At 55.4% G+C, this 114,619-nt stretch carries 107 protein-coding genes; 49 read left to right on the forward strand and 58 right to left on the reverse strand.

The annotated features are described in order from the left end of the window. Positions 1-135: 135 nt before the first annotated feature. Both mobB and mobA read right to left on the reverse strand, forming a co-directional pair. Positions 136-645, reverse strand: coding sequence for a molybdopterin-guanine dinucleotide biosynthesis protein MobB (gene mobB, locus EC836_RS22570; protein WP_123337347.1), 510 nt, complete (start codon positions 643-645; stop codon positions 136-138). Between the two features lie 14 nt (positions 646-659). Further along, the gene (gene mobA, locus EC836_RS22575) at positions 660-1,244 is read right to left on the reverse strand and encodes a molybdenum cofactor guanylyltransferase MobA (protein WP_123337349.1); all 585 of its coding nucleotides are present in this window, start codon (positions 1,242-1,244) and stop codon (positions 660-662) included. A gap of 76 nt (positions 1,245-1,320) precedes the next feature. Here mobA and EC836_RS22580 point away from each other — a divergent pair, with 76 nt between their 5' ends. The 4 genes from EC836_RS22580 (at position 1,321) to polA (ending at position 6,555) form a co-directional block, all read left to right on the forward strand. After that, on the forward strand, positions 1,321-1,590 hold the full coding sequence (locus EC836_RS22580) for a YihD family protein (RefSeq protein WP_123337351.1): 270 nt from the start codon (positions 1,321-1,323) through the stop codon (positions 1,588-1,590). An 82-nt stretch (positions 1,591-1,672) separates the two neighbouring features. Beyond that, on the forward strand, positions 1,673-2,665 hold the full coding sequence (locus EC836_RS22585) for a serine/threonine protein kinase (protein WP_123337353.1): 993 nt from the start codon (positions 1,673-1,675) through the stop codon (positions 2,663-2,665). Between the two features lie 48 nt (positions 2,666-2,713). Continuing rightward, on the forward strand, positions 2,714-3,343 hold the full coding sequence (gene dsbA, locus EC836_RS22590; RefSeq protein ID WP_123337355.1) for a thiol:disulfide interchange protein DsbA: 630 nt from the start codon (positions 2,714-2,716) through the stop codon (positions 3,341-3,343). Positions 3,344-3,759: 416 nt separating this feature from the next. Next, complete coding sequence (gene polA / locus EC836_RS22595; RefSeq protein WP_123337357.1) at positions 3,760-6,555, forward strand: DNA polymerase I; 2,796 nt, start codon at positions 3,760-3,762, stop codon at positions 6,553-6,555. 481 nt (positions 6,556-7,036) lie between these two features. On the opposite strand, the gene yihA is transcribed toward polA, so the two are convergent. Next, complete coding sequence (gene yihA / locus EC836_RS22600) at positions 7,037-7,672, reverse strand: ribosome biogenesis GTP-binding protein YihA/YsxC (protein ID WP_123337591.1); 636 nt, start codon at positions 7,670-7,672, stop codon at positions 7,037-7,039. A 553-nt stretch (positions 7,673-8,225) separates the two neighbouring features. Between yihA and yihI the strand changes: the two genes are divergently transcribed. Continuing rightward, entirely contained in the window at positions 8,226-8,756 is a 531-nt protein-coding gene (gene yihI / locus EC836_RS22610) for a Der GTPase-activating protein YihI (RefSeq protein ID WP_123337361.1), read from the forward strand. A 232-nt stretch (positions 8,757-8,988) separates the two neighbouring features. Next, on the forward strand, positions 8,989-10,362 hold the full coding sequence (gene hemN, locus EC836_RS22615; protein WP_123337363.1) for an oxygen-independent coproporphyrinogen III oxidase: 1,374 nt from the start codon (positions 8,989-8,991) through the stop codon (positions 10,360-10,362). Positions 10,363-10,426: 64 nt separating this feature from the next. Here the strand turns inward: hemN and glnG are convergent, their stop codons facing one another. The 3 genes from glnG to glnA all read right to left on the reverse strand — a co-directional run bounded on the left by glnG (position 10,427) and on the right by glnA (position 14,566). Next, positions 10,427-11,836, reverse strand: coding sequence for a nitrogen regulation protein NR(I) (gene glnG, locus EC836_RS22620; RefSeq protein ID WP_123337365.1), 1,410 nt, complete (start codon positions 11,834-11,836; stop codon positions 10,427-10,429). A 7-nt stretch (positions 11,837-11,843) separates the two neighbouring features. Next, positions 11,844-12,893 carry a nitrogen regulation protein NR(II) gene (gene glnL, locus EC836_RS22625; protein ID WP_123337367.1) on the reverse strand — a complete coding sequence of 350 codons (1,050 nt, stop codon included), beginning with the start codon at positions 12,891-12,893 and terminating at the stop codon, positions 11,844-11,846. Positions 12,894-13,156: 263 nt separating this feature from the next. Further along, a complete protein-coding gene (gene glnA / locus EC836_RS22630) occupies positions 13,157-14,566 on the reverse strand; it encodes a glutamate--ammonia ligase (protein WP_123337369.1) in 1,410 nt (469 codons plus the stop codon). 437 nt (positions 14,567-15,003) lie between these two features. Between glnA and typA the strand changes: the two genes are divergently transcribed. The 5 genes from typA to fabY all read left to right on the forward strand — a co-directional run bounded on the left by typA (position 15,004) and on the right by fabY (position 19,862). Then, positions 15,004-16,827 (forward strand): ribosome-dependent GTPase TypA, encoded by a 1,824-nt coding sequence (gene typA, locus EC836_RS22635; protein ID WP_123337371.1) that lies wholly within the window; start codon positions 15,004-15,006, stop codon positions 16,825-16,827. A 131-nt stretch (positions 16,828-16,958) separates the two neighbouring features. Continuing rightward, positions 16,959-17,555, forward strand: a complete 597-nt coding sequence (yihX, locus tag EC836_RS22640) for a glucose-1-phosphatase (RefSeq protein WP_123337373.1) — start codon at positions 16,959-16,961, stop codon at positions 17,553-17,555. A gap of 2 nt (positions 17,556-17,557) precedes the next feature. Then, complete coding sequence (locus EC836_RS22645; RefSeq protein ID WP_123337375.1) at positions 17,558-18,430, forward strand: virulence factor BrkB family protein; 873 nt, start codon at positions 17,558-17,560, stop codon at positions 18,428-18,430. Beyond that, a complete protein-coding gene (gene dtd / locus EC836_RS22650) occupies positions 18,427-18,864 on the forward strand; it encodes a D-aminoacyl-tRNA deacylase (RefSeq protein ID WP_123337378.1) in 438 nt (145 codons plus the stop codon). The genes EC836_RS22645 and dtd overlap by 4 nt, the downstream gene beginning before the upstream one ends. Positions 18,865-18,923: 59 nt before the next feature. Further along, positions 18,924-19,862 (forward strand): fatty acid biosynthesis protein FabY, encoded by a 939-nt coding sequence (fabY, locus tag EC836_RS22655; protein ID WP_123337380.1) that lies wholly within the window; start codon positions 18,924-18,926, stop codon positions 19,860-19,862. Between the two features lie 90 nt (positions 19,863-19,952). On the opposite strand, the gene EC836_RS22660 is transcribed toward fabY, so the two are convergent. The 7 genes from EC836_RS22660 to gmk all read right to left on the reverse strand — a co-directional run bounded on the left by EC836_RS22660 (position 19,953) and on the right by gmk (position 29,225). Then, a complete protein-coding gene (locus EC836_RS22660; protein ID WP_123337593.1) occupies positions 19,953-21,632 on the reverse strand; it encodes an AsmA family protein in 1,680 nt (559 codons plus the stop codon). 128 nt (positions 21,633-21,760) lie between these two features. Next, positions 21,761-23,146 carry an NCS2 family protein gene (locus EC836_RS22665; RefSeq protein WP_123337382.1) on the reverse strand — a complete coding sequence of 462 codons (1,386 nt, stop codon included), beginning with the start codon at positions 23,144-23,146 and terminating at the stop codon, positions 21,761-21,763. A 112-nt stretch (positions 23,147-23,258) separates the two neighbouring features. Beyond that, the gene (gene recG / locus EC836_RS22670) at positions 23,259-25,340 is read right to left on the reverse strand and encodes an ATP-dependent DNA helicase RecG (RefSeq protein WP_123337384.1); all 2,082 of its coding nucleotides are present in this window, start codon (positions 25,338-25,340) and stop codon (positions 23,259-23,261) included. Further along, the gene (trmH, locus tag EC836_RS22675) at positions 25,340-26,035 is read right to left on the reverse strand and encodes a tRNA (guanosine(18)-2'-O)-methyltransferase TrmH (RefSeq protein WP_123337386.1); all 696 of its coding nucleotides are present in this window, start codon (positions 26,033-26,035) and stop codon (positions 25,340-25,342) included. Before trmH ends, recG begins: the two co-directional genes overlap by 1 nt. 100 nt (positions 26,036-26,135) lie before the next feature. Next, positions 26,136-28,253 carry a bifunctional GTP diphosphokinase/guanosine-3',5'-bis pyrophosphate 3'-pyrophosphohydrolase gene (gene spoT / locus EC836_RS22680; protein WP_123337388.1) on the reverse strand — a complete coding sequence of 706 codons (2,118 nt, stop codon included), beginning with the start codon at positions 28,251-28,253 and terminating at the stop codon, positions 26,136-26,138. Positions 28,254-28,272: 19 nt separating this feature from the next. Beyond that, positions 28,273-28,548 (reverse strand): DNA-directed RNA polymerase subunit omega, encoded by a 276-nt coding sequence (gene rpoZ, locus EC836_RS22685; RefSeq protein ID WP_105594422.1) that lies wholly within the window; start codon positions 28,546-28,548, stop codon positions 28,273-28,275. A 53-nt stretch (positions 28,549-28,601) separates the two neighbouring features. Next, entirely contained in the window at positions 28,602-29,225 is a 624-nt protein-coding gene (gene gmk, locus EC836_RS22690) for a guanylate kinase (RefSeq protein ID WP_123337390.1), read from the reverse strand. Positions 29,226-29,483: 258 nt separating this feature from the next. Here gmk and ligB point away from each other — a divergent pair, with 258 nt between their 5' ends. Further along, positions 29,484-31,136, forward strand: a complete 1,653-nt coding sequence (ligB, locus tag EC836_RS22695; RefSeq protein WP_123337392.1) for an NAD-dependent DNA ligase LigB — start codon at positions 29,484-29,486, stop codon at positions 31,134-31,136. A gap of 34 nt (positions 31,137-31,170) precedes the next feature. Here the strand turns inward: ligB and EC836_RS22700 are convergent, their stop codons facing one another. Beyond that, the gene (locus EC836_RS22700) at positions 31,171-31,788 is read right to left on the reverse strand and encodes a trimeric intracellular cation channel family protein (RefSeq protein WP_123337394.1); all 618 of its coding nucleotides are present in this window, start codon (positions 31,786-31,788) and stop codon (positions 31,171-31,173) included. Between the two features lie 633 nt (positions 31,789-32,421). Here EC836_RS22700 and EC836_RS22705 point away from each other — a divergent pair. Next, positions 32,422-33,060: a response regulator transcription factor gene (locus tag EC836_RS22705; RefSeq protein WP_123337397.1), complete on the forward strand. Its 639-nt coding sequence runs from the start codon at positions 32,422-32,424 to the stop codon at positions 33,058-33,060. 327 nt (positions 33,061-33,387) lie between these two features. Here EC836_RS22705 and EC836_RS22710 read toward each other — a convergent pair whose 3' ends face one another. Continuing rightward, positions 33,388-33,726, reverse strand: coding sequence for a zinc ribbon domain-containing protein YjdM (locus EC836_RS22710; RefSeq protein ID WP_123337399.1), 339 nt, complete (start codon positions 33,724-33,726; stop codon positions 33,388-33,390). A 198-nt stretch (positions 33,727-33,924) separates the two neighbouring features. Further along, a complete protein-coding gene (locus EC836_RS22715; protein WP_123337401.1) occupies positions 33,925-34,788 on the reverse strand; it encodes a YicC/YloC family endoribonuclease in 864 nt (287 codons plus the stop codon). Between the two features lie 182 nt (positions 34,789-34,970). Here EC836_RS22715 and EC836_RS22720 point away from each other — a divergent pair, with 182 nt between their 5' ends. Continuing rightward, positions 34,971-35,396 (forward strand): DUF3574 domain-containing protein, encoded by a 426-nt coding sequence (locus EC836_RS22720; protein ID WP_123337403.1) that lies wholly within the window; start codon positions 34,971-34,973, stop codon positions 35,394-35,396. Positions 35,397-35,445: 49 nt separating this feature from the next. On the opposite strand, the gene EC836_RS22725 is transcribed toward EC836_RS22720, so the two are convergent. After that, positions 35,446-36,630 (reverse strand): NupC/NupG family nucleoside CNT transporter, encoded by a 1,185-nt coding sequence (locus EC836_RS22725; RefSeq protein ID WP_123337595.1) that lies wholly within the window; start codon positions 36,628-36,630, stop codon positions 35,446-35,448. 211 nt (positions 36,631-36,841) lie between these two features. On the opposite strand from EC836_RS22725, the gene rph reads away from it, so the two are divergent. Together rph and pyrE are read left to right on the forward strand one after the other, a co-directional pair. Further along, positions 36,842-37,558 carry a ribonuclease PH gene (rph, locus tag EC836_RS22730; RefSeq protein ID WP_123337405.1) on the forward strand — a complete coding sequence of 239 codons (717 nt, stop codon included), beginning with the start codon at positions 36,842-36,844 and terminating at the stop codon, positions 37,556-37,558. Between the two features lie 57 nt (positions 37,559-37,615). Continuing rightward, entirely contained in the window at positions 37,616-38,257 is a 642-nt protein-coding gene (gene pyrE, locus EC836_RS22735) for an orotate phosphoribosyltransferase (protein WP_123337408.1), read from the forward strand. A 55-nt stretch (positions 38,258-38,312) separates the two neighbouring features. On the opposite strand, the gene slmA is transcribed toward pyrE, so the two are convergent. The 3 genes from slmA to coaBC form a co-directional block, all read right to left on the reverse strand. Beyond that, positions 38,313-38,909: a nucleoid occlusion factor SlmA gene (gene slmA / locus EC836_RS22740; protein ID WP_123337410.1), complete on the reverse strand. Its 597-nt coding sequence runs from the start codon at positions 38,907-38,909 to the stop codon at positions 38,313-38,315. 115 nt (positions 38,910-39,024) lie between these two features. Further along, on the reverse strand, positions 39,025-39,483 hold the full coding sequence (gene dut / locus EC836_RS22745) for a dUTP diphosphatase (protein WP_123337412.1): 459 nt from the start codon (positions 39,481-39,483) through the stop codon (positions 39,025-39,027). Further along, a complete protein-coding gene (coaBC, locus tag EC836_RS22750; RefSeq protein ID WP_123337414.1) occupies positions 39,461-40,675 on the reverse strand; it encodes a bifunctional phosphopantothenoylcysteine decarboxylase/phosphopantothenate--cysteine ligase CoaBC in 1,215 nt (404 codons plus the stop codon). Before coaBC ends, dut begins: the two co-directional genes overlap by 23 nt. A 194-nt stretch (positions 40,676-40,869) precedes the next feature. Here coaBC and radC point away from each other — a divergent pair, with 194 nt between their 5' ends. The 4 genes from radC to mutM all read left to right on the forward strand — a co-directional run bounded on the left by radC (position 40,870) and on the right by mutM (position 43,171). Further along, entirely contained in the window at positions 40,870-41,541 is a 672-nt protein-coding gene (gene radC / locus EC836_RS22755) for a DNA repair protein RadC (RefSeq protein ID WP_123337416.1), read from the forward strand. Between the two features lie 296 nt (positions 41,542-41,837). Next, on the forward strand, positions 41,838-42,074 hold the full coding sequence (rpmB, locus tag EC836_RS22760; RefSeq protein ID WP_105594435.1) for a 50S ribosomal protein L28: 237 nt from the start codon (positions 41,838-41,840) through the stop codon (positions 42,072-42,074). 16 nt (positions 42,075-42,090) lie between these two features. Further along, a complete protein-coding gene (gene rpmG / locus EC836_RS22765) occupies positions 42,091-42,258 on the forward strand; it encodes a 50S ribosomal protein L33 (RefSeq protein ID WP_001051798.1) in 168 nt (55 codons plus the stop codon). Positions 42,259-42,361: 103 nt separating this feature from the next. Beyond that, positions 42,362-43,171 (forward strand): bifunctional DNA-formamidopyrimidine glycosylase/DNA-(apurinic or apyrimidinic site) lyase, encoded by an 810-nt coding sequence (gene mutM, locus EC836_RS22770; RefSeq protein WP_123337418.1) that lies wholly within the window; start codon positions 42,362-42,364, stop codon positions 43,169-43,171. 2 nt (positions 43,172-43,173) lie between these two features. Here mutM and coaD read toward each other — a convergent pair whose 3' ends face one another. From coaD to waaA, 3 genes are read right to left on the reverse strand one after another with little or no spacing between them, the layout of a single operon-like run. Then, positions 43,174-43,650: a pantetheine-phosphate adenylyltransferase gene (gene coaD, locus EC836_RS22775; protein WP_123337420.1), complete on the reverse strand. Its 477-nt coding sequence runs from the start codon at positions 43,648-43,650 to the stop codon at positions 43,174-43,176. Then, positions 43,647-44,423, reverse strand: coding sequence for a glycosyltransferase family 2 protein (locus tag EC836_RS22780; protein WP_123337422.1), 777 nt, complete (start codon positions 44,421-44,423; stop codon positions 43,647-43,649). The genes coaD and EC836_RS22780 overlap by 4 nt, the downstream gene beginning before the upstream one ends. Then, on the reverse strand, positions 44,424-45,698 hold the full coding sequence (gene waaA / locus EC836_RS22785; protein ID WP_123337424.1) for a lipid IV(A) 3-deoxy-D-manno-octulosonic acid transferase: 1,275 nt from the start codon (positions 45,696-45,698) through the stop codon (positions 44,424-44,426). A gap of 456 nt (positions 45,699-46,154) precedes the next feature. Between waaA and EC836_RS22790 the strand changes: the two genes are divergently transcribed. Further along, positions 46,155-47,171, forward strand: coding sequence for a glycosyltransferase family 9 protein (locus EC836_RS22790; RefSeq protein ID WP_123337426.1), 1,017 nt, complete (start codon positions 46,155-46,157; stop codon positions 47,169-47,171). Here EC836_RS22790 and EC836_RS22795 read toward each other — a convergent pair. Genes EC836_RS22795 through rfaQ form a run of 3 tightly spaced genes read right to left on the reverse strand, consistent with a single transcriptional unit; the run spans position 47,160 to position 50,467 of the window. Next, on the reverse strand, positions 47,160-48,269 hold the full coding sequence (locus EC836_RS22795) for a glycosyltransferase (protein WP_123337428.1): 1,110 nt from the start codon (positions 48,267-48,269) through the stop codon (positions 47,160-47,162). The two genes, EC836_RS22790 and EC836_RS22795, sit on opposite strands and share 12 nt — an antisense overlap. Before the next feature lie 3 nt (positions 48,270-48,272). Next, a complete protein-coding gene (locus EC836_RS22800) occupies positions 48,273-49,400 on the reverse strand; it encodes a glycosyltransferase family 4 protein (RefSeq protein WP_123337430.1) in 1,128 nt (375 codons plus the stop codon). Continuing rightward, entirely contained in the window at positions 49,397-50,467 is a 1,071-nt protein-coding gene (gene rfaQ / locus EC836_RS22805; protein ID WP_123337432.1) for a putative lipopolysaccharide heptosyltransferase III, read from the reverse strand. The genes EC836_RS22800 and rfaQ overlap by 4 nt, the downstream gene beginning before the upstream one ends. A gap of 161 nt (positions 50,468-50,628) precedes the next feature. Between rfaQ and EC836_RS22810 the strand changes: the two genes are divergently transcribed. The 3 genes from EC836_RS22810 to EC836_RS22820 all read left to right on the forward strand — a co-directional run bounded on the left by EC836_RS22810 (position 50,629) and on the right by EC836_RS22820 (position 54,046). After that, complete coding sequence (locus EC836_RS22810) at positions 50,629-51,585, forward strand: polysaccharide deacetylase family protein (RefSeq protein WP_123337434.1); 957 nt, start codon at positions 50,629-50,631, stop codon at positions 51,583-51,585. Positions 51,586-51,665: 80 nt separating this feature from the next. After that, positions 51,666-52,787 carry a glycosyltransferase family 9 protein gene (locus EC836_RS22815; RefSeq protein WP_123337436.1) on the forward strand — a complete coding sequence of 374 codons (1,122 nt, stop codon included), beginning with the start codon at positions 51,666-51,668 and terminating at the stop codon, positions 52,785-52,787. Positions 52,788-52,789: 2 nt separating this feature from the next. Next, positions 52,790-54,046, forward strand: a complete 1,257-nt coding sequence (locus EC836_RS22820; RefSeq protein WP_123337438.1) for an O-antigen ligase — start codon at positions 52,790-52,792, stop codon at positions 54,044-54,046. Here the strand turns inward: EC836_RS22820 and EC836_RS22825 are convergent. From EC836_RS22825 to rfaD, 4 genes are read right to left on the reverse strand one after another with little or no spacing between them, the layout of a single operon-like run. Further along, entirely contained in the window at positions 54,038-55,114 is a 1,077-nt protein-coding gene (locus tag EC836_RS22825; RefSeq protein WP_123337440.1) for a glycosyltransferase family 9 protein, read from the reverse strand. The genes EC836_RS22820 and EC836_RS22825 overlap by 9 nt on opposite strands. Beyond that, positions 55,111-56,112 (reverse strand): lipopolysaccharide heptosyltransferase RfaC, encoded by a 1,002-nt coding sequence (rfaC, locus tag EC836_RS22830; RefSeq protein ID WP_123337442.1) that lies wholly within the window; start codon positions 56,110-56,112, stop codon positions 55,111-55,113. The genes EC836_RS22825 and rfaC overlap by 4 nt, the downstream gene beginning before the upstream one ends. Beyond that, the gene (rfaF, locus tag EC836_RS22835) at positions 56,113-57,159 is read right to left on the reverse strand and encodes an ADP-heptose--LPS heptosyltransferase RfaF (RefSeq protein WP_123337444.1); all 1,047 of its coding nucleotides are present in this window, start codon (positions 57,157-57,159) and stop codon (positions 56,113-56,115) included. It abuts the gene before it with no gap. A 16-nt stretch (positions 57,160-57,175) separates the two neighbouring features. After that, a complete protein-coding gene (gene rfaD / locus EC836_RS22840) occupies positions 57,176-58,108 on the reverse strand; it encodes an ADP-glyceromanno-heptose 6-epimerase (protein WP_123337446.1) in 933 nt (310 codons plus the stop codon). Between the two features lie 227 nt (positions 58,109-58,335). On the opposite strand from rfaD, the gene kbl reads away from it, so the two are divergent. Then, entirely contained in the window at positions 58,336-59,532 is a 1,197-nt protein-coding gene (kbl, locus tag EC836_RS22845) for a glycine C-acetyltransferase (RefSeq protein WP_123337448.1), read from the forward strand. Between the two features lie 11 nt (positions 59,533-59,543). After that, positions 59,544-60,575 (forward strand): L-threonine 3-dehydrogenase, encoded by a 1,032-nt coding sequence (tdh, locus tag EC836_RS22850; protein ID WP_123337450.1) that lies wholly within the window; start codon positions 59,544-59,546, stop codon positions 60,573-60,575. A 35-nt stretch (positions 60,576-60,610) separates the two neighbouring features. Here tdh and EC836_RS22855 read toward each other — a convergent pair whose 3' ends face one another. Together EC836_RS22855 and envC are read right to left on the reverse strand one after the other, a co-directional pair. Further along, positions 60,611-61,543, reverse strand: coding sequence for a divergent polysaccharide deacetylase family protein (locus EC836_RS22855; RefSeq protein WP_123337452.1), 933 nt, complete (start codon positions 61,541-61,543; stop codon positions 60,611-60,613). A 2-nt stretch (positions 61,544-61,545) separates the two neighbouring features. Beyond that, positions 61,546-62,853, reverse strand: coding sequence for a murein hydrolase activator EnvC (gene envC / locus EC836_RS22860; protein ID WP_123337454.1), 1,308 nt, complete (start codon positions 62,851-62,853; stop codon positions 61,546-61,548). Positions 62,854-63,205: 352 nt separating this feature from the next. On the opposite strand from envC, the gene EC836_RS22865 reads away from it, so the two are divergent. The 5 genes from EC836_RS22865 to cysE all read left to right on the forward strand — a co-directional run bounded on the left by EC836_RS22865 (position 63,206) and on the right by cysE (position 66,363). Beyond that, the gene (locus tag EC836_RS22865; RefSeq protein ID WP_123337456.1) at positions 63,206-63,637 is read left to right on the forward strand and encodes a rhodanese-like domain-containing protein; all 432 of its coding nucleotides are present in this window, start codon (positions 63,206-63,208) and stop codon (positions 63,635-63,637) included. A 17-nt stretch (positions 63,638-63,654) separates the two neighbouring features. After that, a complete protein-coding gene (gene grxC / locus EC836_RS22870) occupies positions 63,655-63,906 on the forward strand; it encodes a glutaredoxin 3 (protein ID WP_123337458.1) in 252 nt (83 codons plus the stop codon). Between the two features lie 86 nt (positions 63,907-63,992). Next, the gene (gene secB, locus EC836_RS22875; protein ID WP_123337460.1) at positions 63,993-64,454 is read left to right on the forward strand and encodes a protein-export chaperone SecB; all 462 of its coding nucleotides are present in this window, start codon (positions 63,993-63,995) and stop codon (positions 64,452-64,454) included. Continuing rightward, entirely contained in the window at positions 64,454-65,473 is a 1,020-nt protein-coding gene (gpsA, locus tag EC836_RS22880; RefSeq protein WP_123337462.1) for an NAD(P)H-dependent glycerol-3-phosphate dehydrogenase, read from the forward strand. Before secB ends, gpsA begins: the two co-directional genes overlap by 1 nt. 68 nt (positions 65,474-65,541) lie before the next feature. After that, complete coding sequence (cysE, locus tag EC836_RS22885; protein ID WP_123337464.1) at positions 65,542-66,363, forward strand: serine O-acetyltransferase; 822 nt, start codon at positions 65,542-65,544, stop codon at positions 66,361-66,363. Positions 66,364-66,377: 14 nt separating this feature from the next. On the opposite strand, the gene trmL is transcribed toward cysE, so the two are convergent. The 3 genes from trmL to cpxR are packed head-to-tail and all read right to left on the reverse strand — an operon-like array spanning position 66,378 to position 68,964. Further along, on the reverse strand, positions 66,378-66,851 hold the full coding sequence (gene trmL, locus EC836_RS22890; protein ID WP_123337493.1) for a tRNA (uridine(34)/cytosine(34)/5-carboxymethylaminomethyluridine(34)-2'-O)-methyltransferase TrmL: 474 nt from the start codon (positions 66,849-66,851) through the stop codon (positions 66,378-66,380). 38 nt (positions 66,852-66,889) lie between these two features. Continuing rightward, entirely contained in the window at positions 66,890-68,269 is a 1,380-nt protein-coding gene (gene cpxA, locus EC836_RS22895) for an envelope stress sensor histidine kinase CpxA (protein WP_123337495.1), read from the reverse strand. Further along, positions 68,266-68,964: an envelope stress response regulator transcription factor CpxR gene (gene cpxR, locus EC836_RS22900; RefSeq protein ID WP_105594464.1), complete on the reverse strand. Its 699-nt coding sequence runs from the start codon at positions 68,962-68,964 to the stop codon at positions 68,266-68,268. Before cpxR ends, cpxA begins: the two co-directional genes overlap by 4 nt. 152 nt (positions 68,965-69,116) lie before the next feature. Here cpxR and cpxP point away from each other — a divergent pair, with 152 nt between their 5' ends. The 5 genes from cpxP to EC836_RS22925 all read left to right on the forward strand — a co-directional run bounded on the left by cpxP (position 69,117) and on the right by EC836_RS22925 (position 73,956). Beyond that, a complete protein-coding gene (gene cpxP, locus EC836_RS22905) occupies positions 69,117-69,626 on the forward strand; it encodes a cell-envelope stress modulator CpxP (RefSeq protein WP_123337496.1) in 510 nt (169 codons plus the stop codon). A 189-nt stretch (positions 69,627-69,815) separates the two neighbouring features. Further along, positions 69,816-70,712, forward strand: coding sequence for a CDF family cation-efflux transporter FieF (fieF, locus tag EC836_RS22910; protein WP_123337498.1), 897 nt, complete (start codon positions 69,816-69,818; stop codon positions 70,710-70,712). A 216-nt stretch (positions 70,713-70,928) separates the two neighbouring features. Next, entirely contained in the window at positions 70,929-71,891 is a 963-nt protein-coding gene (pfkA, locus tag EC836_RS22915; RefSeq protein WP_123337500.1) for a 6-phosphofructokinase, read from the forward strand. A 144-nt stretch (positions 71,892-72,035) separates the two neighbouring features. Next, positions 72,036-73,025 carry a sulfate ABC transporter substrate-binding protein gene (locus tag EC836_RS22920; protein ID WP_123337504.1) on the forward strand — a complete coding sequence of 330 codons (990 nt, stop codon included), beginning with the start codon at positions 72,036-72,038 and terminating at the stop codon, positions 73,023-73,025. A gap of 184 nt (positions 73,026-73,209) precedes the next feature. Beyond that, positions 73,210-73,956, forward strand: coding sequence for a CDP-diacylglycerol diphosphatase (locus EC836_RS22925; protein ID WP_123337508.1), 747 nt, complete (start codon positions 73,210-73,212; stop codon positions 73,954-73,956). A 29-nt stretch (positions 73,957-73,985) separates the two neighbouring features. On the opposite strand, the gene yhjD is transcribed toward EC836_RS22925, so the two are convergent. Beyond that, positions 73,986-74,984, reverse strand: coding sequence for an inner membrane protein YhjD (gene yhjD, locus EC836_RS22930; protein ID WP_123337513.1), 999 nt, complete (start codon positions 74,982-74,984; stop codon positions 73,986-73,988). 54 nt (positions 74,985-75,038) lie between these two features. Continuing rightward, complete coding sequence (locus EC836_RS22935) at positions 75,039-75,938, reverse strand: LysR family transcriptional regulator (protein ID WP_123337516.1); 900 nt, start codon at positions 75,936-75,938, stop codon at positions 75,039-75,041. 115 nt (positions 75,939-76,053) lie between these two features. On the opposite strand from EC836_RS22935, the gene EC836_RS22940 reads away from it, so the two are divergent. Further along, the gene (locus EC836_RS22940; RefSeq protein WP_123337518.1) at positions 76,054-76,812 is read left to right on the forward strand and encodes an SDR family NAD(P)-dependent oxidoreductase; all 759 of its coding nucleotides are present in this window, start codon (positions 76,054-76,056) and stop codon (positions 76,810-76,812) included. Between the two features lie 13 nt (positions 76,813-76,825). Here EC836_RS22940 and EC836_RS22945 read toward each other — a convergent pair whose 3' ends face one another. Then, positions 76,826-77,677 (reverse strand): PhzF family phenazine biosynthesis protein, encoded by an 852-nt coding sequence (locus EC836_RS22945; protein ID WP_123337520.1) that lies wholly within the window; start codon positions 77,675-77,677, stop codon positions 76,826-76,828. A gap of 128 nt (positions 77,678-77,805) precedes the next feature. Here EC836_RS22945 and EC836_RS22950 point away from each other — a divergent pair, with 128 nt between their 5' ends. Further along, the gene (locus EC836_RS22950; RefSeq protein ID WP_123337522.1) at positions 77,806-78,429 is read left to right on the forward strand and encodes a glutathione S-transferase family protein; all 624 of its coding nucleotides are present in this window, start codon (positions 77,806-77,808) and stop codon (positions 78,427-78,429) included. Positions 78,430-78,432: 3 nt separating this feature from the next. On the opposite strand, the gene EC836_RS22955 is transcribed toward EC836_RS22950, so the two are convergent. After that, entirely contained in the window at positions 78,433-79,887 is a 1,455-nt protein-coding gene (locus EC836_RS22955; RefSeq protein ID WP_123337524.1) for a PLP-dependent aminotransferase family protein, read from the reverse strand. A gap of 138 nt (positions 79,888-80,025) precedes the next feature. Between EC836_RS22955 and EC836_RS22960 the strand changes: the two genes are divergently transcribed. Then, positions 80,026-80,613, forward strand: a complete 588-nt coding sequence (locus EC836_RS22960) for a LysE family translocator (RefSeq protein ID WP_123337526.1) — start codon at positions 80,026-80,028, stop codon at positions 80,611-80,613. A gap of 94 nt (positions 80,614-80,707) precedes the next feature. Here the strand turns inward: EC836_RS22960 and mqo are convergent, their stop codons facing one another. Continuing rightward, positions 80,708-82,312 (reverse strand): malate dehydrogenase (quinone), encoded by a 1,605-nt coding sequence (gene mqo, locus EC836_RS22965; RefSeq protein ID WP_123337528.1) that lies wholly within the window; start codon positions 82,310-82,312, stop codon positions 80,708-80,710. Between the two features lie 312 nt (positions 82,313-82,624). Next, the gene (locus EC836_RS22970; protein ID WP_123337530.1) at positions 82,625-83,080 is read right to left on the reverse strand and encodes a carboxymuconolactone decarboxylase family protein; all 456 of its coding nucleotides are present in this window, start codon (positions 83,078-83,080) and stop codon (positions 82,625-82,627) included. Positions 83,081-83,171: 91 nt separating this feature from the next. Between EC836_RS22970 and EC836_RS22975 the strand changes: the two genes are divergently transcribed. Beyond that, on the forward strand, positions 83,172-84,611 hold the full coding sequence (locus EC836_RS22975; RefSeq protein WP_123337532.1) for a PLP-dependent aminotransferase family protein: 1,440 nt from the start codon (positions 83,172-83,174) through the stop codon (positions 84,609-84,611). Between the two features lie 31 nt (positions 84,612-84,642). Here the strand turns inward: EC836_RS22975 and tpiA are convergent, their stop codons facing one another. Both tpiA and EC836_RS22985 read right to left on the reverse strand, forming a co-directional pair. Then, entirely contained in the window at positions 84,643-85,410 is a 768-nt protein-coding gene (gene tpiA, locus EC836_RS22980) for a triose-phosphate isomerase (RefSeq protein WP_123337534.1), read from the reverse strand. A 117-nt stretch (positions 85,411-85,527) separates the two neighbouring features. Further along, on the reverse strand, positions 85,528-86,121 hold the full coding sequence (locus tag EC836_RS22985; protein WP_123337597.1) for a YiiQ family protein: 594 nt from the start codon (positions 86,119-86,121) through the stop codon (positions 85,528-85,530). Between the two features lie 89 nt (positions 86,122-86,210). Between EC836_RS22985 and EC836_RS22990 the strand changes: the two genes are divergently transcribed. Further along, positions 86,211-86,645, forward strand: coding sequence for a DUF805 domain-containing protein (locus tag EC836_RS22990; RefSeq protein WP_123337536.1), 435 nt, complete (start codon positions 86,211-86,213; stop codon positions 86,643-86,645). Here EC836_RS22990 and fpr read toward each other — a convergent pair whose 3' ends face one another. Next, positions 86,646-87,392 (reverse strand): ferredoxin--NADP(+) reductase, encoded by a 747-nt coding sequence (gene fpr, locus EC836_RS22995; protein ID WP_123337538.1) that lies wholly within the window; start codon positions 87,390-87,392, stop codon positions 86,646-86,648. It abuts the gene before it with no gap. Positions 87,393-87,700: 308 nt separating this feature from the next. Between fpr and emrD the strand changes: the two genes are divergently transcribed. Then, on the forward strand, positions 87,701-88,879 hold the full coding sequence (emrD, locus tag EC836_RS23000) for a multidrug efflux MFS transporter EmrD (protein WP_123337540.1): 1,179 nt from the start codon (positions 87,701-87,703) through the stop codon (positions 88,877-88,879). A 51-nt stretch (positions 88,880-88,930) separates the two neighbouring features. Here the strand turns inward: emrD and glpX are convergent, their stop codons facing one another. From glpX to EC836_RS23015, 3 genes are all read right to left on the reverse strand, one after another. Further along, positions 88,931-89,941 (reverse strand): class II fructose-bisphosphatase, encoded by a 1,011-nt coding sequence (gene glpX / locus EC836_RS23005; protein ID WP_123337542.1) that lies wholly within the window; start codon positions 89,939-89,941, stop codon positions 88,931-88,933. Between the two features lie 93 nt (positions 89,942-90,034). Continuing rightward, positions 90,035-91,546 (reverse strand): glycerol kinase GlpK, encoded by a 1,512-nt coding sequence (gene glpK, locus EC836_RS23010; RefSeq protein ID WP_123337544.1) that lies wholly within the window; start codon positions 91,544-91,546, stop codon positions 90,035-90,037. Between the two features lie 54 nt (positions 91,547-91,600). Then, the gene (locus tag EC836_RS23015) at positions 91,601-92,443 is read right to left on the reverse strand and encodes an MIP/aquaporin family protein (protein WP_123337546.1); all 843 of its coding nucleotides are present in this window, start codon (positions 92,441-92,443) and stop codon (positions 91,601-91,603) included. Between the two features lie 445 nt (positions 92,444-92,888). On the opposite strand from EC836_RS23015, the gene zapB reads away from it, so the two are divergent. Then, positions 92,889-93,128: a cell division protein ZapB gene (gene zapB, locus EC836_RS23020; RefSeq protein WP_123337548.1), complete on the forward strand. Its 240-nt coding sequence runs from the start codon at positions 92,889-92,891 to the stop codon at positions 93,126-93,128. A gap of 67 nt (positions 93,129-93,195) precedes the next feature. On the opposite strand, the gene rraA is transcribed toward zapB, so the two are convergent. From rraA to priA, 7 genes are all read right to left on the reverse strand, one after another. After that, a complete protein-coding gene (rraA, locus tag EC836_RS23025; RefSeq protein ID WP_123337549.1) occupies positions 93,196-93,681 on the reverse strand; it encodes a ribonuclease E activity regulator RraA in 486 nt (161 codons plus the stop codon). Positions 93,682-93,786: 105 nt separating this feature from the next. Then, entirely contained in the window at positions 93,787-94,716 is a 930-nt protein-coding gene (locus tag EC836_RS23030) for a 1,4-dihydroxy-2-naphthoate polyprenyltransferase (protein WP_123337550.1), read from the reverse strand. A gap of 172 nt (positions 94,717-94,888) precedes the next feature. After that, on the reverse strand, positions 94,889-96,220 hold the full coding sequence (gene hslU / locus EC836_RS23035; protein ID WP_123337552.1) for an HslU--HslV peptidase ATPase subunit: 1,332 nt from the start codon (positions 96,218-96,220) through the stop codon (positions 94,889-94,891). 12 nt (positions 96,221-96,232) lie between these two features. After that, a complete protein-coding gene (gene hslV, locus EC836_RS23040) occupies positions 96,233-96,763 on the reverse strand; it encodes an ATP-dependent protease subunit HslV (RefSeq protein ID WP_105594491.1) in 531 nt (176 codons plus the stop codon). A 90-nt stretch (positions 96,764-96,853) separates the two neighbouring features. After that, positions 96,854-97,861, reverse strand: coding sequence for a cell division protein FtsN (gene ftsN / locus EC836_RS23045; RefSeq protein ID WP_123337554.1), 1,008 nt, complete (start codon positions 97,859-97,861; stop codon positions 96,854-96,856). A gap of 171 nt (positions 97,862-98,032) precedes the next feature. Continuing rightward, positions 98,033-99,070, reverse strand: a complete 1,038-nt coding sequence (gene cytR, locus EC836_RS23050; protein WP_123337556.1) for a DNA-binding transcriptional regulator CytR — start codon at positions 99,068-99,070, stop codon at positions 98,033-98,035. A gap of 248 nt (positions 99,071-99,318) precedes the next feature. Beyond that, positions 99,319-101,517 carry a primosomal protein N' gene (priA, locus tag EC836_RS23055; RefSeq protein WP_123337558.1) on the reverse strand — a complete coding sequence of 733 codons (2,199 nt, stop codon included), beginning with the start codon at positions 101,515-101,517 and terminating at the stop codon, positions 99,319-99,321. Between the two features lie 242 nt (positions 101,518-101,759). On the opposite strand from priA, the gene rpmE reads away from it, so the two are divergent. Continuing rightward, positions 101,760-101,972, forward strand: a complete 213-nt coding sequence (gene rpmE / locus EC836_RS23060) for a 50S ribosomal protein L31 (RefSeq protein ID WP_105594495.1) — start codon at positions 101,760-101,762, stop codon at positions 101,970-101,972. A 78-nt stretch (positions 101,973-102,050) separates the two neighbouring features. Here rpmE and EC836_RS23065 read toward each other — a convergent pair whose 3' ends face one another. Further along, entirely contained in the window at positions 102,051-103,139 is a 1,089-nt protein-coding gene (locus tag EC836_RS23065; RefSeq protein WP_123337560.1) for a linear amide C-N hydrolase, read from the reverse strand. Between the two features lie 113 nt (positions 103,140-103,252). Here EC836_RS23065 and EC836_RS23070 point away from each other — a divergent pair, with 113 nt between their 5' ends. Beyond that, entirely contained in the window at positions 103,253-104,125 is an 873-nt protein-coding gene (locus tag EC836_RS23070; protein WP_123337562.1) for a LysR family transcriptional regulator, read from the forward strand. Here EC836_RS23070 and metJ read toward each other — a convergent pair. After that, positions 104,122-104,439 carry a met regulon transcriptional regulator MetJ gene (gene metJ / locus EC836_RS23075; protein WP_013200201.1) on the reverse strand — a complete coding sequence of 106 codons (318 nt, stop codon included), beginning with the start codon at positions 104,437-104,439 and terminating at the stop codon, positions 104,122-104,124. The genes EC836_RS23070 and metJ overlap by 4 nt on opposite strands. 248 nt (positions 104,440-104,687) lie before the next feature. Here metJ and metB point away from each other — a divergent pair, with 248 nt between their 5' ends. The 3 genes from metB (at position 104,688) to metF (ending at position 109,512) form a co-directional block, all read left to right on the forward strand. After that, positions 104,688-105,848, forward strand: coding sequence for a cystathionine gamma-synthase (metB, locus tag EC836_RS23080; RefSeq protein WP_123337564.1), 1,161 nt, complete (start codon positions 104,688-104,690; stop codon positions 105,846-105,848). A 2-nt stretch (positions 105,849-105,850) separates the two neighbouring features. Next, positions 105,851-108,286, forward strand: coding sequence for a bifunctional aspartate kinase/homoserine dehydrogenase II (locus tag EC836_RS23085; RefSeq protein ID WP_123337566.1), 2,436 nt, complete (start codon positions 105,851-105,853; stop codon positions 108,284-108,286). Between the two features lie 320 nt (positions 108,287-108,606). Then, entirely contained in the window at positions 108,607-109,512 is a 906-nt protein-coding gene (gene metF / locus EC836_RS23090; RefSeq protein ID WP_123337568.1) for a methylenetetrahydrofolate reductase, read from the forward strand. A gap of 97 nt (positions 109,513-109,609) precedes the next feature. Here metF and ppc read toward each other — a convergent pair whose 3' ends face one another. Together ppc and argE are read right to left on the reverse strand one after the other, a co-directional pair. Continuing rightward, complete coding sequence (ppc, locus tag EC836_RS23095) at positions 109,610-112,261, reverse strand: phosphoenolpyruvate carboxylase (RefSeq protein WP_123337570.1); 2,652 nt, start codon at positions 112,259-112,261, stop codon at positions 109,610-109,612. A gap of 249 nt (positions 112,262-112,510) precedes the next feature. Beyond that, positions 112,511-113,662 carry an acetylornithine deacetylase gene (gene argE, locus EC836_RS23100; protein ID WP_123337573.1) on the reverse strand — a complete coding sequence of 384 codons (1,152 nt, stop codon included), beginning with the start codon at positions 113,660-113,662 and terminating at the stop codon, positions 112,511-112,513. Between the two features lie 177 nt (positions 113,663-113,839). Here argE and argB point away from each other — a divergent pair, with 177 nt between their 5' ends. Further along, a complete protein-coding gene (argB, locus tag EC836_RS23105; protein ID WP_123337575.1) occupies positions 113,840-114,616 on the forward strand; it encodes an acetylglutamate kinase in 777 nt (258 codons plus the stop codon). The last annotated feature ends 3 nt before the right edge of the window (positions 114,617-114,619 follow it).

The following is a 114,619-nucleotide window of genomic DNA, read 5'->3' on the forward strand; positions in this document are numbered from 1 at the left end:
GCCGCCTGCGGCGGCCCCGAAGGGGCGAGTATCAGGATGATACGAGTATTGTAGGGAAGTGCCAGGCATCAGATAAAGCAGAAGGCCATCCTCACTGATGATATTCAGTCTGTTTTCTGACCGTATTTCGTGCCTTCATCCTTTCTTTACTGACATCCAGCCTTCAATAAAATCAGCAATCGCCTCTATATTGTTTAAATCTAATTGGATCACATCAAGATCAAGACGAATATCACTGGCAACAGCAATCGTCCATTGATCCAGCGGTAAGGGTAGCTGTTTGCCTGTTTCGGAGCGATGCAGCACAATTTTTGCAACACCCTCATGCTTAAAACCTTCCACCAGAATCAGATCGAGTTCAGATGCGTTCATTCTGCTGGCCAGATAGTGTAAATCGAGCCCGGTCTGCTGTGGTGTTTCCGTCATCAAAGCCCAGCGTGACTGACTGGCTACCAGTACCTGATCGGCCCCCGCTTTACGCAGCTCATAGCTGTCCTTCCCCGGCGTATCAATATCCATTTGATGGTGAGTGTGTTTGATCAGGCCGCAGCGTATTCCTCGATTTTTAAGATTGGGGATCAGTTGCTTAAGCAAGGTGGTTTTTCCCGTTCCGCTCCAGGCAGAAATGGCCAGTAATGGGATCATGGTGAGAATTCCGTTTAGTTTTGGAGATCTTCGGGGCGATTAATATTGTTAAATGCTTGCCCTGCATTGCTAAACAACACGCTGTGCCCGCCAACTTCCTGCAAAAACGGCATCAGCCTGCGATCCCCTCGCTCCAGGAACTGCTGCAGCGGAGTAATGAGCGCACGATTCAATAACGCCAGCGCCGGATGATCCCTCTCTTCAGAGCGAGCCCATACAGCAAGAGCTGAACCTCTATTATCCCAGAGATGTGTAACCAGATTGCCAGGCAGCTGAGGGGTATCGCAGGAAGTAAAAACCACCCATTCTGTCTCAACCTGTTCCAGTGCAGCCAGCATTCCGGCAAGCGGGCCGGGGAAATCAGGCAGGGTATCGGCAATAACCGGAACGCCGCTCTGTTGATATGCCGCAAGGTTCCGATTGGCATTAATCCATACAGTAGACACTTGGGGTTTTAGCCGCTGTAAGACATGAAGATAAAGCGGTAGCTGATGCCAGATAACCAGCCCTTTGTCCTGGCCTCCCATCCGACTGCCACGGCCACCTGCAAGGATCACTCCCGTGATTGCTGGATGTTCAGGACCTGAGTTAATCGCCATTTATTTTATGCCTTATGCTTAAACCGGGCTTACGGCCAGTCATCGTAACTGAAAAGTATTTATAAGGGACAACAATATGAAATGCCATCGACTGAATGAACTTATCACCCTGCTACAGCCCGCATGGCAGCAGGAGCCCGATCTGAATCTGATAGAATTTGTGCAGAAAATGGCTGACGAAGCCGGTTTTAAACAACCTATTAATGAACTGACGGATGATGTCCTGATCTATCATCTCAAGATGCGGGGCAGTGATAAAAGCGCAGAAATTCCCGGATTAAAGAAAGACTATGAGGAGGATTTCAAAACCGCGCTGCTTCGTGCTCGAGGGGTCATTAAAGATTAAATCTCCTCCCGCAGCCGAAGTCATCGGCATTTGATGATATTCTTAGCCGCTATACTTACGCATTGATCAATGAGCCTGCTGCATGACAGACGCTGCTTTTAACTTCCAAACGCTTACACCCGATACCATCCTTGACGCGCTATGGGAAACTGGCCTGCGGGTTGAATCCGGGCTAACGGCGCTGAATAGCTATGAAAACCGCGTTTACCAGTTTGCTGATGAAGATAGACGCCGTTATGTTGCAAAGTTTTACCGCCCTCAGCGCTGGTCGCAGCAGCAGATTGAAGAAGAACATCAGTTTTCCGCCGAACTGCTGGCGGATGAGGTCCCTATCGCTGCGCCGTTGAATCTGCAGGGAAAGATGCTGCATCAGCATCAGGGTTTCTGGTTTGCCGTTTTCCCCAGCCTCGGTGGCCGTCAATACGAAACGGATAACTACGATCACCTGGAATGGGTAGGCCGCTTTCTTGGTCGCATTCATCAGACAGGGCGCAGGGAAACTTTTGCATACCGCCCGACAATCGACCTGTCGGAATATGTCGATCAACCCCTGCAGATCCTCGCCAGTAGCACGCTGGTTCCGAAGGGGCTGAAGGACAGTTTATTAGCAAGTATCGAGCGGCTACGCACAACTTTACAAAACTGCTGGCATACTCAGTGGCGGCCGCTGCGTCTGCACGGTGATTGCCATCCGGGGAATATTCTGTGGCGCGATGGTCCACTTTTTGTCGATCTGGACGATGCGCGTAATGGTCCTGCCGTGCAGGATTTATGGATGCTGGTTAATGGCGATCGGCAAGAACAGCTGATCCAGTGGGATATTTTACTTGAAGCCTACGGTGAGTTTTGTGACTTTGATGCTCACGAATTGTCACTGATTGAGCCTTTACGTGCTATGCGGATGGTTTATTATCTGGCGTGGGTTGTTCGCAGATGGGACGACCCGGCTTTCCCAGGCAGTTTCCCGTGGATGACGGATGAGGATTTCTGGCGTCGTCAGATTTCCATATTTAATGAGCAGGACAAGCTGCTGCAGGAGCCTCCGCTGCAGCTGATGCCTGATTTCCAGGTGTAATCACCCTTTGGTACGCCTACTGAGTAGTAACTAGGAGAGAGTTTCACGATGAAAAAAATTTGGTTTGCACTTGTCGGTATGGTACTGGCATTCAGCGCATCTGCTGCACAGTTTACCGATGGTCAGCAGTATGTCACGCTGGACAAACCCGCATCCGGTGAGCCGCAGGTTCTGGAGTTCTTCTCATTCTTCTGCCCGCACTGTTATCAGTTTGAGCGCGTCTGGCACGTGAGCGAGGCGGTAAAAAAAGGCCTGCCGGCGAATGCAAAAGTGACCAAATACCATGTCGAATTCTTAGGTGGCGACATGGGTAAAACCGTGACTCAGGCATGGGCCGTAGCGATGGCGCTGGGTGTGGAAGATAAAGTGACTGCGCCTATCTTCGATGGCATTCAGAAAACACAGACAATCACCGATCCTGCCAGCCTGAAGGACACCTTCGTAAAAGCTGCCGGTATCAAGCCAGAAGATTATGACGCTGCATGGAATAGCTTTGTGGTGAAATCACTGGTTGCACAGCAGGAAAAAGCGGCAGCCGACGTTGATCTCCGCGGCGTTCCGGCCATGTTCGTTAACGGTAAATACATGGTTAACAACGGTGGTCTGGATACCAGCTCAATGGATAACTATGTTCAGCAGTACGCGAACGTAGTGAAATTCCTGATCGGCCAGAAGTAATTTTTCTGCTTTAATCGCCGGCCTCTCGGGCCGGCTTTTTTTTGCCTGTTGGCGAGCAAACTGGACGAAATGAATTAAAATGGATATCGGCCCTGAGCCACTCTTTTTCAGGCCTCTTCATTACGCTTTTAACTAATATCCACATAATAATAATTCCGCTAAGGCCATTTTAAGTTATTGGTTTTTCCTCTATCACATTGAATAATATGGTTATAAATTTCATCTTTGTTATTCTCTTTTCGCGAATAACGATGAGTTATTGAATTTACACACAAACTTATCCACAGGGGAAGTTGTCGAGGCGTCACGCAAAACGGCAATTGTTCTGTGAATAATGGCCATTGCAGTTTTATCTTTTATGTCGAGCTGTGGCATCCTTAACACCAATCCAAAACTAATCAAGAACGTGACGACCTATGGCTCAAATTGCAGAAAACCCGCTGATCCTGGTAGATGGCTCTTCCTACCTGTACCGCGCTTACCATGCGTTCCCTCCACTGACCAATAGTGCTGGTGAACCCACCGGGGCAATGTATGGCGTATTGAATATGCTGCGCAGCCTGCTACTGCAATATAAGCCTAGCCACGTCGCGGTGGTCTTTGACGCTAAAGGCAAAACGTTCCGTGATGAACTGTTTGAAGAGTACAAATCCCATCGTCCGCCGATGCCCGATGACCTGCGTGCGCAAATAGAGCCGCTGCACACCATGGTGAAGGCAATGGGGTTGCCGCTGCTGGCTGTCTCCGGAGTCGAAGCCGATGACGTCATCGGTACACTGGCGCTGGCCGCTGAAAAAATGGGTAAACCCGTATTGATCAGCACCGGCGATAAAGATATGGCACAGCTGGTGACGCCAAATATCACGCTAATCAACACCATGAATAATGCCATTCTCGGCCCGGAAGAGGTGGTGGCAAAATACGGTATTCCACCGTCACTGATTATCGACTTCCTGGCGCTGATGGGTGACTCATCGGACAATATTCCTGGCGTACCCGGCGTGGGCGAGAAAACCGCGCAGGCGCTGCTTCAGGGGCTGGGCGGTATTAAGGACATCTACGCCAATCTCGATAGCGTGGCCGGTTTAACCTTCCGTGGTGCAAAAACCATGGCGGCCAAGCTGGAACAGAATAAAGAAATGGCGCTGCTGTCCTATCAGCTGGCCACCATTAAGACCGACGTTGAGCTGGATCGGACCTGTGACCAGCTGACGGTCAACGAACCGGCAACGGAAGAACTGCTGAGCCTGTTTAAGCAGTATGAGTTCCGCCGCTGGATTGTCGATCTGGAAGAAGGTAAATGGCTACAGGCCAGGACGGGCAGTACTTCCACGCCGAAAGCGAAAGCTGCACCTGCAGCGGAAGCCGCCGTAGAGGAACAGCCAGCCAGCGTACTGTCATCAGAGGGTTACGTTACCATTCTTGATGAAGAAACCTTTGAAAGCTGGCTGCAAAAATTACAGCGTAGTGAACTGTTTGCCTTCGACCTTGAAACCGACTCGCTGGATACGCTGAGCGCCAATATTGTTGGCCTGTCCTTTGCGGTCGCACCGGGAGAAGCGGCTTATCTGCCGGTGGCACATGACTATCTTGATGCGCCCGATCAGCTGGACCGCAGCAACGTATTGTCACGTCTTAAACCGCTGTTGGAAGACAGCAACGCGCTGAAAGTTGGGCAGAACCTCAAATACGATCGCGGCGTGCTGAAAAACTATGATATAGAATTAAAAGGCATTCGTTTCGACACCATGCTGGAGTCCTATGCGCTGAATAGCGTTGCGGGCCGCCATGATATGGATACTCTGGCATCCCGCTGGCTGAACCATAAGACGGTCACCTTTGAAGAGATTGCCGGTAAGGGTAAGAATCAGCTGACCTTTAACCAGATAGCGCTTGAGCAGGCTGCACACTATGCGGCAGAAGACGCCGACGTGACGCTGCAGCTGCATCTGAAAATGTGGCCTGAACTGGAGAAAGAGCAGGGGCCTAAAGCCGTTTTCGACCAGGTCGAAATGCCGCTGGTGCCTGTTATCTCACGCATTGAGCGTAACGGTGTGCTGATCGACCAGCGCATACTGGCCGCGCATTCAAAAGAGTTGGGGACCCGGCTGGCGGAGCTGGAACTGCGCGCCCATGAGCTTGCCGGTGAGCCGTTTAACCTCTCTTCACCTAAGCAGCTGCAAACGATTCTGTTTGAAAAGCAGGGCATCAAACCGACCAAGAAAACGCCGGGTGGCGCGCCGTCGACCAGCGAAGAAGTGCTCGCCGAACTGGCGCTGGACTATCCACTGCCGAAAGTTATCCTTGAGCACCGTGGCTTATCCAAGCTCAAGTCGACCTATACCGACAAGCTGCCGCAGATGATCAATCCGCACTCTGGCCGCGTTCATACCTCCTATCATCAGACGGTGACCGCGACCGGCAGGCTCTCTTCCAGCGATCCTAACCTGCAGAATATTCCGGTGCGTAATGATGAAGGGCGCCGCATCCGCCAGGCCTTTATTGCGCCGAAAGGGCACGTCATCGTCGCGGCCGACTATTCGCAGATTGAGCTCCGTATCATGGCCCACCTTTCCCAGGATAAAGGACTGCTGACGGCATTTGCTAACGAGCAGGATATCCACCGTGCGACCGCTGCAGAAGTCTTTGGCGTCGCGCTGGACAAAGTGAGCGGCGAGCAGCGACGCAGCGCGAAGGCGATTAACTTTGGTCTGATTTACGGAATGAGCGCATTCGGCTTGTCACGCCAGCTGAATATTGGTGCCGGCGAGGCGAAAAAGTATATGGATCTCTACTTTGAACGCTATCCGGGCGTACTGCAGTATATGGAAAGCACCCGTGAACTGGCTGCGGAAAAGGGCTACGTTTCAACCCTGGACGGGCGTCGGCTGTATCTGCCGGATATTAAAGCCAGCAATGCAATGCGCCGTAAGGCTGCAGAACGTGCAGCGATTAACGCCCCAATGCAGGGGACCGCTGCGGATATTATCAAACGGGCAATGATCGCCGTGGACGACTGGCTGCTCCAGCAAACGGAAACCGCCGTGAAGATGATCATGCAGGTACACGATGAACTGGTATTTGAAGTCAGGGCGGATGCCGTTGATGCCGCGTCGGCGAAAATTCGTCAACTGATGGAAAGCAGTATGAAACTGGATGTGCCGCTGCGTGTGGATGTCGGCGTGGGCGATAACTGGGATCAGGCGCACTAATCACACAGCCATAAGGCCGGGGCACTCAGTTTCCCGGCCAGCACCAACGATAAGAAAATAATCTATTTAATCGTTTCAGCTTCTGACCCTCCACATACTGTGGTTACCAGTAACGCTAACCATTTCAGCTAAAAGCATTTTTTAAGTAATTAAGCTACAGAAAGGGCATCGTTATGTGACGAATGTTGGATCTTGACTGTCGTTTTCTGAAAATTAACTACAAAAAACCCTTTTGAGCGCTCAAAAAATCATGTAGAGTTTATCGCGTAGGGTACAGAGGTAAGATGTTCTATCTTTCAGACCTTTTACTTCACGTAATCGGATTTGGCTGAATATTTTAGCCGCCCCAGTCGTTATGACTGGGGCGTTTTTTATTGTCTGTTACCTTCATCCTTGACGACGCAACCGCCGCGTTAGCTGCGAGCCTTCGCCCCGGTCATTTACTGATGTAAGCTCCCGGGTTCTTATCAGATCATCTATCTCAGATGGTTTCTTCGTCTTCTTCCGTTGCCGGTGGCAAATCGCGATACCAGCTATCCAGCTTCTGGCTCAGCTTATCCACGCCAATTTTCTTCAGCGATGAGAAGGCTTCAACTTCCACCGTGCCGAGGAAGGTTTTTGCTTCTTCACGAACGGCGTTCAGCTGCGCTTTACGCGCCCCGGAAGCCAGCTTGTCGGCCTTGGTCAGCAGTATCAGCACTTCAATTCCGCTCTGCACCGCCCACATAACCATCTGACGGTCGAGATCTTTCAGCGGATGGCGAATATCCATCAGCACCACCAGCCCCTTGAGGCACTGACGTTTTTGCAGGTATTCGGCCAGCGATCGCTGCCACTTCAGCTTCATCTCTTCCGGTACTTCGGCATAGCCATAGCCGGGTAGATCCACCAGTCTGTAGCCCTCGGCAACCTGGAACAGGTTAATTAACTGGGTACGGCCAGGGGTTTTACTGGTACGGGCCAGGCTTTTCTGATTTGTCAGCGTATTGAGCGCGCTGGATTTACCCGCGTTTGAACGTCCGGCAAAAGCAACCTCAATGCCGGTATCGGAAGGCAGATGGCGGATATCCGGGGCGCTGGTGACAAAATGGGTGACGTGATAATTCCAGCCAGACAAAATAAAGTACTCCAGGGAAAAAAGTGAATTGCGTTGATTATACCCTGTATGATCGAAAAGCGCCCGATAAGACATAATAACCCTGGTATTCCCTGTGAGATATTTGCCATAAACAATGGCGGCACTCTCTGCTTTTTTTTCATTACCCTCTTAAAATATGGTTCAATTTCATTGCATTGTATTTTTCATATCCAATAAATAACTAAAAATCAAAGCACAGCCTTGATAGTCGGATGAGTTCGTCTACATTTGAAGGCAGAAACAGGCCGTTTCACTTCAGGATGAAGCGCTCAGTGAGCATCAGGATGATGATGAGCAGGGAAAGGAAAGTGCGAAGGCATCGCATGACAGGATCGGAGCTCACCGGGACGTGGGCGCTTTGCAAAGGAAAACCGGGATGTTGGCTGCTAAAATGGATGCTGACACCGTCAGTCCTTCTGCGGAAGGTGCGAAAAAAGGCGACAGGGTGACCTGCCGCCTTTTTTCTTTCTCTGCTTTCTGCTAGATTCCGCCGCAATTCTATACTGAAGATAAACGTCTGAGAGCAGAAACCATGAAGCAACCTGCACGCACGCCCCAGGGACAAAAACCTGCTGCAAAAAATAAGCGTAAAACCCGTGATGAACTGAATCAGGAAGCGCGCGATCGCAAACGTGATAAAAAACGTAGCGGCAACGCCACCGGCAGCCGGGCTAATCCCGTTACCGAAAGCCAGAAAGCCAGCAGCGATACCAAAAGTAAAGATCCGCGTATCGGCAGCAAAAAGCCTGTCGCACTGGGTGGAGACGCCGCTGCCGCTAAACCCGCCAAGCCTGTGAAAGCGCCTAAAGTGCAGCCTGAGAAAAAACCGCGCCTGACGCCGCAGGAAGAACTGGCGATGCTGGAGAACGACGAGCGCCTGGACGCACTGCTGGATCGTCTGGAAAGCGGTGAGTCGCTGTCCGCGGAAGATCAGGCATGGCTCGACCAGGCCCTGGATCGTATTGATGTGCTGATGGAACAGCTGGGCATTGCTCTGGATGACGATGTTGAAGATGACGCTGCGGAAGAAGATATGTATCGCCTGCTGAAAGGCGGGAACTGATATCGTCATAAATTGAGGCAGGGCAATTATGCTCTGCCTGCCATAACCGGTTTCTCTGCTGATGATTTGGCCTGGATCAATTATTGCGCTGATTCTGCTGTGCTGGCTGGGGTGGTTGTTCGTTAAACTACAGCGGTTATCGCGCCTGAAAGCACGGCTGCGTAGCAGGATCGTCCGCCGGCCTCTCCCTGTCCCGCGACGGTCTGCCCGAAAGCGTAAAAGGTAGGCGAGCATGCAGATACAGAAAGCAGAATGGGATCTCCCGTTAATTCAGAAGTACAACACCTCCGGTCCGCGTTACACCTCTTATCCCACGGCCCTGGAATTTAATCAGGACTACGATGAACGCGCCTTTTTGCGCGCGGCGTCCCGTTATCCCGATCGGGCGCTGTCTCTCTATTTGCATATCCCGTTTTGCCATCAGCTGTGTTATTTCTGCGGCTGCAACAAACAGGTGACGCGCCAGCAGCATAAAGCGGATGTCTATTTGGATGCGCTCGTGCAGGAAATCGCGGCCCGTGCGCCGCTGTTCAGCCAGCGTACCGTCAGTCAGATGCACTGGGGCGGTGGCACCCCGACTTTTCTCACTAAGGCCCAAATTACTCGCCTGCTGGTCACCCTGCGCCAGCACTTTACGTTTGCTGCCGATGTCGAAATGTCGATTGAGGTGGATCCGCGCGAAATTGAACTGGATGTGTTGGATCTTCTGCGCGAAGGGGGATTTAACCGTCTGAGCATGGGCGTGCAGGATTTTAATAAGCAGGTTCAGCAAAGCGTTAACCGGGTGCAGGATGAGGCGACGATCTTCGCCCTGATGGCCCGGGCACGGCAACTGGGTTTTACCTCGACCAATATCGACCTGATCTACGGTCTTCCGCATCAGACGGCGGAGAGCTTTGCGTTTACCCTGCAAAAGGTGGCCGATCTTAACCCGGACCGCCTCAGCGTATTCAACTATGCCCATCTGCCAGAGCTGTTTGCGGCCCAGCGTAAGATCCGCGAAGCGGATCTACCCAACGCGCAGCAGAAGCTGGATATTCTGCAGCAGACTATCGCTTCACTGACCGCTCAGGGCTATGAGTTTATCGGCATGGACCACTTCGCTCGCCATGATGACGAACTGGCGATCGCGCAGCGCGCCGGTAAACTGCACCGCAATTTCCAGGGTTATACCACTCAGGGAGACAGCGATCTGCTGGGAATGGGGGTTTCGGCTATTAGCATGATCGGGGATAGCTACGCGCAGAACCAGAAAGAGCTGAAGCACTATTACGCCGCCATTGAGCAGGAAAAAACAGCGCTCTGGCGCGGACTCCAGCTCACCGATGATGACTGCCTGCGACGCGATGTGATCAAGAGCCTGATGTGCAACTTCTCGCTGTCATTTTTAGCGATCGAAGCGCAGTGGGGGATCGACTTCCAGCACTATTTTGCTGACGATCTGCAACAGCTGCAGCCGCTGATTGCCGACGGGCTGGTGGATTGCCACCAGAAGGGCCTTCAGATAACGCCTAAGGGCCGATTGTTGGTAAGGAATATCTGCATGTGCTTTGACAGCTATCTGCGCCAGAAAGCCCGCAGGCAGCAATTTTCACGGGTGATTTAATTCAGCTGAAAAAAAGCGAGCCGCATGCGGCTCGCCTTCTGAACTCACGACCGAAAAAACGTCGTTATTCCATTCCCAGCTCTTTCAGCTTGCGGGTCAGCGTGTTGCGCCCCCAGCCAAGCAGGCGTGCGGCTTCCTGCTTGTGGCCCTGAGTATGGCGCAGGGCGGTGGTCAGCAGCGTGCGCTCCATCTCCGGCTGCGCTTCCGACAGCAGGTTTTGATGACCGGAACGTAGCGCCCTGTCGGCCCACTGTGCCAGCAGCGTTGCCCAGCTGTCCGGCAGAGACTGGCTTGGACTGTCCGGCGTTGACGTTTCAAACAGCTCCGGCGGCAGATCCTGAATCAGTACTTCCTGCCCGGCGGCCATCACCGTCAGCCAGCGGCAGGTGTTTTCCAGCTGGCGCACGTTACCGGACCAGTGCAGGCGAGTCAGCGCTGTTTCGGTTTCCGGGTGCAGTATTTTTGCTTCCACACCCAGTTCACGAGCGGCCACCTGCAGGAAATAGCGCGCCAGACGCGGAATGTCTTCGCGGCGTTCACGCAGCGGCGGCAAATGCACGCGAATAACGTTCAGGCGGTGGAATAAATCCTCACGGAATTTTCCTTCCTGCACGCGCATTTCCAGGTTCTGGTGGGTTGCCGCGATAATGCGCACATCCACCTTCACCGGGGCATAGCCGCCCACGCGATAAAACTGCCCGTCGGCCAGCACGCGCAGCAGTCGGGTCTGCACATCCAGCGGCATATCGCCAATTTCATCAAGGAACAGCGTACCGCCGTCCGCCTGCTCGAAGCGGCCCTGACGAATTTGATTGGCGCCGGTAAATGCACCTTTCTCATGGCCGAACAGCTCGGACTCAATCAAATCCTTGGGGATGGCGGCCATGTTCAGCGCAATAAAGGGCGCTTTTGCCCGTGGGCTGTGGCGGTGCAGCGCGTGCGCCACTAACTCTTTACCGGTACCGGACTCACCGTTGATCAGGACGCTGATCGAGGAACGGGAGAGGCGGCCGATAATGCGAAAGACATCCTGCATGGCCGGCGCCTCACCGATGATATCGGTAGTCGGCCCGCTGACAGGCTGATTGCGCGGCTGCTGCTGCTCCTGATAGTGGCTGATAGCGCGCTCAACCAGCGCCACCGCTTCATCAATATCAAACGGTTTAGGCAGGTAATCAAACGCACCCTGCTGATAAGCACTGACGGCGGCATCCAGATCGGAATGCGCGGTCATGATAATCACCGGCAGCATAGGATGACGCTGTTTAATCTGTTTAAGCAGCGCCAGCCCGTCCATGCCCGGCATACGAATATCCGATAATAAAACGTCTGGGGTTTTGGTTGCGAGCGCGTCCAGCACCTCATTGCCACTTTCAAACGTGACACAACTTAAACCGGCTCCAGTGAGCGCGCGTTCAAGCACCCAGCGGATGGAGCTATCGTCATCGACGATCCAAACTATCCCTCGTTGCATAGAAACCTCACTGGCGAATAGGCAGAAAAACTGAAAACTCAGTGTGTCCGGGCCAACTGTTGAACTCTATTTTCCCGGAATGCTGGTCTATCAGGCTGCGGGCAATCGACAGCCCCAGCCCGGTGCCGCCTTCGCGGCCGCTGACCATCGGGTAAAACAGCGTGTCCTGCAGCTGTGACGGGATGCCCGGGCCGTCATCTTCAATATCGATGCGTGCCACCAGGCGATAGCGCGTACCGTGCAGCGTGAGCTGAAACGCCGTACGGGTACGTAGCGTAATGGTTCCACCCTGGTCGCCCAGTGCCTGTAGCGCGTTACGGACGACGTTAAGCAGAACTTGTTCGATTTGGTCGGGATCGTGCGGCAGCTCTGGCAGGCTGGGATCGTAATCCCGCACCAAAGAAACGTTATCGGGCAGCTCCATAGAAACCAGATTCACCACGCGTTCAGCCACTTGATGGATGCTCTGAGTCACGTGCATACCCGGCTGCTGGGGGCCCAGCAGGCGATCGACCAGATTGCGCAGGCGGTCAGCCTGTTCAATGATAACTTTAGTGTATTCGGTTAAACCCGGATCGGGGAGAGCTTTGGCCAGCAGTTGTGCTGCGCCGCGTAATCCTCCCAGCGGATTTTTAATCTCATGCGCCAGACCACGAACCAGATCGCGGGCAGCGACCTGTTGCGCGTGCTGCAGCTGTTCCTGGCTCAGACGGCGCTGATTATCCATCGGCGCCATTTCCATCAGAATCAGACCATCCGGCAGGCGCTGGGCAGTCAGCGACATAATATGGGCGCGACTGTCGACCACCAGGGTGACTTCGCTGTCGGTAAAGCCCTGACCTGCATCCAGGTTCTCGAGCATCACTTCAATATTAAGAGAGAAATAACCAATCAGTTCCGGTAACGGTGTACCGAAAAGTTTGCGGGAACTTTGCGCCAGCAATTGCTGCGCTGCGGGGTTGGCATAATGAATCACCAGCTCGCTATCAACTAACAAAATGCTGTTGATCAGTGAATTGAGAATCTGCCCAGCATCGGGCAGAGCGCCAGTTGCCATAAAGCGTTCTCCTGAGTCATTCGCGCGCACCAATTTAGTGCATTATAGTCATTTAACCCGGAAATCATCGTGTGAAACGATGAATTTGTGGAGAAAAAAGCCCATCCGAAGATGGGCTGAAAGTTTCCACGGCAACAAAATCCCAGGCGTTTATCGTGCTGGAGCATGGCGGGTTCCTCAATCTCACCCACATGGCAATGCCACACGGGTGAGATCTTGGTTGCCGCCTCTCAGCGACAGGATATTCGCCGGGTTACTACTAATTAAACGCTGTAGTACAGTTCGAACTCAACTGGGTGCGGAGTCATACGAACGCGGTCCATCTCTTCCTGACGCAGGGCGATGTAAGCATCGATAGCGTCTTCGGTGAACACGCCGCCACGGGTCAGGAACTCGCGGTCTTCGTTCAGTGCAGCCAGTGCTTCGTCCAGAGAACCGGCCACTTTTGGAATCTCAGCTTCTTCTTCCGGCGGCAGGTCGTACAGGTTTTTGTCCATGGCATCGCCAGGGTGGATCTTGTTGATGATGCCGTCCAGGCCAGCCATCAGCAGTGCAGCGAAGCACAGGTACGGGTTAGCCGCTGGATCCGGGAAGCGCGCTTCGATACGACGTGCTTTCGGGCTGGTAACCACTGGGATACGGATTGAAGCAGAACGGTTACGGGCAGAGTAAGCCAACATTACTGGGGCTTCGTAGCCTGGGACCAGACGCTTGTAAGAGTTGGTGGTTGGGTTTGCCAGGGCGTTGATCGCTTTAGCGTGCTTGATAACACCACCGATGTAGAACAGTGCCATCTCAGACAGGCCGCCGTATTTGTCGCCGGCGAACAGGTTGGTGCCGCCTTTAGACAGAGACATGTGGCAGTGCATACCGGAGCCGTTGTCACCAAACATTGGCTTAGGCATGAAGGTTGCCGTTTTGCCGTAAGCGTGAGCAACGTTGTGGACAACGTATTTGTAGATCTGAATTTCGTCAGCTTTTTTGGTCATGGTGTTGAAGCGGGTAGCCACTTCGTTCTGACCAGCGGTTGCCACTTCGTGGTGGTGAGCTTCAACAACCAGGCCCATCTGCTCCATGGTCAGACACATGGCAGAACGGATATCCTGAGCTGAGTCAACCGGTGGCACTGGGAAGTAGCCGCCTTTCAGACCTGGACGGTGGCCTTTGTTGCCGCCTTCGTATTCTTTACCGGAGTTCCAGTAGGCTTCGATATCATCGATAGCAACGTGAGAACCTGAGGTGCTGCTGCCGAAACGAATGTCGTCGAACAGGAAGAACTCTGGCTCTGGTCCGAACAGCACGGTGTCCGCGATGCCGGAAGAGCGCAGGAAGTCTTCTGCACGCTTGGCGATGGAGCGTGGGTCACGGTCGTAGCCCTGCAGAGTGCCTGGCTCGAGGACGTCACAACGGATGATCAGGGTAGAGTCGGCGAAGAACGGATCGATCATCGCAGTAGTCGCGTCTGGCATCAGAACCATGTCAGATTCGTTGATACCTTTCCAGCCACCAATTGAGGAGCCGTCAAACATTTTGCCTTCTTCGAAGAAGTCAGCGTTAACCTGATGAGCGGGGATGGTCACGTGCTGCTCTTTACCTTTAGTGTCGGTAAAACGCAGGTCAACAAATTTGACTTCGTGTTCGTTCATCATCGACAGAACGTGTTCAGCGGACATACTTAACTCTCCTGGATTTTGTCATTGTCGTCGTGGTTAGAGAACTTTACGGGCGCGCTTTGCGCTTGGCTGCGCTGACTCCGAAAATTAAAGTGCTCTGACAAGCTATCAACCGTTGTGGAAACTGGCATTTTTCGCTTACAGATACTAAAGCGAAATCTATGCCAACTTTTTTATTCGGTGCAAAAAGCGCTATGATGCGCCCTCTCGGAAGACGAGGAATGCACCATGATGGAAAATACGCACTATTTTAGTGCCATTGTATGATAACTGGGCACCATTTTGGTGCAGATTTTCCGTGCAGTGCAATCTTTGCACTGTAAATGGCTTCAAATGCAATCCGAACAGTTATATTTCTATGAAATATGTGATCCTGTTCAGTCCTTCGATTAATCCGTGTACAATAGCGCGCTATTTCTAATGCCTGAGGCAAAGCTGTGATCGAAAATTTGCGTAACATCGCCATTATTGCCCACGTTGACCATGGTAAAACTACCCTGGTTGATAAGTTGCTGCAGCAGTCCGGGACCTTCGATGCCCGTACCGAAGCAACCGAACGCGTAATGGACTCCAACGATTTGGAGAAAGAGCGTGGGATTACCATCCTCGCAAAAAACACCGCCATTAAATGGAACGACTACCGCATCAACATCGTGGATACCCCAGGACACGCCGACTTCGGCGGTGAGGTTGAGCGTGTGATGTCAATGGTTGACTCGGTGCTGCTGGTTGTGGATGCAATGGATGGCCCTATGCCGCAAACCCGCTTCGTGACCAAAAAAGCGTTTGCTAATGGTCTGAAGCCGATTGTAGTTATCAACAAAGTTGACCGTCCTGGTGCGCGTCCTGACTGGGTAGTCGATCAGGTATTTGACCTGTTCGTCAACCTGGATGCGACCGACGAACAGCTGGACTTCCCGGTAATCTACGCGTCGGCGTTGAACGGTATCGCGGGTCTGGACCACAACGATATGGCGGAAGACATGACTCCGCTGTATCAGGCCATCGTTGACCGCGTATCGCCACCACAGGTTGAGCTGGAAGCGCCACTGCAGATGCAAATCTCGCAGCTGGACTACAACAACTACCTGGGCGTAATCGGTATCGGCCGTATCAAACGCGGTAAGGTTCGTCCGAACCAGCAAATCACCGTGGTTGATAGCGAAGGTAAAACTCGCAACGCTAAAGTCGGTAAAGTTCTGACCCACATGGGTCTGGAGCGTATCGAAGCCACTGAAGCGGAAGCGGGCGACATCATCGCCATCACCGGTCTGGGTGAGCTGAACATCTCTGACACCATCTGCGATCCGCAGAACGTGGAAGCGCTGCCGGCCCTGAGCGTTGATGAACCAACCGTAACCATGTTCTTCTGCGTTAACACCTCTCCGTTCTGCGGTAAAGAAGGTAAGTATGTGACTTCACGTCAGATCCTTGACCGTCTGAACAAAGAACTGGTGCACAACGTGGCGCTGCGCGTGGAAGAAACCCCGGACGCGGATGCGTTCCGTGTTTCTGGTCGTGGTGAGCTACACCTGTCAGTTCTGATCGAAAACATGCGTCGTGAAGGTTTCGAGCTGGCGGTATCCCGTCCGAAAGTTATCTTCCGCGAGTTCGAAGGCCGTAAGCAAGAGCCATTCGAAAACGTGACCCTCGACATTGAAGAGCAGCATCAGGGCTCCGTGATGCAGGCGATGGGTGAGCGTAAAGCTGACATGAAAAACATGGATCCGGATGGTAAAGGCCGCGTGCGTCTTGACTACGAGATCCCAAGCCGTGGTCTGATCGGTTTCCGTAACGAATTCATGACCATGACTTCCGGTACTGGCCTGCTGTACTCCACCTTCAGCCACTACGACGACGTTCGTCCGGGCGAAGTGGGCCAGCGTCAGAACGGCGTGCTGATCTCTAACGGCCAGGGTAAAGCGGTAGCCTTCGCCCTGTTCAGCCTGCAGGATCGCGGTAAGCTGTTCCTGGGTCACGGTGCAGAAGTGTATGAAGGCCAGATCATCGGTATTCACTCACGTTCTAACGATCTGACCGTGAACTGCCTGACCGGTAAAAAACTGACTAACATGCGTGCTTCCGGTACTGACGAAGCCACCACTCTGGTTCCACCACAGAAAATGACTCTGGAGCAGGCTCTGGAATTCATCGATGATGACGAACTGGTAGAAGTGACTCCGCAGTCCGTACGTATCCGTAAACGTCACCTGACTGAGAACGATCGTAAACGCGCAAACCGCGGACCGAAAGAGTCTTAATTCGACGAATCAGTTAAGTAAAGGCCGGAGCAATCCGGCCTTTTTTTTGTCCGTAGTTTCCCGCCGTTACCTGTTCAGCCTCCGATTTTACCGCTAGAGTGAATAACTCAGCGGAACAAATGGAGAGGGCTATGCTGTATATCTTTGATCTGGGTAATGTCATTGTCGATATTGATTTCAGACGGGTTTTGGGCGCCTGGAGCGATCTCGGTCGCGTACCGCTGGCCACGCTGCAAAGCCGTTTTCACATGGGCGAACCTTTTTTCCAGCACGAACGCGGTGAAATCAGCGACGAACAGTTTGCGGCGCAAATGTGTGAGCAGCTGGATATTGCGCTCGGATTTGAACAGTTCGCCGTCGGCTGGCAGGCCGTATTTGTCGGCGTACGTCCGGAAGTGATTGCCATCATGCACAAACTGCGCGAGCAGGGCGATCGCGTGGTCATTTTATCGAATACCAATCGGCTGCACTGCGAGTTCTGGCCAACCGAGTATCCCGAAGTCAAAAACGCGGCCGATAAAATTTACCTGTCGCAGGAAATGGGACTACGTAAGCCGGACCCTGAAATTTATCAGCGCCTGCTGAACGAAGAAGAAGCCTCCGCGCAGGACGCCATTTTCCTCGATGACAACCTCGAGAACGTTCTGGCCGCGCGCGCGTTGGGCATCCACAGTGTCCACGTGACCGATGCCAGCGTGGTACCGGCGTTCTTCGCCGATCGTAAATAATCGTGCGTTTACTTAACCACTCTCGGCATCGCCTGCATGCTGTCTGGCAGTATGTAAAATTGCTGTGGCGGCGAACGGATGAAGACGGCATGACCATGCTGGCGGGCCATCTCGCCTATGTGTCACTGCTTTCTCTGGTCCCGCTGGTTGCCGTGGTGTTCGCGTTGTTCGCTGCATTTCCAATGTTCTCGGAGGTCAGCACGCAGATTAAAGATTTTGTCTTCAATAATTTTGTCCCGGCAGCGGGGACGACCATTCAGAATTACCTCGAACAGTTCGTGGCGAACGTTAATAAAATGACCACGGTCGGCGTGGGTGGGCTGATCGTCACCGCGCTGCTGCTGATGTACTCCATTGATTCTGCACTGAATACGATCTGGCGGAGCAAAAGAACACGACCGCTGATTTACTCGTTTGCTATCTACTGGATGATCCTGACCCTGGGGCCGCTGCTGGTGGGAGCCAGTCTGGCCATCAGTTCTTACCTGCTCTCCCTGCACTGGGCGACGGTCAGCGGCGTTTCCTGGGCGATTGACGTGATGCTGCGTATTTTTCCGTTGCTCCTTTCCTGCCTTTCATTCTGGTTACTTTACAGTATTGTGCCCACCACTGAGGTTGCCGCGCGTGATGCGCTTGTCGGGGCACTGGTTGCAGGAGTACTGTTCGAGCTGGGGAAAAAGTGTTTTGCCCTCTATGTTACGATGTTCCCCTCGTACCAGTTAATTTATGGGGTACTGGCCGTGATACCCATTGTTTTTTTATGGGTTTACTGGACCTGGTGTATCGTACTGCTAGGGGCTGAAATCACGGCTTCGCTGGGTGACTACCGTCAGCTGAAACAAGAAGAACAAGAAAAAGAGAACGAGGAACTATGATTGCCTTAATTCAACGGGTGCTTGCTGCCAGCGTCACGGTGGCCGGTGAAACCATCGGGGAAATCGGGCCAGGGCTGCTTGTCCTGCTCGGCGTAGAAAAAGGGGATACCCCTGAGAGTGCACGTAAGCTATCCAGTAAAGTGCTGGGCTACCGTATTTTCGGTGACGACAACGACAAAATGAATCTGAACGTGCAGCAGGCAAATGGCAGCGTGCTGGTGGTATCGCAGTTTACGCTGGCTGCCGATACGCAAAAGGGCCTGCGCCCCAGCTTCTCCGGTGGCGCAGAGCCGGTCGAGGCTGAAAAGCTCTATGAGTATTTTACCACCTGCTGTCGCGAGCAGGGGATAACGACGGAAACCGGACAATTTGCCGCTGATATGCAGGTGGCACTGGTGAACGATGGCCCGGTAACCTTCTGGTTGCAGGTTTGACGCCGCTGGCCGAACGGCAAAGGAACAGCCTGGCGAGCGCAGACAGAGAGAATCACTTTATGTATCACCTCCGGGTGCCAGAAACTGCAGAAGAGTTAGATACCTACTATCAGTTCCGTTGGGAAATGCTGCGTAAGCCGCTGCATCAGCCCATGGGATCGGAGCGCGATGCCTGGGATGCCCTGGCGCATCACCAAATGGTGGTCGATGAGCAGGGGCAGCCGGTTGCCGTCGGCAGGTTGTACATTAATGCCGATAACGAAGCCGCCATTCGCTTTCTCGCCGTCCATCCATCGGTACAGGGAAAGGGGCTGGGAACGCTGGTGGCGATGACGCTGGAGTCCGTTGCCAGACAGGAAGGCGTCAAGCGGGTGGTGTGTAGCGCTCGTGAGGATGCCGTGGATTTCTTCTCCAAGCTGGGCTATCTCAATCAGGGCGAGATCACCGCGCCGCAAACTACCCCGGTGCGCCACTTTTTAATGATTAAACCGGTCGTCACGCTGGACGATATTCTGCACCGCGCAGACTGGTGTGGCCAGCTGCAGCAGGCATGGTATGAACACATCCCCCTCAGCGAGAAAATGGGCGTGCGCATTCTGCAGTACACCGGGCAGAAATTTGTCACCACCATGCCGGAGACCGGAAATCAGAATCCCCATCACACGCTGTTCGCCGGCAGTCTGTTTTCCCTGGCTACACTCACCGGCTGGGGGCTGATTTGGCTGCTTCTGCGTGAACGGCACCTGGGAGGCACCATCATTCTGGCCGACGCGCATATTCGCTACAGCAAGCCCATCAGCGGCAGGCCCGGTGCGATTGCCAATCTGGGATCGCTCAGCGGTGATTTAGACCGCCTCGCCCGCGGTCGCAAGGCGCGCGTGCAGCTGGAAGTCGAGCTGTTTGGCAATGATGAATCCGGCGCGGTGTTTGAAGGGGTATATATCGTTTTGCCTGCCGATCCCGACGGACCTCTGGAATCTGGCGGTTCGGGGCACTAATTTTTATTACTTCGCGTTTAGCCAGTTTGCTCCAGGCGGCTCAAACTGGCTATTTCCCATCGAATCACGCTTTATCGTTTAGCGGACCGTTTATTGATTGCCGCGCACTTCGCCGTTAATCATCTGCTGTTGGAGGGAAGTATCAGCCGGGGTGGCGGAAAGCGAGGCGTTCACCGTAGGTTTTAACGGTTTTTCCCGTTGCAGCAGGGCCTTACCGCTGAGTTGAAGATTGCCTTTACCCTGTGCCAGCGGCGGCCAGCCCCAATTCTGCAGCAGGTTGACCTGCACCTGGCGACCATTGAGGGTAAAGGACGTGGCTCTGTCTGGCTGTTGGCTGACAGTGGCTTTGCCTTCCAGCATGCCATCACCGCTAAACGCGCTCATTTCCGTGATGTTAATATTATCGTCGTCGGCGGCCAGCGTGAGCGACGGGTGACGAACATCAACGCGGTTGAAGGTGGCTTCAGCCGCATTCAGGCTCAGATTACCCGCCCAGACTCCCCACTGATGGCTGCGTGCCAGCAGCAGATTACTGCCCGTACCTTCCAGAGACGTCATCTGGAAAGGGAATGCCGGATCGATATCAATGATCAGATTGCGATTGGCACTGAATCTCTTGATTTCAACGCTATCCAGCCAGCCCGGCAGCGTTTGCATCCAGCGCTCACGCCAGGTTGAGGGAAGCGTGTACTCCAGACCGGCAATGACCACTTCATCAAGGTTCAGCTTTTTATCGCTGCGGTTCCAGTTGCCCTGTGCGCGGATCAGGCCGTTAACCCAGCGTGAACTGAACTGCGAAAGCTCAACGCCCTGCGGGGAAAAGTCGAGACTGGCTATGGGGTCGTCCAGCTGCAGGCTGCCGTTGACAAAGCTACTGGCGTTCATCGCCAGCGATCCGCCATCGCTCTGCCAGTCACCGTGGATCAGGGTGATATTTTTAAGCACTAAATCTAAATCGGTCACCGCCCAGTCGCGCCCTTCCAGGCGAGCATCGGTGACATCAACTCTCCCCAGCCGAATCTCAGGAAGAGACAGCAGCGGCTGTAAAAAATCACTCAGCGTTTTATCACTTTGCAGACGTATGCTGTTGAGGCGCAGGCTGGAAATCTGCCAGTTACCGGCCGCATCACGGCGTGCGTTCGCCGTCGCTGAACCGCGTGCAACATCGGCACCCAGATTGCTAATCGTCCATTCCTGGCCCTTCACACTGCCTTCAATCAGTGCGTTAGCCGCCGGTACGCCATTCAGCACCAGAGATCCGGCGCTGATCTGAAAACTTGCCTGATAGTCCGGCCGGGCAGTGGCTTCCGGCTGCCAGGGAATAATGCCACCGTCTACCCGCTGTGCCTGTAATGACCCGCCATCCTGGGAGCGATTTAGCGCCATCTGGCTAAACTGGAGCCTGTCGGCCTGCAAAGAAACCGGCGGGGCGCCGTTATTCAGATTTAACGTTCCCTGATTCAGCCGGATGCTGGAGAAATGAAGTGGATTGCTGAACTGCTTAAGGCTCAGGCCGAGGTCAACGCGCTTAGCGACCAGCGTCGCGGGTTGGCCATCGTGGCCGAAGGCAACATCATCAAGCAGGAGATGGCTGGGACGAGAAAAGTCATGCTCAATTTTACTCATGGTGAGCTGATAGGCGGTGTCATCACTGATCTGGCGGCTAATCCATCCTGCACCCCACTGGGTTTGCAGCAGCACATAAAGAGCAACGATGACCAGCAGCAACACCAGCAGCAGCGTGAGCAGAACTTTTCCGAGAAACTTCATGGCAACCATCCCGTGGAAAATCGGTAATGGCTTGTTATGCCTGATTTATCGCCGTTTCTCAACCGGGAAGGCACTGACAGGGCCGAAATTATCTGCCCTGTCAGCGTACGACTCTGACCGCTGCGGAATTATTTTTCCTGCGGGAACACCAGATTCAGAACAATAGCAGTGATCCCGCCCGCCGCGATGCCGGAAGAGAGCAGGGTTTTCAGCCAGTCAGGGGCGAACTGCAGGATCAGCGGCTGCTGGGATACGCCCAGGCCAACTGCCAGCGACAGCGCAATAATCATAATCGCACGGCGGTTTAGCGGCTCGCGTGACACGATGCGCACGCCGGAAGCGGCGATGGTACCAAACATGACAATCGTCGCTCCGCCCAGCACCGGTTCAGGAATATGCTGCACAAAACCGCTGACGGCCGGGAACAGCCCCAGCACAATCAGCATCAGCGCCACGACAAAACCTACGTAGCGGCTGGCAACGCCGGTCAGCTGGATCACGCCATTATTCTGCCCAAAGCAGGAGTTGGGAAAGGTATTGAACAGCGCAGATACGCAGGAGTTAAGGCCGTTAGCCAGCACGCCCCCCTTCAGTCGCTTCATATACAGCGGGCCACTGACCGGCTGCTCGGAAACGTCGGAGGTCGCGGTAATGTCGCCAATGGTTTCCAGCGAGGTCACCATAAATACCAGCATCAGCGGGATCAGCAGATTCCAGTCGATACCCAGTCCGTAATACAGCGGCATCGGGATCGCCACCAGAGAGGTATTGCCTGGCGCGGTATCGGCCGGCAGCATACCCAGCGCCCACGCCAGCAGATAGCCAACGGCCATGGCGATCACCAGTGAAGCAACGCGCAGGTAGGGATTACGCTGGCGGTTAAGCAGAATAATCACCGCCAGAACGGCTCCGGCCAGCAGCAGGTTTTTAGGTGCGCCGAAAGTATGGTCGTTCATCGCCGCATAGCCGCCGCCGATGGAGGTCAGGCCGACCTGAATCAGCGACAGGCCGATAATCATCACCACCACACCGGAAACCAGCGGGGTAATGACCCGGCGCGCGAGGTGCAGAACGCGGGACAGGGCCATTTCCGTGCAGGAGGCGAGCATCAGCGTGCCGAACAGGGCAGCCATCATGGTCGGGACGTCAGCACCGCCGTTCTTCAGCGCCAGCCCGCCCATAATCAGCGGAGAAACAAAGTTAAAGCTGGTTCCCTGGATAGAGAGCAGCCCGGAACCCACCGGTCCCCATGTTTTGATCTGCAGAATCGATGCCACGCCGGAAGCGAACAGCGACATGCTGATGATGTGCTGCGTATCCTGCGCCGGTAAGCCGAGGGCCTGACAAATCAGCAGCGCCGGTGTGATGACCGCAACGAACATCGCCAGCAGGTGCTGACAGGCGGCAAACAGAGTCTGAGGGAGCGGTGGACGGTCTTCAAGACGATAAATCAACTCACTGTTGCTCACCGGAGCAGGTTGGTGGGCAGCGGCATCATGGGCATCAACGGACATGTTCGGGGTTCCAGCGGGAATAAAGTGGCGATTTTAATCCTCTGTCGTTGAAAAGCAAACGTTTGCTGGTGGCAACCATTGACGTAGAGGTCGACGAAGAAGGCCAGGTGTTTCAGGCGTTGGTGTAGCGCTCGGTTTCAGGCAGCCAGCGTTCAATCAGTGCCTGCGCCTGCTGGGGATAGTGTTGATGAATATGGCGAGCAACACGCTGAACTTCCGGGATCATCGCGCCATCGCGCAGTAGATCGGCGACTTTAAACTCGGCATTGCCGGTCTGACGCGTGCCCAGCAGCTCGCCGGGGCCGCGGATTTCGAGATCGCATTGGGCAATAACAAAACCATCATTACTGTCGCGCAGAACCTGGAGGCGTTTTTGTGCGGTTTTGCTCAGCGGGGCTTTATACAGTAGTACGCAGTGAGAAGCGACCGCGCCGCGCCCGACTCGCCCGCGCAGCTGATGCAGCTGCGCCAGCCCCAGTCGTTCCGGGTTTTCAATAATCATCAGGCTGGCGTTAGGGACATCAACCCCGACTTCAATCACCGTGGTGGCGATCAGCAACTGAATTTCACCGGCCTTAAAGGCCTGCATCACGGCCTGTTTCTCCGCCGGTTTCATACGACCGTGCACCAGGCCAACCTGCAAATCAGGCAGCGCCAGTTTCAACTCTTCCCAGGTGGCTTCAGCCGCCTGCGCTTCCAGCAGCTCTGACTCTTCAATCAGGGTACATACCCAGTACGCCTGACGGCCTTCTGCACTACAGGCGCTTTTAACGCGGGCGATAATATCCGCACGGCGCGTATCTGGGATGGCCACGGTGGTGACAGGCGTTCTACCCGGCGGCAGTTCGTCGATGGTTGAGGTATCAAGGTCGGCATAGGCGGTCATCGCCAGGGTACGTGGAATCGGCGTGGCGGTCATAATCAGCTGATGCGGGTGGAAACCCTGCTCTACGCCTTTTTCCCACAGTGCCAGGCGCTGGTGGACGCCAAAGCGATGCTGCTCATCGATAATCACCAGCGCCAGGCCGTTAAACTGCACCTGCTCCTGGAATATCGCGTGGGTCCCGACAATCATCGATACCTGACCGCTGGCAATGGCCTCCTGCTGGGCAAGGCGAGCCTTACCTTTCTGTTTTCCGGCCAGCCAGCCCACTTCAATCCCCAGCGGAGCAAACCACTGGCGGAAGTTATTGGCGTGCTGTTCGGCCAGCAGTTCCGTGGGGGCCATCAGCGCAACCTGTTTTCCCCAGGCAATCACATTCAGTGCCGCCAGGGCTGCCACCAGCGTTTTACCTGAGCCAACGTCGCCCTGCACCAGGCGCATCATCGGATAATCTTTCGCGAGATCCGCTTCTATCTCACGCCCAACGCGCTGTTGAGCGCCGGTAGGACGGAACGGGAGCGCGGCGAGTAATTGTTCGCTGAGGGTGTGGCGGGGTGACATGGCCAGCGCGTGATAGCGCTGTGCACCGGCGCGTACCGCCAGCATGCTGAGATTGTGGGCCAGCAGTTCTTCCATAATCAACCGGCGCTGTGCTGGATGGGTGCCGCTGTCGAGATCGCTCAGGGCGATATCCGGCGGTGGGCGATGCAGAGTTCGCAGCGCCTCCGGCAGTCCAATCATTCCCTGGCTCAGTTCCGGCGGCAGCAGTTCGGCAATGGCGCAGGTGTCCAGCAGGGCAAGCGCCTGATCGGTCAGGTTGCGCAGCGTGGCCTGGCGGATGCCTTCGGTGGTGGAATAGACCGGAGTCAGCGTTTCCTGCAGACCGGTCACACCCTGTTCACCCTGAATCTTATATTCCGGGTGAATGATTTCGGCGCCGCGCTGGCCGCGCTTGATTTCACCATAGGCGGTCACGCGCCGCCCGATGGCCAGGCTGTTTTTCATCCCTGCATTAAAATTGAAGAAGCGCAGCGTCAGCACGCCGGTGCCATCGCTAATCTGGCAGGTTAGCATGCGGCGGCGGCCAAAGCTGATATCGCAGTGCAGCACGTCACCTTCAACGGTGGCAAAGATGCCCGGCAGCAGATCGTTAATGGTATAAAGCTGAGTACGATCTTCATAACGCATCGGCAGATGCAGTAGCAGATCCTGAACGGTAAGCAGGCCTATTTTAGCCAGCTTTGCTGCCTGATTGGCACCCACGCCGGTGAGCGTATTCAGCGGAATGGCATCCAGCAGGCGGCCCTGCATTATTTCATCGCCTTTGACTGCATCGTTGCCCACCACTCAGGGTCTGCTTCTACTTCGCCACAGTCGTTGATCACCGGGTAGGGCAGACTTTTCTGCTTCGCAACGCGCGCCAGCACCGGGTAGCCGCCTTCAAACAGCAGACGCTGCTGCTCGGCGTAAGGTAGTGTGCTTTCATGGCGCAGGTACATACCTGCATTCTGGCGCTGACGCTGGGCTTCATACAGGATCAGTGCGGAGGCTACGGAGACGTTCAGCGACTGCACCATACCAATCATTGGAATGATGATGTCCTGGTCGGCCAGATCCAGTGCTTCCTGAGTGATACCGGTTTTTTCCTGGCCCATCAAAATACAGGTAGGGCGGGTGTAGTCGATTTCGCGGAAATCGACGGCTTTATCCGACAGGTTGGTCGCCAGAATCTGCATATCCTGGCTTTTAAGATGCTGCACGGCTTCAGAAATGCTTCGGTGCGTTTTTACCTGCACCCAGCTGTTGCTACCGGCGGCGGATGACACCATGGTGCGCATACGGCTCCCGGGCCAGACGGCATGCACTTCATGCACGCCAACGGCATCGGCAGTACGGATCACCGCAGAAACGTTATGGGGCTTATGAACCTGCTCCATACAGACCGTCAGATCGTGCTGGCGTGCGGCCAGCATTTCACGGATACGGGCATAACGTTGTGCATTCATGCGAAGAATAACTCCCTGAAAATGGTAATTCCGTCGCGGTACGATAAATCGACGATCGGGTGAAAGGCGACTAAAGCGAAGACGTGCTCCGCTTTAGTCCTTAGTTGCGGTTACGATGCACCTTGATGACATCCGGCATTACGCGGATTTTACGCATAATGTTAGCCAGATGAACGCGATCGCGCGCCGTCAGACGGATAAAGGCGCTGTACACGCGGCCATCTTTCTCTTCGGTATTCAGGCTCTGAATATTAGAACCCGCGGTATTAATTGCCGCAGTCAGATTAGCCAGCGCACCCTGGTGGTTAAACATATCCACTTTGATTTCGGCGACAAATTCCTGTTCGGTGTCTTTGTCCCACTCTACCGCCATGAATTTCTCAGGCTCTTTCTGGTAGCCGCGGATATTCCGGCAGGATTCGTGGTGAACCACCAGACCTTTACCCGGGCTCACGTGGGCAACGATCGGGTCACCGGGAATCGGGCGACAGCACTTGGCGAAGGTAATCAGGACGCCGTCAGCACCTTTAATCGGCAGCTTGCTGCGAGAAGGCGAGGACGTTGGCGTTTCAGCCGGAGCAGCGTCACTGTGCTGGAGATTCTTCGCCACGACCACGCTCATTGCATTACCCAGGCCAATTTCCGCCAGCAAATCGTCCAGCGTGGCGAGCTTCATGCGCTCAAGTTCGTGCTGAACATTGGCTTCAGGTATTTCGGCCAGCTTGCGGCTGCCGCCGAGGGCATGATTAAGCAGACGTCGGCCAAGGCTGACGGAGTCATCGCGCTTCAGGTTTTTCAGCAGTTGACGAATTTTGGCGCGCGCTTTCGAGCTGACGACAAAGTTCAGCCACGCCGCATTCGGCCGCGCGCCCGGCGCGGTAATAATCTCTACCGTTTGCCCGCTGGTCAGCGATTGTGACAGTGGATAAGGCTGGCGATCGACGCGGGCCCCAACGCAGGCATGGCCGATATCGGTATGCACCGCATAGGCAAAATCAACCGGCGTTGCTCCAGCAGGAAGCTCAACGATGCGGCCTTCCGGGGTGAAAACGTAAATCTCGTCCGGGAACAGATCGGATTTTACGCTTTCGATAAATTCAAATGAGCTACCGGCGCTCTGCTGCAGCTCCAGCAGGCTTTGCAGCCAGCGCTGGGCGCGAATTTGTGCGGTGGTGCTGCTTTCGCCCTGTTCTTTATAAGCCCAGTGCGCTGCTACCCCCATTTCCGCCATCTGATCCATATCTTCAGTACGGATCTGCACCTCAACCGGCACGCCGTGCGGGCCGATCATCGAGGTGTGCAGCGACTGATAGCCGTTAGCCTTAGGAATCGCGATGTAGTCTTTGACTCGCCCCGGACGCGGCTTATACAGGCTGTGCATCTGGCCGAGAACGCGATAGCAGGTATCCATATCATGCACGATCACCCGGAAAGCGTAGATATCCATAATCGAATGAAAACGCTGTTCTTTCAGGTGCATTTTGCAATAGATGGAATAGAGGTGCTTCTCGCGGCCGCTTACACGGCAGGGAATACCGGCTTCCTGCAGGCGACCGTCGATTTCTGAGAGGATCTTCTGAATCATCTCTTTACGGTTGCCGCGCGCGGCCTTCACCACCTCTTTAATTACCCGATAGCGGTTGGGATACAGGGCTTCAAAGCCCAGTTCTTCCAGCTCGGTTTTAAGATGGTGAATACCCAGACGGTGCGCCAGAGGACTGTAAATTTCCAGCGTTTCCAGAGCGATACGCCGCCGTTTATCCGGACGTAAAGAACCCAGCGTGCGCATATTGTGCGTACGGTCGGCCAGCTTGATCAGAATGACGCGAATATCCTGCACCATCGCCATGATCATCTTGCGGAAGTTTTCCGCCTGCGCTTCTTTTTTGTCGCGGAATTTCAGCTTATCAAGTTTGGACACGCCTTCGACCAGCTCAGCAACGCTTTTGCCGAACAGCTGTTCCATATCCTGATACGTAGCGGGGGTGTCTTCGATAACATCGTGCAGCAGAGCGGCCATGAGCGTTTCATGGTCGAGCTTCATCTCTGCCAGGATGCAGGCAACGGCTACCGGGTGAGTAATATAGGGTTCACCGCTGGAGCGTGTCTGTCCCTCGTGAGCATCACGTGCGACAAGATAAGCTTGCTTGAGGCGCTTTATTTGCTCCTCAGGCAAGTATTTTTCAATCAGTTGATTGAGGCTTTCAAACAGATACAAGGCGAGCCTTCAGATCCGATTAACGACGACCTTCAGCGATAGCGGTCACAGCCTGAATTTCAGCGGCTTCCTGCTCTTGCTGTTCCTGACGATCGCGCACGTCAAGGATCTGATTAGTGATCAGGCCCTCTTCGATTTCGCGCAGTGCGATAACGGTAGATTTATCGTTTTCTTCTGGAACCAGTGGATCTTTACCACCAACCTGCATCTGACGTGCGCGACGTGCTGCCACCAGAACCAGGTCAAAACGGTTACCAATTTTTTCTACTGCGTCCTGTACGGTTACGCGTGCCATAAGTGTGATACTCCACGGGTGAAGAAATGACTCGGCATAATACTGAGTTGTCCTCAGTCTGCCAATAGTTTGCGAATTAAAGCATCATGACGGGCTTTTTGACGGCCCATGCGCAGACGCTCTGCGCGAATGATGGTCTTTAGATCGGACAAAGCCAGATCGAAATCATCATTCACGATTAAATAGTCGTATTCGGCATAGTGGCTCATTTCTGCCACGGCCTGTTCCATACGTCGGGTTATCACCTCTTCACTGTCCTGCCCACGCCCACGCAGGCGACGATCCAGTTCATCTTTCGAAGGCGGCAACACGAAAATGCTGCGCGAAGCCGGCATTTTCTGACGAATCTGTTTGGCACCCTGCCAGTCGATATCAAGAAAAACATCAACGCCGGTAGCCAGAACCTGCTCAATCGCCTTGCGGGAGGTTCCGTAATAATTACCGAACACTTCGGCATGTTCCAAAAAGGCATCTTCGCTAATCATGGAACGAAACTCATCGTGGTTAACGAAGTAGTAATGTTCGCCGTGATTTTCACCAGGCCGCACGCCGCGAGTGGTATGTGAAATAGAAACCTGTGTGTCGTACAGCGGTTGCGTTTTTAACAGTGCCTGAATCAGGCTGGATTTACCCGCGCCGCTGGGGGCGGAAACAATATAAAGCGTGCCTTGAGCCATGATTATTCTTGATATGCCAATAAAGCGGAGTCTACTTCCTGCACAGTATACACATGTGCAGCCCTTCATGCAGCGTTTCGGCTGAGTAATGCGCCATTTTATCCGAAAACGGACAGCATCACGCAAAAGATTGTGTTCAACCTACTGTTGCAGAAAAAGTCTCAGGGCCTGTTTCCAGAATCCTGATTTGCCGCTCGTCAGCCCGATCCTGCTGCGCTTTACTGCAGCCTGTCGGTGGTTCACTTGGGAGAGGCAGGGATGCGACATCTGTTATTAGCGATCGGGCTATTCAGTGCATTTTCACAGGCAGAGTGCCCGGTCTGGACGCCCGCGAGGCAAATTGTTGAAATCGCGGCGTTGGAAAAGCAGTTACGGCAGTGGGATGACGCTTATTACCGTCAGGGAGTCGGGCTGGTGACCGACGAGCGTTACGACGCTTTGCAGTCAAGGCTGCAGAGCTGGCAACGTTGCTTTCAGCCTGACAGCGATTTACGCCACCCTCAGCTATCCACAGATGGCAAAATTCTCCATCCCGTTGCTCACGTTGGAGTGAAAAAGCTGAAGGATAAGCAGGCAGTGGCTGGCTGGATGGAGAACCGGCGTGATTTATGGGTGCAGCCGAAAATAGACGGTGTTGCCGTTACGCTGGTCTACCAGGATGGGCAACTGCAGCGGGCAATTAGCCGTGGTGATGGTCTGCGTGGTGAAGACTGGACGGAAAAGGCCCGACGGATACCCGCCATACCGCAATCTATTCCATTTCGTGAGGGGCAGGCTGTGTTCCAGGGAGAACTTTACCTGATGATGAACGGTCATCGGCAGGCGCAGCACGGTGGTAAAAATGCCCGTTCAAAGGTTGCTGGCGCGCTGATGGCAAAACAGCAGACTGATGTGCTGGGCAATCTCGGGTTGTTTATCTGGGCCTGGCCGGATGGCCCGCCAACGCTGGCGAAGCGCCTTAAAGGAATACGCGATGCTGGATTTACCGATATCGGTCCCTGGACCCGCTCAGTACAGGATGCCGATGCCGTGCAGAAGTGGCGCAGGCGCTGGTTCGAATCGCCGTTACCTTTTGTGACCGACGGCGTTGTTGTTCACAGCGATCCCGGATTGCAAGGGAGCCTGTGGATGCCCGATCTCGGCAACTGGGCCGTCGCCTGGAAATACCCACCGCCGCTGGTTAGCAGCGAGGTAAGGGATGTGGCATTCACCATCGGTCGCAGTGGAAAAATTAGCGTGGTGCTGAACCTTGAACCCGTGCAGCTTGATGACAAACGGGTGAGCCGGGTCAGTATCGGCTCACTGAAGCGCTGGCGTGAAAAAGATATTGTTCCCGGGGATCAGGTGACCGTCGGTCTGGCGGGGCAGGGGATCCCGCGGCTGGAAGAGGTGAGCTGGCGTGTAGCCGAGCGCCTCTATCCGCGTCCCCCGGATCGGCGGCAGTATACGATGTTGAGCTGTTTCCAACCCGTAAAGGGCTGCAAAGCCCAATTTTTGGCTCGCCTGGAGTGGCTTGGTGGCAAACAGGCGCTGAACTTTTCGGGCATCGGCCCCCGAACCTGGCAGCGCCTGGTAAATTCGGGCAGTCTGACCCATCTGTTTTCATGGGTAACGCTGTCAGAGGAAAGGCTACGGACATCCATCAGTGTTAATCAACATATTGCGCATATTCTCTGGCAGCAGTTTCAACTGAGCCGCCAGCAGCCTTTTAAACGCTGGGTCAGAGCGCTGGGAGTGCCTGTGCCGGAGTCGGCCTTACGGGCACTCACCGATGACAGTTGGGATGAACTTCTTTCACGAACGGAAGAACAGTGGCTGAAACTGCCCGGAATTGGGGTGAAACTGGCGCGGCAGATTGGCGTTTTCCTGAACCATCCGGAGGTACGGGAAATGATAGCCGCGCTGAAGTAAGCCGATACGCTACAATTCGCCTGGCTGAGGGGGCTCAGTGGTCACCGTGCGGGTAGTTGAACACCGGCAGGCCCAGTTTGAAACGAAGCGCCAGCAAACGGGCAACAAAGCCGCAGATCAGGGTGATGATGACCACGGTTTCCATCGCAAGCGCAGTTTTTGACAGCAAAATGTAGACCCATCCTGATGCAAAGGCGATTCCGGCATAGAGCTCTTTTTGGAAAACCAGCGGAATGCGATTGCAAAACATATCACGCAAAACCCCACCAAAAACACCGGTGACGACGGCGCTGATAGCGGCAATAATCCCGGCATGCCCCATATCAAGGGCAACCTGCGCGCCCAGTATTGAAAATACCACCAGTCCCAGCGCATCAAGCACCAGAAATACCTTACGCAAGTGGGGCATGAGCGGAGCGGCAAGGGTGGTAATGACCGCCGCAGCGGCGACGATCATGATGTATTCAGGATGCTTAACCCAGCCCAAAGGATAGTGGCCCAGCAGCATATCGCGTACCGAGCCGCCGCCAATCGCGGTGACTGAGGCGATGATGATGACGCCGAACATGTCCATCTTACGGCGACCCGCGGCAAGAGCCCCGGTCATGGCTTCAGCAGTGATGCCGATAATGTAAAGCACGGTGAGTAACATGGTCTGCTCCTGGATAGAGGGCGCAAGCCTAAGGGGTTATCGGACTCCCGGCGACTGAATTTTTCTCAGGGAGAGACTGAAATATTAGTTTTAATAATTAAATAAGGTTTATTAATGCGCATTATTCAGTTATCTAATTGTTTTTGTTGTTATTAATTATTATCTTGCTTTCGTCTTTTGAATTTCATGTATTAATAAAAGTTATTCATACAATCTGGTGGCGGGGGTGAAAAAACGTACAGGCCGCAGTTGATTTTCACGACCCTACAGGTCCCCAGTCGTGAAGGAGTAGATATACACTATGACATTATCTGAATCGGTAAATAGTTGCGATAATTATTGATTGAAGTCTGTTACACGATTTTATTATTCGTTCGTTTTTTGTGGTTGTTGTTTTGACCTTTCTGGCTGTGATGTGTAGAAAAGGGTATACTACTGAATTAATCTGATTAGGATAGATATCCTGTCATGATCTTAATTATAAAGAGGTGGTCTATATACTGATGTAATTAGTGGGATAGGTAATTTAATGGATGGTTTTAGTGTAAGTGGTGGTAGTTTGCAGGGCGATAAAGCGTTAACTTGTATTCGAATCATAGGGAGAATTATGATGATATTTTATCGGGAGGGAGTATGAACAGATACACAGTGACCATATCTGATGACCATCCACATATATTGTATTCACTAAAAATGCTTTTTTCTGGCAATGATAAATTTCTTATCACTAATGAAGCCGTCTGTGGAAAAGACCTGCTGTCGGCGTTGTCTGCGAAGTTAACGGATATCGTGATTACGGATTTTTCTCTGGGTTCGGATCGATCAACAATTGATGGATTTACTAAACTACGTGCTTTGCATGGCCGTTTCCCTGATGTGAGAATCGTTTTACTGACCTCACAAAAAAACACGGCGATCTTAAGAAAAGCTAGTGAATATGGGGTTCACGCCATCGTGAGTAAAGGTGATAGTGTCGAAGAAACGGTATTGGCTTGCCACCATGTTATCAGCCAGCCGGATTGTTATTACTCCTCATCACTCAGCTATCTCAAAGAACCTGTTAAAGGTGGTGAGCGAGGAAGTACGCTAACGCCTAAGGAACTGGAAGTGGTTCGGTTGTTTTCATCCGGCTACTCGCTTGCTGAAATTGCACAGCGGCAGAATCGAACGATTAGCACTATCTCTACTCAAAAGTATAATGCTATGCGCCGTTTAGGCGTTTCTTCAAATATTGAATTAATTCGCTACGCGTATGCGCAAGGACTGATCTGACTTTCATCAGGTCTAAAAATAATTTTTTTGGAATTTAACCCCTCTTAACTAGAGTGTATTTAGAGTTTTTAGTCTGCTTGTTTATGACAAGTTTTATTGATATGGTTCTGTCGAGTGTGACTATGGACTGGATGAGATTAATATCCAATGTAGTATAAATAATTGTTATCTTGTTGCAACAATGTCGTTGCGAAGATGAATTTACCCAGGGAATTACCACCAAAATTAATCTGGTGACCTAACGTAATAAAATAAAATGAAAAGAATGATCAAACGTATTCACATTAGTTCGAACAGGCCAGTAGCCTGAACGACTACTGGTCACTATCAGTTCTTTTTAACAAATTCTGACTTCAGTTTCATCGGCCCAAAACCGTCAATTTTGCAGTCAATGTTGTGATCGCCCTCAACCAGCCGGATACCTTTCACTTTGGTGCCTATTTTTAGCGGTGTCGAACTTCCTTTAACTTTTAAATCTTTAATAACGGTCACGCTATCGCCGTCTGCCAGTAGATTGCCATTGGCATCTTTAACGATCAGGCCCTCATCAGAACCGCTTTCAGCGCCATCAGCCCAGACATGGCCGCATTCCGGGCAGTTAAGCATGTCCCCATCCTGCCAGCTGTATTCAGAGCTGCACTTTGGGCAGGGAGGTAAAGTTTGCATGGTTGAGCCTCAAATAAATCCATAGTAAAAGAAGGGTGATAGTTTACCCTCTGAAGCATTTTCTTCCTACCATAAAAAAACGCTATAAGCAGGCTTATAGCGTTGAGGCGCTGCAGGTGACGACATCATGCATCGGACATCGGCATAACGTCCTCCAGCACCCGGCTTTCTGAATCGAATGATAAAGAGTCAGAAAATTTACTCGATATTCTGGATTTGCTCGCGCATCTGTTCAATCAGGACCTTCAGCTCAATGGCTGACGCGGTGATGTCCGCATTGATTGATTTAGAACCCAGCGTATTGGACTCACGGTTGAACTCCTGCATCATAAAGTCCAGACGGCGGCCGACCGCCTCTTTTTTCTTCAGGATGTTATAGGTTTCTTTCACGTGCGCTTCCAGGCGGTCCAGCTCTTCTGCGACATCCACGCGCTGTGCCAGCATCACCAGTTCCTGCTCCAGGCGATTATTTTCCAGCTGTACCTGCGCGTCTTCCAGACGGGCAACCAGGCGCTCGCGCTGCCATTTCAATACATCTGGCATATGGGTACGGACTTTACTGACTTCGGTACTGACGCCTTCCAGACGCTGCTCAATCAGCGTCTTCAGCGCCGCACCTTCCGTTTCACGGGCGGTGATAAAGTCGTCAATAGCGCCGTCGAGCAGGGTTAATAGCTGTGCTGAGATGGCATCCAGATCCTGCTCTTCTGCCGACATGACGCCGGGCCAGCGCAGGATATCGACCGGGTTAATTTCACCCTCGTCGCTCTGCATTTTGACCCAGTTCGCCGCCTGCACCAGCTGAACCGCCAGTTTTTCATTCAGCACCAGGGCACTTTGCGCGCTGGGGTCAGCGTCGAAACGCAGGTTAACCTCCACTTTACCGCGCGTCAGCCGATTGCGGATGCGTTCACGGATGGCAGGCTCCAGTCCGCGAAATTGTTCCGGCAGGCGGATATACGTTTCAAGATAGCGCTGGTTAACAGAGCGCAGTTCCCAGGCGGCGCTGCCCCAATCACCTTTGGTTTCACGGCGTGCGTAGGCGGTCATACTGCGGATCATTTTGCGTACTCGCTTAAGAGAAAGATGCCGGAAGTATAACGGTGCAGGCGCTGGCTTAACAGGTATTCAGTCAAATGTCAGCACAACGGCTGACGTTTTATCTACCGCAGATTAAGATGTTAAGAATAATCCGGCCTGAGTGCCGGGCCACCCGGCTGTCATCGTCATTTCCAGGAGAGTCCATGTCTGCTCGTTTATTTTATTCTTCTATTTTACTTTTAGCGCTCACGGGATGCAGTGTGCCGGGCAAGGTGACGAGCACAGCAGCACCGACGTGTACGATCGGTGAGGCAATGCAGCAGACCACGCTCTATTTCGGCCTGAACAGGCCACAAGGACCGGCGATTACCGATGCCGAGTGGCAGACGTTTGTCGATAAGGACGTTACGCCGCGCTTTAAAGATGGCCTGACCGTCTTTGCGGCTAAAGGGCAGTGGCTGGGCAACGACGGGAAGCTCGCACGTGAAGATAGCCGGGCGTTAATGTTGATTCATGCCACAGATCGCAGCAGCGAGCAGGGGATTGAAGCACTGCGGGCGATTTATAAACAGCGATTTGCCCAGGATTCGGTCATGCGGGTTGATACGCCAGCCTGCGTGGCTTTCTGACCAGCGTTCACTTACCAAGATGCCCGGTACCAAAGTACCGGGCTGAACGTTACAGCACCAGCCCGGCGAAGGCGGCGGAAAGTAAACTCACCAGCGTGGAGCCATAGATCAGCTTCAGGCCGAAGCGCGATACCACATTTCCCTGCTGCTCATTAAGCCCCTTGATAGCGCCAGCCACAATGCCGATCGAGGCAAAGTTAGCAAACGACACCAGGAACACGGACAGGATCCCCAGTCCGCGCGGCGACAGTTCGGCCGCGATTTTTTTCAGCTCGATCATCGCCACAAACTCATTTGTCACCAGCTTGGTGGCCATAATACTGGCGGCCTTCAGGGCATCGGCTGGTGGAATACCGATTAGCCAGGCAAACGGCCAGAAAATATAGCCAAGGATTTGCTGGAAGCTGATACCGAACACCGCGGCGAACAGCGCATTAACCGCTGTTATCAAGGCAATAAAGCCAATCAGCATCGCCAGGATAATCATTGCGACTTTAAAACCGGCGAGGATGTATTCGCCCAGCATCTCAAAGAAACTCTGATCTTCATGCAATTTTTCCAGCCGAATCTCGAGTTCATCACCCACCGGTGTCGGGTTGATGATCGACAGGATGATAAAGGTGCTGAACATGTTAAGCACCAGTGCCGCCACCACGTAGCGCGGTTCAATCATCGACATATAGGCACCGACAATCGACAGCGAGACGGTGGACATGGCGGCAGCGGCCATGGAATACAGGCGACGCTGGGAAATCTCTGCCAGGATACCCTTATAGGCGATAAAGTTCTCGGACTGGCCAAGGATTAAGGTACTGACGGCGTTGAATGACTCCAGTTTGCCCATGCCGTTGATTTTGGACAGCACGGTGCCAACAACGCGGATCAGCAGCGGCAGGATCTTCAGGTGCTGTAAAATACCAATGAGCGCTGAGATAAAGACAATCGGGCACAGCACGCCTAGGAAGATAAACGCCAGACCCTGAGAGCTCATGTTGCCAAACACAAAGTCGGTACCCTGCGCGGCATATTTCAACAGTGTTTCGAAGAAGCTGGAAACGGCACTGACCACGCTCAGCCCGCCGGATGCGTGCAGGAAGAACCAGGCCAGAGCGCCCTCAATGACGATCAGTTGCAGCAGGACGCGCGGACGAATTTTCTTGCGGTCGGTACTGAACAGCAGCGCCAGGCAGAAGATAATGGCCAGGGCCAGAATAAAATGTAAAACAGCAGTCATACGGACGGTCCCGCGTGAAGAGTCAATAAAGAGAGGCATTTAGCCATATATCGACTCTTTTTACATCCTGTTCCCGATTATCTTGCTGTTTTAACCGTTGATTATCTGCCCGTTGCATAACGGCGCGCGGATGGCGGCCGCTGCGATAGGCATTCGTCGGTGAAATCCGTATAATGCGCAGCCAATTATAAAGCTAGCCGGAGAATAAACTATGCGTCCATCAGGCCGTAGTGCACAGCAGGTGCGCCCCGTAACCCTGACCCGTCATTACACCAAACATGCAGAAGGCTCTGTGCTGGTTGAATTCGGTGATACCAAGGTATTGTGTACCGCAACGATTGAAGAAGGCGTTCCTCGTTTCCTGAAAGGTCAGGGACAGGGATGGGTGACGGCTGAATACGGTATGTTGCCTCGTGCCACCCACAGCCGTAACGCCCGTGAAGCGGCGAAAGGTAAGCAGGGCGGCCGCACGCTGGAGATCCAACGTCTGATCGCACGATCCCTGCGCGCCGCGCTGGATCTGAAAGCCCTGGGCGAGTTTACCATCACCCTGGACTGCGACGTGCTGCAGGCCGATGGCGGTACGCGCACTGCATCAATCACCGGTGCCTGCGTGGCGCTGGCCGATGCGCTGAACCATCTGGTCGCTATCGGCAAGCTGAAAGCCAACCCGATGAAAGGGATGGTTGCGGCTATCTCCGTTGGCATCGTTAACGGCGAAGCGCTGTGCGATCTGGAATATGTGGAAGATTCCGCAGCCGAAACGGATATGAATGTGGTGATGACCGAAGACGGCCGCATGATTGAAGTGCAGGGCACTGCGGAAGGCGAGCCCTTCAGCCATGAAGAGCTGCTCAAGCTGCTTGAGTTGGCCCGGGGCGGCATTGACACATTGGTACAGGCGCAGAAAGCGGCGCTGGCTAACTGATTTTTCCAGGCGACTAACAGTCGCCTTTTTTTTGCCTGAATATTGAGGAATGACAACATGAAAGCCTGGCAGCGCCAATTTATCGAATTCGCCATCAACAAGCAGGTGCTGAAGTTTGGTGAGTTCACGCTGAAGTCAGGGCGCAAGAGCCCCTACTTCTTTAACGCCGGTTTGTTCAACACCGGGCGCGATCTGGCTCTGTTAGGCCGGTTTTATGCGCAGGCACTGGTGGATTCAGGCATTGATTTCGATCTGCTGTTTGGTCCGGCCTACAAGGGTATTCCTATTGCCACGACCACCGCCGTGGCGCTGGCGGATCATCACGATCGCGATGTGCCGTACTGCTTTAACCGCAAAGAGGCGAAAACCCACGGTGAAGGCGGTACGTTGGTCGGTAGTCCGCTGCAGGGTAAAGTGATGCTGGTGGATGACGTGATCACCGCAGGTACCGCGATCCGTGAATCGATGGAGATCATTGCGGCGAATCAGGCCAGCCTGGCCGGAGTGCTGATTTCCCTCAATCGTCAGGAGCGCGGACGCGGTACCATTTCGGCGATTCAGGAAGTTGAGCGGGATTACGGCTGTAAGGTGATCTCGATTATCACGCTGGAAGAGCTAATCAGCTATCTGGAAGAGAAACCTGAACTTGCCGATCACCTGGCGGCAGTGCGCGCCTATCGCAGTGAATACGGTATCTGAACGTTGAACTAAATCGACGTGGACCGGCCTCATTGCTGTGCCAGTCCACGTTGGTTTACACCAGCTGCATTGCAAACAGCGGCCAGCGAATCTCGAAATCCGCCGTCGGGCGATAGCGAAACTCTGAACGAACAAAGCGCGAAAGCAACCCTTCGCAAAAAGCCAGCAGTTGGCTGGCCAGCAGCGTTTCATCGGTAGCGAAACCTTCGCCTTCACGCATTTTCTTTTCGCGCATCACCTGGCGAATCTGTACTTCAATACGTTCAAACAGCTGGTTAATACGCCCCTGCAGGCGATCCTGTTCAAACATCAGCGCATGGCCGGTCAGAATGCGCGTTAAACCCGGATTACGCTCACCAAAGCCCAGAATCAACTGCGTGATAAGACGTAAACGCGTGAGCGTTTCTTTCTCGTCCTTCAAAATCAGATTGATGCGCGTAATCAGGCTGTCTTCGATAAATTCGATCAGGCTGTCAAACATCTTGGTCTTGCTGGGGAAATGCCGGTAAAGCGCCGCTTCAGAGACGCCAACGTTTGCCGCCAGCTTTGCGGTGGTTATCCGCTGGCTGCCGTCACTTGACTCCAGCATCTGCGCCAGTGCCTGCAGGATTTCCTCGCGACGATTCCTTTTCGCACTCTTTTTTTCAACCATGTCTTAAAAGACCCCTGAAAAGATCACCATAAACGGGCACGAGCCCACGCAACGTCCGTGAGCCTGATGGCTCACGGCGAAAAAACGGGTTTCGTTTTACGGGAACGGTGGAGGGTTACTGGCGGCCAGAATGGCCAAAGCCGCCTTCACCACGCACGCTGGTATCAAAATCGTTGACCAGATTGAACTCAGCCTGCACCACAGGAACAAAGACCATCTGAGCAATGCGCTCGCCCGGTTCGATGGTAAAAGCATCCTGGCCGCGGTTCCAGACGGAAACCATCAGCTGTCCCTGGTAGTCAGAATCAATTAAGCCGACCAGATTGCCCAGCACCACACCATGTTTATGACCGAGGCCGGAGCGTGGCAGGATAACTGCCGCCAGCGCGGGGTCGGCAATATGGATCGCTAAGCCCGTAGGGACCAGCGTCGTCTGGCCCGGCAGCAGGTCAACTGCGCCATCGAGGCAGGCGCGCAGATCAAGCCCGGCAGATCCAGAAGTGGCGTAAGTCGGCAGAGGGAATTCGTTGCCGACGCGCTGATCTAAAATCTTAACGTCGATTTTTTTCATCATAGTGAATGACTATCTCGTCTAGTAACTGTTGGCCAAGGAGAGACTTATCGCTGAGCGGTAAGACTTTATCTCCTTCCTGCCAAAAAAGGTGAAGAGCATTGGAATCGCTATTGAAACCCTGCCCGGCTTTGGCAACATTATTGGCGCAGATCAAGTCCAGATTCTTGCGCGCCCGTTTTTGTTGTGCGTATTCTTCCACATTCTGGGTTTCAGCAGCAAATCCTACCACGTAGGGGCGTCCCTCGGCTAAAGCCGCCACGCCGGCGACAATATCAGGGTTTTTCACCATTTTCAGGGTAATTTCATCGCCCTGCTTTTTGATTTTCTCTTCGGCAACTGCCGCAGCACGATAGTCAGCCACCGCCGCACAGCCGATGAAAATATGCTGCTGCGCCGCCTGCGCCATCACGGCATGCTGCATCTCAAGCGCGGTGGTGACATCAATGCGTTTGACCCACTGTGGGGTGGGTAATTCTACAGGTCCTGCCACCAGCGTGACGCTGGCGCCGCGTTTTGCTGCGGCAGCGGCGATGGCAAATCCCATCTTACCCGAGCTGTGATTGCTGATGAAGCGCACCGGGTCCAGCGCTTCGCGAGTCGGGCCTGCGGTAATCATAATATGAAGATGTTGCAGGTCATTGACAGGCGTGGCCCAGCTCACGGCCAGATCGACAATCGTCAACGGGTCAAGCATGCGTCCCGGGCCGACGTCACCGCAGGCCTGGCTACCGCTGTCCGGGCCCCAAATCATCACGCCGCGCTGTGCCAGCTGCTGGAGATTATGCTGGGTGGGCAGTGCGCGATACATCTGCTGGTTCATGGCCGGAACAACGGCGACAGGCGCTGCCGTAGCCAGGCATAGCGTGGTGACGAGGTCGTTAGCCATTCCGGCCGTGACGCGAGCGATGAGATCGGCCGTGGCCGGTGCCAGAATCACCAGATCCGCCCATTTCCCCAGCTCGATGTGGCCCATTGCCGCCTCGGCGGCCGGGTCAAGCAAATCATCCGATACAGGAAAGCCAGAAACTGCCTGTAAGCTGAGCGGGGTGATAAATGCCTTCGCGGCATCCGTCATCACCACGCGGACTTCTGCACCGCGATCGCGGAGCCTGCGTACCAGTTCTGGCGTTTTGTAAGCGGCAATACCGCCGCTGACGCCCAGAACAATCCGCTTTCCCGATAATCCCATCATCTGCCTTCCGCCTTCTGTTGAGCCTGCCCGGTACTGTTGTACCGCAATGGTGGATATTTTATCACATTCGACCAGGCAGGTTATTTTCCACCTCATTACCTTTGCGATCTGCCTCGTAAAGCTGACGGGTGGTGGTAGAAAACTACTGTATATAATGCCATGCTTTTGCGTGTTGAGGCAAGGAGACGCAGAAGATGGAAAGTAAGTGGCAGGGGTTGCCCCCGCGTGAAAAGCTGATCAAATTTGGTGCGGCCACGTTAAGTGACTGCGAGCTGCTGGCCATTTTTTTGCGCACCGGCACGCGCGGTGTGCATGTCATGGAACTGTCGCAGCGCTTAATCGACCATTTTGGGTCGCTGTATCGGCTGATGAATGCGACGAAGGAGGATTTTCAGGCGATAGGTGGGATCGGCGTGGCTAAATATGCGCAGATTCATGCTGTTGCACAGCTGGCACGGCGCTGTTTTACCTGCCGGGAAGCGTTGGAGAGCCACACCGTCACCAGCTCAGAGCAGATGCTGGATTTTTTACATAGTTCGCTTGCTCATCGCGAGCGCGAGATCTTTCAGGTGATTTTTTTTGATAATCAGCACCGGGTTCTCCATGCCTGCGAGATGTTCAGCGGCACCATCAATAGCGTGGAAGTGCATCCTCGGGAAATTGTACGCGAAGCCCTGAAACACAATGCGGCGGCGCTGATTCTGGCTCATAATCATCCCTCCGGGCTGGCGCAACCCAGCTGTGCCGACCGCGATATTACCCAGCAAATCGTCTGTGCCTGTACGCTGCTCAATATTCGCGTGCTGGACCATATCGTGATTGGGCGAGGGGAATATGTTTCTTTTGCCGAGCGGGGATGGATGTGAATTATTGCCTTTTGTTGCCCTGAAGTACGAATGTCGGGCCGGTTAGTGTACAAAAATCGGCTGTTTCACAGGCAATTAAGACAGTTACAGGCGATCCAGAGGGATCTTTATCTGTTCGGGACTTGAGCACTCGCGCTACAGGGCGTATACTACGCCACCTTTGAGAATCTCGGGTTTGGCGTTTGGGCCTGCTCAGCGGGTTCACATAGAACTCGCCTGGATAGGCTATTAGTCTGACGAGGCGGCCAAAACCTTATTTTTAAAGCTCGAGCTGATTTGATTTTTGGAGAATAGACATGTCACGAGTCTGCCAAGTAACTGGCAAGCGTCCGGTGACGGGTAACAACCGTTCCCACGCAATGAACGCGACGAAACGCCGTTTCCTGCCGAACCTGCACTCTCACCGTTTTTGGGTTGAGGGCGAAAAGCGCTTCGTTACACTACGCGTATCTGCCAAAGGCATGCGTGTAATCGATAAAAAGGGTATTGAGACGGTTCTGGCCGATCTGCGTACCCGCGGTGAGAAGTACTAAGGTAAGGAACTGAAACATGGCTAAAGGTATTCGTGAGAAGATCAAGCTGGTTTCTTCTGCTGGTACAGGTCACTTCTATACCACCACGAAGAACAAACGTACTAAGCCGGAAAAACTGGAACTGAAGAAATTCGATCCTGTTGTCCGCCAGCACGTGATCTACAAAGAAGCTAAGATTAAGTAATTAATCTCAGTTGAAAAACCCGGCTCCGGCCGGGTTTTTTTGTTTCTGAGTTTTGTATTAGAGTACTGCGTCATCATGTTGATAAGCCAACGGGAGCGGTAAGATGCCAGAATTACCAGAAGTAGAAACCAGCCGACGCGGAATTGAGCCACATCTGGTCGGCGCGACGATTCTGCATGCCGTGGTACGTAATTCCCGCCTGCGCTGGCCCGTCTCACACGAAATTCATGCTCTCAGCGATCAGCCGGTGCTCAGCGTGCAGCGGCGCGCCAAATATCTGCTGCTGGAGCTGCCAGCCGGATGGATTATTATCCATCTGGGTATGTCCGGTAGCCTGCGGATGTTGCCACACGAACTGCCGCCCGCGAAGCATGACCACGTTGATCTGGTGATGAGCAACGGCAAGGTCTTGCGCTATACCGATCCGCGCCGCTTTGGTGCCTGGCTGTGGTGTACTGACCTCGCAGCCAGCTCAGTGCTTTCCCATCTTGGGCCTGAACCGCTGGAAGACAGTTTTAACGGCGCCTATCTGTTTGCCAAATCACGCACGAAGCGTACGGCGATCAAGCCCTGGCTGATGGACAACAAACTGGTGGTGGGCGTGGGCAACATCTACGCCAGCGAATCCCTGTTCGTCGCCGGGATCCATCCCGATCGTCCGGCCATGGCGTTAAGCGAAACGGAAGCGGATCTGCTGGTGGCGACAATCAAAGCGGTACTGCTGCGCTCGATCGAGCAGGGTGGCACCACGCTGCGTGATTTTCTGCAAAGCGACGGCAAGCCCGGCTACTTCGCTCAGGAACTACAGGTTTATGGAAGGGCGGGAGAACCGTGCCGCGCGTGCGGCACGCCGATAGAAAGCAGCAAACACGCACAAAGAAGCACCTTCTTCTGCCCGCGCTGCCAGAAATAAATTCAGAGTTTCGCCTGCAGGGCCAGATACACCGGCTCTGGCAGGAAGGCTTTAACCTCGCCGCCGTGGCGCGCAACCTCTTTCATCAGCGATGATGAGATAAACGAGTATTCTTCAGAAGGCATCAGGAAGACGCTTTCCAGGGTCGGCAGCAGATGGCGGTTCATATGCGCCAGCTGTAATTCATATTCGAAGTCGGATACGGCCCGCAATCCCCGTACCAGCACGTTGGCCTGCTGAGATTTGGCGAAGTTGGCCATTAAATCACTGAAGCCGACCACTTCCACATTGCCCAGATGCGCCGTCACTTCCGTGGCTAACGCAACGCGTTCCTCCAGCGTGAACAGGGGCTTTTTGCTGGGGCTCGCCGCCACCGCCAGAACGATGTGGTCAAACATCAGCGCGGCGCGCGTCACGATATCCAGATGGCCATTGGTCATTGGGTCGAAGGTGCCGGGGTAGATGGCTTTAGTGCTCATAGTCTGCCGTTCCTGGATGCGTGATTGAGAGCCCACAGGGCCGTATATTTATTGAACGTATACTGGGCATTGACCACGGCCAGCAGCCAGCCCTGTTTACCGTCGAGAAAACCAGCGCGTAGCACCAGCGTTTTCAGGAAGGCTCCTGCAGTATGGCCGAATATTGCGACGATGCCGCAGCGTTTACCCTGCTGGTGGCGCTGTTTCGCCCAGGCTTCCGCATAGGCGAACTGCTTCCACTGAAAGGCGGAAAAGTCACGACAGGTCAGATGCAGCAGGTCTCCCTGTAGCGGTCGTACCTGCGCCTGCGCGGTGTCCAGGGATTCATGCACCTGATTATCATTGTAGCGATAGCTGCGGGGATAAAGGCGTGTCACCCGATCGGGATACCAGCCGCTATGCCGCATAAAGCGGCCAAGGAACAGATTGCGACGGGCAATGCTGTACACCGTCTCTGACGCAGGTTGTTCAAGCACCCGCTCAATACTGCGGCGCAGTTCAGGCGTCACCCGTTCATCAGTATCGATCATCAAAATCATCGCATGGCTGGCGTAACTCTGCGCAAGCTGGCGCTGTTTGCCGTAGCCGTGCCACTCCGTGGAGTGAAAAACGCGCGCGCCATGGCGTTCAGCGATTTCCTTGGTGCCGTCGCTGCTGCCGGAGTCGAGCAGAATAATTTCATCCGCCCAACTGACGGACGTCAGACATTCCGGCAGGAGTTCAGCCGCATCTTTAGCAATCAGGACAACCGACAGCGGCTGGCGAGTAGGCATTTAGTGATTCCGCTGTGGCAGGTGAGGCTCCAGGAGATGGAGCAGGCGCTGCAGTGCGCCCTGATTCTGATGCAGAACATCAACCGCATGGCGACCGTAGTAGAGGCGATAATCCTCGTCGGTCAGCAGCGTACCAATCTCTTTATCGAGCGAGTCGGCATCGGTCACGGTGATCAGACCGTCCGCCTGCTGCAGGCGGGAGCAGATATCTTTGAAGTTAAAGGTATGTGGCCCCATCAGCACCGGAATGGCATGAGCCGCCGGTTCCAGCGGATTATGGCCGCCGCGTTCAACCAGGCTGCCGCCGACGAACGCCAGGTCGGCAATGCCGTACAGTAGCATCAGTTCGCCCATGGTATCGCCGATCACGACCTGGGTGCTGCCGGAAGGGATTTCGCCGCTGCTGCGCAGCGTATAGCTCATCCCGGCTTTCTGCGTCAGGTTGCGCGCGGTGTCGAAGCGCTCCGGGTGGCGCGGTACGAGGATCAGCAGCAGCGTCGGGAAGCGGGCAAGCAGCTTGCGGTGCGCGTCCAGAATAATGCTCTCTTCACCTTCGTGGGTGCTGGTCGCTATCCATACCGGGCGATGCGGTGCCCACTGGCGGCGCAGCGTCACGGCGCGAGCAGCCAGTTCAGGGGTTACGGAAATATCAAACTTCAGGCTACCGGTCACCGCCAGATGTGAGCGTTTCAGCCCCAGCCCGATAAAGCGTTCACCGTCTTCCTGGTTTTGCGCCGCGATTAGCGTAATTTTCTGCAGCATACGCTTCATAAACTTGGCGATTTTCTGGTAGCCCTTCGCTGAGCGTTCCGACAGGCGGGCGTTGGCGATCACCAGCGGAATTTTACGCGCGTGCAGAAGGGAAACCATATTCGGCCAGAGTTCGGTTTCCATAATGATCACCAGTCGGGGATTGACGGTATCAAGGAAGCGATTCATCGCGCCGGGTAAATCATAGGGCAAATAAACATGATGAACATCTTTGCCAAACGCAGAGCTGGCGCGTTCGGAACCCGTCGGCGTCATGGTCGTTACGACGATGGGCAGATCGGGATAGCGGTGGCGCAGGGCACGAACCAGAGGTATGGCGGCCAGGGTTTCACCGACGGAAACCGAATGCAGCAGGATCCCATCAGGCTTCACTTTCCCTTTGCAGAAACCATAGCGTTCAGCCCACCGCAGACGATAGGCAGGCGCTTTCCGCCCGCGTAGCCAGAGACGGAGCCAGATGAGAGGCTGAATGAGATACAGCAAAACGGTATAAATGGTAATCATCACATTGTTTTTTCAGGTGAAAAGAGACTTATGCCCAGAGATTGCCAGAAAAAGGAATAATAGGGCATGTTATCAGATAAGTGACGCTGGCTCACACTACTTCATCGTTTAGCCTTTCAGCAGGTGGGCACGACCATTAGCCTTTACGCAGGCAATGTAGCAGGCGCAATGTGCCTCCCGGTACAGGTGAACAAAAATTTTATTAAATATTAATCTGTAAAGTTTATTTAAAATCATTATTTTATTGAATTGATGAAGTTTTTGGTTTTTTTTAACAATGTGATGAGTCATTTATCGCAGTGTGATGTCTGACAGTTGAGATTCATGGGGTAACCCTGCCAGCCGATTGTGAGCTGGTGCGCAGTTTTTAGACGCAGACAGGAGTCTGGCAGGATTGGGTTCAGGGAGAAGGGAGCCACTTTTCAACACAGATGGGTGTTTGTCAGCAGGATTGTAATGAAAAATATTTTGATTATCCGCCGTGACAATATTGGCGATCTGGTATGTACCACTCCGCTGATTGAAGGTGCCAAATCTGCCTGGCCAGAGGCCAGAGTTTATCTATTGATCAATACCGTTAGTCAGGATGTGGTCAAAAACAATCCACATATCGAAGAAACCTTCATTTATCGTAAAGCCAAACATCGTAAGAAAAATGAGAGTAAGTTCGGCGTGTATCTCGACCGGCTGAAAATTTTTATGCAGCTGCGCCGTATCCGCTTTGATGCGGTGATCCTGGCGAACCCGAATCCCTGCGTATACAGCCTTCGTCTGGCGAAAATGGCGGGGGCAAAGCATATCATCGGTGCCGATACCGGCGACCGGGCGATAACTGTTCCTTTCCGGGCGGCGGATTTCACCGGTGAGCATCAGGTTGAGCGGACGTTCAGCTATCTTTCTGCCATTAGCGACCAAAAGATGGCGATCCCCCCGGTGCGGATCTGGCTGAACGATCAGGAGCGCCAGCTGGCTACTCGACGTTTTGCCGAGCGCAGCTACAGCGAAGGCCCGGTTCTGGCGGTGCACATCAGCAGCCGCAGCCCGAAACGCCGCTGGCCGCTGGAGCGCTATGTCGAGATTATCCAGCGCCATCTGGCGAACGGTAACGGTAGCGCGGTGATCTTCTGGTCGCCGCAGGGAACCCTGGCGCCTGATGATGTCGGTGATGAACATCGTGCGGATCAGGTACTGGCTGCCTGTGCCAGCGAGCGTGTTTCCCTCTATCCTACCGCTTCGGTGCGCGAACTGGTGGCGGCGTTTGAGCACTGCGATCGCCTGCTGTGCAGCGACGGAGGCCAGATGCATCTGGCCTCGGCGATGAATAAAAAGCAGGTGGTGCTGTTTGGTGATACGGACAGCAAGGTCTGGCATCCGTGGTCAGGCGACTACCGCATTATGCAGACGCCTTCCGGTGAGTGCGCCGATGTCAGCGTGGATGAGGTCTGGCAGCAGCTGCAAAGCTTAGCGGATTGATTTCGCCTGCAGCGCCAGATACTGCCGGCAAACGGGTTCTAAGTCATACTCGCTGAGTTTTTGACTATCGATTAACGGTGGCGACTGCCAGGTCGCCGCTATCTTCGCGGCCAGCGAGTCGGCATTTAACTCCGCCAGCGCGTCGCTCATACCCATACGTTCGAGAATTTCCGCCGGGCCACCAGGGCAGCGGGTGCTGACCACCGGCGTGCCGCACAGTAGAGCTTCCACCAGCACGTTGCCAAACCCCTCGCTATCCGAGCTCAGCACCAGCATCCGGGCATGTTTGATCAGCGGATAAGGGTTGGCCTGAAAACCGGCGAAAACCACCCGGTCATCAATACCCAGTCGAACGGCCAGATCCTTCACTTTCGCGATTTGGTCTTCGTTGCCGGTTCCTGCCAGTACCAGTTTGGCCGGAATGCCCGATGCGGCGAAGGCCTCCAGCAGGCGATCGTGTCGCTTGTGCGGGTGAAAACGCCCGACGTGAACGATATAGGGCACGCCCGCGACGGATAACGGTTTGGCGGCCTGCTTTAAAATACCTTCAATATCAAAAGGATTGTTAATCACCGCCAGACGGGAAGGCGAGATCGCCAACTGCTGGGTCAGGTCCTCTCCTACTGCACGAGAGACCGCGACGATGTTTGTGCCCTGATAAACCCGGGCGATTTTACGCCGCTTCAGCCAGCGGCTAAGTCCGCTGCGATGGCCAAGATAAGACGTGGAGAGAATGCCGTGGATGCAGTACCACAGCTTCTGCGGCGGAATGGCTTTGCAGCGCGATACGATACGATCGGTTTTATGCAGATTGGAGAAGATCAAATCGTAGCTGCCGTGACGCGATTCACTGACTGCGATGGCATCATCGAGTGCAGCGGCACGGCGCGACAGTTCAGTGAGCTTACGCCAGGGAGCCCTGCTCGGGCTTTCCACGATCTGATAATCAATCCCGTCCGGAAGTGCGTAATTACACACGTTACGCAGCGAAAACAGGCTGACGTCATGGCCTATCTTCTGCATTCCCTCGCACAGCGTCAGCACCACTTTTTCGGCACCGCCGCCAGGCAGGCCGTCAATAATCATCAAAATACGCATCGGTTAGTCCAGAATCTGTTGATAAAGCGATACCAGCTGCTGCGACAGTCGCTGCGGCGTGGACGCCATCACCTGCTCGCGTGCTGCCAGCGCCATGCTGCTGTCGGTCACTCGTGCGGGAAGGGCCATTACCGCATCGCGCAGCGCCGGGATATCCAGCGCTTCACAGACATAGCCATTACGGCCCGGCTGAATAAACTCAGCGCCACCGCAGGTGGTCGACGTGATGACCGGCAGGCCACAGGCCATCGCTTCGAGGATAACGTTAGGGAACGGATCGTACAGCGTGGGCAGCAGCAGTCCATCGGCGGCCTGATACCACGGCAGCGTATCCGACTGCATCCCGGCGAAGCGGATGCGCCCGGCACAGCCCAGCTCTGCGGCCAGCGCCTGATACTGTTTTTCCGCTTTATCTTTGCCAACCACCAGCAGGTAGCGATCGGTACTGGCGACGGCGCGAATCGCCGCTGCCAGCCCCTTACGTTCGAAGCCGGAACCAACATAAATCAGCACGCTGGCGTCCAGCGGCAGCGCGATTTTTTGCCGGATCGCCGCCCGCGTGGCCATATCTGCCGGGACGAACTGCGCCGTGTTAATCGCGTTATAGATGACGTGGATTTTGTCGCTGGCGACGCCGAACCGCTGGATGATTTCCTGCTTCACCATCTCCGCGTTGCAGATAACAGCTTTCAGCTCCGGGGCTTCGTACATCGCTTTTTCCGCCGCCATCACGTAGCGGTGGTAGCGATTCGCCAGCAGCAGTTTATGTCGCCAGCCTGGCATCAGCTGACCTCGCAACTCAAGCCAGCGTTGGTGAACACCGTCCCCGGCGCGATAGATATCGCATCCGGCAATGCGCTCGTGGCTCTGCACGATATCGAAGTTTTCACGCTGCCACAGCGCCCGGGCAGCATCGGCAAAACCCCGCTCGCGGCTGATGCGGCCCCATTTAGTCGGGTTACAGATATGCAGATGCCAGTTGGGCTGCCGTTGTCCCTGCCATTCGCGTGTAATCACGTTCAGGTCCAGCGACTGCTGGTCCAGCGCTTCCAGCGCGCGGGCGATAAAACGCTCGGCACCGCCGTCGGGCCGGTATTTTTGCCGAACGATAGCCAGTCTGATGGGCTTCATGCTAAGAGCCTCCGTGCGGCTGCCAGTACATCATCAACGGGGATGGCATCCAGAAAACGTTCACTGGTCTTTGTATCAACACTGTCGGGGTCCGGCAGGGGAGCGTAGTCTCCTGCCCAGATGATTTCGCCCTTAACCTGCCACGGTCGCCAGAACACCAGTTTAGAGGGACCAAACAGCGCGATCGTCGGCGTCTGCAGGGCCGCGGCCATATGCATTGGAACGGAATCTACACCGATAAACAGCTGCGCACCGTCAATCAGCGCGGCAAGCTGGGGCAGCGTCAGTTTCCCGGCCAGAGAAAACACGTTTTCTCGCGAAGTCAGCCGTCCGATAATCCCGTCAACCATCGCGATCTCTTTGCCGTCAGGGCCGGAGGTCAGTACCACTTTTCGGCCATCATCAAGCAGCCCCTGGAGAGCGGCGGCAAACTTCTCTTCGCTCCAGCATTTGAAGAACCAGCGGGAGGTCGGTTGCACCACGATATAATCGTCAGGGCCGGTCAGCTCGCGGACGATCTGACGATCCGCAGCGGAATAGTGCATGGCGACGTTGTCCCGTCGCTGTGAAAGTCGCAAAGGCGCCAGCAGCGACAGGTTCTGCTCCACGGTATGCAGCGAATTATGGTCCGCCGTGGAAACCAACTGCGTATGGCACTGACGCCACACCCGCCCCTGCCGCTTCGGGAAATCAAACCCCAGCCGTACACGTGCGCCGGTGAAGCGGGTGATGATGGCGCTGCGCCACTGATCGGCCAGATTCAGCACCATATCGTAATGCTGCTTTCTCAGCGTACTCATCAGCCGCCACTCCTGGCTAATCTGGAAACGCACACCCTGTTTTTTCCAGCTGCGATCGATAGCATAGATCCGGTGAATATCAGGATGGCAGCTGAGCATCGAGCGGGTTTCTTCGAAAAGCAGCACATCGATCTGAGCGTCAGGAAAGGCGGCTTTTAACGAGTGAATAACCGGCGTCGTCAGCAACATATCGCCATGGTGGCGAAACTTGATCACCAGGATGCGTGATACCGGGTGAGAGAGGTGAGGCAGATCCAGAGATTCCATGCTTTATCGCTGTTCAATAAACCAGTTGCTGATTCTAAAGCAGTCACCAGGGCGTGGCTAGCCTCGGCTCCCGCTATCGCCGGGATGGCAGGAATTACCTTTGCGCTTTATGGGCCCGCTACGTAACATAGCCGCAGATAATTGTGCTGACAGGAAAGAATATGGGTAAGCCCGCGTTTATCATCACTATCGATACCGAAGGCGATAATCTTTGGCAAAATCACGATCGGATCACCACCGAAAACACCCGGTTTTTGCCCCGTTTCCAGCAGCTTTGTGAAAAGTATGCCTTCAAGCCGACCTGGTTGACGAACTACGAAATGGCGGTCGATCCGGCCTACGTTGAGTTTGCCCGCGACGTGATTGCCCGCGATACCGGCGAAATCGGCATGCACCTGCACGCGTGGAATAATCCTCCGATACAGGATCTCACCGGCGACGACTGGCGGCACAAGCCCTATCTGATCGAGTATCCGGAAGCATTAATCCGTGAAAAAGTCAGCTATATCACTCAGCTGCTGGAAGACACCCTGCAAACGAAAATGCGCAGCCACCGTGCCGGGCGTTGGGCATTTAACGAATTTTATGCCGCGTTGCTGATTGAGCTGGGCTATCAGGTGGATTGCTCGGTTACGCCACGCGTGAACTGGCAGTTTTCGCCGGGCGCGCCGCAGGGTAACGGTGGCACTAATTACCAGAATTTTCCGGAATGCGCTTATTTTATCGATCCGCAGGATATTTCCCGGGCGGGCGATTCACCGCTGCTGGAAGTGCCGATGAGCATTCAGTACAAGCATTCGGCGCTGATGAACGGCGTTAAGCAGGGCTGGGATCGGCTGCGCGGAAAGCAGCGTAGTCCGTCGGTCCACTGGCTGCGGCCGATGCGCGGGAACCTTCAGCAGATGATCGGCGTGGCGGAAAAAACGCTGGCCGCAGGCAGCGACTACGTGGAATTTATGCTTCACTCGTCGGAGTTTATGCCCGGCGGCAGCCCGACGTTCAAAACCGCCGCCGATATCGATGCGCTGTATGACGATCTGGAGCAGCTGTTCAGCTGGCTGCAGTCGCGTACGACAGGGCTGACGTTATCAGACTATTACCAGAGTAAAGTGGGCTGAGTTGCGGCAAACTTATTCAGAAAGGTGAAGTCTGACTGTTTACCTGATGCCAAAACATAATGCCGGATTGAGAAATTTTAATGAGTAAGCGCTGGAAGATCAAAGCCGTAAACCTCTTTTTGACCCTCTATACGCGCTGGAAAGGGCGTTTAAAATTCGCTCAATCCGTGAGCCGGGAACAAGATTTCCGCCATATTGTTATTTATTCGACCACGGCACTGGGTGATTTCCTGTTTAACTCACCTGCCATCCGTGCGGTCCGATTACGCTATCCCACTGCTACGATAACGCTAGTGGCGCACGAAAAATTTCGCGAGTTTCTGCAAAACGGCGAGGACTGGGATCGCGTCGTCTGGTGGAATAATAAGTTTTCTTCCATGCGTACGATGATGAAGGCGCTGCAGGAAGAGCAGGGGCCGCCCGATCTGGCATTGTTGCTGCACTCGCACGAGCCGTATGATTATCTCAGCGCGGTGCTTGCCGGTGCGCAATATGTCATTCGTGATAACTACTACGACGACTTTGACGCACGCGATCGCTGGCTGGCTGACTACACGATTGGCTATGTCGGCCACATTATCCAGCGCAAGATGGCGCTGGTGGAACCGCTGGGATGCGATGTCAGCGACCATGACATGAAATTACCGGTAAAGCTGGCAGAACCCGCCCCGCGGGGGATTCTGACGGTCGGCTTCCAGATGGGCGCGTCTAAGCCCGATCGTTGCTGGGCTCCGAAGCACTTTGCTGAGGTCGCAGCCGCGTTACTGCAGAAATCGGACGATCTACGCATCGCATTAATTGGCGGCCCTGGCGAAAAAACGCTGGTGACGGATTTCTGGCAGCACCTGGATGAAGGGTTGCGGCCTCGTATCACCGATTACGTTGGCAACACCGGGCTGATTCAACTGACCGAACTGATTAATGAATTTTCAGTGCTGTTAACCGGTGATACGGGGCCTCTGCATATTGCGATTGCGGCAAAAACCCCAACGGTCAGCCTGTTCGTTAATGCTAATCCCTATTCTACGGGACCGTTCCAGGATCGGCATTTACACGATGTGATTTACGTTGCTCGTCGTAAAAGTAATCAACACGTTGCTAATGCGATGGATTTAATTACCCCTGACAGGGTGATTGAAAAAGTATCGGAAAGGCTAGAGCTGACAGCTTTAGAAAATTCGCATCATGAAGTTCAGGAGTGAACGTGCTTAAATTACCAGCCAGATATTTCTCGGATAAAGCGATATTTTTTTATTTTGGGGCCCTCTCGTGCGCTCTGCTGTCGGTGTTTTTTAATTTCTTCGATGAAAAACCTTCCCGCATTGCCTTCTTCTTTTCTTCCTACTTTTCGATAGCGGGTCTGGTCTTCTTTCGCCCGACGTTGAAACGATGGAACGTTTTTTTTGTGCTGGCTCTGGCTTTGCTTGGCGCCAGTAAATTATTTTGGTTCGCGGTTGAATATATCGGAAATCCTGATTTCGATATCTATAACTCCTATCTGGCTACCGGAAAGCGGTTGATCCTGGCCGCACTGATCGCCTGGTTTCTTCTGGCGTACAAAGAACGCTATCGTGTCAGAACGGGCCAATTGATAAAAGGCTCGCTGATCGCCGCCTTTGTCGTCGCCAGCGGCGTCGGCCTTTACCAGTATTTCACCGGCCTGCAGCGAGTTGATTTCTATCAGGGCCGGGCCACCGATGCCGCTTATATGTACTCGGCACTGGCGGCGGCGGTGATTTTTATGCTGGCGAAATCTTCCCGCCTGGTCAGCCTGATTCAGGCTGGGGCCGTATTCTTGCTGGCTTTATATCTGGTGTTTTTAACCGGTACGCGAAATGTGATGCTGGCGTTTCCGGCGATCGTCATGATGATTGGCTTACTTAAGTTTCGTCATCTTGGCTGGAAGATGTTATTGGCGATTGTCCTGGCGGTCGGCATCGTCACCGCTGCCAGCTACAATAGCGTCATTAAGCCAAAAGTGAGCGCAACTGAGATCCAGCTGGCGCTATACGAGCGCACCAACGGCAATGTCGTGAGCTCTTTGAGCAGTCGCCTGGCGATGTGGAAAGTGGGCGCGGCAAGCTTTGAGCAGCATCCTCTGGGCATGAGCCAGGAAGAGCGTATTGTCTGGTTTAAACAGTATGTTGCGGAACACCACCGGGAAAAGGCGTCCCTGGCGTTTGTGAACATCCATTTGCATAATGAAGTGATTGAGACAGCCAGTCTGCAGGGGATTCAGGGGCTGGTGGTGTTGATTCTGTTCTATGCCACGATGCTACTTTATGCCCGGAAGTCCCATAATCCACTGCTCCTGGCGACGGTGCTGGTCGTTATTTTCAGCGGGCTGACCGATGTCATCTTTATCAGCCGGGAGCAGTCTATCTTCTTTCCGTTAATATTTATCCTTTCCGCCCTGTGGCATAACGAAAAGCCCCGGAATGTAACGCCCGGTTTAAAGTAGTTTTTCGACGGCGGTAATCATCTCTTCAACCGCAATCGTTGAAACCGGGTGTTCTTTATCACGCGTGAATAGCTGTACGGACCGGGTATTGCCCGGTCCCCAAACGGCACTGTTGATAAATTTTCCGTGCAGATCGTGGCCATACAGGCAGACCAGCGGTTTTTTCCAGGCGGTGGCAATATGCACGATGGACGTATCCGGGCTGATAACCAGATCGGCGCGACGAATCAGCTCAATTGCGCTGCTGAGTGAGTCGAAAGGATTAAGATGCGCTCCGGGAATGCTCAGGCTGCTGATGCGTGAGGGAGACCCAATGATAATGACATTCGCCGTGGGTAATTTTTCCTGAAGCCGCGTAACCAGATCGCTGCACTGCGCCAGGGATAAATCCCTGCGTTTATCGGCGGTAAACGGATTGAGCACGATGTTTAGCGTGCCGGGTAAGGACGCAATAAAATCGCCAACCTGCTGCCTCGTTTCCACCGGGCAGTGCAGATCGTAATCCGTACTGAATTCTTTGAAGCCAAGTGATTCCAGCAGCAGCGCATAGCGCCCGGTAATATGCGTGTCGTAGCCGGGGTAGTCGAGCGATCGGGTATAGATATTATATTGCGGCTTATTGAAACCAATCATGCTGCCCGCATTGAGCAGACGCAGGAATTGCAGTCGCGACGGTGACATTTTATCACCCATATCAACCACCAAATCGTACGGCTGACGGGCGAGTTTTTTAGCCAATGCCAGGCCGGCATCATGGCCTTCAGGGGCGATGATGATTTGATGGATATACGGGTTATGTTCAATAATGCTGGCGTTATTTTTCCCCGCCAGCACGTCAATCTCATAGCCCGCCCGGCCAAACTCACGAAACAGTGAGGTTGAAACGACCATATCGCCGATTTTGTCATCATCTCGCAGGAAGATAACGCGCTTAACGGTGGAGAAATCGAAGCGTTTTCGTTCTTTAAGATCGAAACGTAAGCGAGCAACATTCATTCGCAGTGCTTTCATGAGGTAATTACGGCGGCGATTCCACTCCCGTAATTTAGCAAATTTCTTCTTTTTCATTCCGCGGGTCCGCTGGCTGAAATGGCAGGGACAACCTTCAGCGTGTTGGTGAGCTGCTCCATAACCTTCTTTGCGCTCAACGATGCCATATCTTTATCCGGAGAAATCAGCGCAAACTGATTCTTGCCGTAGCCGCCAATCAGCCCGGGATCGGTTGGGCCATAAAGCGTGATGTTCGGGCGGTCCAGCGCGGCGGTTAAGTGGCTCAGGCCGGTATCGACCGAGACGACCGCACGTGCGCCAGCCAGTGTCCGGGCGACCTGCTCCAGCGACAGCTTCGGCAGCACGTCAACGAAATCGAAGCCTTCAGCCAGACGAATGGCCCGCTGATGCTCGTGTTCCGCACCCCAGGGAAGTTTTATCCTTAACCCTGAAGGCGCGATTAAACCAATAAGTTCACGCCAGTGGTTTTCCGGCCAGTGCTTATTGTCGCGAGTAGTGGCGTGCAGAAACACCAGATACCGATTTGCATCTTCCGGCAGTTCATGAACAAAGTGCCGGGCAATGGCGTAGTCACCGGTGGTTTCCGGCAGCGTGTAGCCCAGGCTTTTGGCGAACAGCTCGCGGGTGCGCTGTACGGCGTGCTGCTGCTTGTCGATCGGATGACGGCGGTCATACCACCAGCTGGCAAACGGTTCACGTGCGCTGCGGCTGTCGGGGCCGTGCTTGACGCCTTTTGCCAGACGCGTGACCAGCGCCGCGCTTTTAATCAGCCCCTGCGCATCCAGCACCACATCATACTCTCGCGACTGTAGCTCGCGCTTAAAGGCCACGCGCTCTTCACGGTTCTGGCTGCCAAACCAGTGTTTACGCCAGCGGCGAATGGCCACCGGCAGCACTTGATCCACGGCAGGATGCCAGGATGGGATCTGAGCAAAACCCTCTTCAACGACCCAATCAAAACGAATTCCGGGAATGGCCTGCATGGCGTCCGTTAATGCGGGTAGCGAATGCAATACATCTCCCATCGAGGAGGTTTTAATAATCAGAACCCGCATTCAAACTCCTGGAGTAGGGCAAAGCGTTTCCAGTTCGGCGATAACGCGCGCTGGAGTAATATCAATCAGACTCTGGTGATAGCCTTCGGCGGCATCACCCTTACGCACTTTGTGATAGCCCTCGATCAGACGTATCACCCGGGCCTTGTCGGACAGCGGCGGCGTGAAGTCCGGGCTGCTTGGGCCGTACAGCGCCACCAGCGGACGATCGAGTGCTGCGGCAATGTGCATTAACCCTGAGTCGTTGCTCACCACGGCGTGGCAGCAGGCCAGCAGGATCACCGCCTGTTCCAGCTGGGTTTCGCCAGCGAGATTGCGGCAGTGCTGTCGGCTGGTTTCATTCAGCGCGGCAAGGATCTGGTCACCGGTTTCATGGTCTTTCGCCGAACCGAACAGCGCTATCTGATAGCCCTGGTCGATCAGATGTTGCGCCAGCGCGGCATAGTGATAGTGCGGCCAGCGTTTCGCCGGTCCGAATTCCGCGCCGGGACAGAAGCCAATCAGCGGTCGGTCGGCGGCGAGGTTAAATTCGGCGGCCGTGGTTTGCTTCTCGGATTCCTGAACCACCAGTTTCGGCCACAGCAGCGGCTGTGGCAGATCGCGTGCGCTGGCGATGCGAGATTTATCGTATGCCAGCGCAACGTAGCGCTGCACCATCAGCGGAAACGCGGCTTTATCCAGCGTGCGGATATCATTCAGCAGGCCGTAGCGCATTTCGCCGCGCCAGCCGGTGCGGCGTGGGACCGAAGCAAAAAATGGCACCAGCGCAGATTTAAACGAGTTGGGCAGCACAAAGGCGCGATCGTAGCCCTTTTCGCGCAGCGCGTTACCCAGACGGCGGCGTTCACCGATTTCCAGTGCGCCGTGGCCCAGCGGCATCGCCAGCGCCTCGTTCACTTCCGGCATGCGCGACAGCAGGGGCCGGCACCAGGCTGGCGCCATCACATCGATCGTCGCCTCGGGATGTTCCGCCTTCAGCGTGCGATACAGGCTCTGCGACATCATCATATCGCCGACCCATGATGGGCCAATAACCAGAATTTTCATTGCCTGCCCCGCTCCGTTAACCGTTACGGTTCAGCCACGCCATATATTCCGCCACACCTTCGGCGACGGTTTTGAATGGCTTATCGTAGCCCGCCGCGCGTAGTTTGCTCTGATCGGCAAGGGTAAACGCCTGATAGCGGCCTTTCAGTTTTTCCGGGAACGGAATGTATTCGATTTCACCTTTCTGGTGATAATTCAACGCTGCGTCCGCCACTTCCTGGAAAGATTCTGCGCGGCCGGTGCCGCAGTTAAAGATGCCGGAAACGCTGTTTTCCCAGAACCACAGGTTAACGGCGGCAACGTCTTCCACATAGATAAAGTCGCGCTTGAATCCGTCGCTGCCTTCGAACAGTTTCGGGTTCTCGCCGTTTTTCAACTGGGTATTGAGGTGGAATGCCACGCTCGCCATGCTCCCTTTGTGCCCTTCACGCGGCCCGTAAACGTTGAAGTAGCGGAAGCCACAAACCTGAGACTGCGCTTCTGGCAGAATGCTGCGGACATAGTGGTCGAACAGCATCTTGGAGTAGCCATACACGTTCAGCGGCTCTTCAAACTGACGCTCTTCGATAAAGTCGGCGTTACGGCCACCGTAAGTTGCGGCGGAAGAGGCGTACAGGAATGGAATATCGTGCTCAAGGCAATAATGCAGCAGCTCTTTTGAGTACTGATAGTTATTATCCATCATGTACTTGCCATCCCACTCGGTGGTGGAAGAGCAGGCGCCTTCGTGGAACACGGCTTCAATATCGCCAAAATCTTCATCGGCCAAAATGGAAATCAGGAAATCTTCTTTATCCATGTAGTCGGCAACGTCTAAATCAACCAGATTGGCGAATTTGGTACCGTCTTTCAGATTGTCGACCACAAGAATGTCAGTATGGCCCTTATCATTCAGCGCCTTGATGATATTGCTTCCAATAAATCCAGCACCGCCGGTGACGATAATCATGAGCTTTAACCTTTACAGTGAGGTAGAGCAGGAGGCTCCACGCGCTAATAGTCTTATCATAACATCTCAACGCGCCGCAGACAGCCAGACGAGTCTGTAACCCACGCTGCTGTACAAATTATTCCGTGAGATATGCTGCAATATTGACATCTTTCGCCATATATATCCGTTGTTGTGTTGTATTTTCAGTACACAGTTTTGCTGAAAAGCGTTGGTGAGGGATAAATATGAAGGATGTTTTTTATCAGCAGGTTAAGCAGCAGTTACGGCAGGCGGAGCGCGACGGGCTGTTTAAAAACGAACGGCAGATTACGGGCGCGCAGCAGGCGACAATCCGGCTGGCCGACGGCAGCGAACTGCTGAATTTCTGCGCCAATAACTATCTCGGACTGGCTAACCATCCGTCGCTGATTGCGGCGGCGAAATCGGGACTGGATACGCACGGTTTTGGTATGGCCTCGGTGCGATTTATCTGCGGAACGCAGGACAGCCACCGCCAGCTTGAACAGCGGCTGGCGGAATTTCTGGGCATGGAAGACAGCATCCTTTATTCCTCCTGCTTTGATGCCAACGGCGGACTGTTTGAAACCCTGCTGGGCGCGGAGGATGCTGTAATCTCCGACGCGTTGAATCACGCTTCCATTATTGACGGCATTCGCCTGTGTAAAGCGAAGCGCTATCGCTACGCCAATAACGATATGGCGGAGTTGGAATCCTGCCTGCAGCGGGCAAGGGAAGAGGGCGCGCGCCATATTCTTATCGCCACCGACGGCGTGTTTTCTATGGATGGCGTGATTGCCAATCTGGCGGGGATCTGCGATCTCGCCGATCGCTACCAGGCGTTGGTGATGGTGGATGATTCACACGCGGTGGGCTTTGTCGGTGAGGCGGGGCGCGGCAGCCACGAATACTGCGGCGTGATGGGCCGGGTGGACATCATCACCGGCACGCTGGGCAAAGCCCTTGGCGGAGCATCCGGCGGCTACACGGCGGCCAAAAAAGAGGTGGTAGAGTGGCTGCGGCAGCGCTCCCGCCCCTATCTGTTTTCCAACTCGCTGGCACCCTCAATTGTCGCGGCATCGTTACAGGTACTTTCCCTGCTGGCGGAAGGCGACGGGCTGCGGCAGCGGCTGTGGGAAAACGTGAACTATTTCCGCTCTGCGATGCAGGCAGCAGGATTTACGCTGGCCGGAGCGGATCACGCCATCATCCCCGTAATGCTGGGCGACGCGCGGCTGGCGCAGACCTTCGCCAGCCTGTTACAGCAGGAAGGGATCTACGTGACCGGTTTCTTCTATCCGGTGGTGCCTGAAGGAAAAGCGCGTATTCGTACCCAGATTTCTGCCTCCCACACGCCGCCACAGCTGGAACGCGCGGTTGATGCATTCACCCGTGTTGGCAGACAGCTGGGCGTGATTGCCTGAAAGGAGACGTGATGAAAGCACTAGCCAAACTGCACGCCCGCCCGGGCATCTGGATGATCAACGATGCGCCTATACCCGAGCCTGGCCACAATGATGTGTTAATCAAAATCCGCAAAACGGCGATCTGCGGTACCGACGTACATATTTATAACTGGGATGCCTGGTCGCAGAAGACCATTCCGGTGCCGATGATCACCGGCCACGAATACGTCGGAGAAATTGTTGCCGTGGGGCAGGAAGTGGTTGGCTTTCGTCCCGGCGATCGGGTATCCGGCGAGGGGCATATCACCTGCGGGCACTGCCGTAACTGTCGGGGAGGGCGAACTCACCTGTGTCGCAATGCGATTGGCGTTGGCGTGAACCGTCAGGGCTGCTTTGCCGAATATCTGTCTATTCCGGCGGTTAACGCCTTTAAAATCCCCGATAATATTCCCGACGAACTGGCGGCCATCTTCGATCCCTTCGGCAACGCGGTGCATACGGCGCTCTCCTTCGATCTGGTCGGCGAGGACGTATTGATCACCGGGGCAGGGCCGATCGGCATTATGGCGGCGGCCATCTGTCGCCACGTTGGCGCGCGGCATGTGGTGATCACCGACGTTAACGAATACCGGCTGGCGCTGGCTCAGAAAATGGGTGTGACCCGGGCGGTTGACGTCAGCAGGGAAGACCTGAAGGCGGTGATGAGTGAGCTGGGTATGACGGAAGGCTTTGATGTCGGGCTGGAGATGTCGGGCGTACCTGCTGCCTTTCGTTCCATGCTGGGCGTGATGAACCACGGCGGGCGCATTGCCATGCTGGGCATTCCCTCAGAGGAGATGGCCATTGACTGGAATCAGGTGATATTTAAGGGGCTGTTTATCAAAGGAATTTATGGCCGGGAGATGTTTGAAACCTGGTACAAAATGGTGGCGCTGCTGCAGTCCGGGCTGGATTTAACGCAGATAATTACCCATCGCTTCGACATCGATGATTTCCAGCAGGGGTTTGATGAAATGCGCTCCGGGTATTCGGGCAAAGTGATCCTCAACTGGCCGTCTTAAAACGCTACCGCCAGCGGGTGCTGGCGGCAGTGCCATTACCGTGTGAAATCAGGCTTTAATCCCGAAAACTGCTGCGACAGCGTCTTCAGCAACGGGCTGTTACTGACACTTTCAGCAACAATCCCCAGAGCCAGCGTTGCCGGAACCGGCACGGTTTTCACCGGGCAGTTTTTGCCGGCGCGGAACGGGTTACGCGGTTTTACCGGCTGCGGCTGGGTCTCAGGCAGCGGCGCATTGCTGCCGTGCTGCGGCTCGTTAAGCAGTTGGCTTGGCCGCACCAGCGTGATATCGGCAGGCAGGGTAGGCAGCATCTGCTGCAGTACGCGTACCGTTGTAGGATGGGGATGCCCAATCGCGATAGCCGAGCCGTCCCGTTGGGCCAGCTTTACCGCCCGGGTAAACTGCCTGCGGATATCTGCCTCATTCTGCGTATCATCCAGGAATACGCGGCGCTTGATGACTTTGACGCTGGTTCCGGCTGCCGCGCGCGTAGACTGGCTGTTGCCGATGGTCATGCTGTCGAGGAAATAATAGTTATAGCGGTCAAGAACCTGCATCACTTTCTGCATGCCGGGCAGGCTGGAGGTCATTGCGCTGCCCATATGGTTATTTAACCCAACGGCATAAGGCACATCGGCGGCGGCTTCACGCACGATACGCGCGATTTCCTCTACTGACATGTCCGGGCGCAGAGTATCTTTTTCCAGCGGTTGCCTACTGAGGGGAGCCATCGGCAGATGGATCAGCACTTCATGGCCGCGCTGATGGGCTTTGGTGGCCATCTCACGCGCGTGCGGTGCATTAGGCAGCACCGCGACGGAAATGGCCGCAGGCATCTGTAACACCTGATTTTCCTGCGCGGGGCGATAGCCAAAATCATCAATCACTATCGCAAGCTTGCCAGCGAACGACGGACTGGTCATAAGTAGCGCAGCCAGCAGACCGCTGAATTTCCTTAACTGAAACAAACTTATCTTCCTAACCACGGCAGTGGATTGACGGCCTGTCCCTGGCGGCGGATTTCGAAATAGAGTGAAGGCGTGCCGCGGCCACCGCTGTTGCCGACCAGCGCGATGGGCTGTCCTGCCCTGACCTGAGTTCCCACGCTCACCAGCGCACTCTGATTATAGCCATAGAGGCTCATATCGCCTTTCCCGTGCTCCACGACCACCACCAGTCCGTAGCCCTGCAGCCAGTCGGCCATCAGCACCCGGCCATCAGCGATCGCTTTCACTTCGGTCCCTTCCGGTGCGGCGATCACCAGGCCTTTCCAGCGCAGCTCGCCCTGCAGCTGTTCACCAAAACGGTGCTCAATGCTGCCGCGTACCGGCCACAGCGCCTGTCCTGCCGCCCGGCCAAGGCCGCCGGTACGGGAAACCAGTGCCCGCTCGCTCTCCGTGGGTTTATAGGTGGTGCCCTTACGCTTCGCCTGCGCTTCACGCTCGCGGACCTTCTGCGCCTCGCGGGCTTCACGTTCGGCACGCGCTTTAGCTTCCCGTTCGGCTTTGGCAATTTTGTCGCGCAGGCGGCTTTCGTTCTGCCGCAGTTCCACCAGCTGCGCCTGATCTTTCTCCAGCGACGATTCGAGCGTGGTCAGGGTTTGCTTACGCGCCTGGCGCGCACCCTCCAGCTTTTGCTGCTGCGATTGCTGCTGGTCTAGCAGGGATTTCTGCTGCGCCTGCTTGTCGACCAGGCTGGCTTTTTGCGCCGAGAGATCGCTACGGGTTTGCTTCAGCTCATCGATGGATTTCTGCCGGGCATCATTCAGATAGCCGAAATAGGCCAGCATGCGCTCGCTGCGCTGGCTCTCTTCGCCGCTGAGGATCAGCTGTAGACCACTGTGCTGGCCCTGGCGGAAAGCGGCATCAAGCTGCTGCGCCAGCATCGATTCCTGCTGCTGTTGCTGCTTCTGAAGCTTATTGATGGAGGCGGTGAGGGAACTGATATCTTTACTCAGCGAACCCAAACCCGACTGCGTTTCCCGCAGCTGGCGGCTGGCCTGGGCAATCACTTTTTCCTGGGCCTGAAGCTGATCGAGAAGCTTGCTGCGCTGCTGCTTTTGCAGCTGGACGCTTTTCTCTTTTTCGGCGATATCCTGCTGGATACTTTGCAGCTGCGACTTGTTGTCTTCGGCGGCGGAAGCAGAAAAAGACCATAACAACGCGCCGGTGCAAAGAACACTGACGGTCAGGATGGACAAGCTTGCACGTAATGACGGCGCGGGTGCCTGCTTGTTACGTGGGGTCCATGAATGTATCACTGTTGCTTTTTCCCTCATAGCTTCGGATTATTCCACGATGAACAGCAGCTTACCAGCCATCTCTACCGGGTTTTCAGTTACTGACAGTAACAGCCATCGCGACCCAACACGGGATTTTTATGCGGTCGGCGCGCCTCTCAGAAGCGTGCTTGGCGACAGCCGTAATGGCGGCTTGCACAACAAATAACCGCTCAAGAACGATACGCCGTTATCTCAGGATAGTATTTTTCACTTAAGGCAACTTTTTTTTGTAATCTGCCGCAGAAAACATAACTCTGAGGAGCTTATCGACTGTACATGGCAGTCCTGGCAGGTATACTCAGAAGCCTTATTTTTAGCTTATTAACCCTTCCGGGAGTTGTTACCCCTCATGCAAGATATTATGCAGTTTGCAGGCAATCACACAATTTTAAGTCTGGCGTGGGTTGTTTTGCTGGTTTTGGTGATCGTGACCACGGTTAAGGGTCTGTTCTCAAAAGTGAAAACGATTAGCCGCGGTGAAGCGACCCGTTTAATCAACAAAGAAGATGCTGTGGTTGTAGATGTGCGTGGGCGCGATGACTTCCGTAAAGGCCATATTTCGAATGCCGTTAACGTACTGGCTGCAGATATCAAAAAAGGCAGCTTCAGCGAACTGGAAAAACACAAAGCGCAGCCGCTGATTGTCGTGTGTGCCACCGGCACGTCGGCAAACGAATCCGCGTCGCAGCTGAACGCTGCCGGATTTGCGCAGGTGTACGTGCTGAAAGACGGTATTTCCGGCTGGAGCGGCGAGAATCTGCCGCTGGTTCGCGGTAAATAAATTTCAGGAGTGTCGGCATGGCTAACATTGAGATCTATACCAAAGCAACCTGTCCTTTCTGCCATCGCGCCAAAGCGCTGTTGGATCAGAAAGGAGCGAGCTACCAGGAGATCCCGATTGATGGGGATGCCGATACGCGTGAAGTGATGATTAAACGCAGCGGCCGGACTACCGTTCCTCAAATTTTTATTGATGCACAGCACATCGGCGGCTGTGACGATCTCTTTGCGCTCGACGGCCGCGGCGGCTTAGACCCGCTGTTAAAATAGTTACGAGCTGAGTACGCACTGAGCGCTCACAGGACGACGAACACTGCGGCACAATAACGGATTATTAACCCATAGGATTACGTATCATGTCAGAACAAAACAACACCGAGATGGCTTTCCAGATCCAGCGTATCTACACCAAGGATATTTCTTTTGAAGCGCCAAACGCTCCACAAGTCTTCCAGAAAGAGTGGGAACCTGAAGTTAAACTGGATCTTGACACCGCGTCGACTCAGCTGGCTGATGACGTCTATGAAGTGGTACTGCGTGTGACCGTTACCGCTACGGTAAACGACGAAGCTGCGTTCCTGTGTGAAGTTCAGCAGGCGGGTATCTTCTCCGTCAGCGGTATCGAAGGCACGCAGATGGCCCACTGCCTGGGTGCATACTGCCCGAATATCCTGTTCCCGTATGCTCGTGAATGCATTACCAGCCTGGTTTCTCGCGGAACCTTCCCGCAGCTAAACCTGGCACCGGTTAACTTCGACGCGCTGTTTATGAATTATCTGCAGCAGTCAGAAGGTGCAGCGCCGCAGCAGGATGCTTAATGCGTAGCTCTCATGCTTCCATGAGCGTCATCGGTGCCGGCTCGTACGGCACCGCCCTGGCGATTACGCTGGCCCGAAACGGCCACGAGGTGGTGCTGTGGGGGCATAACCCGCAGCATCAGGCACAGCTACAGGCCGATCGCTGCAATACCGCTTTTCTTCCCGATGTGCCTTTCCCCGATACCCTTCAGATAGAAACCGACCTGGCGAACGCGATTGCTGCCAGCCGGGATTTGCTGGTGGTCGTGCCCAGCCACGTATTCGGTGACGTTTTGCAGCAGATCAAACCGCATCTGCGTGCGGATTCCCGCCTGGTATGGGCGACAAAAGGCCTGGAGAAAGAGACCGGCCGTCTGCTGCAGGATGTGGCGCGCGAGATCCTCGGTGATGCGATCCCGCTGGCGGTGATTTCCGGCCCGACCTTTGCCAAAGAGCTGGCTGCGGGGCTGCCAACGGCGATTGCCCTGGCGGCAACCGACAGCACGTTCGCGGATGAGATACAGCAGCTGCTGCACTGTGGTAAAAGCTTCCGGGTCTATAACAACCCTGATTTTATCGGCGTCCAGCTCGGTGGTGCGGTGAAGAACGTCATCGCTATCGGAGCGGGAATGTCGGATGGTATAGGCTTTGGTGCCAATGCCCGTACGGCGCTGATTACCCGAGGTCTGGCTGAAATGAGCCGCCTGGGAGCCGCGCTGGGAGCCGATCCCACCACGTTTATGGGCATGGCGGGTCTGGGCGACCTGGTGCTGACCTGTACCGACAATCAGTCGCGCAATCGTCGTTTCGGCATGATGCTGGGACAGGGTGCGGATGTTGAGGGTGCTCAGCACACCATCGGCCAGGTGGTGGAAGGCTTCCGCAATACCAAAGAAGTGAAAGCCCTGGCGGCGCGTTTCGGTGTTGAAATGCCGATCACCGAGCAGATTTATCAGGTCCTTTACTGTGGTAAAAATGCGCGTGAGGCGGCGTTAAGCCTGCTTGGGCGTACCAGAAAAGATGAGAACAGCGGTAGCTGAATTCACGTTCATCGTGCCGTCGTCTGCTGGCGCCCTGACCGGGCGCCATTTTTAATGGGGAGTGAGTCATGTCGTGTGTAGAGCCTGAACTGATCTGGGATAACATCAAAACGGAAGCGCGAGCGCTGGCCGATTGTGAACCTATGCTGGCCAGTTTTTACCACGCAACCCTGCTCAAGCATGACGATCTCGGCAGCGCGCTGAGCTATATGCTGGCCAACAAGCTGGCAAATCCGATCATGCCGGCGATTGCCATCCGCGAAGTGATTCAGGATGCCTATTCGCAGGACCCCTCGATGATCGTCTCCGCCGCCTGCGACATTCAGGCGGTGCGCCAGCGTGACCCGGCGGTCGATAAATACTCGACGCCGTTACTCTATCTGAAAGGTTTCCACGCGCTGCAGGCGCATCGCATTGGCCACTGGCTGTGGCATCAGGGACGCCGTGCGCTGGCGGTGTACCTGCAAAACGAAGTGTCCGTGTCGTTTGCCGTGGACATTCACCCGGCGGCGAAAATCGGGCGAGGCATCATGCTCGACCATGCCACGGGGATCGTCGTGGGTGAAACGGCGGTGATTGAAGACGATGTTTCTATCCTGCAGTCCGTTACCCTCGGCGGTACCGGTAAAACCAGCGGCGATCGCCACCCGAAGATACGTCAGGGGGTGATGATTGGCGCGGGCGCGAAGATCCTCGGCAATATCGAAGTGGGTCAGGGTGCGAAGATCGGCGCGGGTTCCGTCGTATTGCAGCCGGTGCCGCCACACACGACTGCGGCTGGGGTTCCGGCACGCATTGTCGGCAAGCCAAACAGCGACATGCCGTCAATGGATATGGACCAGCACTTTAACGGCATGGTGCCGGGCTTTGAGTTCGGCGACGGGATCTGAGCCAGGCTCAGATCTCAGCTTCTCAGCAACGCACCTGCATAGCCCAGCTGCCGCCACGCTTCATACACCACCACCGACACCGCATTTGACAGGTTCATGCTGCGGCTGTCGGCCATCATCGGAATACGAATTTTTTGCTGTGCGGGCAGGGCATCCAGAATGCTGGCCGGCAGGCCGCGCGTTTCCGGGCCAAACAGCAGATAATCGCCATCCTGATAGCTTACCGCGCTGTGCGCAGGGGTTCCCTTGGTGGTCAGTGCAAACAGGCGCTCAGGCGCTTCTGCGGCGACAAACGCCCCATAGTTGGCGTGATGCTTAATGGCGGTGAATTCGTGGTAGTCCAGCCCGGCGCGGCGCAGTCGTTTATCATCCCAGGCAAAACCCAGTGGTTCGATAAGATGCAGCTGAAAGCCGGTATTGGCGCACAGGCGGATGATATTGCCGGTATTCGGCGGGATTTCAGGTTCGAATAAAACGATATGTAGCATGGAACGGCCCTCTGATACGAGGGCCGCAGGATAGCAAATTATTCGTGCTGAGTGGTATACAGCGGTAGCCAGATGGTCAGCCGCAGCCCGCCGAGCGGGCTGTCATCGGCCTTGACCCAGCCGTGGTGCTGCTGAATGGCATTTTCCACAATTGCCAGCCCCAGTCCGGTCCCGCCCGATTCGCGGTCACGGGCCTCGTCGGTACGGTAGAACGGCCGGAAAATCTGTTCCCGATCCTCCGGACTGACGCCCGGACCATCATCATCCACATGAACGGTGACGCCTTTTTTATCGACCGAGAAGCTGACCGAAATTTTGCTGTGCGAGTAGCGCAGGGCGTTACGTACGATGTTTTCCAGCGCGCTGTCGAGCGTGCTGGGGTTACCGTATAGCGGCCACGGACCCGGTGGATAAGGCACCTCCAGCGACTTGCCCATCTGTTCCGCTTCGAACTTCGCGTCTTCCAGTACATCCGACCACAGGTGATTGGCTTTTATCGCCTCGCTGACCAGCGCATTTTTGTGCTGAGTTCGCGAGAGCACGAGCAGATCGTTGATCATGCCGTCCAGGCGCTGGGCCTCCATCTCAATACGCTCCAGTTCTTTGGCTTCGCCGTGGCGCCGCCGCATCAGTGCGGTGGCAAGCTGCAGGCGCGTTAGCGGGGTACGCAGCTCATGCGAAATGTCGGATAACAGCCGCTGCTGTGAGGTCATCATCCGTTCCAGCGCGCTGACCATCTGATTGAAGCTGGCCCCCGCGGCAAGGAATTCCTGCGGCCCGGCTTCCAGTTCCGGGCGCTGGCGTAAGTTTCCGGCGGCAACATCATCCGCGGCGTGTTTCAGCTTGCGCGCGGGTTTTGCCAGACTCCATGCCAGCCAGAGTAGCAGGGGCGAACTGATCAGCATGGTGACGATCAGCAGCAGCAGCGGCCGGTCAAACAGCAGGTTGATAAAGTCGAGCTGAGAATTACTGGCAGGACGGATCAGGTAAAGCTGATAGCTGTCTTCCCCATCGCGCACGGAGAACGGGCCCGCCATTTCCAGGCGGCCATATTTTTTCTTCTGCGGCTGATCGGCGTTATCGGACTGGCCGATAAAATTACGGATCACCTGCATTTCATTGTGCTGCGCGCCAATCACCCGGCCTTCACTGGTGACCAGCAACAGACGCTGGCCGGGGGGAGCCCACTTGTCAATTGCGCGAAACAGCCTGCGCCACCACATCAAGTCGTTGGGCGGATCCTGTGACAGTTCCGCCTCAACGTGCTGCTCAATCATTACTCCCTGCCGCTCCTCGCTGTCCAGCAGCGGCGTCATCTGGCGGGAGTCGAGTTTTGGCAGCATTAACACCAACATCAGCACCAGTGCCAGCGTCAGCCAGAATATGGCAAAGATACGGGTGGTCAGGCTGGATATCATGTTGCGGATACCATCAGATAGCCACGTCCGCGCAGCGTTTTGAACCATGGATGCTCATCTTTGCGCTCCGGCAGTTTGCGCCGCAGATTTGAGATATGCATATCGATGGCGCGGTCGAACGGGGTCAGGCGCTTGCCAAGCACTTCCTGACTCAGATGTTCACGTGAAACCACCTGGCCTAAGTGCTGCGCCAGCAGGTAAAGCAGTGTGAATTCTGTTCCGGTCAGATCCAGCGTCACGCCGTCGAAGCTGGCTTCCTGACGTCCAGGGTTCAGACGCAGTAAATCCACCTCTAGCGTTGGCGAACTGTTGTCGTGCTGTTGCTGCTGCTCACTCCAGTTGGAGCGGCGCAGAATGGCACGAATGCGCGCGACCAGTTCGCGGTCGTTGAACGGTTTTGGCAGGTAATCATCCGCACCCAGCTCCAGACCGAGTACGCGGTCCAGTTCGCTGCCGCGAGCGGTTAGCATAATCACCGGCGTCTGATGTTGTTGACGCAGTTCTTTCAGGGTATCAATGCCGTTTTTCTTTGGCATCATCACATCCAGCAATAGCAGGTCCACACTGCTATCCAGCAGCGCCAGCGCCTGTTCACCGTCACCGGCAACCAGCACATTGAAGCCTTCCATTTCCAGCAATTCTTTCAGCAGCGAAGTCAATTCGCGGTCATCGTCAACCAACAGGATTTTATTCATCTTTTATTGCCCTCCGCAGGCAAAATACCGTGAACGAACGCGCTCAATCTATGACTTTACGTAGTTTTACACCCCCTGACGCTTGTTTGCAGCAGGCCCCGTAGACTGAATCTCGTTGAATCGAAATACGGAAACAAACTTGGGAGTAAACGATGCGCAGAGTTACCGCCGTCGTTGCGGTTCCGGCGCTGGTGCTTAGCCTCTCCACCGCATGGGCTGCTGACGCTACGACGAATGACGAGATGCATCACAATGATGGAGCAGGCAGCACACTCAGGCTGGTTCCGCAAAATCACATGTTTGATGGCATCAATTTAACGGAGCAGCAGCGTCAGCAACTACGCGATCTGATGCAGCAGGCCCGGCACGATCGTTCTCCTATAAGTATTAACGATTTAGAGCAACTGCACGAACTGATTATTGCAGATAAATTCGATCAGGCAGCCTATGAGGCTCAGGTGGAAAAAATAGCGCAGGCAGAGGTTGGACGTCAGGTCGAGATGGCCCGGGTACGCAACCAGATGTATCACCTGTTAACACCGCAGCAGCAGGCTGTTTTAGAACAGAAACATCAGCAGCGCATCGATGAATTGCGCAAGCTAACGAACTCGCAGCAGGCTTCGCCTCTGCAGGCAGTACGTAACACCAGCAGTAACCCGTAAAGTACCAGTAAATAGTATCCCTGTTTTTCCTTGCCATAGACACCATCCCTGTCTTCCCCCTCATGATGAGGGGGTTTTTTTTGCCCATCAGATCCTCACGACTCGCTGCAGGTACCGGTCCGCAATAACCGGGACTTTTTTGCGCTTAAATCCAGTATACTGACGGTACTTATCCTGCCGGAGTGCGTCATGAATCAACGCTATGCTCGGCTGGTCAACTCGGCAGCACTGGCCGCGACGGTTCTTGCTTCGCTGCTGTTGATCATCAAAATTTTCGCCTGGTGGCACACCGGATCGGTCAGCGTTTTAGCTGCGCTGGTCGACTCGCTGGTGGATATTGCCGCTTCCCTGACCAATCTGCTGGTGGTCCGCTACTCGTTGCAGCCTGCCGACGCAGAGCATACCTTTGGCCACGGCAAAGCCGAATCGCTCGCCGCCCTGGCGCAAAGCATGTTTATTTCAGGCTCGGCCCTGTTTCTGTTTCTTACCGGTCTTCAGCACCTGGCGACGCCCGCGCCGATGCATGCGCCGCTGGTGGGGATGATCGTCACCGTTATTGCGCTGTTTTCTACGCTTGTCCTGGTGACTTTCCAGCGCTGGGTGGTACGGCATACCCACAGCCAGGCAATTAGAGCGGACATGTTGCACTATCAGTCTGACGTGATTATGAACGGGGCGATACTGCTGGCGCTTGGCCTGAGCTGGTACGGTTTTCATCGCGCGGATGCGCTGTTTGCTCTGGGCATCGGCGTATGGATCCTCTACAGTGCGCTACGGATGGGCTATGAAGCCGTACAGGCGTTGCTGGATCGCGCGCTGCCCGATGAAGAACGGCAGGCCATCGAAGAAATTATTGCCGCGAAGTCCGGCATTCAGGGGGCGCATGATATTCGCACCCGCCAGTCCGGGCCGACCCGCTTTATTCAGCTCCATCTGGAAATGGATGATGATTTACCTCTGGTTAAGGCGCATAAGATAGCGGATGAACTGGAGCAGGCGCTGCTGACGCGTTTTCCAGGTTCTGATGTGATTATTCATCAGGATCCGTGCTCCGTGGTGCCAGTGGAGCCAAAGAATAATTTTTAGTAGTAAAGCGTCATGAAATGAATCAGTTAGCTTTGCATCACATAAAACGTGAGTTACCGCAAAAAAAATAGGCAAATCTAGCCTGACCTGAATCAATTCAGCTAACAAGTTTTGATATACTATCAGCTTAACTTAGTCGGTTATCTCTTGTGCGCGCGTCCTGCCGCCCCCGGCGTTCAGAATTCAACATTTGCATCAACAAGTTCAGAGGTTGTCATGATCAAGAAAATCGGTGTACTGACAAGCGGCGGCGACGCCCCAGGTATGAACGCTGCAATCCGCGGCGTCGTGCGCGCGGCGCTGAGTGAAGGACTGGAAGTTTTTGGTATTTATGACGGCTATCTGGGCCTGTATGAAGATCGCATGGTTAATCTGGATCGCTACAGCGTATCCGACATGATTAACCGCGGCGGCACGTTCCTGGGTTCTGCACGTTTCCCTGACTTCCGTAAAGACGAAGTGCGCGCGGTTGCCATTGAAAACATGAGAAAGCGCGGCATTGATGCGCTGGTGGTGATCGGCGGTGACGGTTCCTACATGGGTGCCAAGCGCCTGACCGAAATGGGCTTCCCGTGCATCGGCCTACCGGGTACGATCGATAACGACGTTGCCGGTACGGACTACACCATCGGTTATTTCACCGCGCTGGAAACGGTAGTGGAAGCGATTGACCGCCTGCGCGATACCTCCTCTTCGCATCAGCGTATTTCTATCGTTGAAGTGATGGGCCGCTACTGTGGCGATCTGACCCTGGCCGCGGCGATTGCCGGTGGCTGTGAGTTCATCGTGCTGCCGGAAACGCCATACACCCGTGAAGAGCTGCTGGCGGAGATTAAAGCCGGTATCGCTAAGGGTAAAAAGCACGCGATTGTGGCGATCACCGAGCACATCTGCGATGTAGATGAGCTGGCGAAATATATCGAAGTTGAAACCAAGCGTGAAACCCGTGCAACGGTGCTGGGCCATATCCAGCGCGGCGGCGCACCGGTAGCCTACGATCGTATTCTGGCTTCGCGTATGGGGGCCTATTCCATCGAACTGCTGCTGCAGGGCTACGGCGGCCGCTGCGTTGGTATTCAGAACGAGAAAATGGTTCACCACGACATCGTTGATGCGATTGAAAACATGAAGCGTCCGTTTAAGGGCGACTGGCTGGAAACCGCCAAAAAGCTTTACTGATAAAAAACAAGGCGCTGCGCTCCAGCGCCTTTTTTATGCAAAGTGTTATTCCATAAAGTTATTACAGCTTCTTTTTAATTCTTTAATTCACAGTCTGCTTTATGTCACGCTCCTTCTCAGATTAAACCTTTGGGAGTGCGTGCAATGAAGAAGTGGAGTGTGGGAATTACCCTGTTACTGGCCTCAACCAGCGTGCTGGCGAAGGATATTCAGCTGCTGAATGTCTCTTACGATCCAACACGTGAGCTGTATGAGCAATACAACAAAGCGTTCAGCGCTCACTATAAGCAGGAAACCGGTGACAACGTGGTGATTCGCCAGTCGCACGGCGGCTCTGGCAAACAGGCAACGTCGGTGATTAACGGAATTAAAGCGGATGTCGTTACTTTGGCGCTGGCCTCGGACGTTGACGCCATTGCAGAACGCGGCCGCATCGATAAAAACTGGATCAAACGTCTGCCGGATAACTCCGCGCCGTACACCTCGACGATTGTCTTCCTGGTACGTAAAGGCAACCCTAAACAAATTCACGACTGGCCGGATCTCATTAAGCCAGGCGTCTCTGTGATTACCCCGAACCCGAAAACCTCCGGCGGCGCACGCTGGAACTATCTGGCGGCCTGGGGATGGGCACTGGATCAGAACAACGGCGATCAGGCGAAAGCACAGGAATACGTCAAATCGCTGTTTAAGAACGTTGAAGTTCAGGATTCTGGCGCACGTGGTGCGACCAACACCTTCGTTGAGCGCGGTATCGGTGACGTGCTGATTGCCTGGGAAAACGAAGCGTATCTGGCGGTGAACAAACTGGGTAAAGATCAGTTTGAAATTATCACCCCAAGCGAGTCAATCCTGGCCGAGCCGACCGTTTCCGTGGTGGATAAAGTGGTCGACGAGCGCGATACCCGTAAAGTTGCCGACGAGTATCTGAAGTATCTCTACTCGACGGAAGGCCAGACTATCGCGGCCCAGAACTTCTACCGTCCGCGTGATGAGGCGGTTGCCAAGAAATTTGCCAGCACCTTCCAGCCGGTGAAGCTGTTCACTATCGACGGTAAGTTCGGTGGCTGGACAACGGCGCAGAAAACCCACTTTGCAGAAGGTGGAACCTACGATCAGGTGATGAAGCGCTAAACGCCGATCGCAAGCACCACAATAAGGGCCGACACTGTCGGCCTTTTTCGTTTTTACACTGATGAACAGATCCGGTTTCTACGTGAATCTTCTCGCCGCGAAAGCGCTTCCTCCGATGATTTCACATGACCAAACGGCCCGCTTCGATTACATTGTGAACGATCGATGGCTGAGGTAAAAATTGATGCATGGAAGAAAGCGTTTAGCGGTTTTGCTGGTGGTGGTGATAGCGGCATCGGCTGGCGCTATGGCCCTGTATTTTAATCACAATGCCGATGCGCTTTGGAAGATTGTCAGCCAGCAGTGCGTGGCGGGCGAGCAGCAGAAAAACGATCCGGCCCCGTGCAGCCTGGTCAGTGAAGCCGACGGCTATGTGGTGCTGAAAGACCGCAACGGCGCGCTGCAGTTTCTGCTGTTGCCGATCGCAAAAATAACCGGCGTTGAGAGCGACAAATTACTCAGCCCGGCCACGCCGAACTTTTTATCCGAGGCCTGGCGCGCCCGGCATTTTATGGAAGAACGCCGGGGAGCGGCAATTAACGACCGGGTCTATTCGCTGGCGGTGAATGCACAGTGGGGACGCACGCAGAATCAGCTGCATGTGCATATCTCCTGCCTGCGGGCCGATATTCGCCAGCAGCTGGATGAACTCGATAACACGCTGAATGCGCAGTGGCAGACGCATAAACTGGGTAAAAACAACTACGTTATGCGGGCGATGACCCGCGATGAGTTTAAGCGTACCAGCCCGTTTATCCGTATTGCCAACGAACTGCCCGGCGCGCACGAACACATGGGTCGTTACGGCATCGCGATTGCCGCGCTGAAAGACGGACGGCGGGCGCTGATGGTGGTGGAGCGCAACTGGCTGCTTTTGAACCGGGGTTCTGCGGAAGAGCTGCAGGATCACAGCTGCGCGCTGCTGAAATAGTCAGGCCGGATTTCTCCGGCCTGTTCACGCTATTTTTCCGCCAGTTTCGGGTCGTCTTTATACTGTGCGGTGGCAATCCACGCCGCGCAGAACAGCGTCAGACGGGCAAAGAAATAGAAGAACGCCATCAGTCCCAGCACGGAACCGAAAGCGGCTCCGGACGGCGAAGAAGCCAGCTTCGGCAGCGTCAGGGTCATAATAAATTTAATCACCTCAAAGCCAATTGCCGCCAGTAGCGTACCGCGCAGCAGCGCTTTTTTACGCGGCTTGTGGCGCGGCAGGATCCAGAAAATCCACAGGAACAGCAGATAGTTGGCAAATATCGAGATCGACAGGGCGATCGTCGTCATCGCTGGCCTCAGCCATTCTATACCTTCCAGCCCCAGCGCCCGCACGATCGTCGCCTGTGCCGCACCGGCAATCGAGGTCAGCGACAGCGTGATTATCAGCGCCAGCACCAGCCCGGTCAGCGAGATAAAATCGCGAGAATATTTGAACCAGACTTTTTCCTGATCCTGCGGTGTCCGCTCCCAGACGTCACGCGACTGGGCGCGTATCGCTTCACGCAGATTACCCATCCAGCTGATACCTGAATACAGCGCCACCAGCAGACCGGTTAACCCGACCGTCGTACGCTGCTGAATTGCCGTATTCACCGTATTCTTTAACGTGGACGCCAGGGCGGGATCGCTGATGCTGCTGACGATCTTATCGATCAGCTCGGTCAGCAGATCCTGATTTGAGGCCAGCAAAAAACCGACGGCGGCAAAGGACACCATCAGGATGGGGATTAGCGAAAGAAAGGAGAAATAGGTAATCGCTGCGCCAAACTGGCTGCCCAGCCGATCGTTAAATCGCTCACCCGCACGAATAAAATGCGCCACCGCCGGGATCGCGCGGAACCAGCTGACCAACCGGGAAACCCGGGTGATGGATTTATCGACCGTATGATTCCCGGTTTTGATGTTGATTAGCGGTTTTTCCGCCGTGGTTGTTGCCTGGGGATCGCGCCGTTGAGTATCCGCCATGAATCTTTCTCTGTCCTTTAGATTAACGTTTAATTGCAAATTATAGCCTGCCGATCAGGCAACGTAGCGTTTCAGCGCCTGGCTCAGCCATTCAATGAACACCTGAACCCGTCGCGCCTGGTTACGGCGATGCGGCCAGAGCAGCGACAGCTGCATCGGGCATGCCGTGAAATGCGGCAAAATCTCAATCAGTTTTTTTTCTTTCAGCGCGTTTTGCACGCCCACCCGCGGTACCTGAATAATGCCCAGACCAGCCAGGCAGGCCGAGCGGTAGGTTTCCGTGCTGTTAACGGTGACTGCACCGCCGGTTTTAATCAGCGTGGTGGTTTTACCATCAAAATATTCAAAGCCGCCCGACTGAACGCCGAGCTGCTGGCTGTAATGCACCATCGCATGCTGGGACAAATCCTTAAGCGATTCCGGCGTACCGAAGCGTGCAAGGTAGTCAGGGCTGGCGCAGTTAATCAGAGGAAGGTGGCCCAGCGGTCGTGCGACCAGCCCGGAGTCCTCTAAAACGCCCACGCGAACCACGCAGTCGAAGCCCTCACGCACCACATCCACCCGACGATCGCTGCTGCTCAGCTCCAGTTCAATGCCCGGATAGTGCTGCAGGAACTCGGGGAGCAGCGGGATCAGATAGCCACTGGCAAGGCTGACTGGCATGTCCACCCGCAGCCGTCCGCTGAGCGTGGCGGGATCGTGCTGGAACATCGAATCCATCTCTTCCAGCGTGGCCAGCACATCACGGCAGCGTTCGAAGTAAATCTGACCGTCCTGGGTCAGCTGTACCCGCCGTGTCGTTCGGTGCAAAAGGCGCGAGCCAAGGCTATTTTCCAGCGCCTGGATCTGGCGTGACAGGCTGCCTTTTGGTAGCCCGAGGCTGTCGGCGGCACGGGTAAAACTCTGCATTTCCGCCACGCGTACAAACACTTTCATTGTGTGTATTTTATCCATTATTTCTCTTATTGTTGTTAGTAATGGAACAGTGAAGCGTAGTTAACGCTATTTATAGTTCATCCGAGCAGTAATATCCTGTTTTTTGTCCACAGCCCACTCCCTGGAGAAACAAATGAGCGAGAAAATTGCACTGATCACCGGCGGAAGCCGCGGTTTAGGCCAAAATGCAGCGTTGAAACTGGCAGAAAAAGGGGTTGATATCATTTTGACCTGGCACAGTAAAGAGCAGGAAGCCCAGGCGGTAGTTGCAAAAATTCAGGCGCTGGGTGCGCGCGCAGTGGCGCTACAGCTGGATGTGGGTGACAGCAGCCGCTTCGATGCCTTTGCCGAACGCGTGCGGGAAACGCTGCAAAAAGAGTGGCAGCGTGACAGCTTTGATTACTTATTCAACAATGCGGGAACCGGCCTCTATACGCCGTTTGTCGATACCACCGAAGCGCAGTTTGACCAGCTGGTGAATGTCCATTTCAAAGGGCCGTTCTTCCTCACCCAGAAGCTACTGCCGCTGATTACCGACGGTGGGCGCATTCTGAACGTGTCCAGCGGACTGGCGCGTTTTACGCTGCCGGGTTCCGGCGCTTATGCGGCCGTCAAAGGAGCGATGGAAGTGTTGACGCGTTATCAGGCGAAAGAGCTGGGCGCGCGCGGGATTGCGGTTAATATCCTCGCTCCCGGCGCGATTGAGACGGATTTCGGCGGGGGACGGGTTCGGGATGATGCGGCAATGAATGCGGCGATTGCCGCTCAGACCGCGCTGGGCCGCGTTGGCCTGCCGGATGATATCGGCAATGCCGTCGCCGCCCTGCTGAGCGAAGAGTGCCGCTGGGTTAACGGCCAGCGCATTGAAGCGTCAGGCGGGATGTTCCTGTAATTCGGCGTGTGTCCTACAGCCGGATAGCGCCATCCAGCACCGTGACCGTCTGGCCACCGATCCACACGCCGTCGCTGGCGTAGGTGACCGAGACTCTTCCGGCCCGCTGGATGGCGGTTCCCTGATGAACCACGTAGTCCAGTTCCACGCCCCGCGCCTGGAAATAGCGCGCCAGACAGGCGTTCGCACTGCCGGTTACCGGATCTTCCGTCAGTGAGCCTTGCTCAATCAGCAGTCCGCGCACCTCGTAGCCGTCGGCCACGCCCTTAAGCGGTCCAAACGGCATCACGCCATTAACGTTGGATTTCTTAATCAGCCGGGCAAATTCCACGGCGTCCGGTTTGATCGCCAGCACCGCTTCGGCTGACTTCATCGGCACCAGCAGCCAGCGAATTCCCATATCGGCCACCATCATCGGCAGCTGATCTTCCAGTTCATCGCTGTTCAGCGCACTGGAAATGGGGGCATCGCTAAACGGCGTCAGGATCGCCTCCGGCGAGGCGAAAGCCAGCGCGCCGTCATCACCGATGCGGATTTTCACCAGCCCGACGCCGCACTGCTGCACGATCTGCTGCGGCTGATTCAGCGAGATACCGGACTCAAGCAGAGCGTGCGCCGTACCCAGCGTGGGGTGACCGGCAAACGGCAGCTCCATGTCCGGCGTGAAAATACGCACGCGATAATCCGCCGCCGGTTCGGTTGCCGGTAAAACAAAGGTGGTTTCGGAAAGATTGGTCCAGCGCGCGATGGTCTGCATCTGCTCATCGCTCAGGCCGTCGGCATCCATAATCACCGCCAGCGGATTACCGTTAAACGGCATGGAAGTAAAAACATCAACCTGTTTAAAAGGGCGTAGCTGCGTCATAACAATTCCTGTAACCGTAAGATTCCTATGGGTACTGACCACCCAGTGCGATGATTCGTCGCGGGGGTTGTCAGCTTCGTTGATTATGGCTATTACTAGAGAATATCAGATAAAAAAGTGACCATATTATGCTGAAAATACTGGGAAGAGCGTCTTCAATCAATGTCAGAAAAGTGCTGTGGCTGTGCGATGAGTTAGGCATCCCCTTTGAGCGAGAAGAGTGGGGCGAAGGGTTTCAGTCGCCGAAAGAAAGCGCCTTTAAAACGCTGAACCCAAACGCGCTCATTCCTGTGATTCAGGATGATGATTTCATCCTGTGGGAATCCAACACCATTATTCGCTATCTGGCGAACGCGTACGGTGGCGAATGGCTTTATCCGCAGGATCCGCGTTCGCGTGCACGTGTCGATCAGTGGATCGACTGGCAGGCCACCGAGCTGAACACCTCGTGGCGCTATGCCTTTATGTCGCTGGTTCGCCATTCCCCGGCGCATCAGGAGCCCACTTTGCTGGCGGCGGCCTGCAAGGGCTGGGAATACACCATGGGGATCCTCAACCAGCAGCTGGAGAAAACCGGCGCTTACGTATCCGGGGACAACTTCACGCTGGCGGATATTCCGGTGGGCCTGTCGGTGAACCGCTGGTATGAAACCCCGCTGGAACATGCCGAGTTTCCTGCCGTGCGCGCCTATTATGAGCGTCTAACCTCGCGTCCGGGCTACGCCGCCTGGGGACGAAACGGTACGCCATAGTTGTTACGTCACGCCAGCAGCAATACCGCTCATTTCGCAGGCGACAGCCCCCGTGCGCTGTAGCGCCCAGATGTAGCGCTCATTAAACGGGTAGCAGCAGGAGAGGCGCAGGGCGTTATTACAGCGCTCGCTCAGCGTGTAAAGCGCACCGGGGGTCAGGCAGATTTTCTCCTGCAGCAATCGATGGAACAGCTCAACGCTGTCGATATTGCCGGGCAGTTCAACCCAAAAAACAAAGCCTCCGCTGGGACGGGTGGCACGGGTTCCGTGCGGGAAATGGCGGGCAATAATACCGCGTGCTTCCTCCAGCTGGGCGGCATAGCGGCGGCGCAGCGAGCGCAGATGGTGATCGTAGCCGCCGGACTCCAGAAAAATCCCCAGCGTTTCCGACAGCAGGCGAGACTCGGCCAGCGAGGAAACGGATTTCAGCCGGGCCAGCTCCTGGCTGAAACGGCCGGCGGCAATCCAGCCGAGATGGAAGTCGGGTGCCACCGTTTTGGTAAAGCTGCTGCAGTACAGCACCCAGCCGTTTTCATCAAAGGCTTTTACCGCAGGCGTCAGCGGCCAGCAGAACTGCAGCTCCGCATACAGACCATCTTCCAGCAGCGGCACCTCGTACTGATTCACCAGCCGCGCCAGCCGCTTTTTCCCCTCCAGCGTCATGCTGCTGCCCAATGGATTCTGCGCGTTCGGCATGGCGATAACCGCCTGAATGCGCCGCTCCTGCAGCATCAGCTCCAGTGCATCCAGCGACAGCCCGAGCTGGGGATCGGTGGGGATCTCCAGCACATTTAGCCCCAGGCTGGCGATCAGTGGGAAGAGGTAAAAATAGGTCGGCGTTTCCAGACCAATGCAGTCGCCGGGCCGGGTGACCGCGCGCAGCGCCAGCTGGAGCGCTTCCATACAGCCGTGGGTGAGCGTCACGTCGTCCGTACTGATGCGAATACCCAAATCCATTGAGCGGCGGGCGATTTCCCGACGCAGGCGCAGGCTGCCCGGCGGCAGGGCATAGCGGCCAATCAGGTCGGGTTCGCGGCGCAGCAGGGAAGCCATGATACGGCTGATTTTTGCCGTGGGAAAAAAGTCGCTGTTCTGCGGGCAGGCCAGCGAGATATTGGTGTAGTCGGCATGGTTCTGGGCGGCAAAAACCGCATCGATCAGGTCGAGTTTTTTACTGCCCGGTGAGCGAACGCTGCTGCGCGGCGGGGACTGGTAGGTCAGCGAGGGGAGCGCATCGCGTACGTAGTAACCGGACTGCGGCCGCGCCTCAATCAGGCCGCGATCTTCCAGAATACCGTAGGCGGTCAGTACGGTGTTGACGCTGACCTGGTGGCTGGCCGCACAGCGCCGAATGGCGGGCAGTCGGCTGCCGGGCATAAACGTACCCTGCTGGATAGCGGCAGCCAGCGTTTCGGCCAGATTGTGGTACAGCGTTGCCTGCGGTTCGGTAATGGACACAGATCGCTCCTCAACTAATGGGTACAGTGATAACTAAAATCACTTTGTACCCATAACAATACTGTTTTTCTGCATCTGTTACCATTACGGCAGAGTGAATACACTGGCTGCATTCACCCGGAATGTAGGAACTCTCTTATGCTCGATCTCTCTTTTGTCAGCTATGTCACCGTTATGTCGATTACCCCAGGCCCTAACAACCTGATGCTGGCGACCTCCGGGGTCAATTTTGGTATGCGCCGTACTCTGCCGATGGTTACCGGGATTATGCTGGGCTGTGGAATACAGACCGCGCTGGCCGGGGCGCTGCTGGAAGTCCTGCTGACGTGGATGGGGGCGATAAGGCTGCCGCTGACGCTGCTGGGCTGCGGTTATCTGCTGTGGCTGTCGTGGAAGATTTTCCGTTCCGGCGCGCCGGAACTGCGTGGTAAAGCGCGTCCGATGACCATGATTGGCGGCGCGCTGTTTCAGGCGGTGAATCCAAAAGCCTGGCTGATGGCAACCAACGTGGCGCTGATGTACACCGTCAACAGCAGTATTCTGGCGGTCATGGTTGGGTTTATGGTGCTGAACCTGCCCTGTATCCTGGTCTGGGCGATGATGGGCGATCGTCTTGGCAAGCATCTGCAGGTGCAGTGGAAGCTTCAGCTGTTTAACACGGTAATGGCGCTGTCACTGCTGGCAACAACGCTGTGGATGCTGGTGGAGGCTATCCAGCTGGCCTGAACCATTAAATCTAGCGCAAGAAAAAAGGCGGATATCCGCCTTTTTTTGCCTGTATCAGACTGTTCGTCGAGGAGAGGGTGTCCCTGTCCCGGCGTTACTTACCGACGACGGCCGCTGACCGCTCGCTGTTTTCGTCGTTGGCAGAGGTCATTGGCGCATAGTCCAGCTGCAGGATGCGGCTGGTGTCCGCCAGCTCTTTCTCCGTCGCGGCCACATTGCCGTTCAACTTCTGGCCATAGAAAGGAATAATCGCCTTCAGTTTGCTCTGCCAGTCTGACGATGCCATCTGCTCTTTGAACACTTTGCTCATCAGATCCAGCATGATCGGCGCAGCCGTTGAGGCACCCGGCGATGCGCCCAGCAGCGCGGAAATGGTGCCGTCCTGCGACGTGACCACTTCGGTACCCAGCTTCAGTACGCCGCCTTTTTTGGCATCTTTCTCAATGATCTGCACGCGCTGACCGGCTTTCACCAGTCGCCAGTCTTCTTTGCGGGCGTCCGGGAAGTATTCGCACAGCGCCTTGTGGCGATCGTCAGCGCTGAGCAGCACCTGGCCGACCAGATATTTCACCAGATCGAAGTTATCCATCCCCACGCGCATCATCGGCATCAGATTCGATGGCGTGATGGAGCCAAACATATCCCACAGCGAACCCTGCTTGAGGAACTTGGTGGAGAAGGTGGCAAACGGACCGAACAGCAGGACCGGCTTGCCGTCCAGCGTACGGGCATCCAGGTGTGGAACGGACATCGGCGGTGCGCCGACGGACGCTTTGCCGTAGACCTTCGCCAGATGGCGCTTCACCACTTCCGGATTTTCGCTGACCAGGAACTCGCCGCCCACCGGGAAGCCCGCGTAGTTTTTCATTTCAGGAATTGCGGATTCCTGTAACAGCGTCAGCGCTGCGCCACCGGCACCGATAAAGACATATTTGGCGCGAATCGTGTCCTGCTTACCGTCGTTGTTCAGATCGGCCACGGTCACGTTCCAGCTGCCGTCGCCGTTTCGATGAACTTTGCGCACTTCATGGCGGTTTTTCAGGCTGAAGTTCGGGTTCTTCTTCAGCGAGGTGACCAGCTGGCGGGTGACTTCGCCGAAGTTGACGTCGGTTCCGATCGGAATGCGGGTCGCGGCAACTTTCTGGCCGTTTTCACGGCCTTCCATCACCAGCGGCACCCACTGTTTGATCTGTTCCGCATCTTCCGAATATTCCATTCCACGGAACAGGCTGCAGTTTTGCAACGCCGCGTAGCGACGTTTCAGGAAGCTGACGTTATCGTCGCCCCAGACGAAGCTGATATGCGGCACGCTGGTAATAAAGCTGCGCGGATCGCGTAATACGCCACGTTCAACCTGATGTGCCCAGAAACGGCGGGAAATCTGGAACGCTTCGTTAATTTCTACCGCTTTCTTAATGTCGATCGATCCATCGGCATTTTCCGGAGTGTAATTCAGTTCCATCAGCGCTGAGTGTCCCGTACCGGCATTATTCCAGCCGTTGGAACTCTCTTCGGCGACTGCATCGAGACGTTCTACCATGCTGATGCGCCAGTTCGGCTCCAGCTCCTGTAGGTAGGTACCAAGCGTGGCGCTCATCACTCCACCCCCGATCAGTAGGACATCAACGTGCTTTTCGTCTTCTACTGCGGCTTTACTGGTTAAACCCAAACCCGCCACAAGTACTGCCATTTTACGCATGAGGATACATCTCCGTATGCTGAATTAATTCAACATGTTAAGCAGGTAAAACAGACCCGGTATATCTCTGAACCAGTGAAGTTATTGCGCTAATTCAGGAATGCTAAAGGATTCCACCTGCATTTTTTGCTGCAAGTTTAATCACTTTTAGGAAGTATCAGAAATATACCATTGTTACGGGCTAATTAAAAAAGTGTTTAAAGATTAAAAATGAGAATGATTCATGAGCGGAAATTAGTAACATTTATACGGGCCGTTGAGCGACCCGTAATAACGGCAGGGTTTGAAGGGTAAATGGCTGAACGGGATGGATTAATTACGAGGGGCGCTGTCCGGGAGTTTTCGAAGGCTGATTGCCAGACGGTTATAAGCATTCATCAATCCGATAGCAATTGTCATATCAGTTATCGCTTGTTCGCTGAATTCTTTTTGCACCTGGGCGAAAACCTCGTCCGGTGCGTTAGTTTGGGCGATTAACGTCAGGGATTCTGCCCAGGCCAGCGCGGCCTGCTCGTTAGCGGAGAACCAGTTGCCGGCTTCGCGCCAGACCTGGGTGAGCACAATTTTGTCCCACGGCATTCCCTCTTTGTGTAACGCTTTAGTGTGCATGTCGATGCAGTATGCGCAGCCGTTAATTTGTGAGACGCGCAGGAAAACCAGCTCGATAATGCTCATCGGCAGTCCGCACTGCGCGACATAACCATAGACGCCGCCCAGTGCCTTCATTCCGGCAGGGGAAGTGGCGTTAAAATCAATACGTTCGCTCATAGGTGTGTCTCCAGAGTCAGGGGATTGGCGTGAATGATCGACAGCATTTGCTGTTGACGGTTATTTTCATCGGTTTGATGGGGCAATAAAAGTGCCAGGAATTGACAAAAACAGTGGTCCATCCGCCGTGCAGACGGCGGAGCAGATTGGCCTGCAGCGCTACGCCGATCGTTCGCTGACGGAGCAGATTCGAGCCGGGATGGCGCAGGCGATCGCGGAAGGCCGCGTCCCGGCGGGATCGCGCGTGCCCTCCTGCCGCGATCTGGCCGCTGCGCTGGGCGTTGCGCGCGGTACGGTGCGTAACGCCTATGACATGTTGGTAGACAGCCAGCTGCTGGTGGCCCGTGGCGCAGCGGGAACCTGGGTCAGTGCCGTCCTGCCCGCTTCCCGTGTGATACCGCCAAAAGCGCCGGTGCTGGCCCCACTGGCGGATGTGGTCCATGCCTTTGACGTCGCGCCGCTAACCTTTCAAATGGGTACGCCCGCCAGCGATGCCTTTCCGGCCAAAGTCTGGTCGCGGATTCTGGCCCGCCACGTTCGGGAGATTGCAGGAGGGACAACGGGGTATGCCGATCCGCGCGGCAGCCTGATGTTGCGTCAGGAGCTGGTGAGCTATCTGTCGCTGGCGCGCGGGATCCGCTGTCAGGCCTCGCAGGTGATTATCACCAACGGCTATACCGGCGCGCTGGGTATCATTTTCCTGGCGCTCGGCCTGCGCGGTGCACGTGCCTGGAGCGAAGATCCGGGCTATCTGCTGGCTCGGCGCGCACTGGGCCTGGCCGGAATCGAGGCGGTGCCGGTGCCGGTGGATGAACAGGGTATGTCCGTTGCGGACGGTTTGCGGCTGGCCGCAGACGCCCGCGTGGCGCTGGTCACACCGGGGCAGCAGTCGCCGCTTGGCGTGACTCTATCGCTTGCTCGCCGCGGTGAGCTGCTGGCCTGGGCGCGCCAGCAGGATAGCTGGATTATCGAAGATGATTATCTCGGCGAACTGCAGCTGCAGGGGCGGGCGGCTCCGGCACTGGCGGCGCTGGATGCAGAGCGCGTGCTGCATATCGGCACGTTCAGTAAAACGCTCAGCCCGGCGCTGCGTATGGGCTATCTGGTGGTGCCGGACGCGCTGGCGGCGCATTTTGCGGAAACGGTGGCGCTACTGGCTCCGGCTTCGTCATCCGTTCTGCATAATGCGGTGGCGGAATTTTTGCACGATGGGCACTACATGCGTCATCTGCGGCGGATGAAGCGGCTGTATGCGGCCCGCCTCACCGAGCTGCTGCAGGCGCTTGAGCCGCATTTTTCATCGCTTTCGCGAGCGGCACTGGCGGTAGTTATTCGCCTGCCGCAGGGCACCCGCGATGTGCAGATTGCACAGGCAGCGCTGGCGCACGGCATGGCTCCGTCACCGCTGTCGGTGTGGTATCAGGATAAAACGGCGAGCTGTGGGCTGGTGCTGGGGGTGACTAATTTACCGGATGGCGGGTTTGCCGCGAGTGCGGCCAGGCTGAAGGCGCTGGTGGAGGCGTTTGGCTAATTATCCCTGCCCCGAAGGGCAGGGATAGGGATTAGGCTTTTTTCGCTGCGGCAGCGGCTTTCACGATCACCGCGAACGCGTCGGCTTTCAGCGATGCACCGCCAACCAGCGCGCCGTCGATGTCCGGCTGGCCGAACAGCTCTGCTGCGTTTTTATCGTTAACGGAACCGCCGTACTGGATGATGACCTGTGCAGCCACGGTTGCATCCTGCTTCGCGATATGGTCACGGATGAACTTGTGTACCGCCTGAGCCTGCTCAGGTGTCGCTGATTTGCCGGTACCGATGGCCCATACTGGCTCATAGGCGATAACCACGCCGTTGAAGGCTTCTGCGCCCTGAGTTTTCAGGACTGCGTCGATCTGACGAGCGCAAACTTCTTCGGTTTTGCCCGCTTCGTTCTCAGCGTCGGTTTCACCGATGCACAGAACCGGGGTCAGGCCTGCTGCTTTCACGACGGCGAATTTTTTCGCAATGAATTCGTCGCTCTCTGCGTGGTAGGTACGGCGCTCAGAGTGACCGATGATGATGTATTGCGCACCGATATCTTTCAGCATGTCGGCAGAGGTTTCGCCGGTGAACGCGCCTGACAGGTTCACGTCAACGTTCTGCGCACCCAGTACGATATGGCTTCCAGAAATGGCATGTTTTGCCTGATCCAGATAGATCGCCGGTGGGGCAATTGCCACGCCACAACCGTCAACACCGCTCAGTTCGTTACGCAGACCGGCGATCAGCTCATTGACCATGTGCTTGCTACCGTTCAGTTTCCAGTTACCCATCACTAATGGATGTCGCATTGTATCCTCCACGCTTAGAGAGTATTAAAGCTGCCGGCAGGCAGCGTTGTCTGCCGACAGTATAGAGATCAAAAATGCGAAAGGCTTTGCTTTTCGTCATCGTTTGCATGAATCGATTCAGGGGGCCGCAAGCGCCAGTTTTAGCGGTTCGATCGCGAAAGTTAGCCCTTTCTCGCCGTTATCCGCCACAATGTAGCGCAACGCCCCCTCCGTCTGCTGGTAATATCGCGAATTCTTGCCTTTAGCCAGCAGATCGTTCACCCGCTTCTGGCTCTGTTCGTCACTGAGCATCGGTTCGAAGAACCGTACAAACGCCGTCATATAGGCCAGCGCCTTCTCCCGCGCGGCTTTCTGGTCCGGCCCGGGGATCGGTAGCCAGGTAATCTGCAGCGTTTTTATCTTTCCGCTGCCGTGCTCAAGGGCCGTCGACGCGTAAAGATTTTCGTTGATCTTACTGGCGGCACGCGTCAGATTGCTCTTATCATCAGGCGTGTCAATTGCGCGATATTCACCTAACGGTAATGTTGCGTTGGCAGCATTATATTTTTCACGAAACTGGCCAATGGTCATATCAAAGGTTGGGGCACCCATTTGCAGATAGGGTGCCGCAGGCATATGTTCTGCCCGGTCCTGAGGATCGGGATCGGCTTTTGCTGTCGCGATGGTCAGTGTGGTCAGCAGGATAATCGCTGCCCAGATCGCTTGATTCATTTTCATGGCCCTAACCAGTAAACTCTGCTCAAGATTAAAACGGACAATGACTGGAAAAGTCAAAGGGCACCCTGACGCTGGGAAAAATAATGACTCTACAACAATGGTGTTTCTCGTTTCGTGGCCGTCTGAGGCGGCGGGATTTCTGGATCTGGCAGGTGGTCTGGATGCTGCTGTTGACGCTGTTGTTCAGCCTCGCCGGAAGCGGTTTGATGGATATGCAACTGGCGGCATTCTGCGTGGTGGCCCTGCTGTGGCCGGTGAGCGCAGTGCTGGTGAAACGGCTGCACGATCGGAACAAAGGCGGCCAGTGGGCGCTGTTGCTGATCCTCGCGTGGATGCTGATGGCCGGAAACTGGACGATGCTGCCAGGCGATGCGCAGTGGCTGGTGGGGCGTTTTATCCCCACGCTGATTCTGGTCAGCATGATGGTCGAACTCGGCTTCTTCCGCGGGACGGATGGTGATAACCGTTACGGTAAAGCGGCGCAGTACGTGGTGTTTCTGCGCCGTGGAGCAGCCTGATTACCAGTAGTGTTCGCTGGTCATATGGCCCGGTTTACGCTTAAAGTGCTTGCGCATTCCGCGTGTATCTTTCAGCAGTTGCTGGGTGTCTTTTACCATCTCCGGGTTACCACACAGCATGACGTGGCTCGTCTCGGCATCGATTTTCAGGCCGGTCGCTGCCTCCAGCTGGCCGCTGGCAATCAGCGCCGGAACCCTGCCGGTCAACGAGCCTTCGGCTTCTTCCCGACTGACCACCGTCTGAATCTGCAACTGGCCGTTATAGCGCTGCTGTAGCTGCTGCATCTGTGGCAGATAGCTCAGGTCCTGCGCGAAGCGCGCGGCATGGAGCAGCACGATGTTTTTAAACCGATCCAGGCCTTTTCCCTCTTCTAAAATCGACAGATAAGGGCCAATGGCGGTGCCGGTTGCCAGCATCCACAGGGTTTCGCACTGTGGAATTTCCTCGATAACAAAAAAGCCCTGCGCGTCCTGGGTAATCATCACTTCATCACCCGGCTTGAGCGCGTACAGCAGCGGGCTGAGCTTACCTCCCGGAACCAGCACCAGATAAAACTCCAGATTTTTATTGCTCGGTGCATTCACAAAGGAATAGGCACGAACCACGCGCTCACCGTTCACTTCCAGCGACAGTTTGGCGTACTGACCGGCAGTAAAGGGGGCGATGGGGGCGGTCACAATGATACTGAACAGGCTGTCCGTCCAGTTCGTCACTTTTTCTACTCGGGCGTTGACCCAGGCGGCCATAACAAGCTCCTTAACTCAGTTGCGGCAGGATTGGCGTCTCTGCGGCTATCTTCGTCAGCTGTGAGTGGTTTTTCCAGTTTCCGGCGGCGGTAAAGCTCGTATAAACAAAGTATGCGCACGAATTTACCTTAGCGTAAAAATTGTTTTACAGCCGCGCCCGCTTTTAGTGACAGGTGCGGGTGGCCTATTTTGATCCGACCTCTCGCTTTGTCATCTATTCCTGATATTTTCTCCGGCGCTGAGCGTATCCATTTGGCTGATCCTCTGGATACGAAAAATTTTACCGTTATTTATACTGATGTGGCGCGATGAAAAAGATTGAAAATGGACATCTGTTAGTGATGCTGATTGCCCTGCTGGCCGTCGGGCAAATGGCGCAAACCATTTACGTTCCGGCGATGTCCACCATCGCGGCGGCATTTAACGTCGGCGACGGTGCCGTCCAGCAGGTGATGGCGGCCTATCTGATGACCTACGGCGCCTCACAGCTTTTTTATGGCCCGCTGTCGGACAGTATTGGCCGCAGGCCGGTGGTTTTGTTCGGCATGGGGATATTTATCCTCGGTTCGCTGACGGCCCTGCTGGCACAAAGCCTGAACGGGCTGGTGCTGGGAGCTGCAATCCAGGGCCTGGGCACGGGCGTGGCGGGCGTAATGGCGCGTACCATGCCGCGCGATCTGTATGAGGGCAGGGCGTTACGCCATGCCAACAGCCTGTTAAATATGGGCATTCTAATCAGCCCGCTTGTTGCCCCGCTAATTGGAGCCGGTCTGACGCGGCTGTTCGGCTGGCAGGCGTGCTTTGCGTTTCTGCTGCTGCTGTGTCTGGCGGTCAGTTTCGCCATTCTGCGATGGATGCCGGAAACGCGTCCGCAGACCGTGCAGCCGCGCCCGCTGTTTTCACGCTATCGCCCGCTGCTGGCCGACAGCAGCTTTGTACGCTATCTGGTGATCCTGATCGGTGCGCTGGCCGGTATTGCGGTATTTGAAGCCAGCTGCGGCGTGCTGATGGGCGGTGTTCTGGGAATGAGCAGCTTCGCCGTCAGCCTGCTGTTTATCCTGCCGCTGCCGGCGGCATTTTTTGGCGCCTGGTTTGCCGGTAAAAGCGAAAAACCCTTCACCACCATTATGTGGTACGCGGTGAACAGCTGCCTGCTTGCGGGTGTGCTGATGTGGATCCCCGGCTGGCTGGGCGTAATGAACCTGTGGACGCTGATTGTGCCCGCCTCGCTGTTTTTCTTTGGCGCAGGCATGCTGTTTCCGCTGGCAACGACCGGCGCGATGGAGCCCTGGCCCTATATGGCGGGTACCGCCGGTGCGCTGGTGGGTGGATTACAGAATCTGGGATCGGGGCTGACCGCGTGGCTTTCCGCGCTGCTGCCGCAGAACGGTCAGTTCAGCCTCGGGATGCTGATGTTCGCGACTTCGCTGCTGATCCTGCTCTGCTGGCTGCCGCTGTCGAAGCGGCCGGAGCCGCAGACCGTCTGATACGGCAGTCAATCGGCGGGGCCAGCCGTAAAATGCTGGCCCCCGAGAGAATTACAGAATGAACGGGTGAAGATTGTCGTCTTTACGGTCCAGGTAGTGAATGGACTGGATGCGGCGAATGGTGCGCGATTTACCGCGGATCAGCAGTGTTTCGGTGGTGGCCATATTGCCTTTGCGCGTGATGCCCTTCAGCAGTTCGCCGCTGGTGATGCCGGTGGCGGCGAAGATGACGTTATCGTTGCGCGCCATCTGGTCGAGCAGCAGCACTTTTCCGGCATCAATGCCCATCTCATGGCAGCGTACGAGCTCCTGCTCGCCCAGGCGACGGTTCTCTGCCGTATCGCCTTTCACCTCATGACGAGCCAGTAAGCGGCCCTGCATATCGCCATCCAGCGCGCGGATCACCGCCGCAGAGATCACCCCCTCCGGTGCGCCGCCAATGCCGTACATCACGTCCACTTCGCTGTCCGGCATGCAGGTGAGGATTGAGGCCGCCACATCGCCGTCCGGGAAGGTGAACACGCGGACGCCGAGCTGTTGCAGGCGGGCAATCACCGCATCATGGCGTGGTTTAGCCAGCAGCGTGACGGTCAGCTCGCTGAGCGGTTTCTCCAGCGCGTCGGCAACACGCTGCAGGTTCTCCTCCAGCGGAAGATTCAGGTCGATAGCGCCTTTCGCGCCGGGGCCAACCACCAGCTTTTCCATATACATATCGGGGGCGTGCAGGAAGGTGCCTTTATCGCCGACCGCCAGCACCGCCAGCGCGTTCGCCTGGCCCAGCGCGGTCATACGCGTGCCTTCGATCGGGTCAACGGCAATATCCACTGCATCGCCATTGCCGCTGCCGACTTTTTCGCCGATATACAGCATCGGCGCTTCATCAATTTCCCCTTCGCCAATCACGATCTGACCGTCAATATCCACCTTATTGAGCATGATGCGCATCGCGTGTACCGCTGCGCCATCGGCTGCGTTTTTATCGCCGCGCCCCAGCCATTTATAGCCAGCCAGCGCCGCTGCTTCGGTGACGCGTGAAAATTCAATTGCCAGTTCTCGTTTCATGACGTGCCTCGGAAAAGTGATGAGGCGGGGAGTTTATCACAGGCGGGGAGGGGAGGCGGTGCCCGCAGTCGGCGACTGCGGGCGGGTAAAACCTTAGTTGTCCTGATCTTCCCACGCCTGAGCGCGGGCAACGGCTTTCTTCCAGCCTGCGTACAGCACGTTACGCTGGGTGGTTTCGATGCCAGGACGGAATTCACGCTCGATAACCGATTTTGCGCGGACTTCTTCCAGATCTGTCCAGAAGCCGACGGCAAGACCGGCAAGGTACGCCGCACCCAGCGCGGTCACTTCACGAACTTCCGGGCGCTCGACGCGGGTGCCCAGGATATCCGACTGGAACTGCATCAGGAAGTTGTTGGCAACGGCACCGCCGTCCACGCGCAGCGACTGCAGGCGGGTATTGGCATCGTTCTGCATCGCTTCCAGCACGTCGCGGGTCTGATAGGCAATCGACTCCAGCGTGGCGCGGATGATGTGGTTGGCGTTGGCACCACGGGTCAGACCGAAGATCGCGCCTCGCGCATACGGGTCCCAGTAAGGTGCGCCCAGGCCGGTAAAGGCCGGAACCATATACACGCCGTTGGAGTCTTTCACCTTGGTGGCGAAATACTCGGAATCCGTCGAGTCGCTGATCAGCTTCATCTCGTCACGCAGCCACTGAATGGATGCGCCACCGATGAATACCGCACCTTCCAGTGCATAGTTCACTTCACCGCGTGGTCCGCAGGCGATGGTGGTCAGCAGGCCGTGAGTCGAAGTGACCGCTTCTTTACCGGTGTTCATCAGCATAAAGCAGCCGGTACCGTAGGTATTTTTTGCCATACCCGGCTGGACGCACAGCTGACCGTACAGGGCCGCCTGCTGATCCCCGGCGATACCGGCGATAGGAATACGCGTACCGCCCTTACCACCGATGTTGGTCTGGCCGTAAATCTCGGAAGAGGATTTCACCTCTGGCAGCATTTCACGTGGGATATCGAGGATTTCCAGCATGCGCTGATCCCATTCCAGCTTGTGAATGTTAAACATCATGGTGCGTGAGGCGTTAGTAAAGTCGGTGATATGAACCCGCCCCTGCGTCATTTTCCACACCAGCCAGGAATCGACGGTACCGAACAGCAGCTCGCCGCGGCGCGCACGATCACGCGAGCCTTCAACGTGGTCGAGGATCCACTTCACTTTAGTACCGGAGAAGTACGGGTTAATCACCAGGCCGGTAGTGTGCTGGATGTACTCTTCCAGACCTTCTTTCTTCAGTTTTGCACAGTAGTCAGCGGTGCGCGGATCCTGCCACACGATCGCGTTGTAAATCGGCTTACCGGTTTCTTTGTCCCAGATGATAGTGGTTTCACGCTGGTTGGTGATACCAATCGCGGCGATCTCATCAGAGCGAATATCCGCATGTGCCAGAACCTCGACCAGCGTTGAGCTTTGTGACGCCCAGATATCCATTGGATCATGCTCAACCCAGCCCGCTTTCGGATAGATTTGCTGGAATTCACGCTGCGATACCGCCACGATATTAGAGTCATGGTCCAGGATTACCGCGCGTGAGCTGGTGGTTCCCTGGTCGAGTGCGACGATATATTTTTTCTCTACGGTCATAATTTTTTCCTGATGAGGTCAAGAGTTATACCCGCCGAAACGGGTATAGCAGGATTACGCTTTACGCTGTGCAGCGCGCTGCACCACTTCGTCCTGTTTTGCCGCTGCCTGGCCAGGCAGATTGCGGCTAATCAGAGAACGGTAACCAAATGCGCCAACGATTGCACCGACCATCGGTCCGAAGATGGGTACAAGGAAGTAAGGAATATCACGACCGCCGGTGAAGGCCATGCTGCCCCAGCCAGCCAGTGAAGCGAACAGCTTAGGACCGAAATCACGCGCCGGGTTCAGAGCAAATCCGGTTAGCGGGCCCATCGCGGCACCAATCACGGCAATCAGCAGACCGATTAACAGCGGGGCCAGCGGACCGCGCGGCAAACCGTTACCGTCGTCGGTCAGCGCCATAATAAGCGCCATCATCACGGCGGTAATCACGGCTTCAACCAGGAACGCCTGCCCCACGCTGATATGCGGGTTTGGATAGGTCGAGAACACTCCGGCCACATCCAGGCTTTCTACGCTGCCGCGCACCAGCTGGTGGGTCTGCTCGTAGTCGAGGAATAAATTGTAATAGAGCCCGTACACCAGTGCAGCCGCGCAGAACGCCCCGGCTATCTGAGCAATGATGTAGGGAACCACCTTGCGCCCTTCAAAGTTGGCGAATAGCCAGAGGGCAATACTGACAGCAGGATTCAGATGCGCACCGGAGATACCCGCGCTGAGGTAGACCGCCATGGCAACGGCGATGCCCCAAACGATGCTGATTTCCCACTGGCCAAAAGCGGCACCCGCGAGCTTTAACGCAGCGACACAGCCTGCACCAAAGAAGAGGATAGTCGCGGTGCCGAGAAACTCGGCGATGCATTGTCCTTTAAGTGTGCTTGTTGCATGACTCATGTTGAAATTCCTGAAGGCGAGTTAAGAGTTTACTTTCATCGTTTTTCTCATTCCCTGAGCCGCCCAAGTCTGTTGTAGGGCTGATGTAAATTTATCGTTAACGAGCATAAACGAGAAATAGCGAAATCAAAAGTTGTGTGCTGTGTCATAAAAATGAGCGAATTCGCGTGTTTTTGGCACGTGTTAATCACTATGTTGCGCGTTTAAGCGGTAACGAAATGCGAAACTATTTAACGTCGGGCCAGGCGCATGGCCTGAATATGTTACGCAAACCAGGTCTACGCTGAAAATTGTTACAGACTGCGCCCCATATGGCTTCGCTGCTGGACTTGCCCTGCGCGTCTACTTACAATCGAAGGATCGTTGTTATCCGCGGAATGTCGGTTCACTCCTTATCCCTGCGGCTAGCATCATCAGCGCCCTGCGATTAGGAGAGGTTATAGATATGTCATTTGAAGTGTTCGAGAAACTGGAAGCAAAAGTGCAGCAGGCGATTGATACCATCACGTTGTTGCAGATGGAGATCGAAGAGCTTAAAGAACAGAATGGAAATCTGAGCCAGCAAGTTCAACATGCTGCTGGTAACAGTGAAGCACTGGTGCGTGAGAACCAGCAGCTAAAGGAAGAGCAGCACGTGTGGCAGGATCGTCTGCGTGCGTTGCTGGGTAAAATGGAAGAGGTGTAAGGCTTCACTTTTTCATTAAAGTGAATCTGCAGAGAGCGGGTGCCAGCGGCACCCGTTTTTGTATCCGTTATTCGAGATCGAGCGGCTCTTCTGACAGGATTATACCGGTGTTGTCAGCATAAAGATGATCGCCAGAGAAGAAGGTCACGCCACCGAAGTTAACGCGCACATCGCTTTCGCCGATCCCATCTCCGGCAGCACCGGCTGGGATGGCCGCAATGGCCTGGATACCGATATCCAGCTCTTCCAGATCGTCGACCTGGCGCACCGAGCCGTAAATCACGATGCCTTCCCACTCATTTTGCACCGCCAGCCTTGCCAGCGCGGCATCAACCAGCGCGCGCCGCACGGAGCCGCCACCGTCGACCAGCAGGATCCGACCCCGGCCGTTTTCCTCCAGCAAATCATAAAGCAGACCGTTGTCCTCGAAACATTTTACCGTAATGATTTGCCCACCAAACGAGGTGCGGCCACCAAAGTTTGAGAAGAGCGGTTCTACGACATTCACGTCTTCGTGATAGATGTCGCACAGTTCTGAGGTATCGTATTTCATAGGATTTCGTCTGTTTGCTACAGGGAGCTTAAGTATATCGCTTAATCGCCACTGTTGGCAAAATCATCAATTGTTAAAAGTTGCGATGACTCAAGCACATCGCGTTTAGCTGAGCAGCAGCCCAACGGCAAATAGCACGTTGATCAGCAGCGCCGTTTTGACCGTTCTCACCAGCAGCGGGCGCATTGCCATCGCGCTGAATTCTTGCAGCACATAGCGCGCCTGCCGCCACAGCAGCGGCACCGCCAGCAGGAACAGCCACCCAAAAGGATGCGGATTATTCAGCAGGGTAAACAGCGCGAAGCAGACTATCGCGCCCGTCAGCAGCAGCACGTGATAATGGCGTGCACGCCGTGGCCCAAGGCGAACTGCCAGGGTGTACTTACCGTTCTGGCGATCGTTTTCGATATCGCGCATGTTGTTGGCGTTAAGCACCGCGGTCGCCATCAGGCCGCAGCCGGTGGCCGGCAGCAGCGGTAGCAGGTTCAGCTGGTGAGTTTGCAAATACCAGCTGCCGATGACGCCGAGCCAGCCGAAGAAGATCATCACTGAAACGTCGCCCAGGCCAAGATAGCCGTAGGGCTTGCGCCCCACCGTGTAGGCGATGGCGGCAACGATGGCCAGTGCGCCAAGCAGCAGAAAGCCCAGCATATCGCTCAGCGTTTTGCAGGATCTGATCAGCAGCATAATGCCGCTCAGCATGGATAACGCTACGGCCAGGGCCATCGCCATACGCATCTGCTGCTGGGTGATGGCGCCCTTCTGCATGCCGCGCAGCGGGCCAATGCGCGCGGGCGTATCGCTGCCTTTCACCGCATCGCCATAGTCGTTAGCCAGATTTGAGAGGATTTGCAGCAGCACGGTGGTCAGCAGCGCCAGCAGTGCCGTGGTGAGATTGAACGAACCCTGCCACCATGCCAGCGCGCTGCCGGTAATAATCGATGCACAGGCCAGCGGCAGCGTGCGCGGGCGCAGGCTCTCAATCCATGCCTGCGAGTGACTGATAGGAGTAGCCAGCTGGCTGTTGTCGGTCATAGGCAGGCCTCTGCTCTGATTGGCGGGTCCGGGAAAGCCGGATCAACGTTTAAGGAGCAGTGTAAGGTGCTTAAGGCCGGGCGAAATTAACCCTGGTCAAGTTGGCTGAGAATTTAGCCAAAAAAAACGGGGGCCATATGAATGGCCCCCGTAATGCGACAGCTTACCGTCGTTACAGAATGAAGCGGCTGAGATCTTCGTCGGCAACCAGCTCATCCAGATGCTTGCTGACGTACTCGGCATCAATGGTGAAGGACTGACCGTTCAGATCGCTGGCGTCATAGGAGATTTCTTCCATCAGACGTTCCAGCACGGTGTGCAGACGACGCGCACCAATATTTTCAGCGGTTTCGTTAACCTGCCAGGCGGCAGCGGCGATTTTGCTGATACCGTCTTCGGTGAAGTTGATATCCACGCCTTCCGTACCCATCAGCGCTTTGTACTGCACGGTGATCGACGCGCTTGGCTCGGTCAGGATCCGCTCGAAGTCGTGCGTGGTTAACGCCTGCAGCTCAACGCGGATCGGCAGACGTCCCTGCAGTTCCGGGATCAGGTCTGACGGGCTGGCGACCTGGAAAGCACCCGACGCGATAAACAGAATGTGATCGGTTTTCACCATGCCGTGCTTGGTCGAAACGGTACAACCTTCCACCAGCGGCAGCAAATCGCGCTGAACGCCTTCACGAGAAACATCCGGGCCGGACGATTCGCCGCGCTTACAGACTTTATCGATCTCGTCGATAAACACGATACCGTGCTGCTCTACGGCTTCAATGGCATCCTGCTTCAGCTCTTCCGGGTTAACCAGCTTGGCGGCTTCTTCTTCCACCAGCAGCTTCATCGCTTCTTTGATTTTCAGCTTACGCGGCTTCTGCTTCTGGCCACCGATATTCTGGAACATCGACTGCAGCTGGCTGGTCATCTCTTCCATGCCCGGAGGGGCCATGATTTCAACACCGGCAGAAACGGCAGCGAGATCGATTTCGATTTCTTTATCGTCAAGCTGACCTTCACGCAGCTTTTTGCGGAACGACTGACGCGCGGCCGACGGTTCGGCAGGCGCTTCCGACTGACCCCAGTTGTTTTTAGCCGGTGGGATCAGCACGTCAAGAATGCGGTCTTCCGCCATTTCTTCAGCGCGGTAACGGTTCTTTTCAATCGCCTGAGAGCGAACCATTTTAATCGCCGAGTCGGTCAGATCGCGGATAATCGAATCCACTTCTTTACCTACGTAGCCCACTTCGGTGAACTTCGTCGCTTCCACTTTGATGAACGGCGCATTCGCCAGTTTTGCCAGGCGACGGGCAATTTCGGTTTTACCGACGCCGGTTGGGCCAATCATCAGAATATTTTTTGGGGTAACTTCATGGCGCAGCTCTTCGTCCAGCTGCATGCGACGCCAGCGGTTACGCAGGGCAATCGCCACGGCACGCTTGGCGCCGTCCTGGCCGATGATGAATCTGTTCAGTTCGCTGACGATTTCGCGCGGGGTCATTTCGGACATAAATTGGGATCCTTACGCTTTAGACGCTAATTCTTCGATGGTGAGGTTGTGGTTGGTATAGATGCAGATATCACCTGCAATACCCAGCGCTTTTTCCACAATATCGCGCGCGCCAATGTCAGTGTTTTCCAGTAATGCACGGGCGGCTGCCTGTGCGTAAGGTCCACCTGAACCGATGGCAATCAAATCGTTTTCTGGCTGGATCACGTCACCGTTGCCGGTAATGATCAGCGAGGCATTCTCATCGGCTACGGCCAACAAGGCTTCCAGCTTGCGCAGCATACGGTCCGTGCGCCAGTCTTTGGCCAGCTCAACGGCGGCTTTGACCAGGTGACCCTGATGCATTTCCAGCTTGCGCTCAAACAGTTCGAAAAGGGTGAAAGCATCTGCGGTACCGCCAGCAAAACCGGCAATGACTTTGTCATTGTAGAGACGACGCACTTTTTTAACGTTGCCTTTCATAACGGTATTACCGAGGGTAGCCTGGCCATCGCCGCCAATTACTACCTGGCCGTTGCGTCGTACACTTACTATTGTTGTCACGGGCGGACCCCTTGTTGCAGTTGGTGAGGTCCCCGCACTTTTTGTACGGGGGCACTGATGCAATCTGATATGGGGCGGCTTTTAGGGGTTTCAACCCCCAACGGCGAGAGGAATGCAATTTGAGTGGCCGGAACCACGCAGATTTTTCAGCGCGCTGTCGGCGCCTGCCCGGTTGCTGTATGGGCCAATAACGACGCGATTCCAGCCGCCGCCGGTCGTAATGCGGCTTTCGAAACCTTCAAATGCCAGCGCTGCGCGAACGGACTCCGCCTGGTCAGTGCCTTTGAAGGAGCCACACTGAACCATCCAGCGCTGCTGCTTCTCTTTTTCGGCTTCTTTCGGCTTCGTTTCCGCTTTCGGCTGTGCCGCCACTTCCTGCTGCCGCGTGGGTTCGCGAGTGACAGGCGTGACCGGTGCTGGCCGCTGCTGAGTCTGGGTTTGCTGCTGCGCTGCCCGCTCGGCCTGCTGCGTCTGCTGTTGCGTTCTGACCTGCTGCTGGTTCTGCTGTACCGGCTGAGTCTGCTGCGTTCTTGGCGGCTGCTGGTACGGTTGCACCGGCTGGGCCTGTTGCGTTCTTACCGGCTGCTGCTGGACCTGCTGCGGCATGCGTGACTGCTGCTGAAGCTGGTTCTGGCGCTGAATAGTCTGCTGACGCTGAGCGGGCGTTTGCTCATTCCACGGCACTTCATTCAGCTGGGTTGGCTGCTGGCGCATATCGGCCTGCATCTGCTCCAGCAACTGCCGCTGTTCATTCGTCAGCTGCGTCTGTGCGTGGGTTTCTCCACCCGAGGACGGCTCAGTAGGTGTTGGCACGCCAATCTGACGATTTTCTAACTCTTTGATGTAGCGCCAGCGTTCTTCAGGCTTAGGCGGCAGGCCGTTGCCGGGAGCCTTGTGGTCGGTGATGACCGGCGTGTCTTCTTTTTTATGATGCGCAATAAACCACAGACCACCGACAAAGGTGACGAGGACAGCAACGGCCAGCACGGTCATGAACTTTGATACGCCTGAACCACCGCTGCGTTTTTTACTGCGACTGTTGGTCTTGCGACGCGTCCCTGTCGAACGCCCGCGGCCTACATAATCTTTTTGTGCCACTATCGTTCCGTTAATAATCAATGAAAGAAGACCGGGAAAATCGCGATGGGTACCCGGCTACAGCCCGTCATGTTACTTAAGGGTCGGAAGTTTGACCAGCGGCGATCTTACTAAGAATCCGCTGATTTTGCGCCAGGTCGCAGTTAGCGAAAATGACCGTTACACAATACGTTAATCTTCGTCGTGCAGTGAGGGTGCCGTGCTGCCGCGGATCTTTAACTCAAAATCCAGTAGACGAGAGCCAACATTTACCATCCTCCCCTGAAGCTGCTCCAGCAAGAGTAGCATCGCTTCGCGCCCAATGTTAAAACGCGGTTGAGCAACGGTGGTCAGCTGCGGATCGCTGTAGCGAGATAACTCGATGTCATCGAAGCCGATAATGGACAGGTCCTTCGGGATTTTCAGGCCCATATTTTTCGCCTGCGACATGGCACCCAGCGCCATAATGTCGCTGTGGCAGAACAGGGCATCGGGTGGCCTTGGCAACGACATCAGTTTCTTCATCGCCTGCGTACCGGCGTCAAAGGTAAAATCACCGCGTACGATATACTGAGGATCGACGCTGATACCGCTGCGACGCAGTGCCTGAATATAGCCCTGCAGGCGATACTGGCACAGGGGCATATCTTCCGGCCCGGCAATACAGGCGATGCGGCGGTGCCCCAGCTTTTGCAGATGGTTGACGGCTTCGAACGCGGCGGTCAGATTGTCGATATGCACCGTCGGCAGTTCCAGCTCCGGGGCAAATTCGTTGGCCATCACCATCGGGGGCAGGTTGCGCTGTTCTTCCAGCCCGGCCTCGAAAGGCAGCTGCGATCCCAGCAGCACCATGCCGTCGATTTGACGCGTCAGCATCAAATTCAGGAACGATTTTTCCTGCTGATTCTGATGGGCGCAGTCGCCAATCAGCACCAGGTAACCCTGATCTGCGGCAACGACCTCGATCCCACGAATCATTTCGCTAAAGAACGGGTCACAGATATCCGGCACGATAACCAGAATAGTCCGTGATTCGCTGCGCCGGGCGCTTCGCGTCATTGAATGCGGGGAATAACCGACGGCAATGACAGCCTGTTCTACTTTACTGCGTGTCGCGGCGGAGACCTTTTCCGGGTTCATCAGGGCGCGGGAGACCGTTGCCGTTGATACGCCTGCTTTTTCAGCTACGTCCTTCATGGTCGCTGCTGTCGTCTCTTGATTGTGCTCCAACGCTTTTCTCCTCACGCCAGCCGAAGCTGACCTGACCAACGGGTGATAATGTTCTTTTCAGTGGCGGGCCGCGTGTCCCTTTGCTGACCCTTGTGCATTTTTACAGATGCAGCGAACGGCTGTTACTTAATTTGCATAAAAAATGTGACTTGTGCGACTTTTTTCGATCTGCACCGCAACTTTGCCATGCAAACGTTTACGTCTTCCACTTTCGCCTGGACCGGCGTCCAGCGACCCGTGGCGGTGAATTATCCTTCCGCAGGATCGATATCCAGCGACCATTTGACTTTGCGCGACTGGGGCAGGGTGCCGATCAGCGGCAGGCTGGATTTAATCAGTCGTTGCAGCACGGCACGCGACGGATGCTGCAGCAGCAACTGCCAGCGGTATCGGCCGCTTCGCTTGGCCTGCAATGCCGGAACCGGCCCCATCACCCAGAAACTCTCGTCATTCAGCGGGCTGGCTTCCAGCAGGTTGCGCAGCTGCTGAAGAAACAGGGAAGCCTGCTGATTATCGTGATCCTCCGCGCGGAACAGCGCGTGGCTGGTAAACGGCGGCAGAAACACGCTTTTACGCTCGCTCAGCGCCTGCTTAGCGAAGGCGTCATAGCCCTGCTTGAGCAGAGTTTGTAATAAAGGATGGTCCGGATGATGGGTCTGCAGCATCACTTCGCCCTGTTTTCCTGCGCGGCCTGCCCGCCCCGCCACCTGGGTGTAGAGCTGGGCAAAGCGCTCGGCTGAGCGGAAATCCGCGGAGAACAGCGCGCCGTCAACGTCGAGCAGGGAAACCAGCGTGACGTCGGGAAAATGGTGCCCCTTCGCCAGCATCTGGGTGCCAACCAGGATCCGCGCGCCGCCGCGATGCACTTCCGCCAGCTGCTGCTCCAGCGCGCCCTTTCGGCTGGTGGTATCCCTATCGATGCGCGACAGCGGCACGTCGGGGAAGAGTGCGCTGAGGTTATGCTCCAGCTGTTCCGTACCCAGCCCGACGGGCACCAGATGCGTCGATCCGCACTGGGGGCACTGATGGGGAATGGGGCGCTGGCTGTCGCAGTGGTGGCAGCGCAGCTGGCGCTGGTTCTGATGCAGCGTGTAGTAGCGATCGCAGCGCTGGCACTCGGCAATCCATGCGCACTCGTGGCACAGCAGCGTCGGGGAAAACCCCCGGCGGTTGAGGAACAGCAGGACCTGATTATCGGCCTTTAAGTGTTCGCCGATTTTCTTGATCAGCAGCGGAGACAGCCCGCCCTGTAGCTTCACGCCTTTCAGGTCGACCAGTAGCTGAGTGGCGCGCGTGGCGTTACCCGCGCGTTTGCTGAGGTTGAGCAGATGGTATTTGCCCAACTGCACGTTGTGCAGCGTTTCCAGCGCCGGGGTTGCGGAGCCCATCACCACCGGAATATCCTCCTGCCGGGCACGCAGCACCGACAGATCGCGCGCGTGATAGCGCCAGCCCTCCTGCTGTTTGTATGAGCCGTCGTGCTCTTCATCAATAATGATGGCGCCGAGGCGCGCAAACGGCGTAAACAGCGACGAGCGCGTCCCGATAACAATCGCCGTTTCGCCGCTGCGGGCGCGCAGCCATACAGCGAGGCGCTCGCTGTCGTTCAGCCCGGAATGCAGAACATCGACCGGAGCGTTAAAACGTTCACGAAAGCGGGCGATGGTTTGCGGCGTCAGACCAATTTCCGGTACCAGCACCAGCGCCTGGCGGCCGTTAGCCAGAATATTTTCCAGCACGCTGAGATAGACTTCGGTTTTGCCGGAACCAGTGATCCCGTCCAGTAGCCATGCGGAAAAGCGATCGTCGGCACTGCGAATAGCGCCAACCGCCGTGGCCTGTTCGGTGTTTAGCCTCAGGCGTTCGCCGCTGACGGCAAAGGTTTCGCGCCAGTCCTGCATCGCGCGGGTCACCGCGTGAAGTTCGCACAGTCCTTTTGCCCTGAGCGCCTGCAGTGTCGCTTCGGTGATATCGTGCTGGCTGACCTCGTGGCGGTAAAGCGGCCGCTGACGAAGCGCCGCCAGCGCCTGCTGTTGTTTCGGCGCGCGTTTCAGGCTTTCCGACGGCGTCGCCCGGCCCTGTTCGGTGATCGCCCACTGCCAGATCGGCGCCTCTTCCGCCGCTTTTCCCTGCCGCAGCAGGACCGGCATGGCGTGGAACAACACTTCCCCCAGCGGGTAGTGATAATAGTCCGCCGCCCACAGCAGGATGTGCCACAGGGAAGGTGGGAAGAGGGAAGCGCTGTCCAGCACCTCATGCACGCTTTTCAACTGGTCCAGCGGGTAGTCGCTGTGTTCGCCAATGCTGACCACCACGCCAATCGCTTTACGCTTGCCAAACGGCACGCTGACGCGCCCACCGGGAACGGCATGGCTGAGGTGGGCAGGCAACAAATAATCAAAGTTGCGGGCAAGTGGAACGGGCAGTGCAACCTGAACAACGGGCATGGCTTCATCCGGGTGAAAAACAGGGCCATTTAGTGTACACTGTGTCGTTCGCAATGTGCGGATCCGATTGCAGCGGGCGGTTAATTTCTGTATAATTCGCCGCCGTTGATACGGTATTTTGTATCGCGATGCCCACAACCTTCGAGGTTGGGGTCTATCACCTGACTATTAATCTTCGTGTGGTGCCGGCGCAGGAAAATTCCTGGCGCGGGAGAGCGACACGGCCTTAACTGAGGTTTCCCATGAAAAAAGGTATTCACCCAAATTACGTTGAAATTACTGCTAAATGTTCTTGCGGTAACGAAATCAAAACTCGTTCTACTACGGGTCGCGATCTGAACCTGGACGTTTGTGGCGAATGTCACCCGTTCTACACTGGCAAGCAGCGTGATGTTGCTACCGGTGGACGTGTAGACCGCTTCAACAAGCGTTTCAGCATCCCTGGCAGCAAATAAGCAGCCGGTCAGAAACGGTCAACGTTTCGGATGCACGAACAAAAAAACCAGCCTCGGCTGGTTTTTTTGTCTCTGAAATCAGGAGGCCGTAGCGTATTTCAGCACGTCACCCTGCCAGCCTTGTTGCGCATAGTTCTGCAGATGATCGATACGTTTCACCGGCTGACCCGCCGAGAAGTTAATCTCTTTCAGTTTCACCATCACCTCTGACGGTGCGAAGACCGATTTAAAGTGATATTCAGCGTGGCTGAGGTCGGCCAGGGTCGTCCAGTAGGTCGACGTGCCCTTATTCTCCTGCGGGAATTTCGAATATTTCAAATACGCATCGGTGACCGCTTTCACCATAGGATCGCTGGCATCCGGGTAGTTGATCGGGAATGCCGCATTGTTAACCACCGACAGAATAAAGCCCTGAGCCTGCGCTTTATTATCCGGCTGCGGGATGTTTTTCACGCCGATGCTGGTGCGAACAAAACGGTCTTCCGCGCTCTGCGTGCCGGGAATATGATTGTCGTCGACGCCCTGATATTTCTTCAGATTTTCCAGCTGTTGCGCGTATGACGGCGGATTGGTCATCACGCGATAGTTACGGCTGTGGTAAATATTGACCTTACCGTTGTCGATTTCAATAATCGCCGAGTCGCCCGTCACATCCTCCAGCGCAATATGTTTCGTGTCCGACGCGTAGTCGATTGGCAGTTTTTTGGCGACCAGACGCACATCCTCTAATCCCTTCACCGCTTCATCAACCGTGGCGTAATTGTCCAGCAGATAGCTGAGCCAGGCACGGCTGTCGAGCTCGGGCTTGTCCTGGTTGTCTGCCTGGGCCTGCTTACCGTTGGTGTAATACTGCGTGTGTCCCGCCAGCCCTTTTTCGTTCATGCCATCCATTGGAAAAACACCATCGGCGTAAATGACTACACTGCCGTAGCGCGTTTCCCACTGTTTCGCGCCCGGTCCGTCGCTGCCGGAATGCTTGACGCCCTGTGGGGTGATCACCAGCGAAGGATCGACCGGGCCGAAGAAATCAAGATTACGGGCGCTTACCATATAACCTGGATGAGTATTCAAAAACGCGCGGGTGCAGGCGCTGGCGCTGCCGATAGCCGCCACGGTTAACGTTGCACCCATTGCCACGGCCACCAGGCTGGATAATGTGTTCTTCATTGTCTTCTCCTTTTGCTCACTGGCTGCCAGCATAGACAGCGCGTACAAAAGGAAAGAGTCAGCAACTGAGGGATTTTCCCCCTCGGTATTTTTTAAGCAGGGAGCTTACGGCTATGACTTTTTCACTGGCGCAAATCGAAGCGTTTGCCTGCGTGGTGGAGTGCGGCAGCATTACGCATGCCGCTAAGCGGATGAACAAAGACCGCACCACCGTCAGCGAACTGCTGGACTATCTGGAACTGGATCTGGGCTATACGCTGTTCGATCGCCACTGTCGGCCGTTTGCGCTGACCGAGCGCGGCAGCCTGCTTTATCGTCGGGCCCGGCTGTTTTTACACGAGGCTAAGGCGTTCAGTTATCTGGCTATGCAGCAGCAGAAACAACCGCCGCATACGCTGACCCTCAGCTACGACATTTTCACGCCGCGTGCGCTGCTGGCCACGCTGGCGGAGGAATGTCATCGGCAGGGGATACAGCTGAATCTCTGCTATCAGGATCGCCAGGACGCCGAGCAGGCGCTGCAAAATGGCGAAAGCGACATTGGCATCTATCAGGCGGTGAATAAATCCGTCAGCGAGCGCTTTAAATGGCGCGCGGTGGGCAGCATCGAAATGGGGGTTTATGCCAGCCCTGGGCTGTTCGCGCATCGGCCCGTGAGCCAACTGTCGCTGGCGGCCTGCAATCAACTGATCCCGAATAAAAGTCTGGATGACTCCCTGGCGCGTCGCCTGCAGATTGCCGATCGCGTGCAGTTTGTAAATGACGCTGTGCTGCTGGAATCTCTGCTGAAGAAGGGCGCAGGCTGGGCTTTTCTACCCGTCCACGTACTGGAGGGAAGGCAAAGTCAGATTGAGCGGGTGGCAACCGAAATGGGAAAAGGCGGGATAGTGCATACGATGGTCGCCATCTGGCAGCCGGGGCAGGCCGGGCACCCGATTATCCATCAGGTGCTCGACCGAATAACCGAGCTGTTTGCGGCGAATTAATACTCCCAGGTGTCGGGATCGACGCCCATTTCGCGCATAATTGCTTTTGCTTCTTCAGGGATCTCGTCGCTACGTTCCTTGCGCAGATCCACATCATCAGGCAGAGGCTGACCGGTGAAGGCATGCAGGAATGCCTCACACAGCAGCTCACTGTTGGTGGCATGACGCAGGTTATTGACCTGGCGACGGGTGCGCTCATCGGTCAAAATTTTAAGAACTTTCAACGGAATAGAAACCGTGATTTTCTTAACCTGTTCGCTCTTCTTGCCGTGTTCAGCGTAAGGGCTGATATATTCGCCGTTCCATTCAGCCATGGGTTACCTTAGTCATTATCATCAAAATTAGGAGTTATGCCGAAATTCGGCCAATTATGCCCGAAGTTGGTGTGTATCACACTGCGATAACACAACTTTCTGTAAGGGATATCGGCATGATTTTAGCGGTTATTGGCCCATTGCTCAATCTATACGCAAAGACATTTAGATGTCCAGATGTATTGACGTCTATAGCTGCCCTGTTTACTCTATAGCCCTTCTTTCTCTTCAGCAGGAATTTATGCACCATGACGCGTAAACAGGCAACCATCGCAGTACGCAGCGGATTGAATGATGACGAGCAATATGGCTGCGTTGTCCCACCGATTCACCTTTCCAGCACCTATAACTTTCTCGATTTCAACGAGCCGCGCGCACACGACTATTCGCGCCGTGGAAATCCGACCCGTGATGTGGTGCAGCGTGCGCTGGCAGAGCTGGAAGGCGGTGTGGGTGCCGTACTGACCAATACCGGTATGGCGGCGATTCACCTGGTCTGTACCGTATTCCTGAAGCCGGGCGATCTGCTGGTGGCGCCGCATGACTGCTACGGCGGCAGCTATCGTCTGTTTGACAGCCTGAGCAAGCGCGGTGCCTATCGCGTGAAATTTGTCGATCAGGGCGATGAAGCTGCGCTGCAGGCCGCACTGGCTGAGAAACCGAAGCTGGTACTGGTTGAAAGTCCGAGCAACCCGCTGCTGCGCGTGGTGGACATTGCCTCGATCTGTCAGGCGGCGAAAGAAGCCGGTGCGATCAGCGTGGTGGATAACACCTTCCTCAGCCCGGCATTGCAGAATCCGCTGGCGCTGGGCGCGGACCTGGTGATCCATTCCTGTACTAAATACCTCAACGGCCACTCTGACGTGGTTGCCGGTGCGGTGATTTCCAAAGATCCGCAGCATGCCACGGAACTGGCGTGGTGGGCGAATAACATTGGCGTGACCGGCGCGGCGTTCGACAGCTACCTGCTGCTGCGCGGCCTGCGTACGCTGAGCCCACGCATCGCCGCAGCACAGCGTAATGCACTGGCGATTGTTGAGTATCTGAAACAACAACCGTTGGTGAAAAAGTTGTATCATCCTTCTCTGCCGGAAAACGCAGGACATCAGTTTGCCGTGAAGCAGCAGAAAGGCTTTGGTGCGATGTTAAGTTTTGAGTTTGATGGCGATGAAGCAACGCTGCGTCGTTTCCTCAAGGCGCTGGAGCTGTTTACCCTGGCGGAGTCGCTGGGCGGCGTGGAAAGCCTGATATCGCATACTGCAACGATGACGCATGCCGGAATGTCGGCAGAAGCCCGTGCCGCGGCAGGTATTTCCGAAACGCTGCTGCGTATTTCGGTGGGAATTGAGGATCACGAAGATTTAATCGCCGATCTGGATAATGCATTCCAGATTGCGGCCAAGAGGTAAGCATGAGTCATTCAGCAGTGGCAGAGGTGGGCAGTTCACGGCAGTTGCACAAATTTGGTGGCAGTAGCCTCGCGGATGCCAAATGCTATCAGCGCGTTGCCGGTATTATGGCGGAGTACAGCCAGCCGGGCGACCTGATGGTTGTTTCTGCGGCGGGAAGCACCACTAACCAGTTGATCAGCTGGCTGAAACTGAGTCAGAACGATCGACTGTCTGCGCACCAGGTACAGCAGGCTCTGCGTCGTTATCAGAGCGAGCTGATTAGTAGCCTGTTACCGCCGGAAACCGCCGACCCGCTCATTGCTGAATTTATTCACGATCTGGAAAAACTGGCCGCGCTGCTCGACGGCGTCATCAACGATGTCGTTTATGCGGAAGTGGTCGGGCACGGTGAAATCTGGTCAGCACGGCTGATGTCGGCCGTTCTGAAGCAGCGGGACATTGATGCCAGCTGGTTGGATGCGCGCGATTTCCTGCGTGCCGAACGCGCCGCGCAGCCGCAGGTGGATGAAGGCAAATCCCTGCTGCTGCTTCAGCAGCTTATCGCCCAACGACCTTCTCAGCGCCTGGTGGTCACCGGCTTTATCTGCGCCAACGATGCCGGTGAAACGGTACTGCTGGGGCGTAACGGCAGTGACTATTCCGCAACCCAGATTGGTTCGCTGGCCGGCGTGTCGCGGGTCACGATCTGGAGCGATGTGGCCGGCGTCTACAGCGCCGACCCGCGCAAAGTGAAGGATGCCTGCCTGCTGCCGCTGCTGCGTCTGGATGAGGCCAGCGAGCTGGCACGTCTCGCCGCGCCGGTATTGCACACGCGTACCCTGCAGCCGGTATCCAACAGCGATATCGATCTGCAGCTGCGCTGTAGCTATCAGCCTGAACAGGGCTCAACCCGTATTGAACGCGTTCTGGCCTCCGGGACCGGGGCGCGCATTGTGACCAGCCATGATGATGTTTGTCTGATTGAGTTCCATGTTCCTGCGCACCATGACTTCGCCAAGGTGCATAAGGAAATCGACCATCTGCTCAAACGTGCCCAGGTTCGCCCGCTGGCAACGGGAGTTCACCCCGATCGCAATCTGCTTCAACTGTGTTACACCTCAGAAGTCGTCAACAGTGCGTTAACGCTGCTGGAGGATGCGGCTTTGCCGGGGCGCTTACAGCTGCGCGAAGGGATGGCGCTGGTGGCGATGGTTGGGGCGGGCGTGTGTCGTAATCCGCTACACAGCCATCGATTCTGGCAGCAGATGAAAGACCAGCCGGTCGAGTTTATCTGGCAGTCGGAAGAGGGCATTAGCCTGGTGGCGGTGCTGCGTGTTGGCCCAACCGAGCATCTGATCCGCGGCCTGCATCAGACGCTGTTCCGTGCGGAGAAGCGCATCGGTCTGGTGCTGTTTGGCAAAGGCAATATCGGTTCACGCTGGCTGGAACTGTTCGCTCGCGAGCAGGAAACACTTTCCGCGCGTACCGGTTTTGAATTTATTCTGGCGGGCGTGGTGGACAGCCGCCGCAGCCTGCTGAGCTACGACGGGCTGGAAGCCAGTCGGGCGCTGGCTTTCTTTGAAGAGGAAGCGGTAGAGCAGGATCAGGAATCGCTGTTCCTGTGGATGCGGGCGCACCCGTTTGACGATCTGGTGGTGCTGGACGTGACCGCCAGTGAATCGCTGGCCGCGCAGTATCTGGATTTTGCCAGCTACGGTTTCCATGTTATCGGTGCGAACAAGGTGGCAGGCGCATCAAGCAGCGACGCCTATCGTCAAATCCGTGATGCCTTCGCGAAAACCGGGCGTCAGTGGCTGTATAACGCCACCGTGGGAGCCGGGCTACCGGTGAATCATACGGTGCGTGACCTGCGTGAAAGCGGCGACAGTATCCTGGCGATCAGCGGGATCTTCTCCGGCACGCTTTCCTGGCTGTTCCTGCAGTTTGACGGCACGGTGCCGTTTACCGAGCTGGTGGACCAGGCGTGGCAGCAGGGACTGACCGAGCCGGATCCGCGCGTCGATCTGTCCGGGCAGGATGTGATGCGCAAGCTGGTGATCCTGGCGCGTGAAGCCGGTTACGACATCGAACCGGATCAGGTTCGCGTGGAATCGCTGGTTCCGCCGGGCTGCCAGGCAGGCTCCGTTGACCATTTCTTCGAAAACGGCGATGACCTCAACGAACAGATGCTGCAGCGCTATGAAGCGGCGCAGGAGATGGGGCTGGTGCTGCGCTACGTGGCGCGCTTTGATGCCAACGGCAAGGCCCGCGTGGGCGTGGAGGCCGTCCGTGCCGATCACCCGCTCGCCGCGCTGTTGCCGTGTGATAACGTCTTCGCCATTGAAAGCCGCTGGTATCGTGATAACCCGCTGGTGATCCGCGGTCCCGGTGCCGGTCGCGACGTGACCGCCGGGGCGATTCAGTCGGATCTGAACCGGCTGGCGCAGCTGCTGTAGCGTTAGCAGCGGGCTGATGGCTGATGGCTGAATGTCATCAGAACGTTCTGTTGAATGAAAGAACTCAAGCAGGCATGGATGCCTGCAAAGCTGGATAAAGAAGGGTGACTCCCCTGTTATCCCGCCGAACTGAGCCGCTAAATATCACTTCCGTTCGCATCATGAATTTCCCTCATCTTCATTGATAATTTGTCACGGCAGGTCATCATTTAACTGTTGACTGAATGTACAATTTCCGTCATTTTGAATGTCTGGACGTCTAAATGGATAGACGTTTAACGGCGGCAGCAGAATCAACAGCGATCGATGAGGTAACGGGTATGAGTTTTTTCCATGCAAATCAGCGCGAAGCACTGAACCAGAGTCTGGCCGAGATCAACGGGCAGATTAATGTCTCCTTTGAGTTCTTCCCGCCGCGCACCGCTGAAATGGAAAATACCCTCTGGAGCTCTATCGATCGCCTGAGCAGCCTGAAGCCGAAGTTTGTCTCCGTCACCTATGGGGCCAACTCCGGCGAGCGAGACCGCACCCACAGCATCATTAAAGGCATTAAGGATCGTACCGGTCTGGAAGCCGCACCGCATCTGACCTGCGTCGATGCCACCCACGAAGAGCTGCGTACTATCGCGCAGGACTACTGGAATAACGGAATCCGGCATATCGTTGCCCTGCGTGGCGATCTGCCTCCGGGCAGCGGCAAGCCTGAAATGTACGGCGCTGACCTGGTGGCGCTGCTGAAAGAGGTGGGGGATTTTGATATTTCCGTTGCGGCCTATCCGGAAGTGCATCCTGAAGCAAAAAGTGCCCAGGCCGACCTGATTAACCTGAAGCGTAAAATCGATGCCGGTGCGAATCGGGCGATTACCCAGTTCTTCTTTGATGTGGAAAGTTACCTGCGCTTCCGCGACCGCTGCGTGTCCACCGGGATTGATGTTGAGATCGTGCCGGGGATCCTGCCGGTATCAAACTTCAAGCAGCTGCAGCGTTTTGCCACCATGACCAACGTGCGCGTGCCGGGCTGGATGACCAGCATGTTCGAAGGGCTGGATGATGATGCCGAAACCCGCAAAATGGTTGGGGCGAATATTGCGATGGATATGGTGAAGATCCTGAGCCGTGAAGGGGTGAAAGACTTCCACTTCTACACGCTGAACCGCGCGGAGATGAGCTATGCGATTTGCCATACGCTCGGCGTTCGTCCCGGTGTGAATGCCAGCGTGGGTTGATAAGACCGCCGGAAAATACCCAAAAAAAACAGGACGCTAAGCGTCCTGTTTTCGATCGGCGATGTACATATCGGGCGGGATCCCCCGCCCATGCAACCTAGCCGGTGTTACGCATACCTGCCGCCACGCCGGCGATAGTGACCATCAGCGCCTGTTCAACGTGCGCATCCACTTCACCACCGTTGGCTTCCTGCTGGCGCGAACGGTGCAGCAGTTCAGCCTGCAGCACGTTCAGCGGGTCAGTGTAGACGTTACGCAGCGCGATAGATTCGGCAATCCAAGGCTGGTCGGCCATCAGATGCGAGTCGTTAGCGATGGTCAGTACCGCTTTAATATCGGAATCCAGCTGGTCACGCAGCTGTTTGCCCAGCGGCCACAGGGATTCATCCACCAGACGCTGATCGTAGTATTCCGCCAGCCACAGGTCCGCTTTCGAGAACACCATCTCCAGCATCCCCAGGCGGGTTGAGAAGAACGGCCAGTCGCGGCACATGGTTTCCAGCTGCTCCTGATGGCCTTCTTCCATTGCTTTTTGCAGACCGGCACCGGCACCCAGCCAGGCTGGCAGCATCAGGCGGTTCTGTGTCCAGGCAAAGATCCACGGGATGGCGCGCAGCGACTCTACGCCACCGGTCGGGCGGCGCTTGGCCGGACGTGAACCCAGCGGCAGTTTACCCAGCTCCAGCTCAGGCGTCGCCGAGCGGAAGTAAGGCACGAAGTCAGCGTGCTCGCGCACGTAGCCGCGATACATTTTACAGGACACATCAGAGAGCTGGTCCATGATGCTGCGCCATTCGGCTTTTGGCTCCGGAGGTGGCTGCAGGTTCGCTTCCAGAATTGCACCGGTGTACAGCGACAGGCTGCTGATGGTGACTTCCGGCAGGCCAAACTTAAAGCGAATCATCTCGCCCTGTTCGGTGACGCGCAGGCCGCCTTTCAGGCTGCCCGGAGGCTGAGACAGCAGGGCAGCGTGCGCAGGCGCGCCGCCACGGCCGATACTGCCGCCGCGTCCGTGGAACAGCGTCAGGGTAATCCCGGCTTTCTCACAGGTTTTAATCAGGGCGTCCTGGGCCTGGTACTGTGCCCAGCTGGCGGCCATCACACCCGCATCTTTCGCGGAGTCTGAATAGCCAATCATCACCATCTGTTTGCCCTGAATAATGCCGCGATACCAGTCGATATTCAGCAGCTGGGTCATCACGTCGTTAGCGTTATTCAGGTCGTCCAGGGTTTCAAACAGTGGAGCAACCGGCATGGTGTAAGGAATACCGGCTTCTTTCAGCAGCAGGTGGACGGCCAGCACGTCGGACGGTGTTTTCGCCATCGAAATAACGTAAGCGGCGATCGAACCTTTTGGCACATCGGCGGCCACGCGGCAGGTATCCAGCACTTCTTTGGTGTCGGCGCTTGGCTCCCAGTTACGCGGCAGCAGCGGACGTTTAGAATTTAGTTCGCGGATCAGGAAGGCCTGTTTGTCGGATTCTGACCAGCTTTCGTAGTCGCCAAGGCCCAGATAGCGGGTGATTTCAGCGATAGCTTCAGTATGACGGGTGCTTTCCTGACGCAGGTCGATACGGACCAGCGGAACGCCAAAGCATTTCACGCGGCGCATGGTGTCCAGCAGCTGGCCGTTGGCGATAATGCCCATACCGCAGGCCTGCAGTGACTGGTAGCAGGTGTGCAGCGGTTCCCACAGCTGATCGTTGGAGATCAGCAGATCTGCCGGACGCGGTAAACGCTCGCCCTTCAGACGGCGTGCCAGGTAGGCCTGGGTGCTGGTCAGCTGGCTGCGAAGATTTTTCATAATCTCACGGTACGGCTCCAGCGCTTCCGGGTTGCCGCACAGCTCGCGCACTTCCGGCGTACATTCGGACATCGACAGCTCGGAGATCAGCACGGCGATATCGCGCAGGAACAGGTCGGTGGCTTTCCAGCGGCTCAGCTGCAGCACGTGGCGGGTAATATCGGCGGTCACGTTCGGGTTACCGTCGCGGTCACCGCCCATCCAGGAGGTGAACTGCACCGGCACGAAATCAACCGGCAGCGTATAGCCGAAGGACTCTTCGACCTGCTCGTTTAACTCACGCAGGAAGTTCGGTACGCCTTCCCACAGGCTGTTCTCGACTACCGCAAAGCCCCATTTGGCTTCATCAATCGGTGACGGGCGGTATTTACGAATTTCATCGGTGTGCCAGGCCTGGGCAACCAGCTGGCGCAGACGGCGCATGATTTGCGCGCGGTCATAGTCAGAAAGATCGTTGTGATCCAGCTGCTTAAGGCAGTTGTTAACCTCAACCAGTTTGTGGATCAGCGTACGACGGGTGATTTCCGTTGGGTGAGCGGTCAGAACTAATTCCAGCGACAGGGATTCAATCGCCTCGCGAATGTTAGCTTCGGTCAGGTCCGGCTGCTGTTTCAGGCGTTCAAAGGTTTTCGCCAGCATTTCCGGATGGTTTGCCCCTTCACCTTTCGGCGAAATGGTGTGGTACTGCTCGGCAACGTTGGTCAGATTCAGGAACTGACTGAACGCGCGCGCCACAGGCAGCAGCTCATCGTTGGACAGATTTTGCAGCGTGGATAACAGCTCCTGACGGTGGGCATCATTTCCCGCACGTGATGACTTAGAGAGCTTACGGATAGTTTCCACCCGATCGAGAATGTTCTCTCCCAGTGCATCCTTGATGGTATCCCCGAGCAGCTTGCCGAGCATACTGACATTACTTCGCATTGCGGAATATTGTTCGTTCATATGACCCCTGACACCCTCTTTCTTGTACTTGTAACTTTATTTCACCCTTGTGGGTATAACGCAGCCTTTTATCTAGCCACGTTAATAACCATTCGTCAATTGACTTAAATTTGCCGGATCGTGCCGCTAAATAGCGAGAATTTATGAAATTTAATTACACCGGAGCGAGATAAGTTATTCTTATCGTCCCGAATAATCGAAATCAGAGGCAAACAGCTGTTTTTGCAGTTGATTGCCCCATTTCTCACCTTAGTGATAGCAAAAATGATGCACGACCTGGGCGATCAATTCGCGGGTCGGTTTGATAAATGCCGTATCGATAAATTCATCCGGCTGGTGCGCCTGGTTAATCGAACCCGGGCCTAAGACCAGCGTCGGGCAGATTTCCTGGATAAACGGCGCTTCGGTGCAGTAGTTCACCACCTCGGTTTCGGTGCCGAGCAGTTTTTCCACCACCTGCACCAGCTGATGTTCACGCGGGCACTCATAGCCTGGGATCGGCGGATGCAGCTCACCGACCGTCAGACGGCCCGGCCAGCGTGCGCTCACCGGCGCCAGTGCGTCATTCAGCAGGCCGTCGAGATCGCTCAGCGTCAGCCCCGGCAGCGGGCGGATATCCATATGTAGCTCACAGCAGGCGCAGATGCGGTTTGCTGCGTCGCCACCGTTGATATGGCCCAAGTTCATGGTGGGGTAAGGGATGGCGAAGCCGCTGTGGTTGTAGCGCGTTTTCAGCGTGTTACGCAGCTCCATCAGCTGAGTGATGGATTCATGCATCAGCTCAATGGCGTTAACGCCGCGTGCCGGATCGCTGGAGTGGCCGGACTGACCCTGGATGCGGATCACGTTGGAGATGTGACCCTTATGGGCGCGCACCGGCTTCAGCGACGTTGGCTCGCCGATGATCGCGCAGTCAGGGCGCAGGCTGGTGGTTTCCGAGAAGAACTTGGCACCGGCCATGGTGGTTTCTTCATCCGCCGTTGCCAGGATATACAGCGGTTTTTTCAGCGCGGACACATCAACTTCACGCAGCGTATCTAAGATGAAGGCAAAGAAGCCTTTCATGTCGGCGGTGCCCAGCCCGTACAGTTTGTTGTCGTGCTCGGTCAGGGTAAACGGGTCGCGCGTCCAGCGGCCGTCGTCGAACGGCACGGTGTCAGTATGACCGGCCAGCAGCAGTCCGCCTGCACCGAGGCCGCTTTTTGCTAACATATTGAATTTATTACGCGTGCCGGGAACGGGCTGAACTTCAACAGTGAAGCCGATATCGCGGAACCAGCCCGCAAGCAAATTGATTAAAGTTTCATTACTCTGATCGAGCGCGCTGTCGGTGGCGCTGATTGATGGCGTAGCGATCAGCTGGCGGTATATCTCAATAAAAGGTGGTAATTTTGTCTTCACTGTTGACAGTCCTTGAGTTAGGATAGTATCAATATTCATGCAGTAATAGTGAATAAAAATACATTATCGTCGTGCGGATGGAAACCGATAATTTTTCCACCATTTGGCTTGGACAGCCAAAGTGAACATAACCGCATTCTGCAACGTAGTCACATTTTTAAAGCGAGTTACTCTCTGATGACCAATCCGTTAATTATCAAACTGGGTGGTGTGCTGCTGGATAGTGAAGAGGCGCTGGAGCGTCTGTTCGATGCGCTGGTGAGCTATCGTGCTACCCATTCGCGTCAGCTGCTGATTGTGCACGGCGGCGGCTGTCTGGTGGATGAATTGATGAGCAAGCTGTCCCTGCCGGTGAAAAAGAAAAATGGCCTGCGCGTGACCCCTGCCGATCAGATCGACATCATTACCGGTGCGCTTGCCGGTACCGCTAACAAAACTTTGTTAGCCTGGTCGAAAAAACACGGTATTGATGCCGTTGGCCTGTGTCTGGGCGACGGCGGAAGTGTTAATGTTGCTCAGTTTGATGAAGAACTTGGTCATGTGGGACAGGCTACCCCGGGTTCACCGGTGCTGATTAACACGCTGCTGGGTGCAGGTTTCCTGCCGGTTGTCAGCTCAATTGGCATCACCCAGGATGGCCTGCTGATGAACGTCAATGCCGACCAGGCTGCGACGGCGCTGGCCGCGACGCTGGGTGCCGATCTGATTCTGCTCTCCGACGTGAGCGGGATCCTCGATGCCAATAAGCAGCGTATTGAAGAGATGACGGCTGAAAAAGCCGAGCAGCTGATCGCCGACGGTGTGATTACCGATGGAATGATCGTCAAGGTGAATGCCGCGCTGGATGCCGCCCGTACCCTGGGCCGCCCGGTGGACATCGCCAGCTGGCGTCATGCTGAACAGCTGCCAACCTTATTTAACGGCGTGTCCATTGGCACCCGTATCCTCGCTTAATTA

This window comes from Erwinia sp. JUb26 (assembly GCF_003751505.1).
GTDB lineage: Bacteria > Pseudomonadota > Gammaproteobacteria > Enterobacterales > Enterobacteriaceae > Erwinia.

What these genes read in the sequence shown, in the direction of transcription:
- mobB (WP_123337347.1), bottom strand. Translation starts at nt 645, where the DNA reads ATGATCCCATTACTGGCCATTTCTGCCTGGAGCGGAACGGGAAAAACC.
- mobA (WP_123337349.1), bottom strand. Translation starts at nt 1,244, where the DNA reads ATGGCGATTAACTCAGGTCCTGAACATCCAGCAATCACGGGAGTGATC.
- EC836_RS22580 (WP_123337351.1), top strand. Translation starts at nt 1,321, where the DNA reads ATGAAATGCCATCGACTGAATGAACTTATCACCCTGCTACAGCCCGCA.
- EC836_RS22585 (WP_123337353.1), top strand. Translation starts at nt 1,673, where the DNA reads ATGACAGACGCTGCTTTTAACTTCCAAACGCTTACACCCGATACCATC.
- dsbA (WP_123337355.1), top strand. Translation starts at nt 2,714, where the DNA reads ATGAAAAAAATTTGGTTTGCACTTGTCGGTATGGTACTGGCATTCAGC.
- polA (WP_123337357.1), top strand. Translation starts at nt 3,760, where the DNA reads ATGGCTCAAATTGCAGAAAACCCGCTGATCCTGGTAGATGGCTCTTCC.
- yihI (WP_123337361.1), top strand. Translation starts at nt 8,226, where the DNA reads ATGAAGCAACCTGCACGCACGCCCCAGGGACAAAAACCTGCTGCAAAA.
- hemN (WP_123337363.1), top strand. Translation starts at nt 8,989, where the DNA reads ATGCAGATACAGAAAGCAGAATGGGATCTCCCGTTAATTCAGAAGTAC.
- glnG (WP_123337365.1), bottom strand. Translation starts at nt 11,836, where the DNA reads ATGCAACGAGGGATAGTTTGGATCGTCGATGACGATAGCTCCATCCGC.
- glnL (WP_123337367.1), bottom strand. Translation starts at nt 12,893, where the DNA reads ATGGCAACTGGCGCTCTGCCCGATGCTGGGCAGATTCTCAATTCACTG.
- glnA (WP_123337369.1), bottom strand. Translation starts at nt 14,566, where the DNA reads ATGTCCGCTGAACACGTTCTGTCGATGATGAACGAACACGAAGTCAAA.
- yihX (WP_123337373.1), top strand. Translation starts at nt 16,959, where the DNA reads ATGCTGTATATCTTTGATCTGGGTAATGTCATTGTCGATATTGATTTC.
- dtd (WP_123337378.1), top strand. Translation starts at nt 18,427, where the DNA reads ATGATTGCCTTAATTCAACGGGTGCTTGCTGCCAGCGTCACGGTGGCC.
- fabY (WP_123337380.1), top strand. Translation starts at nt 18,924, where the DNA reads ATGTATCACCTCCGGGTGCCAGAAACTGCAGAAGAGTTAGATACCTAC.
- EC836_RS22660 (WP_123337593.1), bottom strand. Translation starts at nt 21,632, where the DNA reads ATGAAGTTTCTCGGAAAAGTTCTGCTCACGCTGCTGCTGGTGTTGCTG.
- EC836_RS22665 (WP_123337382.1), bottom strand. Translation starts at nt 23,146, where the DNA reads ATGTCCGTTGATGCCCATGATGCCGCTGCCCACCAACCTGCTCCGGTG.
- recG (WP_123337384.1), bottom strand. Translation starts at nt 25,340, where the DNA reads ATGCAGGGCCGCCTGCTGGATGCCATTCCGCTGAATACGCTCACCGGC.
- trmH (WP_123337386.1), bottom strand. Translation starts at nt 26,035, where the DNA reads ATGAATGCACAACGTTATGCCCGTATCCGTGAAATGCTGGCCGCACGC.
- rpoZ (WP_105594422.1), bottom strand. Translation starts at nt 28,548, where the DNA reads ATGGCACGCGTAACCGTACAGGACGCAGTAGAAAAAATTGGTAACCGT.
- gmk (WP_123337390.1), bottom strand. Translation starts at nt 29,225, where the DNA reads ATGGCTCAAGGCACGCTTTATATTGTTTCCGCCCCCAGCGGCGCGGGT.
- ligB (WP_123337392.1), top strand. Translation starts at nt 29,484, where the DNA reads ATGCGACATCTGTTATTAGCGATCGGGCTATTCAGTGCATTTTCACAG.
- EC836_RS22700 (WP_123337394.1), bottom strand. Translation starts at nt 31,788, where the DNA reads ATGTTACTCACCGTGCTTTACATTATCGGCATCACTGCTGAAGCCATG.
- EC836_RS22705 (WP_123337397.1), top strand. Translation starts at nt 32,422, where the DNA reads ATGAACAGATACACAGTGACCATATCTGATGACCATCCACATATATTG.
- EC836_RS22710 (WP_123337399.1), bottom strand. Translation starts at nt 33,726, where the DNA reads ATGCAAACTTTACCTCCCTGCCCAAAGTGCAGCTCTGAATACAGCTGG.
- EC836_RS22715 (WP_123337401.1), bottom strand. Translation starts at nt 34,788, where the DNA reads ATGATCCGCAGTATGACCGCCTACGCACGCCGTGAAACCAAAGGTGAT.
- EC836_RS22720 (WP_123337403.1), top strand. Translation starts at nt 34,971, where the DNA reads ATGTCTGCTCGTTTATTTTATTCTTCTATTTTACTTTTAGCGCTCACG.
- EC836_RS22725 (WP_123337595.1), bottom strand. Translation starts at nt 36,630, where the DNA reads ATGACTGCTGTTTTACATTTTATTCTGGCCCTGGCCATTATCTTCTGC.
- rph (WP_123337405.1), top strand. Translation starts at nt 36,842, where the DNA reads ATGCGTCCATCAGGCCGTAGTGCACAGCAGGTGCGCCCCGTAACCCTG.
- pyrE (WP_123337408.1), top strand. Translation starts at nt 37,616, where the DNA reads ATGAAAGCCTGGCAGCGCCAATTTATCGAATTCGCCATCAACAAGCAG.
- slmA (WP_123337410.1), bottom strand. Translation starts at nt 38,909, where the DNA reads ATGGTTGAAAAAAAGAGTGCGAAAAGGAATCGTCGCGAGGAAATCCTG.
- dut (WP_123337412.1), bottom strand. Translation starts at nt 39,483, where the DNA reads ATGATGAAAAAAATCGACGTTAAGATTTTAGATCAGCGCGTCGGCAAC.
- coaBC (WP_123337414.1), bottom strand. Translation starts at nt 40,675, where the DNA reads ATGATGGGATTATCGGGAAAGCGGATTGTTCTGGGCGTCAGCGGCGGT.
- radC (WP_123337416.1), top strand. Translation starts at nt 40,870, where the DNA reads ATGGAAAGTAAGTGGCAGGGGTTGCCCCCGCGTGAAAAGCTGATCAAA.
- rpmB (WP_105594435.1), top strand. Translation starts at nt 41,838, where the DNA reads ATGTCACGAGTCTGCCAAGTAACTGGCAAGCGTCCGGTGACGGGTAAC.
- rpmG (WP_001051798.1), top strand. Translation starts at nt 42,091, where the DNA reads ATGGCTAAAGGTATTCGTGAGAAGATCAAGCTGGTTTCTTCTGCTGGT.
- mutM (WP_123337418.1), top strand. Translation starts at nt 42,362, where the DNA reads ATGCCAGAATTACCAGAAGTAGAAACCAGCCGACGCGGAATTGAGCCA.
- coaD (WP_123337420.1), bottom strand. Translation starts at nt 43,650, where the DNA reads ATGAGCACTAAAGCCATCTACCCCGGCACCTTCGACCCAATGACCAAT.
- EC836_RS22780 (WP_123337422.1), bottom strand. Translation starts at nt 44,423, where the DNA reads ATGCCTACTCGCCAGCCGCTGTCGGTTGTCCTGATTGCTAAAGATGCG.
- waaA (WP_123337424.1), bottom strand. Translation starts at nt 45,698, where the DNA reads ATGATTACCATTTATACCGTTTTGCTGTATCTCATTCAGCCTCTCATC.
- EC836_RS22790 (WP_123337426.1), top strand. Translation starts at nt 46,155, where the DNA reads ATGAAAAATATTTTGATTATCCGCCGTGACAATATTGGCGATCTGGTA.
- EC836_RS22795 (WP_123337428.1), bottom strand. Translation starts at nt 48,269, where the DNA reads ATGCGTATTTTGATGATTATTGACGGCCTGCCTGGCGGCGGTGCCGAA.
- EC836_RS22800 (WP_123337430.1), bottom strand. Translation starts at nt 49,400, where the DNA reads ATGAAGCCCATCAGACTGGCTATCGTTCGGCAAAAATACCGGCCCGAC.
- rfaQ (WP_123337432.1), bottom strand. Translation starts at nt 50,467, where the DNA reads ATGGAATCTCTGGATCTGCCTCACCTCTCTCACCCGGTATCACGCATC.
- EC836_RS22810 (WP_123337434.1), top strand. Translation starts at nt 50,629, where the DNA reads ATGGGTAAGCCCGCGTTTATCATCACTATCGATACCGAAGGCGATAAT.
- EC836_RS22815 (WP_123337436.1), top strand. Translation starts at nt 51,666, where the DNA reads ATGAGTAAGCGCTGGAAGATCAAAGCCGTAAACCTCTTTTTGACCCTC.
- EC836_RS22825 (WP_123337440.1), bottom strand. Translation starts at nt 55,114, where the DNA reads ATGAAAAAGAAGAAATTTGCTAAATTACGGGAGTGGAATCGCCGCCGT.
- rfaC (WP_123337442.1), bottom strand. Translation starts at nt 56,112, where the DNA reads ATGCGGGTTCTGATTATTAAAACCTCCTCGATGGGAGATGTATTGCAT.
- rfaF (WP_123337444.1), bottom strand. Translation starts at nt 57,159, where the DNA reads ATGAAAATTCTGGTTATTGGCCCATCATGGGTCGGCGATATGATGATG.
- rfaD (WP_123337446.1), bottom strand. Translation starts at nt 58,108, where the DNA reads ATGATTATCGTCACCGGCGGTGCTGGATTTATTGGAAGCAATATCATC.
- kbl (WP_123337448.1), top strand. Translation starts at nt 58,336, where the DNA reads ATGAAGGATGTTTTTTATCAGCAGGTTAAGCAGCAGTTACGGCAGGCG.
- tdh (WP_123337450.1), top strand. Translation starts at nt 59,544, where the DNA reads ATGAAAGCACTAGCCAAACTGCACGCCCGCCCGGGCATCTGGATGATC.
- envC (WP_123337454.1), bottom strand. Translation starts at nt 62,853, where the DNA reads ATGAGGGAAAAAGCAACAGTGATACATTCATGGACCCCACGTAACAAG.
- EC836_RS22865 (WP_123337456.1), top strand. Translation starts at nt 63,206, where the DNA reads ATGCAAGATATTATGCAGTTTGCAGGCAATCACACAATTTTAAGTCTG.
- grxC (WP_123337458.1), top strand. Translation starts at nt 63,655, where the DNA reads ATGGCTAACATTGAGATCTATACCAAAGCAACCTGTCCTTTCTGCCAT.
- secB (WP_123337460.1), top strand. Translation starts at nt 63,993, where the DNA reads ATGTCAGAACAAAACAACACCGAGATGGCTTTCCAGATCCAGCGTATC.
- gpsA (WP_123337462.1), top strand. Translation starts at nt 64,454, where the DNA reads ATGCGTAGCTCTCATGCTTCCATGAGCGTCATCGGTGCCGGCTCGTAC.
- cysE (WP_123337464.1), top strand. Translation starts at nt 65,542, where the DNA reads ATGTCGTGTGTAGAGCCTGAACTGATCTGGGATAACATCAAAACGGAA.
- trmL (WP_123337493.1), bottom strand. Translation starts at nt 66,851, where the DNA reads ATGCTACATATCGTTTTATTCGAACCTGAAATCCCGCCGAATACCGGC.
- cpxA (WP_123337495.1), bottom strand. Translation starts at nt 68,269, where the DNA reads ATGATATCCAGCCTGACCACCCGTATCTTTGCCATATTCTGGCTGACG.
- cpxR (WP_105594464.1), bottom strand. Translation starts at nt 68,964, where the DNA reads ATGAATAAAATCCTGTTGGTTGACGATGACCGCGAATTGACTTCGCTG.
- cpxP (WP_123337496.1), top strand. Translation starts at nt 69,117, where the DNA reads ATGCGCAGAGTTACCGCCGTCGTTGCGGTTCCGGCGCTGGTGCTTAGC.
- fieF (WP_123337498.1), top strand. Translation starts at nt 69,816, where the DNA reads ATGAATCAACGCTATGCTCGGCTGGTCAACTCGGCAGCACTGGCCGCG.
- pfkA (WP_123337500.1), top strand. Translation starts at nt 70,929, where the DNA reads ATGATCAAGAAAATCGGTGTACTGACAAGCGGCGGCGACGCCCCAGGT.
- EC836_RS22920 (WP_123337504.1), top strand. Translation starts at nt 72,036, where the DNA reads ATGAAGAAGTGGAGTGTGGGAATTACCCTGTTACTGGCCTCAACCAGC.
- EC836_RS22925 (WP_123337508.1), top strand. Translation starts at nt 73,210, where the DNA reads ATGCATGGAAGAAAGCGTTTAGCGGTTTTGCTGGTGGTGGTGATAGCG.
- yhjD (WP_123337513.1), bottom strand. Translation starts at nt 74,984, where the DNA reads ATGGCGGATACTCAACGGCGCGATCCCCAGGCAACAACCACGGCGGAA.
- EC836_RS22935 (WP_123337516.1), bottom strand. Translation starts at nt 75,938, where the DNA reads ATGGATAAAATACACACAATGAAAGTGTTTGTACGCGTGGCGGAAATG.
- EC836_RS22940 (WP_123337518.1), top strand. Translation starts at nt 76,054, where the DNA reads ATGAGCGAGAAAATTGCACTGATCACCGGCGGAAGCCGCGGTTTAGGC.
- EC836_RS22945 (WP_123337520.1), bottom strand. Translation starts at nt 77,677, where the DNA reads ATGACGCAGCTACGCCCTTTTAAACAGGTTGATGTTTTTACTTCCATG.
- EC836_RS22950 (WP_123337522.1), top strand. Translation starts at nt 77,806, where the DNA reads ATGCTGAAAATACTGGGAAGAGCGTCTTCAATCAATGTCAGAAAAGTG.
- EC836_RS22960 (WP_123337526.1), top strand. Translation starts at nt 80,026, where the DNA reads ATGCTCGATCTCTCTTTTGTCAGCTATGTCACCGTTATGTCGATTACC.
- mqo (WP_123337528.1), bottom strand. Translation starts at nt 82,312, where the DNA reads ATGCGTAAAATGGCAGTACTTGTGGCGGGTTTGGGTTTAACCAGTAAA.
- EC836_RS22970 (WP_123337530.1), bottom strand. Translation starts at nt 83,080, where the DNA reads ATGAGCGAACGTATTGATTTTAACGCCACTTCCCCTGCCGGAATGAAG.
- tpiA (WP_123337534.1), bottom strand. Translation starts at nt 85,410, where the DNA reads ATGCGACATCCATTAGTGATGGGTAACTGGAAACTGAACGGTAGCAAG.
- EC836_RS22985 (WP_123337597.1), bottom strand. Translation starts at nt 86,121, where the DNA reads ATGAATCAAGCGATCTGGGCAGCGATTATCCTGCTGACCACACTGACC.
- EC836_RS22990 (WP_123337536.1), top strand. Translation starts at nt 86,211, where the DNA reads ATGACTCTACAACAATGGTGTTTCTCGTTTCGTGGCCGTCTGAGGCGG.
- fpr (WP_123337538.1), bottom strand. Translation starts at nt 87,392, where the DNA reads ATGGCCGCCTGGGTCAACGCCCGAGTAGAAAAAGTGACGAACTGGACG.
- emrD (WP_123337540.1), top strand. Translation starts at nt 87,701, where the DNA reads ATGAAAAAGATTGAAAATGGACATCTGTTAGTGATGCTGATTGCCCTG.
- glpX (WP_123337542.1), bottom strand. Translation starts at nt 89,941, where the DNA reads ATGAAACGAGAACTGGCAATTGAATTTTCACGCGTCACCGAAGCAGCG.
- glpK (WP_123337544.1), bottom strand. Translation starts at nt 91,546, where the DNA reads ATGACCGTAGAGAAAAAATATATCGTCGCACTCGACCAGGGAACCACC.
- EC836_RS23015 (WP_123337546.1), bottom strand. Translation starts at nt 92,443, where the DNA reads ATGAGTCATGCAACAAGCACACTTAAAGGACAATGCATCGCCGAGTTT.
- zapB (WP_123337548.1), top strand. Translation starts at nt 92,889, where the DNA reads ATGTCATTTGAAGTGTTCGAGAAACTGGAAGCAAAAGTGCAGCAGGCG.
- rraA (WP_123337549.1), bottom strand. Translation starts at nt 93,681, where the DNA reads ATGAAATACGATACCTCAGAACTGTGCGACATCTATCACGAAGACGTG.
- EC836_RS23030 (WP_123337550.1), bottom strand. Translation starts at nt 94,716, where the DNA reads ATGACCGACAACAGCCAGCTGGCTACTCCTATCAGTCACTCGCAGGCA.
- hslU (WP_123337552.1), bottom strand. Translation starts at nt 96,220, where the DNA reads ATGTCCGAAATGACCCCGCGCGAAATCGTCAGCGAACTGAACAGATTC.
- priA (WP_123337558.1), bottom strand. Translation starts at nt 101,517, where the DNA reads ATGCCCGTTGTTCAGGTTGCACTGCCCGTTCCACTTGCCCGCAACTTT.
- rpmE (WP_105594495.1), top strand. Translation starts at nt 101,760, where the DNA reads ATGAAAAAAGGTATTCACCCAAATTACGTTGAAATTACTGCTAAATGT.
- EC836_RS23065 (WP_123337560.1), bottom strand. Translation starts at nt 103,139, where the DNA reads ATGAAGAACACATTATCCAGCCTGGTGGCCGTGGCAATGGGTGCAACG.
- EC836_RS23070 (WP_123337562.1), top strand. Translation starts at nt 103,253, where the DNA reads ATGACTTTTTCACTGGCGCAAATCGAAGCGTTTGCCTGCGTGGTGGAG.
- metJ (WP_013200201.1), bottom strand. Translation starts at nt 104,439, where the DNA reads ATGGCTGAATGGAACGGCGAATATATCAGCCCTTACGCTGAACACGGC.
- metB (WP_123337564.1), top strand. Translation starts at nt 104,688, where the DNA reads ATGACGCGTAAACAGGCAACCATCGCAGTACGCAGCGGATTGAATGAT.
- EC836_RS23085 (WP_123337566.1), top strand. Translation starts at nt 105,851, where the DNA reads ATGAGTCATTCAGCAGTGGCAGAGGTGGGCAGTTCACGGCAGTTGCAC.
- metF (WP_123337568.1), top strand. Translation starts at nt 108,607, where the DNA reads ATGAGTTTTTTCCATGCAAATCAGCGCGAAGCACTGAACCAGAGTCTG.
- ppc (WP_123337570.1), bottom strand. Translation starts at nt 112,261, where the DNA reads ATGAACGAACAATATTCCGCAATGCGAAGTAATGTCAGTATGCTCGGC.
- argB (WP_123337575.1), top strand. Translation starts at nt 113,840, where the DNA reads ATGACCAATCCGTTAATTATCAAACTGGGTGGTGTGCTGCTGGATAGT.